Below are 115,343 nucleotides of genomic sequence, written 5' to 3' on the forward strand. Positions count from 1 at the left end.
CTCAACACTAGATTTTTTAGAAGATCTTTTCACACATTTATTGTAAAATCTCCGACAATTTTGACCGCACTTTTATAATAAAAACAACAAGGATCCTTTTGTGAATCTCTCAAATCTTTGGCAAAGTTGCCTGTTACAACTTCAAGATCAAGTTTCAGCCAGCGATCTTAGCACTTGGCTTCGTCCTTTACAGGCTGATGTGGTGGCGGATAACCACATTGTTTTATATGCTTCTAATATGTTTGTGAAAGGTTGGGTGGAAACCCATTATCTCGCACAAATCCAGCAAATTTGTCAAACACTTGCACAAAATCCTGAACTGCGTATTTCTTTAAAAGAAGGGGTTAAACCTGCACCCAAGATAGTGGAAAGCACACCAAATACATCACTTAGATCAGAAAGTGCGGTAGATTTTCAAGCTGAATCTAGTGCTTCAGTAAAATTTGAATCTCATCTCAATACTAAACACTTATTTGATAACTTTGTTGAAGGTAAATCGAACCAACTCGCACGTGCAGTCGGTCAAAAACTTGCTCAAGCACCAGGCGAACCATCAGCCAATCCTTTCTTTTTATATGGCGGCACTGGTTTAGGGAAAACTCACTTGTTACACGCCATTGGCAACGGCATTTTAGCCGATAAACCGAATGCGCGAGTGCTTTATATTCACGCAAATAACTTTATGCAACATATGGTAAAAGCAGTGCGTGATAATAAAATGGATCAGTTCAAAAAATTCTATCGTTCTCTCGATGCGCTTTTAGTGGATGATATTCAATTTTTCGCTGAAAAAGAAAAAACCCAAGAAGAATTCTTCCATATTTTCAATAACTTATTTGAAACGGGTCGCCAAATTATCTTAACTTCAGATCGTTATCCTAAAGAAATTGAAAAAATTGAAGAACGTTTAAAATCACGTTTTGGCTGGGGCTTAACAACAGCTATTGAACCGCCCGATCTTGAAACCCGTGTAGCGATTTTATTAAAAAAGGCGGAAGAACATAATATGAACTTGCCAGAAGAAGTCGCTTTCTTCATTGCTCAACGCTTGCGTACCAACGTGCGTGAACTTGAGGGTGCATTAAATCGTGTAAAAGCAATGCAAGACTTCAAAGGCGGTGACATTGATATTGATTTCGTGCGTGATACCTTAAAAGATATTTTGGCTCTGCAAGAACGCTTAGTTACCATTGAAAATATTCAAAAAGTGGTGGCTGAATATTATCGAATTAAGGTTTCAGATTTAAAATCAAAAAGTCGCGCACGTTCAGTGACTCGTCCTCGCCAAATTGCAATGGCGTTAGCAAAAGAATTAACAAACCGCAGTTTGCCTGAAATCGGTCGTGCATTTGATCGTGATCACACAACCGTATTAAACGCTTGCCGAGAAGTGCCAAAATTCCGCGAGCAAGACAATAGCATTCAAGAAGATTGGGCGAATTTAATCCGCACTTTGTCTGCATAAAAGGAGAACGCAATGCAATTTAGCATTTCAAGAGAAAATTTATTAAAACCGTTGCAACAAGTATGTGGCGTATTGAGTAATCGCCCAAATATTCCTGTATTAAACAACGTATTGTTGCAAATTGAAGACAATCGTCTGACTATCACTGGTACAGATTTAGAAGTCGAATTATCGAGTCAAACTCAGCTTTCATCGTCTTCTGAAAATGGCACTTTTACCATTCCAGCAAAAAAATTCTTAGATATTTGCCGCACTTTATCTGATGATTCAGAAATCACGGTGACTTTTGAACAAGACCGTGCATTAGTGCAATCGGGGCGTAGCCGTTTTACGCTGACAACCCAACCTGCCGAAGAATATCCAAACCTCACAGATTGGCAGTCTGAAGTGGATTTTGAACTACCGCAAAATACCTTACGCCGTTTAATTGAAGCCACTCAATTTTCTATGGCAAACCAAGATGCACGCTATTTCTTAAATGGTATGAAGTTTGAAACAGAAGGCAATTTATTGCGAACTGTGGCAACAGATGGTCATAGACTTGCGGTCTGTACTATTTCACTTGAACAAGAATTACAAAATCATTCTGTGATTTTACCTCGTAAAGGCGTGTTAGAGCTGGTTCGTTTATTAGAAACAAGCGATGAACCAGCACGCTTACAAATTGGCACCAACAATTTACGTGTCCATTTAAAAAACACCGTATTTACATCAAAATTAATTGATGGTCGCTTTCCTGACTATCGCCGAGTATTGCCTCGTAATGCCACAAAAATTGTCGAAGGCAGTTGGGAAATGCTGAAACAGGCTTTTGTTCGTGCGTCCATTTTATCTAATGAACGCGCACGCAGCGTACGTTTAAGTTTAAAGGAAAACCAGCTTAAAATTACTGCCTCAAACACAGAACACGAAGAAGCAGAAGAAATTGTCGATGTCAATTACAATGGCGAAGAATTAGAAGTGGGCTTTAATGTAACCTATATTCTTGATGTGCTGAATGCACTTAAATGTAATCAAGTGCGAATGTGCTTAACTGATGCGTTCTCCAGTTGCTTAATTGAAAACTGTGAAGACAGCAGCTGCGAATACGTCATTATGCCAATGCGTTTATAATATGGCGATTTCTCGTTTACTGGTCGAAAAATTTCGTAACTTAACAGCAGTGGATCTTGATTTTGATCCCTGCTTTAACTTTCTAATCGGCAACAACGGCAGCGGAAAAACCAGCTTATTAGAAGCCATTTTTTATCTTGGTCACGGACGTTCATTTAAGAGTGCGGTCACAAATCGCATCATTTCTTACGACGAACCGCACTTTACCCTATTTGGACAAATCCAAGAAAGCCAACATCAATGGTCTGTCGGCTTACAAAAACTGCGTCAAGGCAACACCTTAGTAAAAATTAACGGCGAAGATGGCAATAAAATTTCCGATCTTGCCCATCTTTTGCCAATGCAATTAATCACCCCTGAAGGCTTAACCTTACTGAATGGGGGGCCAAGTTATCGCCGCGCGTTTTTAGATTGGGGATTATTCCACCACCAAACAAGTTTCTATTCCGCTTGGAGCAATCTCAATCGATTACTCAAACAACGAAATGCCGCCCTTGCACAAAATCAGCCCTACTCCGCTATTAAAGTTTGGGACGTTGAACTTGCTAAACTTGCCCATCAAGTAAGTCAATGGCGTGCCGAATATGCAGAAGCACTACGCCCTGAAATTGAGCAAACTTGCCGACTTTTTCTGCCTGAATTAGAAATTAATGTCAGCTTTCATCAAGGATGGGAAAAAAATGCTGATTATTATGAAATTCTTCAACAAAATTTTGAACGAGATCGTGCCTTAAATTACACCTTTTCTGGCCCTCAAAAAGCGGATTTTCGTTTCAAAGCACAAGGATTGCCTGTTGAAGATGTGCTTTCTCGTGGACAACTTAAACTTTTAATGTGTGCATTAAGACTAGCGCAGGGCGAGCATTTAATGAAAGAAAAGCAACGCCATTGTATTTTTTTAATCGATGATTTTGCCTCGGAATTAGATCAAGACAAACGCGCCTTGTTGGCAAAACGATTACAACAAAGTGGCTCACAAGTGTTTGTTACCGCCATCACTAAAAGACAACTAAAAGAAATGCAAGTGGAAAACAAAAAAATGTTTTCTGTTCATAATGGCATCATTAACGCCTTAAATTAGCCAAAAGTGCGGTGGAAAATACGCCAATTTTTTAAAAAATATCAAAAATCATTATCATTACCTCATAAATGTAATTCAAGTTTTGAGCGATTTATGCTATAAAGCTCGCTCATTATAAAGATGAAGACAACTTGCAAACTATCAACGCAACACAGCCAAAATTTGAATCAACTTGTAACCGTATATCAAATTGTGTCCTATCAAATCTACTTTTTAAACTTAATTAATAAGGACAGCTTCTATGCTAAATAAAAAATTCAAACTCAATTTTATTGCGCTTACTGTCGCCTACGCATTAACCCCTTATACAGAAGCTGCGTTAGTGAGAGACGATGTGGATTATCAAATATTTCGTGATTTTGCAGAAAATAAAGGGAGATTTTCTGTTGGTGCAACAAATGTGGAAGTGAGAGATAAAAATAACCACTCTTTAGGCAATGCTTTACCTAATGGCATTCCGATGATTGATTTTAGTGTTGTGGATGTGAATAAACGTATTGGTACATTAGTGGATCCGCAATATATTGTAAGCGTAAAACACGCACATCAATATATGAATGACTTTTATTTTGGGCATTATAACGGACATCGTGATGTTTCTGATGATGAAAATAAATATAGTGTAGTGACACAAAATAATGTTAATCCAAATGAAGGCTGGCACGTAGATAAGCGATTAGATGACTATAATATGCCTCGTTTAAATAAATTTGTGACCGAGGTTGCACCCACTACGCCTACATTAGCTGGGGACGATTTAGAAACCTATAAAGATAAAGAAAAATATCTGTCCTTTGTGCGAGTAGGTGCTGGTACTCAGTTTGTTTATAAAAAAGGTGCTGACTACGTTGAAAATAATACCCATAATAGTGATATTAAATTCCTAACTGACGCATATCGCTATGCTATCGGTGGTACACCTTATAAAGGAATTAATATTGACCCGTCCCAAAGTAAAAAAGGTCTTATCGGTTTTGGAGATAGCCGTGAAGATCACGTTATTAATTCCAAAACATTGCTCTCTCAAGACCCTCTTACCAACTACGGCGTATTAGGTGATAGTGGTTCGCCTTTATTTGCTTTTGATAAACAACAAAACAAATGGGTTTTTATCGGGCCTTATACTTATTGGGCAGGCTATGGTAAAAAATCTTGGCAAGAATGGAATATTTATAAAAAAGATTTTGCTGATACTATTCACTCAAGAGATAACGCTGAAGCTGTGCCTTTCTCTAACAAAGAATATCGTTGGACAACAACAGGTAACTCAAGTCAAATCACAAACAATCAAAAAACAATTTCAGTCAAGCTTCCAAATTCTGAGGAAAAACTGGTTAATTATCAACAAAAAGAGAAAGAGAATACTGGACAAAATGTAATTTTTGAAGGAAATGGTAATTCTAAAAACACACTTGTTTTAGAAAATAACATCAATCAAGGTGCTGGCGGTTTATTCTTTAAAGGAAACTACGAAGTTAAAGGAAAAACGGACGATATTACTTGGGTAGGCGGCGGAATTTCTGTTGAAGAGGGAAAAACAGTAACGTGGAAAGTACATAACCCACAATCTGATCGTTTAGCTAAAATCGGCAAAGGAACATTAATTGTAGAAGGAAAAGGAGAAAATAAAGGTTCGCTAAAAGTGGGCGATGGTACTGTTATCTTAAAACAACAAGCTGATGCCAATAATAAAGTTAAAGCCTTTTCACAAGTAGGTATAGTAAGTGGTCGCTCAACTGTTGTACTTAATGATGATAAGCAAGTAGATCCAAATTCAATTTACTTTGGTTTTAGAGGCGGTCGATTAGATGCCAATGGCAATAATCTCACTTTTGAACATATCCGTAATATTGATGATGGCGCAAGACTAGTTAATCATAATATGACTAATGCCTCAAATATAACGATTACTGGGGAAAGCCTAATTACAGATCCAAATAAAATTACCTTAGATTATATACCACGACAAGATGAAGATAATCCTTATGCTCCTCGACGGATTAAAGATGGATACCAACTCTATTTAAATTTAGAAAACTATACTTATTATGCGTTAAGAAAAGGTGCTAAAGCTACTTCAGAACTGCCATACAACAATGCAAGCAATGAAAATTGGCTATATATGGGTAAAAATTCCGATGAAGCCAAAAAGAAAACGATGGAATACATCAATAATAGCCGTATGAATGGCTTTAACGGTTATTTTGGTGAGGAAGAGGGTAAAAATAACGGTAATCTAAATGTGACTTTTAAAGGCAAAAGTGAGCAAAATCGCTTTTTATTAACAGGCGGAACAAACCTTAACGGTGAATTAAAAGTTGAAAAAGGCACCTTATTCCTTTCTGGCAGACCAACACCGCACGCAAGAGATATTGCAGGTATTTCTTCGACAAAAAAAGATCCTCACTTTGCTGAAAATAATGAAGTGGTAGTAGAAGATGACTGGATTAACCGCAATTTTAAAGCAACAAATATTAATGTAACCAATAACGCAACCCTTTATTCAGGTCGCAATGTTGCAAACATTACGTCAAATATCACAGCTTCTAATAAAGCAAAAGTACATATTGGCTATAAAGCAGGCGACACCGTTTGTGTACGTTCTGACTATACGGGCTATGTGACTTGCACTACTGACAAGTTATCCGATAAAGCCCTTAATAGCTTTAACGCCACCAATGTATCTGGCAATGTAAATTTATCAGGTAATGCAAACTTTGTCTTAGGCAAAGCCAATTTATTCGGCACAATTCACAGCACGGGAAATAGCCAAGTACGTTTAACCGAAAATAGTAAATGGCATTTAACAGGCGATAGCAATGTTAATCAGTTAAATTTAGACAAGGGGCATATTCATTTAAATTCAGCAGACAATTCAAACAATGTGACAAAATATAACACGCTGACTGTGAATAACTTATCAGGCAACGGTTCTTTCTATTATTTAACTGACCTTTCTAAAAAGCAGGGCGACAAAGTTATTGTAACCCAATCCGCCACAGGTAACTTTACATTACAAGTGGCAGATAAAACAGGCGAGCCTACAAAAAATGAACTCACGCTTTTTGATGCTTCAAATGCTACAAGAAATAATTTGAATGTGTCATTAATTGGGAATACCGTTGATTTAGGTGCTTGGAAATATACGTTGAAAGAAACTAATGGACGTTACGATTTGTATAACCCAGAGGTGGAAAAAAGAAATCAAACTGTCGATACGACAAATATCACAACACCTAATAATATTCAAGCTGATGCACCTAGCGTACCAAGTAACAATGAAGAAATAGCCCGTGTTGAAGCACCAGTTCCACCACCTGCGCCTGCTACACCATCAGAGACAACTGAAACAGTGTCAGAAAATAGTCCGCAAGAAGGTGAAACCGTAGAGAAAAACGAGCAAAACGCAACCGAAACAACAGCTCAGAATGATGAAGTTGCAGAAGAAGCTAAACCAAGTGTAAAAGCTAACACTCAAACAAATGAAGTGGCTCAAAGTGGAAGTGAAACCGAGGAAACTCAAACGACTGAAACAAAAGAAACAGCTAAAGTAGAAACAGAGAAAACTCAAGAAGCATCTCAAATGGCTTCTGAAACGTCTCCGAAACAAGCAGAGCCTGCTCCTGAAAAAGTTTCAACTGATACGAAAGTAGAAGAAACTCAAGTTCAAGCTCAACCGCAAACACAACCGACAACTGTTGCTGCGGTAGAGGCAACTTCGCCAAACAGTAAACCAGCGGAAGAAACTCAACCAAGTGAAAAAACTAACGCTGAACCTGTAACATCTGTATCACAAAATCAACCAGAAAAAACTGTTTCTCAATCAACAAAAGATAAGGTTGTTGTAGAAAAAGAGGAAACGGCTAAAGTAGAAAAAGAGAAAACTCAAGAAGCCCCTCAAATGGCTTCTCAAGCGTCTCCGAAACAGGAACAGTCTGAAACTGTTCAACCGCAAGCAGTGCTTGAAAGTGAAAATGTTCCGACTGTTAATAATGCAAAAGAAGTTCAAGCTCAACTGCAAACACAACCAAGTGCAACAGTAAGCACTGAACAACCTGCGAAAGAGACTAGCTCAAATGTTGAACAACCAGTGACAGAAAGCACAACAGTAAACACTAGAAACTCTGCAGTGGGAAATCCAGAGAAGACAACACCTGCTACAACTCAATCTGCAGTTAATTCAGAAGCAGTTCAATCAAAAACAACAGAAGCTGATAATTCAGAAAGTAGTGAGCCAAAGAGTAGACGTAGAAGAAGTATTAGCCAGCTTCAAGAGACTTCTACTGACGAAACAACAGTAGCTAATAATTCAGAAAGCAGTAATAAGCCAAATAATAGACGTAGAAGAAGTGTTAGCCAGCCTCAAGAGACTTCTACTGACGAAACAACAGCAACTTCTACTAACGAAACAACAGTAGCTGATAATTCAGAAAGCAGTAATAAGCCAAAGAGTAGACGTAAAAGAAGTGTTAGCCAGCCTCAAGAGACTTCTGCTGAAGAAACAACGGTAACTTCTACTGAAAAAACAACAGTAGCTGATAATTCAAAAAGTAATAAGACAAATAGTAGACGTAGAAGTAGAAGAAGTGTTGGCTCAGTTCCGCATGATGTTGGACAAGCTACAAGTGGCAACGATCGTTCTGCAATGCCATTGAGCAATCTCACAAGTACAAACACCAATGCGGTACTTTCTGATGCAAGGGCAAAAGCACAATTTGTTGCATTAAATGTAGGGAAAGCAGTTTCTCAACATATTAGCCAGTTAGAAATGAATAACGAGGGGCAATATAACATTTGGGTATCTAATACTTCAATGAACAAAAATTATTCCTCAAGTCAATATCGTCGTTTTAGTTCTAAAAGTACGCAAACTCAACTTGGTTGGGATCAAACAATCTCAAACAATGTTCAGTTAGGTGGCGTGTTTACTTATGTTCGCAATAGTAACAACTTTGATAAGGCAAGCAGTAAAAATACCTTAGCACAAGTTAATTTCTATTCTAAATATTATGCGGATAATCATTGGTATTTAGCGGTGGATTTAGGCTACGGCAAGTTCCAAAGCAACTTACAAACTGATCATAATGCGAAATTTGCTCGCCATACTGCACAATTTGGTTTAACCGCAGGCAAAGCATTTAATCTTGGCAATTTTGGTATTACGCCAATAGTAGGCGTGCGTTATAGCTATTTATCAAACGCTAATTTTGCATTAGATCAAGATCGCATTAAAGTAAATCCAATATCTGTCAAAACAGCCTTTGCTCAAGTTGATTTAAGTTATACTTATCACTTAGGCGAGTTTTCCGTTACGCCAATTTTGTCTGCTCGATATGATGCAAATCAAGGCAGCGGAAAAATTAATGTAACTCGATATGATTTTGCTTACAACGTGGAAAACCAACAGCAATATAACGCAGGGCTTAAATTGAAATATCATAATGTGAAATTAAGTCTAATAGGCGGATTAACAAAAGCGAAACAAGCGGAAAAACAAAAAACTGCAGAATTAAAACTAAGTTTTAGTTTTTAATAAGCCTGTTTAAATTAACGTTATAAACAACAAAGCCCTGTGTATTACAGGGCTTTATTTTTGAATGAAATTCAGTGATTAAGTGCGGTGAAAAATCAGCGCATTTTTTATTTTTAACGTAAAAACGCTGGAATATTTTTCTCGTATGCTGAGATTTTGTCTTCGTGCTGAAGAGTTAAGCCGATATTATCCAAGCCGTTTAACAAACAATGGCGGCGGAATTCATCAAGCTCAAAAGTATAAACTTTATCCCCTACAGTGACCGTCATCGCTTCTAAATCTACGTGGATTTGCTTGCTTTCATTTGCCCATACCCATTGGAAGATTTCTTCTACTTCTTCTTCGCTTAAACGAATCGGTAACATATGATTATTTAAGCTATTGTTATAGAAAATATCCGCAAAACTTGGGGCGATCATTACTTTAAAGCCGTAGTCTGCTAATGCCCAAGGGGCGTGTTCACGAGAAGAACCACAGCCAAGGTTTTTACGCGCCAACAAAATTGTTGCACCTTGATATTGCGGATAATTTAAGACAAATTCTGGATTTGGCTTGGTGCCGTCCACATCAAGATAACGCCATTCGTGGAATAAGTGTTTGCCGAAACCTACGCGGGTAATGGCTTGTAAAAATTGTTTTGGAATAATTGCATCGGTATCTACATTTGCCGCATCCAATGGTACGACTAAGCCTGAAAGTTGTTTAAATCCTGCCATTTTTCTTTTTCCTATTTTTGAGCCTTAATTTAATGCCACTTCACGAATATCAACAAATTTACCGAACACTCCTGCTGCCGCTGCCATTGCAGGGCTTACTAAATGGGTACGTCCATTACGACCTTGACGCCCTTCAAAGTTACGGTTTGAAGTGGAAGCACAACGTTCCCATTCGCCTAAACGGTCGTCGTTCATCCCTAAACACATTGAACAACCTGGATTACGCCATTCTGCACCTGCGGCAATAAAGATTTTATCCAAGCCCTCTTTTTCCGCTTGTTCTTTCACTAAGCCAGAACCTGGTACTACTAAAATACGTTTTACGTTATCCGCTTTTTTACGCCCCTTCATCACTGCCGCTGCTGCACGTAAATCTTCAATGCGCGAGTTGGTGCAAGATCCAATAAACACTTGATCAACTTTAATATCTTTTAAATTAGTGCCAGCTTCTAAGCCAATATAATGTAAGGCTTTTTCCGCTGAAGCACGTTGTACAGGATCTGCCATTTCTTGCGGATTTGGTATGGTTTCATTCACAGAAATTACCTGCCCAGGGTTTGTCCCCCAAGTGACTTGTGGTGCGATGTCTTTTGCTTCTAGCGTTACCACTGTGTCAAATTGTGCATCGTCATCAGATTTTAAGGTTTTCCAATAAGCAACGGCATCCTCCCAATCTTTGCCTTTCGGCGCGTGTGGACGATCTTTCAAATATGCAAATGTGGTTTCATCTGGCGCAATCAAGCCTGCTTTTGCACCCATTTCAATTGCCATATTACAGATGGTCATACGCCCCTCCATAGAAAGGTCTCGGATCGCTTCGCCGCAGAATTCTACAACGTGTCCTGTACCGCCTGCCATCGTAGTTTTGCCGATAATGGCAAGAATAATATCTTTTGCCGTAATACCTGATGCGACTTTACCACGCACTTCAATTTTCATACTTTTTGCGCGAGCCTGTTTTAAAGTTTGAGTGGCTAATACGTGCTCTACTTCAGAAGTACCAATACCAAAAGCCAAGGCACCAAATGCACCGTGCGTTGCGGTGTGTGAATCGCCACAAACAATTGTCATACCAGGTAAGGTTAAACCTTGTTCTGGCCCCATAACGTGTACAATACCTTGCTCTTTGGTTGTTATATCAAATAATTTAATACCTGTTGCTTTGGTATTTTTGTCCAGTTCTAATACTTGAATTTTCGCTTGACCTTCAAGTTTGTTCACATCACGCACTTGGGTAGAAATACTGTGATCCATGGTACCGAAAGTTTTGTTTACTTGGCGAACTCGGCGATTTGCGACGCGTAACCCATCAAAGGCCTGTGGGCTGGTTACTTCGTGAATCAAATGACGGTTAATATACAAAATTGGCGTTTCGCCCTCTGCTTCATACACAATGTGTGAATCAAATAATTTTTCGTAAAGTGTTTTTGCCATAATATTTTTCTCTATTCGTTAAGGGAAGTGCGGTTAAAATTCGATGTGTTTTTCAACCGCACTTTAAATACTTTGTCCCCCTGTTTATTGGGGATATTTCTAAATAACTAAGGGTGGGAGATTGCCCCCTTCCGCCCTTCGAGCATCTTCCCCCGTAAACGGAGGAAGGCAAGTATTAAATTGCTTGTGTAATCAATGTACCCATTTCTGCAGTAGAAACTGGTGTGGAAGCATCGGCCAAATCGGCGGTACGATGACCACTTGCCAAGACTTTTTGAACCGCACTTTCAATGGCATCTGCCGCTTCGTTTAAGTTGAAGCTATAACGCAACATCATTGCTGCAGAAAGAATTTGTGCGATTGGGTTGGCAATGCCTTTGCCTGCAATATCAGGGGCAGAACCGCCTGCAGGCTCGTATAAACCAAAACCCTCTTCATTTAAGCTGGCAGATGGCAACATTCCCATAGAGCCTGTGATCATCGCTGCTTCGTCAGAAATAATATCGCCGAAAATGTTAGAACAAAGCAAAACATCAAAAGCTTCTGGTGCTTTGATTAACTGCATGGTGGCATTGTCGATATAGATATGCTCTAAAGTCACTTCAGGATAGTCTTTTGCCACTTCAGTCACAGTTTCACGCCATAAAACGGAAGACTGTAATACGTTCGCTTTATCCACAGAAGTGACTTTTTTATTGCGTTTCATTGCTGCATCAAAAGCCGCACGTGCAATGCGTTCAATTTCATATTTGTAATACACTTCCGTATCAAATGCTTTGGTTTGTGCACCTTCGCCTTCACGACCTTTAGGCTGACCGAAATAAATCCCGCCCGTTAATTCACGCACCACCACCATATCAAAGCCTTTTGCGGCAATATCTGCACGTAATGGACAGAATTTTTCGAGTCCTTTATAAAGGGTAGCAGGGCGAAGATTACAGAATAATTTGAAATGTTTACGCAAAGGCAATAATGCACCACGTTCTGGCTGTTGATCTGGCGGTAAATTTGTCCATTTAGGGCCACCTACAGAACCAAATAAAATGGCATCCGCTTGATCGCAGCCTTTTAAGCTTTCGGCTGGTAATGGGCAACCGCAATGATCAATGGCAGCACCACCCACAAAAAACTCGTTAAAGTTAAGTTTAAAACCGAATTTTTCTTGGGCTTTGTTTAATACCTTAATAGCTTCCGCCATTACTTCAGGGCCGATACCATCGCCTGCTAATACTGCTATATTGTATGATTGCATATTATTTTTCCTATTTTTTACTGCAAAAGTGCGGTAGTTTTTTTCGTATTTTTCCCCTCTTTGCGAAAAAGGGGAACTCGATAGATTAATGCTGTTTATGATTCTTAATATCTGCCACTTTATGCGCGCGATAAATGGCATTGATAGCGTGGACTAAAGCAAGTGCGGAAGATTCAACGATGTCTGTTGCTAAACCAACGCCGTGGAATTTACGCCCTTTGTGTTCCACCACAATATCCACTTGCCCTAATGCTTCTGCACCCTCGCCTTTGGCAGTTAAGTTATAGTGAGACATTTTGATTTCTAAGCCTGTTAAATTTAAGATGGCGTTATAAACCGCATCTACTGGGCCGTTACCACCAATTGACGAAGTGCTTAATTTTTCGCCATCTAATTTCAATTGAACAAAGGCTGTGGCTGGATATTCTTTCGTTGAATGCGCAGAAAGTTTATCTAATACCAAACGATCTTCATCACCTTGTTGCATATCGATAAACGCCAAGGCTTCCAAATCATAATCAAACACTTGACCTTTTTTATCCGCCAATTTTAAGAACGCGTCATACAATTTATCCAAATCATAATCTTGTTCGTTGTAGCCCATATCCGCCATATGACCTTTCACAGCCGCACGACCAGAACGTGCGGTTAAATTCAATTTTTCTTTTTTCAAACCAATGGTTTCTGGAGACATAATTTCGTAGGTATTTTTGTTTTTCAACATACCATCTTGATGAATACCAGAAGAATGGGCAAAAGCATTTGAGCCTACAATGGCTTTATTCGGTTGAATCGGCATATTGCAAAGTTGGCTAACCATTTGGCTGACACGATGAATTTCTTGAGTATTGATACGAGTATCCACGCCCATAAAATCCTGACGAACTTTCATTGCCATGACTACTTCTTCAAGGGAAGTATTGCCCGCACGTTCGCCAATTCCATTAATGGTACATTCAATTTGACGTGCACCATTTTGTACAGCCGTTAAAGAATTAGCGGTTGCCATACCTAAGTCATTATGGCAATGCACAGAAATCACAGCTTTGTCGATATTCGGCACGCGATTACGCACTTGAGCAATAATGTTGCCATATTCATTTGGTAAGCAGAAACCGACTGTATCGGGAATATTTACTGTAGTTGCGCCTGCATTGATTGCGGCTTCAACAATACGACAGATATTGTCAATGCCTGTACGCCCCGCATCTTCGCAAGAAAACTCAACATCATCCGTATAATTACGTGCGCGTTTCACTGCTACAACTGCCATTCCCACCACATCATCAAAAGAACGTTTTAATTTCGCTTCAACATGTAATGCCGAGCTTGCAATAAAAGTATGAATACGAAATGCTTCAGCGACTTTCAATGCTTGGTATGCGGCATCAATGTCTTTATCTACGGCTCGAGATAACGCGGCAACACGAGCGTTTTTGATATGGCGCGCAATGGTTTGTACCGATTCAAAATCCCCTTGAGAAGAAACGGGGAACCCCACTTCCATTACATCCACGCCTAAGCGTTCAAGTGCTAAAGCGATCTGTAATTTTTCTTTTACCGTCAAACTTGCTTTTAACGCCTGTTCCCCATCACGCAAAGTCGTATCAAAAATAATAACGCGATCTGTCATAACAATTTCCTTACTAAAAATGCCTCTAAAATCACTCCAAAAGTGCGGTGCGTTTTTCCTGTATTTTTTAGACAAAAAACCCGCGACTTATAAAGTGCGGGTTTAAAATTGGGTATTTACATCTGACTGTTTTTTATCCACAACTTAGCCGCACGCAAAATGTGAGAGCAGCAGGTTGAGAGATAAAGAAACAATACGAAACATAAATAAAAATCCTTCTGTGTAAAACGTTTTCCATATTACGAATAAAAAACTGGCTGTCAAACTATTTTTCGGCATTTTATATTAAAAATAAACCTACTCACACTCTATTAAATATATATTTAACTAATAAATTTAATAAAATCAGCATATTTAACCAATTAAATCATCATCAACAAATTTTTCTTATTGGATTTTTTACATTTTCAAAATAAGAAAAATTTTGCAATTTTTTACTCATTAAAAAGAATTTTTGCGATCTACATCGCAAAATGCTTTTAAATTAATCGTTTCTCTCCCTCGTTTTTTCCATACTAGATTTTCAAATAAGAAAGGAAAAAATATGAATGACATTACCTACACATTACTCCGTTTAATGCAAGTGCCTAAACTTGGCGGCGTTGGCATTGATAAAATTTTGTCCAATATTACCTTAAATGAATTACTTAATTATGATGATGTTGCTTTCCGACAAATGGGATGGGGAGCCATTCAAATTCGCCGTTGGTTCAAACCTGAAGCAAAATTTATTGAGCCAGCACTCGCGTGGTCACAAAAAGAGGGAAATCATTTAGTAAATTATTTTTCCCCTTTTTATCCCTTTTTATTGAAACAAACCGCAAACTTTCCGCCACTATTATTTGTAAAAGGAAATTTAACCGCACTTTCACAACGCCAAATGGCAATGGTTGGGAGCCGTTATTGCACGACTTATGGAGAATATTGGGCAAAACATTTTGCAACAGAACTTTCATTAGCGGGTTTTACCATAACAAGCGGTTTAGCATTAGGAATTGATGGTCATTGTCATCAGGCTGTCGTTAATATTCAAGGGCAAACTATTGCGGTCTTAGGCAGTGGATTAGAACAAATCTATCCCTCTAAACATCAAAGATTATCAGCACAAATCATCGAAAATAATGGCGCATTAGTCTCTGAATTTTTACCAAACCAAGCACCTATTGCTGCTAATTTTCCACGCCGTAATCGGATTATTAGTGGGCTTTCAGTCGGCACGCTTGTTGTTGAAGCCACCGAAAAAAGTGGATCACTTATTACTGCACGGTATGCGTTGGAACAAAACCGAGAGGTTTTTGCTGTGCCAGGCAATATTCAAAATGAATCAAGTCAAGGTTGTCATCGCCTGATTAAACAAGGCGCAATGTTGGTAGAAAATGCAAAGGACATTTTGGAAACGCTCTACCAACATTCTATCCACAGCCAAACTGAAATTGATTTTGACCAGATCGCCGTGCCTAATTACACGCCACCACCCGATCCTCGCCGATTAGTAGAAGCACCAAGCCACCCGAAACTTTACTCGCGTATTGGTTACACGCCTGTGAGCATTGATGATTTAGCGGAAGAATTTAACTTGAGTGTCGATGTTTTGCTTGTTCAGTTGCTCGATCTTGAGTTGCAAGATCTTATCATAAGTGAAAATGGCTTATATAAACGCGTTTAGTATAAATTTTTATGCTAAGATACGCCCATTCTTTTTTCATAAAAGGACGATTATGTTAGCGATTATCTCCCCTGCCAAAACCCTTGATTTTGAAAGTGCGGTAAAAAATTTTCCTGTTTCTCAACCGCACTTTACTGATTACAGCGAACAACTTATTGAGGTTTGTCGTAAACTTTCTCCGCAAGATCTTTCATCATTAATGTCTATCAGCGATAAATTAGCAGGGCTTAATGTTGCGCGTTTTGCTGAATGGACAAAAATTCACAATGAAGACAATTCTCGCCCTGCACTCTTTGCATTTAAAGGCGATGTTTATACGGGTTTAGATGCTGATTCCCTTTCGGAAGATGATGTCATTTTTGCACAATCCCATTTACGTATGCTGTCTGGGCTTTATGGGCTTTTAAAACCGCTTGATTTAATGCAACCTTACCGATTAGAAATGGGGACAAAATTAGCCAATCCGAAAGGAAAAGATCTGTATGCCTTTTGGGGAAATGTAATTACCCAAGCAGTTCAACAAGCTATTGATGCACAAGGCGATAATGTATTAGTCAATCTAGCCTCTGATGAATATTATAAATCTGTTAAAGAAAACCAACTTAACGCCAAAATTATCAAGCCAGTTTTCTTAGACAATAAAAATGGAAAATACAAAATAATTAGCTTTTATGCTAAAAAAGCGCGAGGCTTAATGTGCCGTTATCTTATTCAACATCGTTTAACCGACATTGAACAATTAAAAGAATTTGATTTAGGTGGTTATTGGTTTGATTCAGCATCCTCCACTGAAACTGAATTTGTCTTTAAGCGAGATATTAATGAATAAAATTTTTGTTATTTTGACCGCACTTATACTTTCAGGCTGTGCAACTAAGCTGACCCAATTAAATGTGCCTACGCAGTTAGAATATAATGGCAAACATTATGTACTTACTGGCAGCCAAGATTTAGGAACCATTGCACGCTATGCGTATATATCTAAGCCAGATACGCTGGAAAATTGGCAATCTGAAATTGAAATTCTCTTTGATCGCAATCAATCCGAACGTTCTATTAAAGAACGTATTGCATTAAGAGAACGCATTTATCGCAATACAGGCGTAAAAGATTTTCATTTTGATACTATTCCAGAAAATTCGACCAATCCAAATGAATTAAATGGATATGTCATCTATTCGCCAACGAAAGAAAATCCATCTTGGCAAGTCAATGTAATGAAAGGGCGACAATTGCCTCAATGTGGCTTTGTGCAATTTCAATATTCACAAAAAATACAGCAACCAACGCGTTCTAAACATTTATCTGTCGATAAAGTACAACAACATTTGCAAAAATACATTGTGGATATAGAAAGAAAACATTTACAAAATTTGAAATGGCAACTGTTTTGTGAAAAATAATGTAGATCAAAATCTCGTCAAATTTTGCTAGAGCAGATTCTTTGAATGATGTAATCTTATGCCCATTTTCAATTATGGTTAAAAGTAGGTAAATTATGATTAAAAAAATTGCAGTTTTAACAAGTGGTGGCGATGCGCCAGGTATGAATGCCGCAATTCGTGGCGTAGTACGTTCTGCACTTGCAGAAGGCTTGGAAGTGTTTGGTATCTATGATGGTTACCAAGGTTTATACAATAATAAAATCAAACAATTAAATCGCTATAGCGTATCTGATGTAATTAATCGTGGCGGTACTTTTTTAGGTTCTGCACGCTTTCCTGAATTTAAAGATCCAAATGTTCGTGCAAAATGTGCAGAAATTTTACGTTCTCACGGCATTGATGCACTTGTGGTTATCGGTGGTGACGGTTCTTATATGGGAGCTAAATTATTAACCGAAGAACATAGTTTCCCTTGTGTTGGCTTACCCGGTACTATTGATAATGATGTGGCAGGTACTGACTATACCATCGGTTATCAAACCGCATTACAAACTGCAGTGGATGCAATCGACCGTTTACGTGATACATCAAGCTCACACCAACGTATTTCTATCGTTGAAATTATGGGTCGCCATTGTAGTGACTTAACCATTTCTGCGGGTATTGCTGGTGGTTGTGAATATATCGTCGCATCAGAAATTGAATTTAATCGCGAAGAATTAATTCAACAAATTGAACGTAGCATTATTCGCGGTAAACGCCACGCTATTATTGCTATCACTGAACTTTTAACTGATGTTCATTCTTTGGCAAAAGAAATTGAAGCTCGCGTAGGTCACGAAACTCGCGCAACCGTTTTAGGGCATATTCAACGTGGTGGTTCTCCTTGTGCTTTTGACCGTATTCTTGCCTCACGTATGGGCGCATACGCAGTAGATTTATTGCTACAAGGCAAGGGCGGCTATTGCGTAGGTATCCAAAATGAACAACTCGTTCATCACGATATTATTGATGCCATTAATAATATGCAGCGTGTATTTAAGGCTGATTGGCTTAAAGTGGCAAAACGTTTGGAATAATCCTTTATTCACTATATAAATCGCTAACACTTAATTCATCTTTTTATCTCTCTCAAACAGACACAACAATGTGTCTGTTTTTTCTTAAAAAAAGTGCGGTCAGTTTTTCTCTTATTTTCTACAAATCATTTATTTTTAAAGATTGAAAATAAATGCGACTGCCAGTTCTACCTAGATGATCTTTTTGCTATCAAAATAGAGATCCGATAAAATGCCTCAGGCAAAATAAGGGATAAAATTATGACAAAGAAAAAAGTAAAACCCAATTCAAATACTATCGCACTGAATAAACGTGCAAGACACGATTATTTTATTGAAGATGAAATTGAAGCAGGTCTTGAATTACAAGGCTGGGAAGTCAAATCTATGCGCGCAGGCAAGGCAAATATTAGTGATAGTTATGTTATTTTTAAAAATGGCGAAGCCTTTTTATTCGGCGCAAGCATTCAGCCATTAAATGTTGCATCAACGCATATTGTTTGTGATCCAACTCGCACTCGTAAGTTATTGTTAAATAAACGCGAATTAGCATCCCTATTTGGTAAAGCAAACCGAGACGGTTTTACCATAGTTGCACTTTCTCTTTACTGGAAAAGTGCGTGGGCAAAAGTCAAAATTGGTTTAGCCAAAGGTAAAAAACAACAGGATAAACGTGATGATATTAAAGAACGTGAATGGAAAGTAACAAAAGATCGCATTATGAAAAATGCACATCGAAGATCTTAAATTGTAATAATAAATTAGCCCCAAATTACTTGGGGCTAATTTTTAAAATAGAATGAAAAACATTCAATCTTTTTGTTAATAAAAGAATATCGCCTTATCCCATACCGTATTTTTTTAATTTTTTACGTAATGTACCACGGTTGATACCAAGCATATTTGCTGCACGGGTTTGATTACCACGAGTATATTGCATAATCATATCTAACATAGGGTGTTCAACTTCCGCTAATACTAGCTCGTAAAGATCATTCACATCTTGACCATCTAATTGTGCTAAATAATTACGCAACGCTTGTTTGACTGAATCGCGTAATGGTTTGCTGGTCACTTGTGATTGCGCATTTAATACTGATACCGTTAAGGCATCGGCAGAATTACGTTGTTGTTCTAACATTTTTCTTTATCCAAAATTAAATTGAAAAAATCTTCCAATACAATCAGCTGCTCTTTTGGATCACTAATTGCATTAAAAGTCTGTTTAAAAACGGAATCAGGTTGAATTCCCTGTAAATACCAAGCTACGTGTTTACGCGCAATGCGATAGCCTTTTTGTTCGCCATAGAATTGATGTAATTCTTGAATATGACGCAAAATCTGACCACACTTTTCTTTTAAACTTGGCATTTGACTTATCGAGTTATGCTCAATTAGGTTTTCCACAGCTTGAAATAACCAAGGGTTACCTAAGGCAGCACGACCGATCATAATGGCATCCGCTCCAGTATAATTGAGAACGAATTTTGCTTTCCGAGCAGAATCAATATCGCCATTAGCTATAACTGGTATAGCAATCGCTTGTTTAACGGCTTTAATGTTGTCGTACTCCGCTTCCCCTTCAAAAAGACAAGCGCGTGTACGACCGTGTACCGTTAATGCTTGTATGCCACATTGTTCTGCAATTTTGCCGATTTGAACGCAATTTCGATTAGATTTATCCCATCCTGTACGAATTTTTAAGGTCACTGGCACATTGACGGCGGACACGACTTCTCGCAAGATTTTTTCCACCAAATCTGGAAATTGCAACAACGCAGAACCTGCGAGTTTGCGATTTACTTTTTTGGCAGGGCATCCCATATTAATGTCAATGATTTGAGCGCCATATTCCACGTTAATAGCAGCGGCTTGTGCCATCTCGAGTGGATCACTACCTGCAATTTGCACCGCATTGAGACCTAAATCTTCGCTATGTGCCAAACGCAATTTGGATTTTTCGGTATGCCAAACTTGCGGATTTGTGGACATCATTTCTGAAAATGTAAGCCCCGCACCATAATATACACAAAGACGGCGGAAAGGCTGGTCGGTAATACCTGCCATTGGTGCAAGTAAAACACGATTTTTTAATTGGTATGAACCGATTCGCATTTTACGTTCCTTTCCTAGCAAGCCTAAATCTAATTTATATCGAACTGCTCGACAACCGACAAGGCTGGCTATAATACGCATTTTGCCTTGCTTTGCAAAGTGAAATTTGTTTAAAAAATACACTTTTTTTGATTGACAAAAAGAAATTAAAGCGTTTTTAGCTTACCCGTAATTCGGCACCATTCTTCTCTCGCTGCGACTGGCTCTAACGCAAATGTTTGCGTATAGGCATCGCATACCGATTGAGCTTGAGTTTCTAAAATGCCCGATAAACCAAGATCGCCATTCGGCTTAACAAGTTGGCTAATGATTGGGTAAAGTTCTTTGAGAGGGCCAGCAAGAATATTCGCCACCACGACATCTGCTTTTAAATCAGAGGGTTTTTCATCAGATAAGAACAGCTGTAGGCGATCTGCCACGCCATTTTGCTCAGCATTATTGCGACTGGCCAGAATGGCTTGTGGATCGATGTCAATTCCCACCGCACTTTTCGCGCCAAGTTTTAATGCTGCAATGGCTAAAATACCAGATCCACAACCAAAATCGATGACGCTTTTATCTTTTAAATCAAGACCATCTAGCCATTCTAAACATAGTGCGGTTGTAGGATGAGTGCCTGTACCAAATGCTAAACCTGGGTCAAGCATAACATTGACGGCATTTTCATCAGGCACATCACGCCAACTTGGACAAATCCATAAACGCTTACCAAATTGCATTGGGTGGAAGTTATCCATCCACTCACGCTCCCAGTCTTTATCTTCTATTTGTTCAATTTTGTATGCCGTATTGCTATCTAAGTGTTTTGCTTCTTTTAATAAGCGGACAATTTCTGCCATATCTGTTTCTGCATCAAATAACGCAACAACATCCGTATTACCCCATAAACGCGTTTCGCCCGGCAAAGGCTCAAAAATCGGGGTATCTTGACTATCCATAAAAGTTACAGAGACGGAGCCGATTTCTTCTAAAAAATCACTCATTTGTTCTGCTTTTTCATTGGTGCTGTTCAGGCGAATTTGAATCCAAGCCATTTGTTTTTTCCTTTCAAAATTTTGCGTATTTTTACCGCACTTTATTCTTTCTCGTAACCTTCGTAATAATAAGATTGCTCAATACCTTTAAAAATAATTTCTCGGTTATTTACATCATCTGTTAAATTCGCTTGTAATAAAAAACGAATTTCTAAATCGTTAATTGGGCTACGCTCCATTGCTTGTAAGTATTGAGTTTTATCCACATTTTGCCAATTGACAACCTTACCTAAATTTTTCTTTAAAACTAAATCTAACCAAATGCGAGTTGAACGACCATTACCTTCTAAAAAAGGGTGCGCAATATTCATTTCTACATATTTATTAATAATATTTTCAAAAGTATCTTCTGGCATTTGCTCTATTTTTCCTAATGCTTCTTTTAAATAAAGTGCATTAGCAAAGCGAAAATGACCTTTTGAAATATTTTGTTCACGAATTTTACCAGCAAATTCATAAAGACCATTAAATAGGTAATGATGAATTTGTTGCAGCCCTTTTGTTGAACCAATTTCAATTTGATGAATATCACCGCTTTCAAATAAACGGTAGGCATTTTCTAAACTTTGTTGATCAATTTTTTTCACAATGATGATAAATCCAAAATTTTGGGGGCATATTATACCGATTTTTTTAAAAGTTTCGGCAGTAAAGTCGAGCCAAGTGTGGCTAACATAATAATTGTTATACCAAGTGCGGCTGAAAATGATAGCGTTTCGCCAAGTAATGATACAGCAAATAAGATGCCGAATAGCGGTTCAAGTGCGACTAAAACACCGGAGATATTGGCATCCACACTATTAAGGCCTTTATTCCATAACCAATAGGCAAGCCAGCTACAGCCAATGGCAAGATATAATAAACCTGCAATACCAGTAGAATTTAATGATATTTGCCAGTTTTCTGTGAGTAATAGCGTAAATGGCAATGTTGTGATGGTGCCAAGAACAATGCTGACGGAGGTATAAGCCTGCGTTGAGACTTTGGCTACAACTCGCTGTGTCCAACGTAATACGGCAGCGAAAATGATCCCAGCACTTAGTACTAATAAACAGCCGAATAAACTGATGTTATCAATGCCTTCATTATTTTTTCCGCCATTAATTAAAATTGCCACGCCAATAAATGCCATTGCACCGAATAGCCAGTGAAACCATTTTGCTTTGTCTTTAAAGAAGAAATGCCCGACAAATACAACGAGTAGCGGTTCTAGTCCAATCATGGTGACTGCACTGGAGGCGGATGTATATTTTAGTCCGATGAATTGCAATAAAAATACGGCGGTATAGTTAAAGAATGCCAACCACCAAAGCTGTTTACGCATTGGTTTATCAATTTTTTTCCAACGACGTAAAAAGAGTGGCATGACAATAATCATTGCAATAATTAACCGCACTTGCACAACAAGCACAGGATCCATCATCGAATAAGTGAGCTTACCGACGATTAATGAACTGCTCCAAATAAGTAGCGCAAGAATTTGATAGAGCATTGATGTATCCCTGTGAATTGTTCCAATTCTATGTTTTAGCGTAGAAATTGCTGAAAGTAAGAAAATTAAATATCACCTTCCTCTCATTTAGAAGAAGGTGACAGCATATTGATTAATGCTTAAAGTGCGGTAACTTTTAATTGAGTTTTTTCAATACGACGTTCGCCCAATTTATTACCCACTAAAAAGGCAATCAATCCAAATACTAATGACGGCACGATTTGATGGAAGTTAAATAATTTTATGCCAAGTTGAGTGAGCAAGATATAACTCCCCAAGCCGATAATCATTGAGCTTAACGCACCATAAGCATTTGCTTTATCCCAATAAATACCCAGTACAATTACCCATAAAAATGCGGCTTCCAGTCCGCCAAAGGCAAATAGGTTTAACCAAATAATCATATCTGGTGGATTGAGTGCTGCAAAGATTAAAAGTGCGGTCAAAATCAGCGTAATAATTGATGAAAAATAGCTCACTTTTTTCTCATTTTTTGCGGCCTCTGGTTTCGCAGAAAGGTATAAATCTTTGACAAAAATAGAAGAAGATTGAATAAGTTGCGCATCAATTGTGGACATAATTGCGGACATCGGTGCAGCTAAGAAAATCCCCGCAACAATAGGCGGCAATACTTTTATCATTAATGTTGGAATTACTTGATCTGATACCGTTAAATTTGGAATAACCGCTCTGCCAAGCGCACCAGCTAAGTGCATACCCAACATAATAATTGAAAGTACAATGGTTCCAATCAGCATACCGCGATGTAAGGCTTTACTATCTTTAAATGCCATACATCGAACTGCGGTATGTGGAAGACCAACCACCCCGAAACAGACAAGTATCCAGAAAGAAGCCATAAATTGGAAATCTAACATTCCATTTGGCCCGTAAGGCGTGACTAAGTCAGGATCAATTTCAGTTAATTTATTAACCGCACTTTCTACACCACCGAGGGCATAAATCGTGCCAATAAGGAGGATTATAGTCCCAAAAATCATTACGGTACCTTGAATGGTATCCGTCAGTACGACGGCACGGAAGCCCCCGATAAAAGTATAGATACCTACCGTTAAAGCAAATAAGAGTAATGCTTGAGTATAAGAAATGCCGATGGTTGTTTCTAATAAACGCGCACCACCAATAAATTGCACGGTCATAGCCGCAAAAAATGCGAGAAGAAGAGCAAGGCTTGATAGCCAAACTAAATATTTGTTTTTATAGCGATAAAAGAAAAGATCATTAATAGTTAAAGCATTGGTTTCTCTTGATAATAGCGCGAATTTTTTACCTAATGCACCTAATGCAAGCCATACGACTGGCACTTGAATCATCGCAAGTAATACCCAACCTAATCCGTATTTATAAGCTGCGCCTGGCCCTCCGACAAAAGAACTTGCACTGGCATAAGTTGATGCAGTTGTCATTGCGAGCACAAAACCAGTCATCGAACGATTTCCCACATAATATTCTGTTAAAAAATCGCCTTTTGTACGTTTTACATAGGCAAAAATTGCCGCACCAAAAACAAAAGTGAGATAAATAATTAAAGGAAGAATAATACCTAGATTCATTTCTGACTCTCCTGATCGTTAATTTCAAGAGAAATATCCTGAAAAATAATTTTGATAATCCAATAACCAATTACAATAAACAGAATAGGCAAATAAATACAAGAGAGTTCGAACCAGAGGGGGAAACCAATCGGCCCTTGAGTTTCTTTAGGTAAATAAGCACATAAGCACCAACCTATCACATATAAAATAGATAAGCTCAATGCCCAACTGGCTTCTTTACCAGCTTGTTGATAACGTTGTTTTAATGTCATATTTTTTCCTTAAATTTTTATAAGTGAAAGTATATTTTTTGAATGGTATAAGAGGCGCATATATCCTACGCTCCTTATACTTATTCATATTACAACTTTTTTGAATAATTCAAAACGCTTTGCTCGTTTTAGTTTTTATTATCATTAAATAAATATCGGAATATATAAAAAATGGCTAACCTTTGTTAGCCATTTAACGTTTAATTATTCATGCATACCTAATTTTTTCTCCAAATAGTGGATGTTTGTTCCACCTTTTTGGAAATTCTCATCTTCAAGAATTAATTCATGAAGTGGAATATTAGTTTTAATACCATCAATAATTGTTTCAGATAAAGCATTTTGCATACGACGGATTGCCACTTCACGTGTATCGCCGTAAGTGATAAGTTTTGCGATCATAGAGTCGTAATGTGGAGGCACAGTATAGCCGCCATAAACATGAGAATCCCAACGAACGCCCAAACCGCCTGGTGAATGTAAGTGATTTACTTTGCCCGGAGACGGTAAGAATGTTTTTGGATCTTCTGCGTTAATACGGCATTCCATTGCATGGCCTTTAACTTTAATGTCCTCTTGCTTAAAGGAAATTGGCAAGCCTGCCGCAATACGCAATTGCTCTTTCACTAAATCTACACCTGTGATCATTTCTGTTACTGGGTGTTCTACTTGGATACGGGTATTCATTTCAATAAAGTAGAATTCGCCATTTTCATATAAGAATTCAAAGGTTCCCGCTCCGCGATAGCCGATTTCTACACAAGCATTTGCACAGCGAGAGCCAATATCGCGGCGAACTTCTTCTGTAATACCTGGAGCTGGTGCTTCTTCCACAACTTTTTGGTGACGACGCTGCATTGAGCAGTCACGTTCAGCCAAATAAACCGCATTTCCATGGGTATCTGCTAATACTTGAATTTCCACGTGACGTGGATTTTCTAAGTATTTTTCCATATAAACCATATCATTGTTGAATGCCGCTTTCGCTTCTGCTTTGGTCATCGCGATAGATTCTTCTAATGCGTCTTCGCTACGAACAACACGCATTCCTCGGCCACCGCCGCCGCCTGATGCTTTGATGATGATTGGATAACCAATACGTTTGGCGATTTCTTTATTTTTAGCAATATCATTACTTACAGGGCCATCCGAACCTGGTACACAAGGCACGCCTGCTTTTTTCATCGCTTTAATAGCTGAAACTTTATCGCCCATTAAACGAATGACATCTGCTGTTGGGCCGATGAAAGTGAAACCTGAACGTTCAACTTGTTCAGCAAAGTCAGCATTTTCAGATAAGAAACCGTATCCAGGATGAATTGCATCCGCACCTGTTACTTCGGCGGCAGCAATGATAGCTGGAATATTTAAATAACTTTTTGCGGAAGGTGCTGGACCGATACAAATGGTTTCATCAGCGAGTAAAACGTGTTTTAAATCACGATCAGCAGTGGAGTGAACTGCCACAGTTTTAATACCTAATTCTTTACAAGCACGTAAAATGCGTAGTGCAATTTCACCGCGGTTAGCAATCACAACTTTTTCTAACATAAAAGAGTCCGTTTAGTCAGATAGACGTGAATTTTTATGTAGGCTCTTGAAATATTGTTCTCCCTATAAAATTTGGCGTGAACAGATTTCAATTTATATCGCCTACGATAAATTCGCTCTAATTGTTTGTATATGAAATAGGCGGACTAAAGTCCGCCCGACGAAAATATTGGAAATTATTCAATAACGATTAATGGTTCGTCGAATTCAACAGCGTCACCGTCGTTGATAAGAATTGCTTTTACTACGCCAGCCTTGTCCGCTTCAATGCGATTCATCATTTTCATTGCTTCAACGATACAAAGTGCGTCGCCAACTTTCACAGACTGACCCACTTCAACAAATGCTTTTGCTTCAGGACTTGGACTGCGATAGAACGTTCCCACCATTGGAGAACGTACAAGATGACCTGATAATTCATCGGATGCGGCTGGTGCTGGTGTCGCAGCGGCTGGTGCTTGAGCTGGCGCAGCGGCAGGAGTCGGTGCTACTACTGGTGCAGCAGCATATTGAACGGCTGCTGGAGCAACGACTGGTGTGGCACGGCTAATACGTACTGTGCCTTCCTCTTCTTGCACTTCTAATTCAGTAATGCCAGATTCTTCTACTAATTCGATTAATTTTTTGATTTTACGAATGTCCATACGTTCTTCCTAAAAAGATTGAAATTTTAACCGCACTTTTAAACGAAAAAAGTGCGGTTATGAATAAACTTGTTTTTGTGTTGCAGAGATTACCTCAAATTTTGCAAATTTGCGATAAAATTCTATGAATTTCGCCAAAAATGCTCGATTTTCTTATTTTTTAGCAAGGTAATCCATAGCAAATAAAAAGGCAAACTCGTAACCTTTTGCGCCCAAACCGCAAATAACGCCCTCAGCCATGTCGCTAAAATAAGAATGATGACGAAATGGTTCACGTTTATGCACGTTGGATAAATGAATCTCCACAAAAGGAATTGAAACGGCTAAAAGTGCATCGCGCAATGCCACACTGGTATGGGTGTAGGCAGCAGGATTGATTAAAATAAAATCGACTTGCTGAAAACTTTCGTGGATCTTATTAATTAATTTTTCTTCACTATTGGCTTGAAAACATTCCACTTTTACATTGTGCTGACTGGCTAAAGTTTGTATTTTCTCTTCAATGGATACAAGAGAAATACTGCCATAATGTTTTGGCTCGCGAGTCCCTAACATATTTAAGTTCGGGCCATTTAACAGCAAAATTCTGTGTGTTTGCGACATTTTTAATCCTTTTTGTGTGGGGCATTATACTGGTTTTTCGATTTTTGGTGGTCGAATCAGATAATTTTAGTGATAAATTCAGATTCTAAATCCACAATAGGTAAATTAGAAGCAGGCCAAGCACGTAGTACTTGATATTCCATCAAATCTAACGTGTCTAAGCCTGGAGTCACATTCGGGGTGTATTGTTGTGCGATTCGCGCAAGTTGAGAAAGCCCTAAACTGCTTTCGATACTTGAACTAATAACCGCTTTTAGACCTAACGAATGGACTTGCTTAATAAGTTCTGCACAACGTTGAATTGAACCAATTAAAGTGGGTTTGATTATGACAGCCGATAAGTGCGGTTCTTTTTCTAGGCAAAAATTAGGCTCTCGCAAGGATTCATCCCATGCAATCGCGATGTCGGTTTGAGCTGCAAATTCACGACTGAGTTCTTGTGTTTTACAAGGTTCTTCTAAAAATTGAATACGTTTTCTATGTTGCGGTTTGACTTTATCAGCAAATTGCAACGCTTTTTCTAACGACCAATGACGGTTTGCATCTAGTCGTAATTGTAAATCGGGAATGGCTTCTAAAAACATATCGGCAATTAATCCATCGCGATTGGCTTCGTATATGCCCACTTTCATCTTTGCCACTTTTTCGCCTTCCATGCTCGCAAGTTTAGCGTACAGTTCATCTGGATCGCCACAACAAAGTGGTGCCGTATGATAATTGCCTTCAGCTTGTAAATAACCTTTCATTTCATCCATTGCGCAACTGATACCAAAAGCAACGGAGGGATAGGTGCCATCTAATGGGACGCGAGGTGCATCACAGCTTGCATTGCACCATGTCGTTAGCCATTCCATTGCTTGTTCTTGAGTTTGGTCTAGGGTTTCTTCGCTAAAACCAGGTAGCGGGGCGATTTCTCCCCAACCGTCTCGGCTGCAACTCACTCTTACGATTAAGCCTTCACGGCGTTTTAAAAAACGATCACGCAGAATAAGTTGGCTATCAACGGGGATGGAATAACGGTAAAGATTAAATGATTTTTCAGCCATTTTACGTCCTTGAATTATTCTATCAAAAACGCTTGGCTCCCCCTGCTTGTGGGGAGAGCTGCCGAAGGTAGAGAAAGGATATAAAGCCCCCTTCCGCCCTTTCGGGCACCTTCCCCCGTAAGCAGGGGGAAGGCAAGAGTGTCGTTATAAATATAAAAAACTACGGATAATTAAGGATTACGACGGAATTTGCTGAAGTCTGGGGCGCGTTTTTCGTTAAACGCATTGCGACCTTCTTGACCTTCTTCAGTCATGTAGAACAACATTGTTGCGTTACCTGCTAATTCTTGAAGACCCGCTTGGCCATCACAATCCGCATTTAATGCTGCTTTCAAACAACGAATTGCGATTGGGCTATTGCGTAACATTTCACGACACCAACGCACAGTTTCTTTTTCAAGATCAGCGTAAGGCACAACCGTATTGACTAAGCCCATATCTAATGCTTCTTGTGCATTATATTGACGGCATAAGAACCAAATTTCACGTGCTTTTTTCTGACCCACTAAACGAGCCATATAACTTGCGCCCCAACCACCATCGAATGAGCCGACTTTTGGCCCAGTTTGCCCGAAAATGGCATTTTCAGCAGCAATGGTTAAATCACAAAGCATATGAAGTACGTGACCGCCACCAATTGCATAACCTGCCACCATTGCTACAACTGGTTTCGGACAAGAACGAATATCGCGTTGGAAATCCAATACATTTAAGTGATGTACGCCGCTATCATCTTTATAACCGCCGTAATCGCCACGTACTTTTTGGTCTCCACCAGAACAGAATGCTTTTTCGCCTTCGCCAGTTAATACAATGACACCAATGTTTTCATCGAAGCGTGCATCAGAAAATGCAGTGATCATTTCTTTCACTGTTTGTGGACGGAACGCATTACGCACTTCAGGGCGGTTAATGGTAATTTTGGCAATACCGTCAGTGGATTTATGATAGCGAATATCGATATAGCCTTCACTGTGATCGACCCATTCAACAGGCGCATACAACACATCATCTTTTGGATTTTGCATAAGAATTCCTTTTAATTAACGTAAAAAAGTGCGGTTATTATAGCGGAAGTTTTTCGGATCAGGAAAACTAAATTCATTTGCTGCTTTATCTGTTGTGAAGATATTGCTAGAATTTTGCGTATTCTCTCTTTTATAAGGATCAAATGTGAAATTAATTGCAACCTTAGGTATGACAGCATTGTTATCTAGCTGTTCAATGTTTGGTAGCCAACAATCCGTAATTCCAGCGGAATTTGCGGGGGCGGATTACCAACTGTCTGATCAAGATTCAAAACAATGGGCAATTGCAAGTAAGCAAGCAGAACAATGCGTTTACCCAAATTTAACTCGAATTTTGCAACAGCATTTTTCAAAAGAAGATAGCTATATTCACTCACAATATGTCTTTTTCTATCCGTTGGAAAAAATTATTGGCGAACAATATGTGAAGATTATCCAAGCCGATGAAAAATCAATGAATTATGCAAGCTATCAGTTTAAAAAATTCCGTACCAGAGTGGGCAATGTTGAACCTTTAACTAAACAGTCTTGTTTGAAGTTGCGTAACGAAGCGCGCGATGATTTGGCTGTCGTGAAAGGTCAATATAAAAATGGTATGGTGGAAGTGCAAAAAAATGAAGATGGCACACCAAAAAATTCTGATGGCATTGCAACCAATCAAAATAAATTCTTCTTTGATATTATCAAATGGGGATCGATGTTGTTACTTTAGTCTAAAATTCGATGCAATAAAAAACCGCACTTTAAAAAAGTGCGGTTTTATTTTTTCATTCTTTCTAGCTAAAAATTACGCTAATTTTTTGATTTGTGCAGCTAATTTAGATTTGTGGTTTGCTGCTTTGTTAGCGTGGATTAAGCCCTTAGAAGCCATACGGTCTACAACTTTTTGCATTTCAACGAATGCTGCTTCAGCTGCTACTTTTTCGCCTGCTGCTACTTGAGCATATACTTTTTTGATATAAGTACGCATCATAGAGCGTTGGCTTGCGTTGTGTTGGCGACGTTTTTCAGATTGAACCGCGCGTTTTTTTGCTGACTTGATATTAGCCAAGGTCAAACTCCTAAAATTTCTGTTGATTGATAGACAAAATAAAGGGCGTCAATATGCCGATTTTTTATACTTTTGTCAATGGAAAATTTGTGTTGATTTCGGTGAGACACAACCGAAAGTAAGTATCGTTATTTTTACAAGCTCTTTCAATATGGGCTCACACAAACGATGTGTGGCGGATTTTATCAGTTTTTTTTCACGGAATATAGCGTAAAAACAAAATTTCTATACAATTAGGCAAAAATTTTAGGGTAGAGAAGAATATTTTGAGTAAACGACTTTTAAAATCTAGCATTGTTGTTAGTTCTATGACTTTATTATCAAGAGTGTTAGGTCTTGTACGCGATGTAGTTATCGCTCATCTCATTGGGGCTGGTGCTGCGGCGGATGTTTTTTTATTTGCTAATCGTATCCCAAATTTTCTTCGTCGTTTATTTGCTGAAGGGGCTTTTTCACAGGCTTTTGTCCCTGTTCTCGCAGAATATCAGAAATCTGGCGATATGAATAAAACCCGTGAATTTATTGGAAAAGTTTCTGGTACGCTTGGGGGATTGGTGAGTATTGTTACGATTTTGGCGATGATTGGATCGCCTGTCGTTGCCGCTTTATTTGGGATGGGCTGGTTTACCGATTGGATGAATGATGGCCCTGATGCACATAAATTTGAACAAGCCTCTCTTCTTCTTAAAATAACTTTTCCTTATTTATGGTTTGTTACTTTTGTCGCGTTTTCTGGCGCTGTGCTTAACACGATTGGAAAATTCGGCGTGATGTCTTTTTCGCCTGTACTCTTAAATATAGCGATGATTGCCACCGCACTTTTCCTTGCGCCACAAATGGATAACCCAGATCTTGCGTTAGCTATCGGGATTTTTCTAGGCGGATTATTACAGTTCTTATTCCAAATTCCATTTATGAAACAAGCCGGTTTGCTGGTGAAACCCAAATGGGCTTGGCGAGATGAAGGCGTAACAAAAATTCGTAAATTAATGATCCCTGCGTTATTTGGTGTATCGGTAAGTCAAATTAATCTTTTGCTGGATACAGTGATTGCGAGCTTCTTAATGACGGGCTCTATTAGCTGGTTGTATTATTCCGACCGCTTACTGGAATTTCCTCTCGGTTTATTTGGCATTGCGATTTCTACCGTAATTTTGCCAACGCTTGCCCGTCACCACGTTAATCGTGAAGGCGATTCAGCAAAAAGTGCGGTTGATTTTCGTAATACAATGGATTGGGGCGTGCGAATGATTTTATTACTTGGCGTTCCAGCCGCCATTGGCATTGCTGTATTGGCTCAGCCAATGTTACTTACGCTCTTTATGCGTGGAAATTTCATGCTAAATGATGTTTATGCCGCCTCTTATTCTTTATGGGCGTTTAATGCGGGTTTGCTTAGCTTTATGTTGATTAAAATCCTCGCCAATGGCTATTACGCTCGCCAAGATACCAAAACGCCAGTAAAAATTGGCATTATTGCCATGGTGAGTAATATGGGCTTTAACCTATTGGCAATTCCTTTCAGTTATGTGGGTTTAGCCATTGCTTCAGCGATGTCCGCAACTCTTAACGCCTATTTGCTCTATCGCGGCTTAGCCAAAGCGGATGTGTACCATTTTTCACGTAAAAGTGCGGTCTTTTTTGTCAAAGTTTTATTAGCTGCAATCGCAATGGGTGCGGCAGTTTGGTATTACGTGCCTGAAATCAACCAATGGGCAAAAATGGATTTCTTTATGCGTGTTTATTGGCTTGTTTGGTTGATTGTCTTAGCCGCGATAGTTTATGGTGCAACGTTGATTTTATTAGGCGTTCGCAAGCACCATTTGCTGACAAAAAACTAACTTCTCGCTATAATGCCGAAATTCTCTTATTTTCATGGATAAGGACATGCAATTAATTCGTGGGCTTCATAATGCAAATCGTGTTTTACAAGGTTGTGCGCTAACGATCGGCAACTTTGATGGCGTGCATTTAGGGCATCAAACCGTCCTTCGCCATTTGCGTCAAAAAGCTGACGAATTAAATTTACCCATGGCGGTATTGTTATTTGAATCACAGCCGCGTGAATATTTTATGGGGAAAAATGCACCAGCCCGTTTAATGCGTTTGCGTGACAAAATTTATTATCTCGAAAAGGCTAAGGTTGATGTCGTAATTGTGGCGAAATTTGACCGCACTTTTGCCGAACAGCCAGCCGATGTTTTTATTGAACAAACGCTTGTTAATCATCTACATGTGAAATTTTTAAGCATTGGCGATGATTTCAAATTCGGCTCAAAACGCCAAGGTAATTTTGCCATGTTGCAAGCAGCTAGTAAGCGTTTTGGTTTTATTGTTGAAGATAACCGTAGTTTTTGTCTAGATGCACAGCGAATTAGTAGCACGGCAATTCGCGAAGCGTTAGCGAATGATGACTTACAACTTGCAGAAAATTTACTCGGCAAGCCTTATCGTATTTTCGGGCGTGTGATTCATGGGAATAAATTAGGCAGAACAATAGGATTTCCAACGGCAAATATTCGTTTGCATAGACAAGTAAATCCAATCAAAGGCGTTTATGCCGTAAAAGTGCGGTTAAAATCGGGGGAGATTTTTAACGGCGTGGCAAACATGGGAAAACGCCCAACTATAAATGGATTAATGCAATTATTAGAAGTCCATTTATTTGATTTTTCTCAGAATATTTATGGCCAAATGGTGGAAGTGGAATTCTGCCACAAGATTAGAAACGAGATTAAATTCCCGTCTTTTGATGATTTGAAAGTGCAAATTGAGAAAGATGTAGAAACTGCGAAAGCGTTTTTTAACAGTTAATTTTAAAATGTAAAAATTGGAAAATAAAATGACAGTCGATTACAAAAACACTCTTAACCTACCGGAAACCAGCTTTCCAATGCGCGGTGATTTAGCTAAGCGCGAACCTGATATGTTGAAAAATTGGTACGAGAAAAATCTTTACCAAAAAATTCGAGAAGCGAGTAAGGGCAAAAAATCTTTTATTCTGCACGATGGCCCTCCGTATGCGAATGGTAGCATTCATATTGGTCACGCTGTAAACAAGATTCTGAAAGATATTATTATTAAATCCAAAACGGCATTAGGTTTTGATTCGCCTTATATCCCAGGTTGGGACTGCCACGGCTTGCCAATTGAATTAAAAGTAGAAGGTTTAGTGGGTAAACCAAACGAGAAAATTTCTGCGGCAGAATTTCGTCAAAAATGTCGTGAATACGCGGCGGAACAGGTCGAGGGTCAAAAGAAAGACTTTATCCGTTTAGGTGTGTTGGGCGATTGGGATAATCCATATCTCACGATGAATTTCGATACCGAAGCGAATATTATCCGCACTTTAGGTAAAGTGATTGAAAATGGTCATTTGTATAAAGGCTCAAAACCAGTTCACTGGTGTTTGGATTGCGGTTCTTCTTTAGCAGAAGCAGAAGTGGAATATGAAGACAAAGTTTCTCCGTCAATTTACGTTCGTTTCCCTGCGGAAAGTGCGGATGAAATTGAAGCTAAATTTTCTGCACAAGGTAGAGGACAAGGTAAATTATCAGCCGTCATTTGGACTACCACACCTTGGACGATGCCGTCTAACCGTGCGATTGCGGTAAATGCAGACTTAGAATACAACTTAGTCCAACTTGGCGACGAGCGTGTAATTTTAGCCGCTGAATTAGTTGAGTCCGTAGCGAAAGCCGTGGGCGTAGAACAAGTTAAAATTTTAGGTTCAGTAAAAGGTGCTGATCTTGAATTAAGCCGTTTCCATCATCCATTCTATGATTTTACTGTACCAGTGATTTTAGGCGATCACGTAACCACTGATGGCGGTACGGGTTTAGTACATACCGCACCTGATCACGGTTTAGACGACTTTATCGTGGGTAAACAATATGATTTACCAATGGCGGGTCTTGTATCGAATGATGGTAAATTTATTTCAACGACCGAATTCTTTGCAGGCAAAGGCGTATTTGAAGCAAATCCGCTTGTGATAGAAAAATTACAAGAAGTAGGTAACTTATTAAAAGTTGAAAAAATCAAACACAGCTATCCACACTGCTGGCGTCACAAAACGCCAATTATTTTCCGTGCAACACCGCAATGGTTTATCGGCATGGAAACGCAAGGTTTACGCCAACAAGCATTAGGCGAAATCAAACAAGTTCGCTGGATTCCAGATTGGGGTCAAGCACGTATCGAGAAAATGGTTGAAAACCGCCCAGACTGGTGTATTTCACGCCAACGTACTTGGGGCGTGCCGATGACCTTGTTCGTGCATAAAGAAACCGAAGAACTTCATCCGCGTACCTTAGAGCTACTTGAAGAAGTGGCGAAACGTGTAGAAAGAGCGGGTATTCAAGCGTGGTGGGATTTAGACGAAAAAGAATTATTAGGGGCGGATGCAGAAACCTATCGCAAAGTGCCAGATACCCTTGACGTATGGTTTGACTCAGGATCAACCTATTCTTCTGTTGTGGCGAATCGTCCGGAATTTAACGGTCAAGATATTGATATGTATTTGGAAGGTTCCGACCAACACCGTGGCTGGTTTATGTCTTCTTTAATGCTTTCTACTGCAACAGACAGCAAAGCACCATACAAGCAAGTATTAACTCACGGTTTCACTGTGGATGGTCAAGGCCGTAAGATGTCAAAATCTATCGGTAACATCGTGACACCACAAGAAGTCATGGATAAATTCGGTGGTGATATTTTACGTTTATGGGTTGCTTCAACAGACTATACAGGCGAAATGACCGTTTCTGATGAGATCTTAAAACGTGCAGCGGACAGCTATCGTCGTATTCGTAACACCGCTCGTTTCTTATTAGCAAACTTGAATGGTTTTGATCCAAAACGTGATTTAGTCAAACCAGAAGAAATGATTAGCCTAGATCGTTGGGCGGTAGCTTGTGCATTAGATGCACAAAATGAAATTAAAGATGCATACGATAACTATCAATTCCACACTGTGGTACAACGTTTAATGCGTTTCTGTTCGGTAGAAATGGGGTCATTCTATTTAGATATTATCAAAGACCGTCAATATACAACCAAAGCAGACAGCCTTGCGCGTCGTAGTTGCCAAACTGCGTTATGGCATATTGCTGAAGCATTAGTTCGTTGGATGGCACCGATCTTATCTTTCACTGCCGATGAAATTTGGAAACACTTGCCACAAACTGAAAGTACTCGTGCGGAATTCGTATTTACTGAAGAATTCTATCAAGGCTTATTTGGTTTAGGCGAGGATGAAAAATTAGATGATGCTTACTGGCAACAACTGATTAAAGTTCGTTCAGAAGTAAACCGTGTATTAGAAATTTCTCGTAACAATAAAGAAATAGGCGGCGGTTTAGAAGCAGAAGTGACCGTTTATGCTAATGACGAATATCGTACATTGTTAGCACAATTAGGTAATGAATTACGTTTCGTATTAATTACCTCAAAAGTAGATGTGAAATCTTTAGCGGAAAAACCTGCTGATTTAGCGGACAGCGAATTAGAGGGTATTGCAGTAAGCGTAACACGTTCTAACGCAGAAAAATGCCCTCGTTGCTGGCATTATTCTGACGAAATTGGGGTAAGCCCAGAACATCCAACACTTTGTGCACGTTGTGTAGAAAATGTAGTGGGCAATGGAGAAGTTCGACACTTTGCATAATTAAATTCATTGTAAAACAAAAAGTGCGATTGTTTTGCTCAGTCCTTAAAAGTTAGACTAAATAAGCAACAATTATGGACAGATTAATTCGCCGCACTTTTTTATAGGGAGCAAACAATGGCAGAAGAAACAATTTTTAGTAAAATTATCCGTAAAGAAATTCCGGCAAATATCGTCTATCAAGATGAATTAGTCACTGCATTTCGTGATATTTCCCCTCAAGCTAAAACACATATTTTGATTATTCCAAATAAAGTCATTCCCACAGTGAATGATGTGACGGAGCAAGATGAAGTAGCGCTAGGTCGATTATTTAGCGTAGCGGCTAAACTCGCTAAAGAAGAAGGTGTTGCGGAAGATGGTTACCGCCTAATTGTGAATTGTAATAAACATGGTGGGCAAGAAGTATTCCATTTACATATGCATTTAGTTGGTGGAGAACCTTTAGGTAGAATGTTAGCGAAATAATGAAAAAATATTTTCTAATTTTAGCGAGCTTTATGCTCGTGGCTTGTTCAAGTTCAGAACAAAACTTAACTTATTCAACAAAGCCGATTTTGAATATTACGTCGTCTCTTTCGCCTTTGATTCAAGTTGAAACGACTCAAAAATCAGCGGTTATAAAAAATAAAAGTCAGCAACTTTTGAATATAAGTTACCATTTGTATTGGTACGATCATTTAGGGGTAACCCAAATTTGGGAAAATCAGCAAGAAAGCTATTCCGCTCAATTTTTGCTAAAACCACAAGAGCAAAAATCGATTGATTTAACTAAACCTACTGTAGAAAGTAAAAATTATCGCCTTTATTTAAAATAATTTATGAGCTCGTTGTTAATTGATTTAAACGGAAAAGAGTTGGAACAAGAGGAAGTTGAGTTACTTTCTCACCCTCTTGTTGCAGGATTAATTTTATTTACTCGAAATTTTGAAAACAGAGAACAAATTCAAGAATTAATTCGTTCTGTTCGCCAACGAGTGAAAAAGCCTTTATTAATTACGGTGGATCAAGAAGGTGGACGAGTTCAACGTTTCCGTGATGGATTTACAATGTTGCCTTCAATGCAGGCTTTTCAAGAAACACTGTCAGCAACTGAACAAGTGAGTTTTGCTAAAGAAGCAGGTTGGCAAATGGCAGCAGAAATGATTGCCTTGGATATTGACTTGAGTTTTGCTCCTGTGTTGGATTTGGGGCATGAATGTCGAGCGATTGGTGATCGCAGTTTTTCATCTGATGTAAAAAGTGCGGTAAATTTAGCCACCGCTTTTATTGATGGTATGCATCAAGCAGGTATGGCATCTACAGGTAAACATTTTCCCGGTCATGGTCATGTATTAGCCGATTCTCATTTAGAAACGCCTTATGATGATCGTGCAAAAGACGAAATTTTTAGTTTCGATCTCCAACCTTTCCAACAGTTAATTTCACAAAATAAACTCGATGCGATTATGCCTGCTCACGTGATTTATTCGCAATGTGATAGTCAGCCTGCAAGTGGTTCAAAATATTGGTTGAAAGAAATTTTACGCAAGAAATTAAATTTCCAAGGTACAATTTTTTCCGATGATCTAGGAATGAAAGGCGCGGGAGTAATGGGGAATTTTGTAGAGCGTAGTAAAAAAGCACTCAATGCAGGTTGCGATCTTTTATTACTGTGTAATGAACGTGAGGGCGTAATTCAAGTGGTGGATAACCTAAAACTGGCTAAAAATCAACCGCACTTTATGGCTCGTCAAGCTCGCTTACAAAGTTTATTTAAACGTAGAGTGATTAATTGGAACGACTTAATTTCAGATCAACGTTGGAGACTTAATTATCAAAAACTAGCTGATATTCAACATCGTTGGTTAGACATTCAGGCAGCAAAAAATGATTGATTGTCGATACTATCAACAAAATGAATGTCGTTCTTGTCAATGGCTTGAAATACCTTATAGTCAGCAGCTAACTGAAAAACAATATCATTTAAAACAGCAACTGATTTCTATTAATTACGATGAAGCTCAATGGGTAGCTCCTTTTCAATCTAATGAACAAGGCTTTCGTAATAAAGCTAAAATGGTTGTTAGTGGTAGTGTTGAACGCCCGATACTTGGCATTTTAAAAAATCCTAATGATCCACAAAGTGCGATTGATTTGTGTGATTGTCCTCTTTATCCTACACATTTTTCAGCAATTTTTTCAATTCTCAAAGATTTTATTGGTCGTGCAGGTTTAGTACCTTATAACATTGCTAAACAAAAAGGCGAGCTTAAATATATTTTGCTGACAGAAAGTATTGCGACGGAAAAATTGATGTTGCGTTTTGTGTTACGTACAGAAAATAAATTGCCATTAATTCGTCGGGAATTACCCAAATTATTGGAAAAATTACCGCACTTAGAAGTGATTAGTATTAATTTGCAACCACAGCACGCGGCTATTTTAGAGGGCGAACAAGAAATTTTTCTGACAGAACAACAATTTTTGCCTGAAAATTTTAACGGTATTCCACTCTTTATTCGTCCACAAGGCTTCTTTCAAACTAACCCTAAAGTGGCTGCAGGTTTATATGCAACCGCTCAACAATGGGTGGCTGAATTCCCTATTTATAACCTGTGGGATTTATTTTGTGGCGTAGGGGGATTTGGCTTACATTGTGCTAAAGCGTTGCAGGAAAAATGGGGAAAACCCATTAAATTAACAGGAATTGAAATTTCTTCCTCTGCTATTTTGGCAGCCAGTCATTCTGCGAAAATATTAGGTTTAGAACATGTAAATTTCCAATCTCTAAATGCAGCAAGCGTGATGGAAAATAAAAATGAAAATAAGCCAGATCTTGTGATTGTAAATCCGCCGCGTCGTGGAATTGGAAAGCAATTAAGTGAATTTCTCAACCAAATTCAACCGCACTTTATCTTGTATTCCAGCTGTAATGCCATGACGATGGGTAAAGATTTACAGCATCTAACTTGTTATAAACCATTGAAAATTCAACTTTTTGATATGTTTCCGCAAACATCTCACTATGAAGTATTAGTTTTACTAGAAAGAAAAAAGATTAATTAAGGTAAGCTAGAAAAGGCTAGGGAATTTGAAAGAAGGGTGGTGGAACTAAGCAGAATTGGTCTTAACAGCAAGTGGCTTACTGCACGCATCCCTGCGGGATTTCTACCCAGCCCACCATAGATTAAAAAATGCATCTCGGTGTTCTAGCTTTTGCAGCATAAAACTATGCAATAAGGTTTAAACCTTTAAAGCCACTATATCAGGAGACCAATCCTGTCTTCCTACAATATCCGTAAGAAGTGGGGCAATGATAAAATCCTTTATATTAATTGTCAATTAATGTTTTGAATATTATTTCCAATTAAACAAAAACCACCCAAATTAATTTTGGATGGTTTTATTTTGAATAAATTATGATGAAAAATTATCTTGCGCCATATACAACGATTGTTTTTCCATGAGCGTGGATAAGATTCTGATCCTCCAACATCTTAATAATGCGCCCCACAGTTTCTCGTGAACAACCCACCATTTGCCCTATTTCTTGGCGTGTAATTTTGATTTGCATACCATCAGGATGCGTCATTGCTTCAGGCTGTTTAGCTAAGTTCATTAAAGTTTGAGCGATGCGACCTGCGACGTCTAAAAATGCCAAATTCGTGACTTGACGTGATGTATTTTGCAAACGTCTTGCCAATTGTGCAGTGAGAAACATTAAGATTTCAGGGTTTGCCTGAATCAACTGGCGATATTTCTTATAGGAAATTTCAGCAATTTCACATGTTGTTTTTGTTTTTACCCAAGCTGATCGTTTTGAACCTTCATCAAATAATCCCGCTTCGCCAAAAAATTGTCCTGCACCTAAGTAAGTGAGGATCATCTCTTTGCCTTCATCATCTTTTGAAGATACCATTACAGAACCTTTAATTACGTAATACAGCGTGGTCGCATCTTCCCCAGCATGAATTAAAGTTGATTTTGCAGGATACTTATGCAAATGGCAGTGAGTAAGAAACCAATCTAAAACGGGATCTCGTTGAGTTGCTTCTTCTTGAGAGGAGGTTACAACTTCATCAATTTCGGTTAATTCATTTGACATTCTTGCTCCTTACATTCCTGTTTCAAAAATTCCGTTTTATTTTTGATGTCAATGGATTCATGTAATTCAGACCATACAATCAACGCAATTCCATTGCGAATTTGAGTCAGTAAAAGTTGTTTTTTCTGGTTGAGTGAAAGTTCTTCTATACCGTAATCGGTTCCTTCGCGTAAAATCACGCTTTCTACGATATTATCTAATGTTTCTGCTTCTAGTTCTTGCCAAGGAATAATCATATATTTACTCGGTAAAGTCAATTAGGCAAAAAGTGGCTCGATAAAACGCCATTGTTGTTCAAAAGACTGACTTGAATTCAGACGGAAATTTGTACGAACATAGCGCATAAATTGTCCTTCGCAGAGTGTCACTAAATGTGAGGCAATTATACGTTCATCCACGTTGAAAGCACGCCCTTCACGTAATTTACGCATTTGCAAAATATTGACAAACTGCATCTCAAGACGATCGAAAAATTGTGCCACACGTGCTTGTAATTGCGCTTCTTCAAACATTAATGCGTGACCTGTTAGAACACGTGTTAAGCCGGGATTTTTTCGGGCAAAATCCAAAATTGTTTGTAAAATGTCGTGAATGCGATTCATTGTTTGAGTTTCGTTACGCATTGATGCTGTAATTCGGCTCAGCAAAGTACTTTCAATATGTTCAATTAGTGCTTCAAACATTTTTGTTTTGCTTGGAAAGTAACGATATAAAGCAGCTTCCGACACACCAACTTCTTTTGCTAGACGAGCGGTTGTCATTCTTTCCATTCCACGTTCAGAATGAAGCATATGTATCAATACTGTAAGCACTTGCTGACGACGTTCTTTTACCGTTCTTTTTTCAATTTTCGGTGTTTCAATTTTAGGCGCAATTTCTTCTACGCCTGATAAAGATAATTGTTCTTCTACCATAAATTATTGTTTACCTGAATGACCGAAACCGCCTTCTCCACGTTCGGTTTGTTGAAAATCTTCTACAATATTAAATTCAGCTTGCACTACTGGCACGAAAACAAGTTGAGCAATACGATCGCCGACTTCAATTTTGAATGGTTCATTTCCACGGTTCCACATTGATACCATTAATGGTCCTTGATAATCGGAGTCAATTAATCCCACAAGGTTTCCTAACACAATGCCGTGTTTATGGCCAAGACCCGAGCGAGGCAAAATCACAGCAGCTAAATTGGGATCCGCAATATAAATTGATAGCCCTGTCGGAATTAATTTGGTTTCGCCTGGTTGAATTTCAAAGCTTTCATCGATCAACGCACGTAAATCAAGGCCTGCTGAACCTTCAGTTGCGTAAGTTGGCAAAGGAAATTCATTGCCAATGCGAGAATCTAAAATTTTTACGTCAATTTTTTTCATTTAATACTCCGTTTGAAATTCATTTTTAGGTAAAAGTGCGGTTGGAATTATAAGGTTTTTTGATAGCGTTCGATGATTTCATTGACTAAATCAGCGGCAAGTTCTACTTTTGATTTTAGCGATAATTTTTTATGACCATTTTTCCAAAAAAGCTGCAAGGCATTTTCATCAGCGTTAAAAACTTGTCCGCCAGATACATCGTTGGCACAAATCATATCAAGATTTTTGCGTTCAAGTTTATCTTTTGCATAATCATCAATATTTTGGGTTTCGGCTGCAAATCCAACAGTAAAAGGACGATGTGTTTTTAAATGTCCTACATCTGAGATAATATCGGGATTTTTAATTAATTTGATAGATATTTCATCGCCAGATTTTTTGATTTTTTGTTCTGCAACTTCAGATACTCTGTAATCAGCGACAGCCGCACAACCAATAAAAATTTGATTTTTTACCGCACTTTCAAGAGAGGCTTGCCACATTTCTTGTGCTGAGATGACATTAATTCGATTTACATTTTTTGGTGTTGTTAAATTCACGGGGCCTGCAATCAGCGTGACGTTCGCCCCTCGTTTTGCAAATGCTTCAGCAATCGCAAATCCCATTTTTCCTGAACTATGGTTAGAAATATAACGAACAGGATCGATTGCCTCGCGCGTTGGGCCTGCTGTAATAGCGACATTTAATCCTTGTAGATCTTGTTTTTGAGAGAAAAAGTCAGAAAGTGCGGTAAAAATTTCCTCTGGTTCTGACATACGTCCTTTCCCCATATCGCCGCAAGCTTGAAAACCACTATTGGGGCCAATAAGCTCAATCCCACGTGTTTGCAGAGTCGTTAAATTTTGTTGAGTAATGGATTGGCGATACATCTGCTGATTCATTGCTGGTGCAAGAAAAATTGGCGCATTAGTCGCAAGACAAATTGTTGAAAGTAAATCATTCGCCATGCCTACAGTAAGACGGGCAATAAAGTCTGCACTAGCTGGCGCAATAATAATGGCATCAGCCCATTTGGCAAGTTCAATATGACCCATTGCCAGCTCTGCTTGTGGATCAAGTAAAGATTGTGCGACAGCATTGCCAGAAATGGCTTGAAGCGTTAAAGGAGTAACAAATTCTGCTGCAGCTGGGGTTAATACTACACGTACTTCGGCTTCTGCTTTGCGTAATAAACGAATCAACTCTATTGTTTTATAGGCTGCAATACCGCCAGTTATGCCAACTACAATATGCTTTCCGTTTAATTTCATGTTTCAACCTTTGTTAGTACTTAGCCACAATTTCGTTATTTTACTTTAATTTTATTGAATGCCCAACGCTATTTTTACGATATGCATCGCAGATTTTGAATCACTTGCTCGTCAAACCTAAAAAGTGCGGTCAAAATCTTTCTTATTTTTCTTTTATAAATATATGGAAAACAATGATGAATTAATGCCACGGGAAAAATTGCTGGCATTCGGAGCAAAAGCATTAAGTGATTATGAACTACTTGCGATTTTTTTACGTACTGGTATCAAAGGTTGTCCTGTTATGTCACTTTCTAAAAATGTATTAACGCATTTTGGCTCCTTGCACGCTTTACTTTCCGCAGATAAAAAAGCTTTCTGTTCTGTAAAAGGCTTAGGTATTACGCAATTTATTCAACTGCAAGCGATTACGGAAATGACCAAGCGTTATTTAAAGCAAGATATGTTAAGTACGCCGATTATTAATGATCCTGAAACGGTAAAACTTTTTTTACTCACTGAATTGCAATGCGAGGAAAGAGAAGTATTTATGGTTTTATTTTTAGATAATCAACATCGTTTGATTAAAAAAGAGCGGTTATTTTTAGGTACAATTAATGTATCAGCGGTTTATCCGCGAGAAATTATTAAAGAAGCACTCTATTGTAATGCGGCAGCTTTAATTTTGGCACATAATCATCCTTCAGGTATAACGGAGCCGAGTTATTCGGATCAGCTTATTACTAAAAAAATTCAAGATGCGGCTGAACTAATGGAAATTCGCGTGCTTGATCATTTAATTGTAGGGAAAAGCGATTGTTATTCTTTCGCGGAGAATTGTTTATTATAAATTTTTATAATATTGACCATTTTTTTACCGATTACATTCAGGAAAATCGCATTTACACTTGAGAAATGAAAACAAAGTCAGTATAATTTGCGACCTTTAATATAGTAAGCGGGTCGGATTAGCGCGACCTGACGAGGTAGCAAGCTAGGTTTAACCAGCTTTAAACAATCCGAACCGTAAGCTCGAGCTTATATTTAATTATTGGAGATTATTATGTCTAGAGTTTGTCAAGTAACAGGCAAGCGTCCAGCTGTGGGTAATAACCGCTCACACGCAATGAATGCGACACGTCGTCGTTTTCTTCCAAACCTTCACACTCACCGTTTTTGGGTTGAAAGTGAAAACCGTTTCGTAACCTTACGTTTAACTGCGAAAGGTATGCGTATTATTGATAAAAAAGGCATTGATGCAGTATTAGCTGAAATCCGTGCTCGTGGCGAAAAAATCTAAGGAGCTAAAAAATGGCAGCTAAAGGTGCTCGTGAGAAAATCCGTTTAGTTTCTACTGCAGAGACAGGTCACTTCTACACAACTGATAAAAACAAACGTAATATGCCTGAAAAAATGGAAATCAAAAAATTTGATCCAGTAGTGCGTAAACACGTTATCTATAAAGAAGCAAAAATCAAATAATATTGATTTAATTATTTTAAACCCGAGTAGAAACTCGGGTTTTTTATTTGTTCTTATTAGAAACGTTTGCTTTTTATTTAGACGTTTGACTCGTAAGAAGCTAAATTTGCTTTTCATATTGCAAAAAAAATATACAATTGTCCCCGTTTTGACGTAACCCTACATCAAAACCTGTTTCCAACCTAGCCCGTCCAATGGGCAAACTAGGGTAAAAACAAAAAAGCTGAAACGCTTTTTTTAATAAGTAGCGAGTCAAATGCCCTATGTGTCTGTTTTATAAACAGTAAATTTATCGCAAGGCACCCGACTTATTTTTTTCACCTCTTTTAGAAGGTTTTAATCAAAAATGACAATGATTACCCCTGTACAAGCAATTCTTGCTTCAAACCAACATTTTTTAGATCGCCAAGATGTAATGGAATCCAACGTACGTAGTTATCCTCGTAAATTACCTTTTGCCTATGCAAAAGCACAAGGCTGTTGGGTTACTGATGTTGAAGGTAATGAATACCTAGACTTTTTAGCAGGCGCAGGAACCCTTGCATTAGGACATAATCATCCTATATTAATGCAAGCCATTAAAGACGTATTAGATAGCGGATTGCCGTTACACACTTTAGATTTAACCACTCCACTTAAAGATGCGTTTAGTGAAGAATTATTGTCATTCTTCCCGAAAGATAAATATATCTTACAATTCACAGGCCCTTCTGGTGCAGATGCAAATGAAGCAGCCATCAAATTAGCCAAAACTTACACAGGGCGTGGCAATATCATTGCTTTCTCTGGCGGTTTTCACGGTATGACCCAAGGGGCATTAGCCTTAACAGGTAATCTTGGTGCAAAAAATGCCGTTGAAAATTTAATGCCTGGCGTACAATTTATGCCATATCCACACGAATACCGCTGCCCATTTGGCATTGGTGGAGAAGCGGGCGCGAAAGCAGTTGAACAATACTTTGAAAACTTCATCGAAGATGTAGAAAGTGGCGTAGTAAAACCAGCTGCAGTAATTTTAGAAGCAATCCAAGGAGAAGGCGGCGTTGTTCCAGCACCAATAAGCTTCTTACAAAAAGTACGTGAAGTAACCCAAAAACACGGCATTTTAATGATCGTCGATGAAGTGCAAGCTGGTTTCTGCCGTTCTGGAAAAATGTTCGCCTTTGAACACGCAGGCATTGAGCCTGATATTATTGTGATGTCAAAAGCAGTTGGTGGCAGCTTACCATTAGCTGTATTAGCTATTCGTAAAGAATTTGATGCTTGGCAACCTGCAGGACATACAGGTACATTTCGTGGCAATCAATTAGCGATGGCGACAGGTTACGCTTCACTTAAAATTATGCGTGATGAAAACCTCGCACAAAATGCCCAAGAGCGTGGTGAATACTTAACCAACGCATTACGCGAATTAAGCAAAGAATATCCGTGCATCGGCAACGTACGTGGTCGTGGCTTAATGATGGGGATCGATATTGTAGACGAACGCCAATCGAAAGATGCGACAGGGGCTTACCCGCGCGATTGTGAATTAGCGGCAGCAATCCAAAAAGCTTGCTTCAAAAACAAACTCTTGCTCGAACGTGGCGGACGCGGTGGCAACGTGGTTCGCGTGCTTTGTGCGGTAAACATCAACCAAAATGAATGCGAAGAATTTATCAAACGTTTCAAGCAGTCTGTAGCAGACGCATTAAAAGCCGTGAGAGGCTAAAGTGCGGTTAAATTTTGCAAAATTTTTGCGAATTTTGACCGCTTAGTAATTACTCCCTCTTTAGAAAAGAAGAGCAAGGGGGAGATTTGATTACAATGTTTAATTACTCACAAGGTTGAATTTTCTTCTGTCAAATCTCCCCTACCCCTTCTTTGCTAAAGAGGGGCATTTTTTAGGAAATTAGATAACAATGTCAAACCTCAAACAACACAAACAAGCTTTGTTTTGCAACGATAACGAAGCCATTAACGATTATGAAACAGCGATGAATAATGCGGTGCAAGCAGTCTCTGCTTGGCTGAAAAATGAAAAAATGTACACAGGCGGTTCAATCAAACAAATGCGAGCCTTAATAAGCGGTTTTAATCCGACGAAAGAGGGTATGGGTGTACAGAAATCACTCGATCATTTGGTAGAAATTTTCCTTAATCCAAGCCTTAAGGTACATCATCCACACTCACTTGCCCATTTACATTGCCCAACGATGGTAACAAGCCAAATTGCGGAAGTACTGATTAATGCGACCAACCAATCAATGGATTCTTGGGATCAAAGCCCAGCAGGTTCAATTATGGAGGAGCATTTGATCAACTGGCTACGCCAAAAAGCAGGCTATGGCGAAGGCACATCAGGCGTGTTCACTTCTGGTGGTACTCAATCTAACTTAATGGGCGTATTGTTGGCACGCGATTGGGCGATTGCAAACCACTGGAAAAACGAAGACGGCTCTGAATGGTCAGTACAACGTGATGGTATTCCAGCAGAAGCGATGCAAAAAGTGAAAGTAATTTGTTCAGAAAATGCACATTTCTCTGTACAAAAAAATATGGCAATGATGGGAATGGGTTTCCAATCGGTCGTGACCGTGCCATCAAATGCAAATGCACAAATGGATGTGATTGCACTTAAACAAACACTTGCACAGCTTAAAGCTGATGGCAAAATTACTGCCTGTATTGTTGCTACCGCAGGCACAACAGATGCTGGCGCAATTGATGACCTAAAAGCAATCCGCAAACTTGCCGATGAATATCAAGCGTGGTTACACGTTGATGCCGCTTGGGGTGGTGCATTATTGCTTTCCAAAGATTATCGCTATTTCTTAGATGGTATTGAATTAACTGATTCCATCACGCTTGATTTCCACAAACACTTCTTCCAAACCATTTCCTGTGGTGCATTTTTACTCAAGGATCCAGAGAACTATCGCTTTATCGATTACAAAGCAGATTATCTCAATTCGGAATATGATGAAGCTCACGGCGTGCCAAACTTAGTGGCGAAATCATTACAAACCACACGTCGTTTCGACGCATTAAAATTATGGTTTACCCTTGAAGCATTGGGCGAAGATCTTTACGCTTCAATGATCGATCACGGCGTAAAACTGACCAAAGAAGTCGAGCAACACATCAACGATACTCCTGCCTTAGAAATGCTTGTGCCAAGTCAGTTTGCATCGGTGTTATTCCGTGTTGTACCAAAAGACTATCCAGCTGAATTTATTGATGCACTAAACCAAAACGTGGCAGATGAACTCTTTGCTCGAGGAGAAGCGAATATTGGCGTGACTAAAGTAGGCGACAAACAATCACTGAAAATGACTACCCTAAGCCCGATTGCAACATTGGAAAATGTTAAAGCGTTATTAACTCAAGTACTAACAGAAGCAAATCGTATTAAAGACGACATCAAAAATGGCACTTACACACCACCCATTGATTAATTAGTTAGTCAATTAACACAAAATATAACCGCTTGTATCTGAAAACAGGCGGTTATTCTGTAAAATAAAAATCTTTTAGCATAGATCAAACGAGATATATAAATTTTATCCATTAGATAACTACCTATATTTTTGAAATATTCATCATTTTAATTTTCAAAGAATATAAAAAAATGGTAAAACTAACCGCACTTTATATCATTATTCTATCTACTTACTAAGTTGAAAATTATGCCGGAACTTCCTGAAGTCGAAACTGCACTACGTGGTATTAGCCCTTATCTTAAGAATTTTACGATTGAGAAAGTTGTCGTGCGCCAGCCTAAATTACGCTGGGCTGTATCAGAGGAATTGATAACCCTTAAAAATGTAAAAATTGTCGATCTCACTCGTCGAGCAAAATATTTGATTATTCACACGGAAAAAGGCTATATCATCGGGCATTTGGGCATGTCAGGTTCGGTGCGAATTGTGCCACAGGATAGTGCAATAGATAAACATGATCATATTGATATTGTAGTGAATAATGGCAAGTTATTACGCTATAACGATCCTCGCCGTTTCGGTGCATGGTTGTGGACGGAGAATCTAGATGACTTTCATCTTTTCTTAAAGTTAGGCCCTGAACCACTTTCTGATGAATTTAATGCAGAATATTTATTCAAAAAATCTCGTCAAAAATCAACCGCACTTAAAACTTTCTTGATGGATAACGCTGTGGTAGTGGGCGTTGGAAATATTTATGCGAATGAAAGTTTGTTTATTTGTGGCATTCATCCCCTTAAACTCGCTAAAAATTTGACTCGCAATCAATGTTTCTCTTTAGTGAACACGATTAAAGATGTTTTGAGAAAAGCCATTATTCAAGGTGGAACAACACTTAAAGATTTTTTACAGCCCGATGGTCGCCCAGGTTATTTTGCACAAGAATTATTGGTATATGGCAATAAAGATAAACCTTGTCCAAAGTGCGGTGGAAAAATTGAAAGTTTAATTATTGGACAGCGTAATAGTTTCTTTTGCCCGAAATGTCAGAAAAGGGGTTAGAACAAATAAATTTTCAAATTGAAAAGAAAGTATTAAATATAATGAAAACAGCGGTCAAAATAGACCGCTATTTTTAATTTACTGGAAATTCTTCAATAACAACTGGAATTTGTAAGATTTTGCCTAATCGGAGAATGGTGACGAGAACTTTTGAATTAGGTTTTGTATTTGCGATAATTTGCATCATTTCTCGGGCTGAAATACCTTCTTGATTATTTAATTTCAAAATCACATCGCCAACTTGAATACCTGATTTCGCAGCTGGGCTGTTCGGGCTTACGTCTGTGATAACTATGCCTTCTTCACTACTTGAACTAATATCACTTTGTACACCAAAATAACCTCGAATCACACGTCCATCACGCATAATTTTACGTAGTACATCATTTGCAATATCTATTGGAATGGCAAAATTTAGTCCTTCTGCGATTTCATTGGCGGTTTTGCCAATACTTAGCGTGCTAATTCCAACCAATTCCCCAGCAGAATTAATTAATGCGCCACCTGAGTTGCCGCGGTTAATTGAAGCATCAGTTTGAATAAAATTTTGTCTGCCCACCGAATCGCCTACCGCATTACGACCGATTGCGCTAATGATTCCTTGAGACACGCTTTGTCCTAAGTTGTAGGGATTACCGATTGCTAATACCACATCGCCGACGTGAGCTTGACGCTCTGAATTTTGTGGAATAGTTGAAAGATTATCTGCACGAATTTTAAGAACAGCGAGATCAGTGAGATCATCTGAACCAACAAGACTGGCCTCAAAAATATTTCCGTTTTGCAACGCTACTACAATTTGATCTGCATTTTGAATGACGTGTTTATTCGTCAGAATATAGCCATCTTTACTCATAATCACACCAGAACCTAAGTTATTCACTTGTAGCTGATCATTATCATTAATGCTGGCGGAAGAAAAAGAGCGGTTATAAACATTCACTACTGCTGGAGAGGCAATACGCACGGCATTTTTGAACGATACAATATCGTCTGAAGTGAAGATATTGCTGTTATTCAGTCTTGGAACCGCAAACAAAATCACGCCCGCAGCAGCCAAGCCCCAAAGGGCGGAATGGAAAAGTTTTTTAAGCATTTAGATTCCTTTCGGCGTGTAAGTTAATTTTATATCGTCACCGATTTGTTCTAATTCATTGAGTTGCCATAATGGTGCATCGGCAAGTTTAGTTAAATTCGGTAATTGGCATAGACCACGAGCATTGTCGCCAAGTAATTTAGGCGCAATGTAAATAATCAATTCATCTACTAATTTCGCATCAATTAAACTCCCTGCTAAATTTGCTCCAGCTTCTACCCAAAGGGTATTTATTTGTCTTCTTCCCAATTCTTGCATTAATTCTTTTAATAAATTTTCTTTTGGAAGAATAATTTGTTCACAGAAATCAGGAAAGCCTGTTAAATCTCGTGGTTCATTAGAAACTAACCAAACGGGAGAATGAGTTAAAAAAAGTTTATGAGTCGGCTGAATGCGATGTTGTGAATCTAAAATGACACGCACAGGCTGGCGAAGATCTTCTTTTTTATATTCTGTTTTAAGATTTTCAGGAAATTCGTCCCAGCGTACATTAAGGCTTGGATCATCTGCAATTATTGTCGCAGAAGTAGATAAAAGTGCGGATGATTTTGCTCGCATTTTTTGTACGTCCGAACGAGCATCAGGGCCTGTAATCCATTTACTTTCTCCACTTTCCATTGCTGTTCGTCCATCTAAACTCATCGCGAGTTTGAGTTGAACAAAAGGCATACCTTGACGCATTCGTTTCAAAAAGCCTTTATTTATTTTTTCCGCTTGATCGTTCAATAAATTCACCGCACTTTCGATGCCTGCATCAGACAACATTTTCAAGCCTTTCCCTGCGACTTGAGGATTTGGATCTTGCATAGCCGTAATGACTTTCACTACGCCCACCTCAATTAATCCTAATGCACAAGGCGGTGTTCTCCCATAGTGAGAACAAGGCTCAAGCGTAACATAAGCTATCGCACCTTTTGCATTTTCTCCTGCTTGAGCTAAAGCAACGCGTTCAGCGTGAGGCTGTCCTGCCTTAAAATGAAAGCCCTCCCCCACAATTTCACCATTTTTTACCAATACGCATCCCACCGATGGGTTCGGTGTAGTGGTATATTGTCCTTTGGCTGCCAAATCTAAGGCTCGTTGCATAAATACGTGATCTTGTGAGGAAAATTCAGACATAATTAATCCTTTAATTTTTCAATTTCGATAGTGAATTGATCAATATCATCAAAACTTAAATAGACTGATGCAAAACGAATATAAGCCACTTTATCGAGTTTTTTTAATTCATTCATCGCAAGTTTACCCACTAACTTACTTGGCACTTCACGTTCGCCAGTTGCACGCAGTTGAAGAATTATATGATTAATTGCTTTTTCTACATCATCTGCACTTACAGGACGTTTTTCTAAGGCGTGTTGAATACCGCTACGCAATTTATCTTCATTGAATGGCTCACGTGTACCATCAGTTTTGATAATTTTCGGTATGATTAATTCTGCCATTTCAAAAGTAGTAAAACGTTCGTGACAATGACCGCACTCACGGCGGCGGCGAACTTGATAACCATCAGATACTAAACGGCTATCAATAACTTTAGTTTCTTCTGTATCACAAAATGGACAGCGCATAGATAATTCTCCATAAAAGGTCGTTATTCTACTAAAAAATAGGTTATTTGACGATTAGCTTTGTGCCTTTCTTGAGTTCTTTTGTGCGAATAATAAGCCAAACCAATCTTTTGTTTGTGTTAATAATTTTTCAATATTTCCAGTTTGTTCAAATCTTGAGGTTTGCGCTAATACCCGTGACCAATATGGATCAGCTTTTGACCCGAAACCATTACTTTCAGTTAATTCCTGAAGTTTTTCAGAAACATTGTCAAAATTTACCGCACTTTTATCATCTACAATAAAATCACTTATATTTCTTATTGTTGGCACCAATTGGATTTCAATTTGACTTTGTAAATAATCTTTTACGTAAGTTTGTAATTGAGAGAGAGCGGCTTCACGCTCAATAGTCGGTAATTCAAGAACCTTATCTTGCGTAATTAATTTTGCTGGTAGTGCATTTTCTTGTGTAACACATTGAATTAAATAATAAATCCAAGGACGGATACAATAGCGATCTTTGTATTTCGCAAAATGCCAGTGAATGACTTGTGAATCATCGCCAAATAAAGCTTCCATATAACCAAATAAACGGATTTTTTGATTTTCGTTTTGCCAATCTACGGCAATATTAAAATCTATAGAAGCCTGTTTAGGCTCGCCAAGATCCACTATTTTCTCTTTAAATTCAAGAACATTGTTACGAATATTTTCAGCATAAACCTTTCCAAATTCAGCCCGAGGCAACACACCTTTAACTTCTGCTTGTCTAAAATAATCAGCAAAATTTTGTTCATCCATATAGATTAAATCATTATTAAACGAATAATTATCCAAGCCATTTAAGGTAAAGTTTTCGCTGTCAGCAATACGGTTATCTTCATCGCGGAAATAAACACTAAGTTGTTTTTCAAAGAAAAATTTCACTGGGTTTTCCACAAAGCTGACTAAACGATCCAGTTCAATTTCTTCGATTTTTTCTGGGTTTTCTGTCATCGTGACCGCAAATTCCGAATTACTTGCACTTGCGTCAAATTGAGCCATTGGCAACCATTTTGTCGCAAAAGAGCGGGTAAATTTTTCGTTGTTTTTGAAATTATCTGGACTAAATGCGGTCATTGGATGTTCAATGACAGTAAGGACATTTTCACTTTGACCTTGATTAATATAATCCACGAGTTGGCTTACCAATACAGATGGTTCTTTCGGTTGATTATCTGTAATGGAACGCCCAACATAGCTGATATAGCAATAATTACGTGCTGCCAATAAGGCCTCTAAGAACAAATAACGATCATCATCACGACGAACACGGTCGCCTTTTTGATGATGATATTGCATTAAATCAAAACTGTTTGGTGTTTGTGTTCTAGGGTAATCAGCATCATTCATTCCAAGTAAACAAACTACCTTGAATGGCACTGAACGCATTGGCAATAAGGTGCAGAAGTTTACTTTTCCTGCAAGGAATTTGAGGCTATTTGGCGCATCTTCCAATTTCATTGTGATGACATCGGCAATCACATCTGCTTGTAATTCTTCAGTAAAATGGAGCGATTTTAGATGCTCAGCTAATTCATTAATTTTCTCTTGAATATAGAAAATCGTGTCGCTTGTGTCTTCATTTTGAGCGAAGAAATTTGATAAAAGTGCGGTTAAAATTGCCTGCCATTTTTCGATGGAATGTACTTGCTGCAATGTTTCATATAACGCTGAAAGTACGGTAAAAAACTGTGACAACTTGCCAGCGAGTTCACCTTTTAAGCCATAGCTGCTGTTTAACCCCAGACTATCTTGCCAAATGCCCTGTTCTTCACGCATCGCATATCCTAAAATCATTCGTTCTAATCCAGCTTGCCAAGAATTGAAATTGACGCCATTTTGATTTTTTTGCAAACCGAAACGAATCCCTGAATCCGCCACCCATTCTCGCACTAATGGTAAATCAGCAAGAGAAATATTAAATCGTTCTCGCATCGCAGGGATATCCAACAACGCTAAGACATCCTCTGCACTAAAATTGCTCTCTTTTAAGCGTAATAAAGTTAAATAACTTGAGACCAACACATCGCTTTCTGAAAGTTTATTATCAGAAAGTGAAAAGGGAATTTGTGGCGCATCTCCATTTTTTTGCCCGAAAACTGCCTGAATATAAGGTGTGTATTGGTTTATATCTGCCACCATAACAACTACATCTTTTGGCGTAAGGTTAGGATCTTGATTAAATAAATCTAATAAATAATCGTGCAATACTTCCACTTCACGCATAGCACTGTGGCAAGAATGTAGAGTTAAAGTGCGGTCATTTTTTGCGATATTTAGCGGTTTATTTTCTAAATGCAGAATTTGAGACTGCAATTGTCCAAGTAAACTGTTCGATTTAATTTCTTGATAAGCATTGACAGGATAAGTTGGAATATGTTCTTCATCTCTCACTAATGTATAGAGAAAATCTCGCCCCATTTTTCCCCAAGCCGCCAGTAATGGATTGCCTACTTGAAGGTTTTCATTTTGATAAGTGACATCAAACTGAGCGTTTTCTAGTTGAGAAAGTTGATCCTCGGAAAAGAGCGGTTGATTTTCATCTTGTTTATTGAATTGATAACGCTTGCGAGAACGCAAATAATCGAGGCGTAAATCGCTAATATCCCCCCAATATTCTTGGCAAGGATTATTAAAAAATAAATGAATATCCACTTCAGAGGATATCGCTTGCAAAATATTGAGATAAGCAGTTGGAAGCGCTGGAATACCAAAAATAAATATGCGTGAAGGTAATTTTTTTGGTGCTTTTTTATCGGCAAGCAAGGCTAAGAACTGATTATGCAAAGCCGCTCGATGGGTGGCTTCATTAACATCTGATTTAACATCGACGACCAACGCACGCCATAGCTCCCCTTGCCATCTTGTATTGCCTTGAATTTGCGCAAACAACGTATCGTTTAGGTTAGGTTGTTGCTTTTGTATTTGCGCAGTGATTTGTTCATCTTCGCCTTTTTCCCAAGCAAAAATCCATTCAGCTCGGTAAACTAAATATTGGTCAAATAAGTCGGCTATTTTACTGCTAAGTTGATAAAGTTTGTATTGTTCAGAATGTGGCGAAGATGCTAAATAATTTCGTAAAGGCAAAAAATTTTCTTTCTCGAGAAAAGTCGGGATTAAGCGTATTAAACGCCACATCATTGAATCTTTATCAAAAGGGTTTTCCAATGCCGTTGCGGGTAAATTTTGAGCATAAAGCTGCCAAATAAAACTTGCTGGCATAGGAAATTTTAGGTTCGCTGAAATGCCTGTTTCTTTGGCGAGTTCAATTTGTAGCCATTGTGCCATATTAGGGCTTTGCACCAAAATAATATCTTGTTGAAAAGGATCTTCAGGTGGTAAAGATTTGAATAAAGAAGAAAGAATTTCTTTTTGTTTTTCAAGCTGATTGGAATAATAAACAATGAACACAATGGCGACCTTTTGATGATTTAACCTAGAAAAAACAACGCCATTTTACTGAGTTTTTATCAAAATTTCACTCGTAGGATAACGCACAATAATGCGTTCATTTTCACATCGAATACGAAAAGTTAAGCCATTTTGTTGTATCAATTGTTCACAAGCTAACCCTAAAAATTGGCGTTGAGCTTGATTCCCTGCAATTTGTGTTGCCTGAAAATCTTGATAAATTTTTACCGCACTTTTTCGCTGTTCTGCCGTCCATTGATTAAAAACAAGAAATAAAACGCTAAATAAAGCTAAAGAAAATAACAATGTAATAAGAGACATTCCTTTATTCATCCTGAGCATTAAAATCACTCCAACTTTTTTCTGCTAACTGCCACTGGCTATATTGTCGAACTAAGGTTACTACCGTCTTTTTCCCATAAGCTAAAGTTACGCCATCTAAAGTTAAATTCCCGTTGGTAATCACTGCGCCACTAATCCTCCCTTTGCCAGTCAATTTTAAATCGCCCTCTGCAATTAATACGGCAGACACCGTGCCATTAATTTCAACTTCCGCTTGTGAATCTGAAAACCAATAAAGTTTAGGTGTTTTATTCGCATTTAAAATTCTGGGTGGGGAAGAAAAGTGCGGTCGAAAATCTGTAAGTTTTTCTGTGTGAATGAAATCTTTCAATGCACCTTGATTATCTCCCTTTTTAGGCGATTTTTTAAATAGGCTTATTCTTTCACACCAAAGAAAATATTGAATTGAATCTGTGGCACCATCAAGCGTAATGCTGATTTGCTTTACACTTTCATCATTATTTAAGGGTAAATCAAGGCAGGCAGTTTGTTTTTTCAAGGCTGTTATTCTTTGTAATTGTAATGTTCTTTCCACATAGTGTTTTCGTTGATTTTGTTGCGCCCGAAAAAAACTTAAATGGCTATCATCTAACAATAAGATTACGCTTAATAAGCCTGAAATAAAAATCAGAATAGTCAGCGTAATAATGCCTTTTTGTGTTGTCATTATTTTTGATTCCAGAGTGCAACAACAAGGGAGGTTTCATAACTGATGTTTGAGGCTTGTTTTAAATTTCCTTTTAACTTGATTTCTAATCCTTTTCCTTCGATTAACCAATTAAATTGTAGCTTAGTAATTTCATATTCGTTGTTATCTAATAAATCTGCCCAACCTCCCCCAGCGTTGCAAGCGGTTTGTTGAAAAGCACGTTTACAAGTTTCTGCCGTGCAATTAGTAGGAATAACACTTTGATAAGTCAGTTTGGTTTTTATCATTTTGTTACTCACTTTATAGCCAAATAATTCTTCAGTACTACTTTTAGATGTATTTTTCCCATTTTTCATACAGGTTTTCGGCGAACCTTTACCAATACACCCATTTTTATTTAAATCATAAAAGAACAACACGCAGCTATTAGGTGGGGCGTTATCTTCTTGGCTAATGAAAATGGCTGTGCCTTGTTCATCTAATTCAAATAAAGATAAATTGCTTTCCGTCAGTTTTGCATTTAATGCTCGAAATCCTAATCGGCGAAGATCTTTACCTATTAACTGTAATGTTCGTTGTAATTCAGCTTGTAATTTTAAATGTAATAACATTTGTTGGTTTTGTGTTTGTATTTGCACATAAAAATGCGAAATGCTTAGCAATAATAAAGACGACAAAGACAGTGAAATCATCAGCGCTAATAGGGTTTGCCCTTTTAATAATACTTTCATCATTAATTACAAGCACTATCAAATTGATTAGTTTTCAAACGAATACTGCCAACATTGAAAAATAAAAATAACGTACGTTCATTTTCAGCTTGCAAAATAAAGCAACGAGTAACGATAGTATTACGAATGCCATCAAATCTCGTGATTTCTTTTGGATAAATATGATGACTTTGAATCATCGTTTTGTTAGGAAAATAAGGGTAGTAAAAATGAGCATAAACCTCTTTCGGGCAATTTATCGGATTTAAACAATCACAAGTTTGGTTATTTTTTACTTGTGCCGTTAAGCACCATTGCTGTGTCGCAAGATTACGATTGATAAGTAAAAACCACACTTCCGATGAATTTTCTGCCCGAGCTTGAATTTGGCGTAGAAATAAATACAGGCGATGTTGCTCTTTGGCTAAAATCGTTTTAGGCGAATCGGTTTTCCATAATGGTACTGCAAAATTCAGCACAATACTGATAATGGCTAACCCAATCAATAATTCCACTAATGTCATACCTTTCTGCATAAAACGCTCCAATTTTCCACCGCACTTTAATGGCAAATAATTAATGGAAAAATCACTTCATACTATTTTTGCGATCTGTATCGCAAAGTTTTTCTGAAAACCTATAAAAACCATTGTTTTATGATTTTCAACTGGTTATTTTGGCAAATCTCGCTATAATGGCACGGAATTTTTCTGTTCTTTAAAAGCTGGTGGAAATATGAATCCAATGTTAAATATCGCAATTCGTGCGGCACGAAAAGCGGGCAATGTGATTGCTAAAAATTATGAACGCCGTGATGCTATCGAAAGCACACAAAAAGGTATTAATGATTATGTAACAAACGTTGATAAAGCGTCTGAAGCAGAAATCATTGAAGTTATTCGTAAATCTTATCCTGATCACACAATTATTACGGAAGAAACAGGCGCAATTGAAGGCAAAGATAGCGATGTACAATGGATTATTGATCCGCTAGATGGTACTCGTAATTTTATGACAGGGCTTCCCCACTTTTCTGTGTCTATCGCAGTTCGTGTAAAAAATCGCACTGAAGTCGGGGTTGTTTACGATCCAATCCGTAATGAATTATTTACCGCTGTGCGTGGTGAAGGTGCAAAATTAAATGAAGTACGTTTACGTGTAGATAGTAAACGTGAAATTCAAGGTTCAATTTTAGCCACTGGTTTCCCATTCAAACAACCAAAATTAATGCCAGCTCAATTTGCAATGATGAATGCCTTAATTGAAGATGCTGCGGATTTCCGTCGTACTGGTTCTGCCGCATTGGATTTATGCTATGTGGCGTCAAACCGTATTGATGGTTATTTTGAAATGGGCTTAAAAGCATGGGATTGTGCTGCTGGCGATTTAATCGTGCGTGAAGCAGGTGGCTTAGTCTGTGATTTTGATGCTGGTAATGGCTATTTACGCAGTGGCAATATCATTGCTGCTCCATCACGCGTAATTAAAGAAATGTTAAATAAAATTCGCCCTTGTTTAGGTGCTGAATTTAATCATTAATTTTTATAAGCACAATAGCACCTATCAAGGTGCTATTTTTAATTTTATTAATGAAACATACTTGATTAGCGACTTTCTCTGCGAATCAACGAAAAAAAACGACGACATTATGCTCCCAGAACTTGGCTTTTTCCTTCTTTTACTCGCAACAGCTAGCGCATTTTTTCTTACGTTAGTACCTCAATTTGGGTTATTCAAAAAAAATCCGACTTTAATTAATGCCGCTTGGCCACTGAGTTATATTTTTACCCTTGCGACGACGTTATCAATTGGTTTGCTTGCTTATTCTTTTGCGGTGGATGACTTCACCCTTGAATATGTAGCGGCACATTCTAATTCCCAATTACCTACATTTTTTAAAGTGGCTGCCACTTGGGGCGGACATGAAGGTTCAATGTTGTTTTGGTTATTTTCATTGAGTTTATGGCTTGCTGCTTTTGCTTTTTTTAATCGAAAAAATGACCGCACTTTTTCCGCTCAATCTTTATCTTTATTGGGATTGATTTGCTTTGGTTTTGCAGTGTTTATTTTGTTTTATTCTAATCCATTTGGACGCATTTTTCCTGCGCCGGCAGAAGGTCGCGATCTCAATCCAATGTTGCAAGATGTGGGACTTATTTTCCATCCGCCTTTGTTATACGTTGGTTATGTGGGCTTTGCGGTGAATTTTGCGATGAGTTTGAGTGCGTTGATTTATAACCAATCAGCACGACAAATTGCACGCTCAATGCGTGGCTGGGTGTTGTTTTCTTGGTCGTTTTTAACCATTGGCATTGTGCTTGGTGCGTGGTGGGCATATTACGAACTCGGCTGGGGCGGTTGGTGGTTCTGGGACCCCGTAGAAAATGCGTCTTTAATGCCTTGGTTGCTTGGTTTGGCGTTATTACATAGTTTAATGGCGACAGAAAAACAAGGTGTATTTAGTTATTGGACAACGCTTTTTTCTTTGCTTGCTTTTGCCTTTAGCGTATTAGGCACGTTTATTGTTCGTTCTGGCGCACTCACTTCTGTGCACGCTTTTGCATTGGATAACACGCGCGGTTATGTGTTGTTATTAATTTTCTTTGTTTTGACAGTGTTAGCCTTTGGTTTATTCGCTTTACGAGCGGGAAGTTCATCAGAAAGTGCGGTGAAATTTCAATTCGTTTCTAAATCGGGTGGCATTTTATTGTTGAATATTTTGCTGACCATTGCCACTGTTTCTACCTTTTTAGGCACCTTTTACCCGATGTTATTCCAAGCGATGAATTGGGGCTCAATTTCGGTGGGAAGTCCTTATTTTAATAGTATTTTCTTCCCAATCATTACGGTGATTTTAATCTTAATGGTAATTGTGCTTAGCATACGTAAGGGGCAATTTGATCGCACATTATTGATACGTTGTGGGTGGTTGCTTATTCCGTCTTTGATTCTTGCAGGCCTAATGATTTGGCAACAGCTACGCCATAATTCTGCGTTGAATTTTCACGCTTTCGCCTTTGTGTTATTAACTCTTGCGATTTGGCTTTTATTCGTCACTTTATGGCAAAATTGGCGACAAATTCGTTTGTCTCAATTTGGGATGATTTTAGCACACTGTGGCGTGGCGATTGTGACTATTGGTGCGGTGATGAGTGGGTATTTTGGCAGTGAAATTGGTGTGCGTTTAGCGCCGCAACAAAGTCAAACGCTGGGGCAATATGAATTTCATTATCGCCAATTTTCTAATGAAATTGGGCCAAACTTTACGGCAGAAATCGCCTTTTTTGACGTAACTAAAAATGGTAAACCTTATGCAGAAATTATCCCAGAACGCCGTTATTACGATGTACGAACAATGACAATGAGTGAAGTGGGGCTTGATGGTGGTTTTTGGGGCGATTTATATATTGTGATGGGCGATTCTCTTGGCAAAGGGGAATTTACTTTCCGTTTACATTATAAACCACTGATTCGTTGGCTTTGGGCGGGCGGTATTTTAATGGCCTTTGGTGCACTTTTTAGCGTCTTCGGATTACGCAGAAAACAGGAAAAATAATGAACAAAAAACTTATCTTTTTTACACCGCTCTTTGTGCTTTTAGGCGTGTGTATATTATTAATTGCAGGGTTAAATCAAGATCCGAAAAAAATTGCGTCGGCTTTAATTGATAAACCTGTTCCAGAGTTTTATCAGGCTAATTTACATGAGCCATCACAAATCGTAAGCCCGAAAGAGTTTCCTAAACAGCCATTTTTATTAAATGTGTGGGGAAGTTGGTGTGGTTATTGCAAAGAAGAACATCCTCTGCTAATTGAGATTGCAAAAACATTACCTATTGTGGGCGTGGATTACCGTGATAATCCGCAAAATGGCATTGAAATGCTTAAGCGAATGGGCAATCCGTTCGTCTTGACCATTGATGATAGTCATGGGGAATTGGGATTAAAATTGGGCGTGGATGGTGCGCCAGAAACTTATCTTGTGGATGAAAATGGTGTGATTCGTTATCGCCATTCTGGTTTACTGGATAAAGAAACTTGGCAAACAGTATTTTTGCCGAAAATTGAAGCATTGAAGAACAAATGAAAAGCATATTAGATATTTTTACTCGCGGTTTTATTCAGGTTCAAAAAACAGTCTTTTTTGCAACCGCACTTTTATTCGCATTTTCCTTATTCGCCGAAGCGGAAATGGTGGATACCTATCAATTTCAAAATCAAGATGATCGTACTCGCGCCGTAGAGTTGGCAAAATCTTTACGCTGTCCACAATGCCAGAACCAAAATTTGGTGGAATCTAATTCGCCTATTGCTTATGACTTGCGTCTTGAAGTGTACAAAATGGTGGATGAGGGCAAAAGCAATCAGCAAATTATCGATCAAATGACCGCTAGATTTGGTGATTTTGTGAATTACAAACCGCCATTCAAATGGAATACGGCGTTGTTATGGTTATTGCCAGTCGCCCTTTTAATTTTAGCTGCAGTATTGCTTTATTTCTCAAATAGAAAAAAACAGTTTTCAGAAAAAGTGGTTGCACAACAACTAGAGAATGATGAAATAATTTCCCTCCCCTCAACCTTTGGCAGCTCCCCCCGCAAGCAAGGGGAGCCAAGTAAACTTTCTAAGAGAAAAGTGAATAGCAAAATTTATTTTGTGCTTTTTACTTTACTCATCGCTATTCCAACTGCTTATTATTTTTCCCTTGATCGTTTTAGTCGTGTTCAACAAGGCGAGCAATTGATGATTGAGCAACATAATCAAAATGTTGAAATGAATGATGAACGCAAAAATCAAAATGTGATTGAGAAGATCCAAAATAAACTGCGTATCGATCCAAATAATGCGGAAACTTGGCTTCAACTTGGGGAAGCCTATGTGCAAAATAATGAATTTGATAGTGCGCTTGTGGCTTATTCTAATGCGGAAAAATTGTCAGGCAGTAAACCTAATATTTTAGGCTTGGCAGCCACCGCACTTTATTATCAAGCAGGCCAGCAAATGACCCAAAAAGTCGAACAACTTTTGAATGAAGCTTTGGCAAAAGATAAAAATGAAGTATCTAGTCTTTCTTTGTTGGCGACAATTGCCTTAGAAAATCGCCAATATCAACAAGCTGGTATGTATTTACAGCAGTTATTAGATTCAGGTAATGCGGCAGTGGATCGTCGTTCAGTTATTCAACGAATGAAGTTGTTGGATTTTTTACAACGTGGTGAAAAAGGACAAAATCCGTGAGCCAATATTCTGAAAACATTATTATTGGTGCGGGTGCGGCAGGATTATTTTGTGCCGCACAATTGGCTAAGCTAGGCAAGTCGGTGACAGTTTTCGACAACGGCAAAAAAATCGGACGTAAGATTTTGATGTCGGGCGGTGGGTTTTGTAATTTCACCAATTTAGAGGTTACGCCAGCTCATTACCTTTCGCAAAATCCTCATTTCGTCAAATCGGCACTAGCTCGTTATACCAACTGGGATTTTATTTCTTTAGTGGCGGAGCAAGGGATTGCTTATCACGAAAAGGAATTGGGGCAATTATTTTGCGATGAGGGTGCAGAACAAATCGTTGAAATGCTGAAATCTGAATGCGATAAATATGGTGCCAAGATTTTATTGCGTAGCGAAGTTTCTCAAGTTGAACGCATTCAAAATGATGAAAAAGTGCGGTTTGTTTTACAGGTAAATTCAACCCAATGGCAATGTAAAAATTTGATTGTTGCGACAGGTGGGCTTTCTATGCCTGGGCTTGGTACAACGCCATTTGGCTATCAAATTGCGGAACAATTTGGCATTCCTGTTATTCCGCCTCGTGCGAGTTTAGTGCCTTTTACTTATCGAGAAACAGATAAATTTTTAACCGCACTTTCAGGCGTTAGCTTGCCAATCATGATCACATCGCAATGCGGAAAATCTTTTTACAACCAGCTTTTGTTTACTCATCGTGGTATTTCAGGCCCTGCGGTGTTGCAAATTTCTAATTATTGGCAGTCCACTGAGTCAGTGGAAATTGATTTATTACCGAACCACAATGTGGAAGAGGAAATTAATCAAGCAAAACAACATTCACCAAAACAAATGTTGAAAACCATCTTGGTTCGATTATTGCCGAAAAAATTGGTCGAACTTTGGATTGAACAAGGCATTGTGCAAGATGAAGTTATCGCTAACATCAGTAAAGTGCGGGTAAAAAATCTAATGGATTTTATTCATCACTGGGAATTTACTCCAAATGGCACAGAGGGCTATCGTACGGCTGAAGTCACAATGGGCGGAGTGGATACTAAAGTAATTTCTTCTAAAACAATGGAAAGCAACCAAGTCAGCGGTTTATATTTTATTGGTGAAGTATTGGATGTGACGGGCTGGCTCGGTGGTTATAACTTCCAATGGGCGTGGAGCTCGGCTTATGCCTGCGCTCTAAGTATCTCAAGACAATAAATAGATAAAGATCAAAGCATACGCATTTTTTACAAGACAAAATCTCAAAATAGCTTTATCATATCGCCTGTTTTAGGCTCGCCTAACCCGTTTTAATTAACTTAATTGAGGAAAATAAAAATGGCAAAAATCGTTAAAGTGATTGGTCGCGAAATCATCGACTCACGCGGTAATCCAACTGTTGAAGCTGAAGTTCATCTTGAAGGTGGTTTTGTTGGTTTAGCAGCAGCTCCATCTGGCGCATCAACTGGTTCTCGTGAAGCATTAGAATTACGTGACGGCGACAAATCTCGTTTCTTAGGTAAAGGCGTATTAAAAGCTGTGGCTGCAGTGAACAACGAAATTGCACAAGCTATCGTTGGTAAAGATGCAACAAACCAAGCTGAAATCGACCAAATCATGATCGATTTAGACGGAACCGAAAACAAATCTAACTTTGGTGCAAATGCAATCTTGGCGGTATCTTTAGCAAACGCAAAAGCAGCAGCAGCATCTAAAGGTTTACCACTTTACGCTTACATTGCAGAATTAAATGGCACTGCTGGTGTTTATTCTATGCCATTACCAATGATGAACATCATCAACGGTGGTGAACACGCAGACAATAACGTTGATATCCAAGAATTCATGATTCAACCAGTTGGTGCGAAAACATTACGTGAAGCACTTCGTATCGGTGCTGAAGTATTCCACAACCTTGCAAAAGTATTAAAAGCTAAAGGCATGAGCACTGCGGTTGGTGACGAAGGTGGTTTCGCACCAAACTTAGCCTCTAACGCAGACGCTTTAGCATGTATCAAAGAAGCAGTAGAAAAAGCAGGTTACGTATTAGGTAAAGACGTTACTTTAGCGATGGACTGTGCATCTTCTGAGTTCTATAACAAAGAAAATGGTATGTACGAAATGAAAGGTGAAGGTAAATCATTCACTTCTCAAGAGTTCACACACTATCTTGAAGAATTAACTAAACAATACCCAATCGTGTCTATCGAAGATGGTCAAGATGAATCTGACTGGGAGGGTTTTGCATACCAAACTAAAGTGTTAGGCGACCGCGTTCAATTAGTGGGCGATGATTTATTCGTCACTAACACCAAAATCTTAAAAGAAGGTATCGAAAAAGGTATCGCAAACTCTATCTTAATCAAATTCAACCAAATCGGTTCTTTAACTGAAACTTTAGCTGCAATTAAAATGGCGAAAGATGCAGGTTACACAGCGGTTATCTCTCACCGTTCAGGTGAAACCGAAGATGCAACTATCGCTGATTTAGCGGTGGGTACAGCAGCAGGTCAAATCAAAACTGGTTCTATGAGCCGTTCTGACCGTATTGCGAAATACAACCAATTAATCCGTATCGAAGAAGCATTAGAACGCGCTGGTACTCCAGCAGCATTCCCAGGCTTAAAAGCGGTTAAAGGTCAAGCGTAATTCACGCTGAATTTACTGTGAAATCTCACCGCACTTTGTATAAAAGTGCGGTGTTTTTATATCTAATATTTAAAGGAAAGGGAATGTTACATTTAACTTTAGAGGACGAACTCTTTTTAGGAACGCCAAAGCAAGTGGGAACACATTCGACAGTATTTGAGCATTTTGCTGTAATGTTTGAAGATGACGGCGAAACAGGCTATTTTTATGCACTTGATATGCGTCAAAATGCTCAACCGATAGTTGATATGTTGCACGTGTATAATGTTGATTCAACCTCTAATCATCATGAAGCACGCAAACTTGAAATTTGTTGGGATGAGAGTGGTTATTTAGCCTTGTTGCTTATTAATGGCTATCCTCATGCCGTATTTGATTTTGCTCGTTTAGTCGGCTATAACAGCAATAAATATCCACAACCAGATTTAATGAGTATGTGGACTCGTGAAGAAATTACTAATAAACAGGCCGAGCAATGGCTAGGCGTGAAAACCATTCGATAAAAATTGAGAACAATGAAAAAGAAAAATCAGATTTTAGTTAGTTTATCTATTGTGGCCTTATTAGGAGGCTGTTCAGAAGAGCAAGTACAACGTGATGTGTATCAGTCTTTAGACGATTGTTTAGCGGATTGGAAAAAAATTGAGCTTTGTGAGGCAGATAAAAATACCGAGAGTACTCAGAAAACTGAAACTACACCACAGCAGGGTCTTGGTTTAAATATTCGTGATAATGGTAATGCAGAAAGTGCGGTAAAAAATCCAGCTGAAAATAATGTACAAGCTAATCAAAGCGAGAACAATGCTGAATCAACTGCAAAAGCTGAAAGTACCGATCCTTCTTTAGGAGCCGCAATTGCTGGTGGCGTTATAGGGTATCTGGCGACTCGTGCAATTAGTAGTTTCCTTGGCCCAAGCTATCATCCTGGAAATCGAGCTGTCACCACACCAACAGGGCAAGTTGTGCAACCTCAAACGAATCGTTCTGTTGGAAAACCAATGCTCGTGAAAGGAAATGCAGGAAGCATGAATAGCAAACCTGTATCTCGTGGTGGTTTTAGTAGCCCAAATAATACTCATCGTAGCAGTGGGGGCTAAATGAAACGTGTAACTGGGTTTCCTACTCGACCAGATATGGTGCAACAGCTACTTAATGTTGGATTTGATTACTATAATTTGCCTTCCAGTGATGGATCTCATTATTGGTCTGATAATGTCGCCTATGAATTTACCTTAGCGGAAATTGATCGCATTGAGGATACAACTAATGAATTGCATTCAATGTGTTTAGATTTTGCGGCGGATGAAATTAAAAAAGGCGATTATGAAAATTATCGTTTTACGGAGTTGCAAAAACAGCTTATTGAAACCTCTTGGCGTAATCAAGATCCTTATTTATATGGACGCTTTGATTTTGGCTATGATGGCGACAACCTAAAAATGTTTGAATATAACGCCGATACGCCAACATCCTTGTTGGAGGCTGCGGTTGTTCAATGGCAGTGGTTGGAGCAAATTGAGGGCTTGAAACATCGTGATCAATTTAACTGGATTCATGAAGAATTAATAAAACATTTCCAATTTTTGAAACAACAAAGTGGCAAAACAGATTTCCATTTGAGTGCCATGCAGGATGCTGGCCGTGAAGATTGGGGTAATGTGGATTATTTAGCTGATGTGGCTTATAACGCAGGTTGGAATATTCATCAATTAGCGGTGGAAGATATTGGCTATAACAGCGAAACAAAAAAATTTGTAGATTTAAATGATCAACCTATTGAAATGTTATTTAAATTGTATCCGCTAGAATGGCTAAGCCACGCTGAGTTTGCTCGCCATATTACAACCGCTGAAACACGATTTATTGAACCAGCGTGGAAAATGTTGTTAAGTAATAAAGCATTATTGGCAAAACTTTGGGCGCGTTATCCTAATCATCCGAATTTATTGCCTGCTTATTTTACGCCTTTTGAATTACCAAAAGATTTATCGATGTGGGTGAAAAAACCATTGTTAGGTCGAGAAGGTGCCAATGTCTTCTATTATGAGAAAAATAATGGTGTAGAATTTGCAGCGAAAGGAAGCGAACACTCTACGTTTTATGGTAATTCAGGTTATGTTTATCAACAAAAATTTGAATTGCCAAGTTTTGATGGAATGTATCCAATTATCGGCTCTTGGGTTGTGGGGGATGTGGCTTGCGGTATGGGATTACGCGAAGATTTTACTGCAGTGACGGGTAATGATAGCCATTTTATACCTCATTATTTTGTGCCATGATATATATTTAGCATTACTCAAATACAATATTTATCATAAAAAATGGAAGCTATTATAGGTTATTTTTACATTCAAATTTTTGAACGATTACAAAATCGTTCAAGTATTATGTAATGAATTCGTAATATTTCATTGAAAAAAAATCTGCACCCTAATCAGTTAAACCTTAGCCTAACTTTTGGGTGCAGATTCCTTACTATTATTTATTTAAAATAATAAACTCGAAAGATTATAACAATCCACCTTGACCTAATGCAGGATCAGTATCACGAGCTTTTAATGCATCTTCAACGGTTAAACCTAATGCTTTCGCAACGCCTTCACCGTATGCGGCATCACACCAGTGGCAGTTACGAATATGACGATATTTGATGAAATCAGGTGCATCGCCCATTGCTGCTGCCGTGTTGTTGAATAATGATTGTTTTTGCTCTGCATTCATTAAGTTAAATAATGCACGAGGTTGGCTGAAGTAATCGTTATCATCGTTACGATAATCCCAGTGTGCTGCATCTCCGTTGATACGAAGTGGTGGTTCAGCAAAGTCTGGTTGTTGTTGCCATTGGCTGAAGCTGTTTGGCTCGTAGTGTGGCAAGCTACCGTAGTTACCATCTACACGACCTTGACCATCACGTTGGTTGCTATGAACAGGGCAACGTGGACGGTTTACTGGAATTTGACGGTAGTTCACACCTAAACGGTAACGTTGTGCATCCGCATAGTTAAATAAACGAGCTTGTAACATTCTGTCAGGGCTTGTGCCAATACCCGGAACCAAGTTACTTGGTGCAAATGCAGATTGTTCTACATCAGCGAAGAAGTTTTCTGGGTTACGGTTTAATTCAAACTCGCCGACTTCAATTAATGGATAGTCTTTTTTCGGCCATACTTTAGTTAAGTCGAATGGGTGATAAGGCACTTTTTCCGCATCTGCTTCCGGCATAATTTGTACAAATAATGTCCATTTAGGGAAATCACCACGTTCAATCGCTTCATATAAATCACGTTGATGGCTTTCACGGTCATTTGCAATAATTTCGGCTGCTTCAGCATCTGTTAAATTTTTAATGCCTTGTTGAGTACGGAAGTGGAATTTTACCCAAAAACGTTCGCCCGCTTCGTTCCAGAAACTATAAGTGTGAGAACCGAAACCGTGCATATGACGATAACTTGCTGGAATACCACGATCACTCATTACAACAGTTACTTGGTGTAATGCTTCTGGTAATAATGTCCAGAAATCCCAGTTATTAGTTGCTGAACGCATATTAGTGCGAGGATCACGTTTTACTGCTTTATTTAAATCTGGGAATTTACGTGGATCACGTAAGAAGAATACTGGCGTATTGTTACCTACTAAATCCCAGTTACCTTCTTCAGTATAGAATTTTAATGCAAAACCACGAATATCACGCTCAGCATCTGCTGCACCACGTTCGCCTGCCACGGTGGTAAAACGTGCGAACATTTCAGTTTTTTTACCCACTTCACTAAAAATTTTTGCACGAGTATATTTAGTAATATCGTGTGTCACAGTAAAGGTACCAAATGCACCAGAACCTTTAGCGTGCATGCGACGCTCTGGGATCACTTCACGTACGAAATCAGCTAATTTTTCGTTAAGCCATAAATCTTGTGAAAGTAATGGACCACGCGGACCAGCTGTTAAGCTGTTTTGGTTATCAGCAACGGGTGCACCGTTACCCATTGTTAAGTTTGTCGCAGCTAAGTGCGAGAAAGGACATTGAGAACTCATTGTAGATTCCTTGTAAAGTGAATAAATTTAGTTAGGTTGAAATGAATTTCTTGCGAATCATATAGAAAGGTTTGAACAATTGAAATCTATTAAATCAATCAAAAAAAACTATACTAAAATAAAACTTAAAATCTACCTAAATATTCCAAATTACTTACTTGATATCTTTATAAAGCCTGATTTTCAACCGCATTTTTCGCCTTTATCCCTTTTACGGATTCAAGTATAATACCAACATTTTTAATCACATTAGATCGACGATTATGAGTACAAAATTTAACGTAAAAACATTCCAAGGTATGATTTTAGCCCTACAAGAATATTGGGCAAACCAAGGCTGCACCATTGTGCAACCTTTTGATATGGAAGTGGGTGCAGGTACTTCTCACCCCATGACTGCATTGCGCGCATTAGGCCCAGAGCCAATGGCATTTGCTTATGTTCAACCTTCTCGTCGTCCGACCGATGGTCGCTACGGCGAAAACCCAAACCGTTTACAGCATTACTACCAATTCCAAGTAGTGATCAAACCTTCTCCAGATAATATTCAAGAACTTTATTTAGGCTCGCTTGAAATGCTCGGTTTCGATCCAACACAAAACGACATCCGTTTCGTGGAAGATAACTGGGAAAACCCAACATTAGGTGCATGGGGCTTGGGTTGGGAAGTATGGCTAAACGGTATGGAAGTAACCCAGTTTACCTATTTCCAACAAGTGGGCGGCTTAGAATGTAAACCTGTAACGGGCGAAGTAACCTACGGTTTAGAGCGTTTAGCCATGTACATTCAAGGCGTAGATTCTGTGTATGACTTAGCTTGGTCTGACGGTCCATTAGGCAAAACCACTTATGGCGATGTGTTCCATCAAAATGAAGTTGAGCAATCAACCTATAACTTTGAACACGCAAACACAGATTTCTTATTCTACTGCTTCGATCAATACGAAAAAGAGGCACAAGAGTTATTAGCCTTAGAAAAACCGTTACCATTGCCGGCTTATGAGCGTATTTTGAAAGCAGCACACAGCTTTAACTTATTAGATGCGCGTAAAGCAATTTCGGTCACCGAACGCCAGCGCTATATTTTACGCATTCGAGCCTTAACTAAAGGCGTGGCTGAAGCTTATTATGCAAGCCGTGAAGCCTTAGGTTTCCCAGGTTGTAAAAAATAACATTTAAAGGTAATTCAAAAAAGTGCGGTGAAATTTGACCGCACTTTAGGAGAGCAAAATGAGCAAACCCATTCTTTTTTATGCAGAAACATGCCCAGATACCGCGCCATTTGTCGCGGAGTTGGATCGCTTAGGTGTGGATTACGATGAAGTAGAAATTATGACTTCATTACCTAATCTCAAACAATTTATTCGTTTACGCGATAGCAATGCAGAATTTGATAACTCGAAAGCAAATGGCTATTTAGGCATTCCTGCATTGTTATTACCAAATGGCGATGTTGTTTTAGACCTATCAAAGTTAAAAGTAATTTTTTAAGTTTTGGGAAAGATAGAACAGCAGTTTTCATGCAACCCTATGAAAAATACTTAAAGCTGAATTCGCAGACACTGCGAGCGGATCAAACGGATGCGGAAAGAAAATTATGGCAACGCATCAATCGAGATCAATTATTAGGATTTCGATTTAATCGACAAAAGCCACTTTTAAGTTATATCGTTGATTTTTATTGTGCGAAAGCAAAGCTGATTATCGAATTAGATGGTAGCCAGCATTATGAACCTGATTATCAGGAAAAAGACGCATTGCGAGACGCAGCATTAAATTCACTTAGTTTTACGGTGATGCGGTTTAGCAATGATGAAGTCATACGTGAAATTGAAGCGGTAGTAGAGCAGATTTATTTGTTTTTAGAGAATGCAAGGGCTGATTGAGTACGAGGTTGGATTAACTTCTGCCACAAACGCTTGCGTTTGTGGCAGAAGTTAAACGAAGAAAACAATTAAATCGTGTGTGAGCTATTAAAATTCTCACTCCACATTGAATCAATTATATTAATCTAAGGAAAATGCTATGACATTACAGAAATTTTTGTTACCCCCATTATTATTTTTATCAATAAATACCTTTGCAGCACCAGCATATTTGCTTTTTGGTGGAGATAATCATGATAAATTTTTAGGCTGTTTGAACTGTAGTAAACATGATAACTCATCAATTTGGAATAAATATGGTGAATTCGGCTCTAAATATAATAGCGATAGTATTTGGAATAAATACGGAACTTATGGCTCTAAGTATAACAGTGAAAGTCCTTGGAATAAGTATTCTACAAGTGGGCCAGTGATTGTTGATAATGAAGGTAACTTTTATGGTAAATTCACAACTAATAAGTATGATAATCAGACAAGAATTAAATCTCTTCTTTGGATTTTAGAAAATCATGAATATATTATTGAAAATATTAATGATGTGATAGATGAAATGTAAATAAGTAATCAATGCAGCAAGTTGCACCTTACCAGAGAAAACAAAATGACAACCCAAAACTTCCTAGTAGAAATCGGCACTGAAGAGCTGCCACCAAAAGCTCTCAAAACATTAGCAACCTCTTTTGCGGATAACGTTGAGGCGGAATTAAACCAGGCAGGCTTATCATTCGACAAAATCGAATGGTTTGCGGCGCCGCGTCGTTTGGCGGTGAAAGTGTTGAACTTGGCGAAACAACAACCGAGCAAAGAAATCGAAAAACGAGGGCCTGCAGTGTCAGCAGCCTTTGATGCGGAAGGTAAACCAACTAAAGCGGCAGAAGGCTGGGCGCGTGGTTGTGGCATTACTGTTGAGCAAGCAGAACGCATTACAACTGATAAAGGCGAATGGCTCGTTCACCGTGCAAAAATTAAAGGTCAGCCGACCAAAAACTTACTTAACAATATTGTGGCAAACGCGTTGGCGAAATTGCCAATTCCAAAACCAATGCGTTGGGCGGACAAAACCGTGCAATTTATTCGTCCAGTTCACACTGTGACTATGTTGTTAGGTGATGAGTTAATTGAAGGCGAAATTTTAGGAGTGGCAAGTGCTCGCACCATTCGCGGTCACCGCTTCTTAGGCGAGAAAGAATTTGAAATTCAACATGCAGACCAATATCCACAATTATTGCGTGAAAAAGGTTCTGTGGTGGCGGACTTCAACGAGCGTAAAGCAGAAATTCTTGCAAAATCTCAAGCAAAAGCGACCGCACTTGGCGGCGAGGCTGATATTGAAGAAAGCTTGCTTGAAGAAGTCACTTCCTTGGTGGAATATCCAAATGTTTTAGCAGCAAAATTTGAAGAACATTTCTTAGCGGTGCCTGCGGAAGCCTTGGTTTACACCATGAAAGGAGACCAAAAATATTTCCCGATTTATGATAAAGACGGCAGATTATTACCGCACTTTATTTTCGTGTCGAACATCAACCCAGAAGATCCAATCGCGATTATCGAAGGGAACGAAAAAGTGGTTCGTCCACGTTTAACCGATGCGGAATTCTTCTTCAAAACCGACTTAAAACAAAAACTGGTCGATCGTTTACCACGCTTAGAAACCGTGTTATTCCAACAACAACTTGGTACATTAAAAGACAAAACTGACCGCATTGAACAACTTGCAGGCGAAATTGCAAAACAAATCGGCGCAGACGAAGCAAAAGCAAAACGTGCGGGTTTACTGTCAAAATGTGATTTGATGACCAACATGGTATTTGAATTCACTGATACACAAGGTGTAATGGGAATGCACTATGCTCGTCATGATGGTGAAGATGAAGAAGTGGCCGTGGCGTTAAACGAACAATATATGCCACGCTTTGCGGGTGATGAATTACCTAAGTCTTTGGTGGCAAGTGCGGTCGCTTTAGCGGATAAATTTGACACTTTAACAGGGATCTTCGGTATTGGACAAGCACCAAAAGGCAGTGCAGACCCATTCGCACTTCGTCGTGCGGCATTAGGTGCGTTACGTATTATCGTAGAGAAAAACTTACCACTTGATTTAGAAGATTTAGTGAAAAAATCAGCCGCACTTTTCGGTGATAAACTCACGAATCAAAACGTGGTTGCTGATGTGGTGGACTTCATGCTCGGCCGTTTCCGTGCATGGTATCAAGATGAAGGCATTGCGGTGGATGTAATTCAAGCGGTATTAGCACGTCGTCCAACTCGCCCTGCTGACTTTGATGCGCGCGTGCGTGCAGTTTCACATTTCCGTACTTTAGATTCAGCGGAAGCGTTAGCAGCAGCAAATAAACGTGTAAGTAACATCTTAGCGAAAGCAGGTGCGGCAATTGGCGAGATCAATTTAACCGCTTGCGTAGAGCCAGCAGAAAAAGCCCTTGCTGAAGCGGTACTGGCATTACGCACTGAAGTACAACCGCTTATCGCACAAGGCGATTACACGACAGTATTGGATAAATTAGCAAACTTACGTGCGCCAGTAGACAATTTCTTTGATAACGTGATGGTAAATGCTGAAGATCCAGCACTACGCCAAAACCGATTAGCGATTTTAAATACGTTACAAGGGTTATTCTTACAAGTAGCTGATATTTCAGTGCTTCAATAATGTAAAAAGGGATGGTTGATTTTTCGTCAATCATCCCTTCTTTTATAGACTTCAAGTGATTATTTCTCTATAATTACCGCACTCTCCCCCCTTAGCTCAGTCGGTTAGAGCAGGCGACTCATAATCGCTTGGTCACTGGTTCAAGTCCGGTAGGGGGGACCATTCGACTTGTCAAATAACGTCTTTTCTGTCAAAAAACATCATAAAAACAGCATTTTAGAATCAACCTTATTGTTGTTTTCGTCTTTTATTGTTTGTCATTGTTCGTTTTTATTGTTCCCTTAAATGTTCCCTCTTTATGAAGGAACAAAAACGAGGGAACAGGTATGTGCGATAAGTTATGCATTGCAATAAAACAAATATTTGATAATGCGATTGATGAAGGCGTGTTAGAAAATAATCCTTTTACAAGATTATCCAAAAGATTTAAAAAGCCAATTACTAAGAATTTTCCATCAATACCGCCTAAGGAATTAATGGCGTTCTAGACAAGAGATTATGCAGACGTGGGGAGATTATGTTGAGCAGTGCTTTAGTCAATCTCGATGCGAAACAGCTCAACAGCCAAAACGGCGTGCTAATCACCACACAGAATCTAATTGGCGGGTTGCGTGCGATTAATGCGCCTTTCTTTCCGGCAGACTGCATTTTAATTACAACGCTTTCTAACCTTGCGATTTACTTCAAGCAAAACACCGCTCGCTTGTTCTTCAAACAAGAACCGAGACAAAATAACGTGCAAATTTATTTCTCTGTGATGCTTGATTACTTGCTAGAAAATCACCGCTATGCGGTGCTAATTGAAGGCATTGATGAGGTGCAATAATGGAACAGATAACCCCTGAAGAATGTGCTAGTAAATTGCTTGAAGCCGTGCATTTATTTATCAATTACAGCGTGCAGGATTATATTTCACGTGGAATCATACAGGCGAATGAAAAGCCTCGATTTATGCGTGAATTATGGGGGCAGCTTGAACAAAGTGCGTTAGAAAACAACCGCACTTTCAACAATAAAGCCACCGCATCCGCTTGTTTTACGTTTGAATAGGGAGCAATGCGACAAACTCACGTAAATAACAAAATGAGAAAAGGAGATATATTCAGGCAGCTAGATTCATTTTCAGACCGTGGGGGCGATATTATGAAGGCGGAATTTATAGAGCACCTTTGCAACATTGGCGCGCTTACTGAACGCGAAGCCATAGACCTCACAACCGAATATATCAAACGATGCGAAAAACTCGAACGCAATCGCCACTAATCAAGCCCCGAAAGGGGCTTTATCTTTATAAAAAATCTAATTTTCTTATTGCAAAGATAGATTATTAACTTATAATCTAATTAATGATATACCCTCAAAGAATCTCGATGAATATCGTAAACTGGACAAAAGATGCGTTACGGCAACTCTTAAAAATAGATGGCCGTTACCAAAAAGCAATAAGGGAAAAAGTAAATGCCTTAAGCGAATTCCCTAGTGAAGCACTAGACACAAAGAAACTAAAAGGCGAAGAGGGAAAATGGCGGTTGCGCGTAGGTAACTACCGCATAATTTTTGAAGTGATCAACGGCCAACCCAAAATTATCAACATTCAAGCGATTAAACGCCGTAGTGAACGCACTTATAGTTAGGAGAAAGCAAAATGAACTTAAATCACAGATACATAAATAATTCACAAGGGCAGCCTGAATTTGTTATTTTGCCTATCGCAGAGTATGAAGACTTAATTATGAAGGCAAGCCCTTTTGATGATGAAAATGCGGAAGAATGGGAAAATATCCCTGTAGAAGCAAGCGAAGATGGCGATAAATTAATTCCAAATGATGTAGTAAATATCATGTTTGAACAGGAAGTTAGTTTATTGGCTGCATGGCGCATTTATCGCAGTCTTTCACAAGCTGAAGTAGCAAAACACACTGGGTTAACACAATCTGCAATTTCTCAAGCAGAACGCAAAGAAAGCAAACCGCAGAAAAAGACCCGTGAAAAATTAGCAAAAATCTATCAATGCAAACCTGAACAATTAGAACTATAAAGCAAGATATGACAAAGCCCACTAAACTGGGCTTTATTTTTACTTAGGATAAGAAAAATTATGCCAAAAAATAAACCAACATTACCCCCTAGAAAATGGTATAGCTTGCAACAGGCAGCGGATAAATTGACAAGAGAATTTGGCGAGCCAGTAACAGTAGATGATTTATTGCATTATTATCAAATTGATTTATTGCCTTTTTCAATTTATATAAACCACAATGTAGAAAGAACATGTATTAATGATCTTGTATTTAGTGCCCCCAAAAGTCGGAAAATTCCATGCTGATTAGCATACTTAAATTCGACATATTAAACAAATTAGAGGAATTAATTATAGGGAAAATTCTATATATAGAATTCCCGAAAAAAGAAACGGAAAGTTTAATTTTAGATAGCTATAAATTTAAAAAAAGCCTTCATCATGTGGGCAATTAAACGCCGATTTTGTAGGGCAGATTAGTAACATTAAAAGGGCGGTTCATGTGGATTGCCCCGAAGCGAACAACTGGGATAAAACCGAAAAAGAAACCTTGCAGGAAAAAGGCATTAAGCCGATGACGAATGAAGAACGATTAGCACAGTTAAAAGGGCAAGATAAAGCGCAAGGCAAGTTGTTTTAAGTCGTGCACTGACTTGAGGGCAAAAAAACCCCGCGAGGCTTGGACTTGGTTGGCGCGGGGACTTAGGAAAAAAAACCATACAACGAAAGATTTATTATGAAATTTAGCCAAAAACTAAACGGGCATATTATACCCGAAAAACAAACACTTATCACAAAACGAACAAAAATATTCGCTTTTTGTTTATTTCACGCTTGACAGATAAAACGAAATTAAACGAGAATTAAAGATTGATAAATTTTCTAACTTGCCAAATAATTCCCAAATAATTCCCAAATAATTCCCAAATAATGACATCAAAAAAGACCATTTTTTATCAAAAATCTTATTTCAATATTGTCTATTTTATTTGCCTTGTGACTACAAACAAATTTTTACAGATAAATCAGCGAGTTTAATCCACACTTCATCACTAAATTCTTGTTTAGCAAGGCGTTCAATATTGGCAAGCTCTTGGATAATTTCGTAGAGAGTCTGGTAAGTTAAACGTTGAATAGCACTTAAAAAGAGCGGTCGGCGATTTTGCCAGATTTTTAGACGGTCAAATTCAGTCTTAATTTGTTGAGTTGGAAGTTTTTCCGTTGTCACAATACGTTGCTGTGGTTTTGTGAGTTCAAGCAACGTAAATAATTCTCGCTGTAGTGTGCGTAATAAAATAACAGGTTGCACATCTTCAGCTTGTAAACCTTTTAAAATACGTTTAGCACGATTTGCTTTTCCCATTAGCAAAGCATCAATCCATTGAAATGGTGTAAAAATTGAAGATTGTTCTACTACGCTAATAACACGATTGTAGTTAAGTTTATGGTCAGGATAGAGCAAATCTAAAAGCTGCAGAGCTTGTTTGAGTGCGAGCAGGTTATTTTCGTAACTATAACAAAGTTGTTGAATTGCTTCATTGTCAGCATCTAATCCCATTGCTTTGGTACGATTTTTTACCCAACGTGGTAAGTTTTCTACCGTCGGTGTTTGACAATTTATCAGTATTGCATTTGGTTCATATTGATTAAGTGTAATAAACCACGTTTGCTTTTCAAGCACTTTAGTCAATTTTGCTACCTGTAAAATAAGCAAGACATCTTTATGCAATACGGATATAAGTTCTTGCAGATTTTTCTGCAAAAGTGCGGTGAAATTTTCAGGTAAATTCAAGCTTAGTATTTGTTTACTAAAAAACAATCCTATAGATTGACAAGATTCTATAAGTTGCGCCCAATCAGTTTGGCTATCAATCTGAATAGTATTTTTTTCATCAAAACCTTGCTGGTTTGCCACTTGACAAATAGTATCCTCAGTTTCACTAAGTAATAAAGGATCTTGCCCTTGCAAGAGATAAACTCTAGCCAAGCCTTGCGCAAGATGATGATTTAGTTGCTCTGGAAAAATGCGGTTCATTATTTCCTTTTTATTTGATTTTGTAACGCAATTATTTTTACGATTAATTGACGTGCTACTTGCTCGCGCATATCATTCCAAATTACCTCTCGTTCTTCTGATTTGGCTAATGCTGCACGTGCATTATCAAAGAAAGTACGGTTTACTTTCGCATTGATTGGATAGCTTTCGCCATTAGCAAGGCGGAAAGTGGCTTCTACTTCCAACATTAAAAGTTTTTCTGCCTCACGTCCGTGCTTAAAAATAGACGCGACTTGATCTGAAGTAATCTGTTTATTAATACGTAAAATCGGAATATTTTGTTCTAAATTGACGACATTAACCTGATTTTCCTGCAATTTGCGACGCATAATAACAGTAAAATCATTATAAGAGTCATCACTTTCAAGGGCTAATGTTCGCCATTCATTTGGCATAGTAACCGACTGTTGAAAATGCCAACCGCAAGCAGAAAGAATTGCTAATGTTGCGATAAGCAGTAAAGTCTTGATTGAGTTGATCATAAAAATTACCTTTATTGTAGGACGTGTAAAATGTAAATATTTCACATACCTATAAAAAATGGTGCGTGAATTTTAAATCCACACACCCTATGTATTATGGTTTCACTACCACGTTTAATAATTTACCTACGACATAAATCACTTTGACAATGTGTTGATTATCAATAAATTTCTTCACATTTTCATCCGCAAAAGCAATCGTTTTGACTGTGTCTTCATCTGCATCTGCCGCAACAGTAACTTTGCCACGAACCTTGCCATTTACTTGCACAACAATCAGTTTTTCATCTTCTACCATTGCGGCTTCATCGGCTTTTACCCATTCTGCAGTATCAATAGCACTTTCATTGCCAAGAGCTTGCCATAATTCAAAACAGATATGTGGCGTAATTGGATAAAGCATACGAACAACTGCACTTAATGCCTCCGCCATAACTGCACGATCTTGCTCGCTATCAAGCGATGCCTTAGTCAGTTTATTCATCAATTCCATCACTGCAGCAATCGCAGTATTAAATGTTTGACGACGACCAATATCATCGCTCACTTTCGCAATGGTTTTATGAACTTCACGACGAAGCACTTTTTGTTCTGCGGAAAGTGCGGTCAAATCTAGGCTAGTTTTTGCTGGATTTTGTTGATATTGATATACCAAATTCCAAACACGCCCTAAGAAACGTTTCGCCCCTTCTACGCCAGATTCTTGCCATTCCAAGGTCATTTCTGCTGGAGAGGCAAACATCATAAATAGACGAACAGTATCGGCACCATATTTTTCTACCATTTCTTGTGGGTCAATACCGTTATTTTTGGATTTCGACATTTTTGTCATGCCACTGTGGACTAATTCACGCCCTTCAGGATCGGTGGCTTTAATAATTCTGCCTTTTTCATCACGTTCAAGAGTCACCTGTGTTGGACTTATCCAAATACGCTCATTGGTTGGACTTGTGTAGTAGAAAGCATCTGCAAGCACCATACCTTGACATAATAATTTATCGGCTGGTTCCTCACTAGTTACAAATCCTGCATCCCGTAATAATTTGTGGAAGAAACGGAAGTAGAGCAAGTGCATTGTTGCGTGTTCAATACCACCGATATATTGATCCACTGGTAACCAATAGTTTGCTTCTTCCGCATCAAGCATGCCATTTTGATATTGTGGACAAGTGTAGCGCGCGTAATACCAAGAGGATTCCATAAAGGTATCAAAGGTATCCGTTTCTTTTAACGCTGGTGCGCCGTTAAGGGTTGTTTTGGCCCAGTTAGGATCTGCTTTAATTGGACTTTTTACGCCATCCATTACCACATCTTCAGGCAGAATAATAGGTAAATCTTCCATTGGTGCAGGTACTACATCGCCATTTTCAAGGGTTAGCATTGGAATTGGCGCCCCCCAATAACGTTGGCGAGAAACGCCCCAGTCACGTAAACGGTAATTAACTTGACGTTTTCCAACACCTAATTTTTCTAATTTATCTGCGATACCGTTGAATGCGCCATCAAAGTCTTTACCATCAAATTCAGCTGAATTAACGAGTTTGCCGTGTTCAGTAAAGGCTTGTTTAGTTAAATCAATTTCCTCATCAGCAATGGGTTCAATAACTTGCTTGATTTGTAAACCGTATTTTTGAGCAAATTCAAAGTCACGTTGGTCGTGAGCAGGAACAGCCATTACTGCGCCAGTACCGTAATGCATTAACACGAAATTCGCGACCCAAATCGGTAATTTATCCCCCGTCAATGGATGAATAGCAAATAAGCCCGTTGCCATTCCTTTTTTCTCCATTGTCGCAAGATCAGCTTCTGCCACTTTGGCGTTTTTCGCTTCTTGGATAAAGACGGCTAATTCGGAATTGTTTTGAGCCGCTAAACTTGCTAATGGATGTGCTGCCGCAATGCCTAAATAACTTACGCCATAAAAGGTATCTGGACGCGTGGTGTAAACCGCCACTTTTTCGTTGGTGTCTGCAACATCAAAGGTAATTTCTACCCCTTCAGAACGACCAATCCAGTTGCGCTGCATGGTTTTTACCATGTCAGGCCATTGTGGAAGGGCATCTAAACCACCTAATAATTGCTCTGCATAGTCAGTAATTTTGATAAACCATTGTGGAATTTCTTTTTGTTCCACAGGTGTATCACAACGCCAGCAACAACCTTCGTGTACTTGCTCGTTTGCGAGTACGGTTTCATCATTCGGGCACCAGTTTACGGTTGAGGTTTTTTTGTACACTAAGCCTTTTTTGTAAAGCTCAGTGAAGAACCATTGTTCCCATTTGTAGTATTCTGGTTTACAGGTTGCGATTTCGCGATCCCAGTCGAAACCAAAGCCTAAAAGCTGAAGTTGTTTTTTCATGTAGGCAATGTTTTCGTACGTCCATTTAGCAGGCGCAGTTTTGTTTTTGATTGCGGCACCTTCTGCTGGTAAGCCGAAAGCATCCCAACCAAATGGTTGCAATACGTTTTTGCCTAGCATGCGTTGATAACGAGAAATGACATCACCAATAGTGTAGTTACGCACGTGCCCCATATGCAGGCGACCAGAAGGATATGGGAACATAGAAAGACAGTAATATTTTTCTTTAGATTCGTCTTTGATTGCTTTGAAAACTTTATTTTCTGCCCAATATTGTTGAACCTTTGGTTCGATCATATCGGGGCGATATTGTTCTTGCATAAAATCACCTTAAATTTTAACCGCACTTTTGCAGCATTTTGACAATAGAAAATGTGGCATAGAATACCGTAAAATGGCAAAAATTAATAGGGAGAGAAATAAAAAGTGCGGTGGTTTTTTAGTTGTTTTTTACAATAAATTTTCAATTTTTACAGAACAAATTAGAACAAAGGAATTCATAGCAAGCCAATATAACTTATGATATAGTTTACCACCAAATTTATAGAGGTCTCTCAATAATAAAAATAATGATAGAGTTGGATCAAACAAATATACCAAAACACGTTGCCATTATTATGGATGGTAATGGCCGTTGGGCAAAACAGAAAAATAAAATGCGAATTTTCGGACACACCAATGGCGTTACTGCGGTACGCAAAGCAGTGGCTTATGCACGACAAATCGGTGTGGAAGTACTCACACTTTATGCCTTTAGTAGCGAAAATTGGAGTCGCCCAGAACAAGAAATCAGCGCGTTAATGTCGCTTTTTATGCAAGCCTTGGATCGCGAAGTGAAAAAATTACATAAAAATAATATTTGTCTGAAAATTATAGGCGATGTATCTCGTTTTAGTGAAACTTTACAAGAAAAAATCAAAAAAGCGGAAAATTTAACAGAAAAAAATACCGCACTTACACTCAATATTGCGGCAAATTACGGCGGTTGTTGGGATATTATTCAAGCCGCTAAACAAATTGCAGAAAAAGTTAAAAAAGAAGAAATGTCAGTTTCAGATATTAATAACTCGACTTTTCAACATCATCTTGCAACCCAAAATGCACCACCTGTGGATTTATTAATTCGCACCAGTGGAGAACAGCGCATAAGCAACTTTTTATTATGGCAAATTGCCTATGCGGAATTATATTTTTCCGATGTGCTTTGGCCTGATTTTAATCAATTAGAATTTAATCGCGCGATTGCAAGTTATCAACAACGTCATCGCCGTTTTGGCGGGACTGAATAGTTAAACGGATTAAAATTATGCTTAAACAACGAGTTTTATCTGCTATTGTGTTAATTGCTGCAGTTTTATGTGCGCTATTTTTATTCACACCTTTTTATTTTGCCCTCGCTTTAGGGGCAGTAGCGATTTTAGGCATTTGGGAATGGACTCAATTTGCTCGCCTAAAACAACCTTTGATACGTTTTTTTGTGACTACCTTTTTAGGCGTATTTATCTTCTTATGGCTCTATACTGAGGGCAACTATTTAGATGCAGGGCGTGTGTTTGAACAACATCTTCAGCTTTTATTGATAAATGCTGTTAGCTGGTGGGGTTTAGCTTTGTTACTTGTGATCAGTTATCCTAAATCAGCTAAATTTTGGTCTAAAAATCCACTTTTACAACTTTTATTTGCCTTTTCTACGTTGATTCCATTTGTCGCAGGTGTATTACGTTTACGTTTAGAACACTATACCCATGATCCTTATCACGGCTTATTTTTATTACTTTACGTATTTGTACTTGTTTGGGCAGCTGATTCTGGTGCTTATTTTAGCGGACGCGCCTTTGGCAAACGTAAACTTGCCCCTAAAGTATCGCCAGGTAAAAGTTGGGAAGGGGTTATTGGTGGATTAATTACAGCATTAGTGCTTGCTTTTATCTTTATTCATTTCTCTAACAATACTTTAGTAGGCGATCGAAATATTACTGGATTTATCATTCTTTCTGTAGCGACAGTTGCAATTTCAGTATTGGGCGATTTAACTGAAAGTATGTTTAAACGTGAGTCAGGAGTTAAAGACAGTAGCCAATTGATTCCTGGTCATGGCGGTGTATTAGATCGCATTGATAGCTTGACTGCCGCGGTACCTTTTTTCAGCTATTTCTATTTCTTTGTGTTATAAGGATTTTGAATGTCATTTTTGTGGTCACTAGGTTCTTTTATCATTGCTATTGCTATATTAGTATCCGTTCACGAATATGGTCACTTTTGGGCTGCTAGAAAGTGCGGTATAAAAGTCCATCGTTTTTCAATTGGCTTTGGTAAGGTAATTTGGAAACGTATCGATAAGCACGGTACAGAATTTGCGATTTCAATGATTCCTTTAGGCGGCTATGTAAAAATGCTTGATGGACGTAATGAAGTAGTTCCTGCTGAGCAAAAATCACAAGCATTTGACAGTAAAAGCGTATTACAACGCGCATTTGTAATTATTGCAGGCCCTTTAGCTAATTTTATTTTTGCAATTTTTGCTTATTGGGTCATTTACCTTTATGGAATACCAACGGTTAAACCAGTGATTGAATCAATAACACCAAACTCAATCGCAGCACAAGCCCACATTGAACCCAATACGCAAATTCTTACAATTGATGGCGAAGAAACTCAAGATTGGGAAACCATCAATATGCTACTTGCAACAAAAATGGGGGAGCCTAATGTTGAAATTACCCTTTCTCCTTTCAATTCTAATATTGAACAACAACGGACTTTAAATCTTACAAATTGGATATTCGATCCTGAAAAAGAAAGTGCTTTTGAGGCATTAGGGATTATGCCTATGCGTCCTAAAGTTGAAATGGTGCTTTCTAAAGTTGTTCAAAATTCTCCCGCTGAGAAAGCTGGTTTACAAATCGGTGATAAAATTTTAAAAGAAAATTTAACCGCACTTCCTTGGCAAGATTTTATAAAACAGGTCGAACAAGGCACAACTTTTACTATAAAAATTGAACGTAATGGAGAAACATTTGACAAAGTCCTAACTCCAGTGCGTAATCAAAATGGCAAATGGTTTGTTGGGGTTAGCCCAACCTTGACAAAATTAGCGGATGAATACCGTACTGAATTAAAATATGGTATTCTTGAATCTTTACAAAAAGGCATTGAAAAAACAGGACAACTTTCCCTTTTAACCTTGAAAATATTAGGGAAATTACTTACTGGCGATTTGTCATTAAATAATTTAAGTGGGCCAATTTCTATTGCAAAAGGTGCTGGTGCATCAGCAAATATTGGATTGGTGTATTTTTTAAGTTTTATGGCATTGATTAGTGTAAATTTAGGGATTATGAATTTATTTCCATTACCAGTATTAGATGGCGGTCATTTAGTTTTTTTAACAATGGAAGCTGTTAAAGGAAAACCTGTTTCTGAGCGGGTGCAAAGCATCTGTTATCGAATTGGCGCAGCACTGTTATTAAGCTTAACGGTGTTTGCATTATTTAATGATTTTTTACGTCTATAATTTATATAGGATACAATCGATGAAAAAACTTCTAATCGCAAGTTTATTATTCGGTACGACAACGACTGTGTTTGCCGCACCTTTTGTGGCAAAAGATATTCGTGTGGATGGTGTTCAAGGTGACTTAGAACAACAAATCCGAGCAAGTTTACCTGTTCGTGCCGGTCAGCGTGTGACTGACAATGATGTGGCTAATATTGTCCGCTCTTTATTCGTAAGTGGTCGATTCGATGATGTGAAAGCGCATCAAGAAGGCGATGTGCTTGTTGTTAGCGTTGTGGCTAAATCGATCATTTCAGATGTTAAAATCAAAGGTAACTCTATTATTCCCACTGAAGCACTAAAACAAAACTTAGATGCTAACGGGTTTAAAGTTGGCGATGTTTTAATTCGAGAAAAATTAAATGAATTTGCCAAAAGTGTAAAAGAGCACTATGCAAGTGTAGGTCGCTATAACGCAACCGTTGAACCTATTGTCAATACGCTACCAAATAATCGCGCTGAAATTTTAATTCAAATCAATGAAGATGATAAAGCAAAATTGGCATCATTAACTTTCAAGGGGAACGAATCTGTTAGTAGCAGTACATTACAAGAACAAATGGAATTACAACCTGATTCTTGGTGGAAATTATGGGGAAATAAATTTGAAGGTGCGCAATTCGAGAAAGATTTGCAGGCAATTCGTGATTATTATTTAAATAATGGCTATGCCAAAGCACAAATCACTAAAACGGATGTTCAGCTAAATGATGAAAAAACAAAAGTTAATGTAACCATTGATGTAAATGAAGGTTTACAGTATGACCTTCGTAGTGCACGCATTATAGGTAATCTGGGAGGTATGTCTGCCGAGCTTGAACCTTTACTTTCAGCATTACATTTAAATGATACTTTCCGCCGTAGTGATATTACAGATGTAGAAAATGCAATTAAAGCAAAACTTGGAGAACGCGGTTACGGTAGCACAACGGTAAATTCAGTACCTGATTTTGATGATGCAAATAAAACATTAGCGATAACCTTTGTTGTTGATGCTGGACGACGTTTAACTGTTCGCCAACTTCGCTTTGAAGGAAATACCGTTTCTGCTGATAGCACTTTACGTCAGGAAATGCGCCAACAAGAAGGAACTTGGTATAATTCACAATTAGTTGAGTTAGGAAAAATTCGCTTAGATCGTACAGGTTTCTTCGAAACAGTCGAAAACCGAATTGATCCTATCAATGGTAGTAATGATGAAGTGGATGTCGTATATAAAGTCAAAGAACGTAACACGGGTAGTATCAACTTTGGTATTGGTTACGGTACAGAGAGTGGTATTAGTTATCAAGCAAGTGTTAAACAAGATAATTTCTTAGGAACAGGGGCTGCTGTAAGTATAGCTGGTACGAAAAATGATTATGGTACGAGTGTCAATTTGGGTTATACCGAGCCCTATTTTACTAAAGATGGTGTAAGTCTTGGTGGAAATGTTTTCTTTGAAAACTATGATAACTCTAAAAGTGATACATCCTCTAACTATAAGCGTACGACTTATGGAAGTAATGTTACTTTAGGTTTCCCTGTAAATGAAAATAACTCCTATTATGTAGGATTAGGCCATACCTATAATAAAATTAGTAACTTTGCTCTAGAATATAACCGTAATTTATATATTCAATCAATGAAATTTAAAGGTAATGGTATTAAAACAAATGACTTTGATTTTTCTTTTGGTTGGAACTATAACAGCCTTAATAGAGGCTATTTCCCAACTAAAGGGGTTAAAGCAAGTCTTGGTGGACGAGTTACAATTCCAGGTTCTGATAACAAATACTACAAACTAAGTGCAGACGTACAGGGTTTCTACCCATTAGACAGAGATCACCTCTGGGTTGTATCTGCAAAAGCATCTGCAGGATATGCAAATGGTTTTGGAAACAAGCGTTTACCGTTCTATCAAACTTATACAGCGGGTGGCATTGGTTCATTACGCGGTTTTGCTTATGGTAGTATTGGGCCTAATGCAATTTATGCCGAACATGGTAATGGTAATGCTACTTTTAAGAAGATAAGTTCTGATGTGATTGGCGGTAATGCAATCACAACTGCGAGTGCAGAACTTATTGTACCAACTCCATTTGTGAGCGATAAGAGCCAAAATACGGTCCGAACTTCCCTATTTGTTGATGCGGCAAGTGTTTGGAATACTAAATGGAAATCGGATAAGAGTGGGTTAGATAACAATGTATTGAAAAGCTTACCCGATTATGGCAAATCAAGCCGTATTCGTGCCTCTACAGGTGTCGGATTCCAATGGCAATCTCCTATTGGTCCATTGGTATTCTCTTATGCCAAACCAATTAAAAAATATGAAAATGATGATGTCGAACAGTTCCAATTTAGTATTGGAGGTTCTTTCTAATAAATTGAACTTTTTTCTTCATCAGAACTCAAAAACAACGTTCTCTGCCTAATTGAATTGGGCAGAGAAAATATTAAACCCATCATTTAATTAAGGATATTTATCAAATGAAAAACATCGCAAAAGTAACCGCACTTGCTTTAGGTATTGCACTTGCTTCAGGCTATGCTTCCGCTGAAGAAAAAATTGCTTTCATTAATGCAGGTTATATTTTTCAACATCACCCAGATCGCCAAGCGGTAGCAGATAAACTTGATGCTGAATTTAAACCTGTAGCTGAGAAATTAGCAGCAAGCAAAAAAGAAGTTGATGATAAAATTGCTGCTGCTCGTAAAAAAGTAGAAGCAAAAGTTGCGGCTTTAGAAAAAGATGCACCTCGCTTACGTCAAGCTGATATTCAAAAACGCCAAGAGGAAATTAATAAATTAGGTGCGGCTGAAGATGCTGAATTACAAAAATTAATGCAAGAACAAGATAAAAAAGTTCAAGAATTCCAAGCTCAAAATGAAAAACGTCAAGCTGAAGAACGTGGTAAATTATTAAATAGCATTCAAACTGCGACAAATAATTTAGCAAAAGCAAAAGGTTATACTTATGTGCTTGATGCAAATTCAGTTGTATTTGCGGTAGAGGGTAAAGATATTACTGAAGAAGTATTAAAATCTATTCCTGCTTCTGAAAAAGCACAAGAGAAAAAATAATAGGTTCTCATAATGCAAAAATCCTATTCTTTACAAGAATTGGCAACTCAAATCGGCGCTACCGTTCGCGGTAACGCCGATGTTGTTGTTGAGAATATCGCTCCTCTCGATAAAGCCCAATCAAATCAACTCACTTTTATTTCTAACGTAAAATTTCGTGCATTATTGAAAGATTCTAAAGCAGGGATTTTGGTTGTTTCTGAAGAGGATGTTGAACACTGTTCTCCAGAAAGCAATTTACTTATTGTTAAAGATCCTTATGTGGCTTACGCAATTTTAGCGCAATATATGGATAGCACGCCAAAAGCGGCACAAGGAATCGCAAAAAGTGCGGTCATTTTTGATGGTGTTTTATTGGGCGAAAATGTATCTATTGGTGCGAACGCAGTGATTGAAGAAGGTGTTGTACTAGGTGATAACGTGATCATTGGTGCAAATTGCTTTGTTGGTAAAAATACCAAGATAGGTTCAGGCACTCAGCTCTGGGCTAATGTCACTGTTTACCATAACGTTGAGATTGGAGCTAATTGCTTAATTCAATCAGGAACAGTTATCGGTAGTGATGGTTTTGGTTATGCAAATGATCGTGGTCGTTGGATTAAAATTCCACAAGTAGGGCAAGTAATAATTGGTAATAACGTTGAGATTGGTGCGAATACCTGTATTGACAGAGGCGCATTAGATGCCACGATTATTGAAGATAACGTTATTATCGATAACCTTTGTCAAATTGCACATAATGTTCATATTGGCACAGGTACAGCGGTTGCGGGTGGCGTTATTATGGCAGGTAGCTTAACTGTTGGTCGCTATTGCTTAATTGGCGGTGCGAGTGTGATTAATGGTCATATGGAAATTTGTGATAAAGTAACCATTACTGGAATGGGAATGGTTATGCGTCCAATTACAGAGCCTGGCGTATATTCCTCTGGTATCCCATTACAAACGAATAAAGAGTGGCGTAAAACGGCAGCTCTAACATTAGGCATTGATGGCATACATAAACGCCTAAAAGCATTAGAAAAGAAAATTTCTTAATTGATACCCCATCATTTAATCTGCATTTTACAAGTTTAATAACTGATTAAAATGCAGATTTTTATGTGTATAAAATTTACTTAACGAAATAAGTTGAAATTCTTTTAAAAATAAATAAGCCCAACTTTAAATTGGGCTTACAAGCATACATTTTTTATCGTTAAAGAATTATGCGTTACCGCCAGTGATTTTTGCAACTTCAGCAGCAAAATCTTCTTCTTTTTTCTCAATACCTTCGCCTACTTCTAAACGAATGAAGTTAGAAACTGAAGTATTTACTGATTTTAAGAAATCCCCTACAGATACAGAAGGATCCATTACAAATGCTTGACCTGTTAATGAAACTTCACCAGTGAATTTCTTCATACGACCTTCAACCATTTTCTCTGCGATTTCTTTTGGTTTACCAGAGTTGATCGCAATATCGATTTGGATTTGGCGTTCGTGTTCAACCACTTCAGCAGATACATCTTCTGGGTTCACGAATTCAGGTTTAGATGCAGCTACGTGCATTGCTACTTTTTTCAGTTCATCAGCAGAACCTTCGCCCGCAACTAATACGCCAATTTTTGCACCGTGTAAGTATTGTGCAATTACTTGACCATCTAAGTAAGCAACACGACGAATATTCATGTTCTCACCGATTTTAGCAACTAATGCAGCACGTTTTTCTTCAAATTGCGCTTGTAATGCTTCGATAGTTGTACCTTTGTTTGCTGCTGCGAAATCAGCCACTTCGTTTGCTAAACCTAAGAAACCTGCATCTTTTGCTACGAAGTCAGTTTCACAGTTCATTTCAACTAATACACCGAAACCATTTTCTACACGAGCAAGGATAACACCTTCAGCTGCAACACGGCCTGCTTTTTTAGCTGCTTTAGCTTGACCAGATTTACGCATATTGTCGATTGCTAACTCAATATCACCGTTTGCTTCAACTAATGCTTTTTTACATTCCATCATACCTGCGCCAGTACGGTCACGAAGTTCTTTTACTAATGATGCTGTGATTTCAGCCATTTTTAAAATCCTCTGTCGAAAATGCGGTTTATTTTGACCGCACTTTTAGATAAAAATATAGGGGCTAAATTTTAGCCCCTATGCCAATTAATCGCTTGATTATTAAGGGCTTCGCCTTATTGCAAAACTTAAATTATTCTGCGTCAGCTGCTAATTCTTCAGCAACTTGAGCTTCGTTACCACGACCTTCTTTAACCGCTGCTGCAGCTGCAGAAACGTAAAGTTGGATAGCACGAGTCGCATCATCGTTACCAGGGATAACGAAATCTACGCCAGCTGGTGTTGAGTTAGTATCAACGATAGCAAATACAGGAATACCTAGGTTATTTGCTTCTTTAACAGCGATATGTTCGTGGTCCGCACCGATAACGAATAATGCATCTGGTAAGCCACCCATATCTTTGATACCGCCAAGGCTTAATTCAAGTTTTTCCATCTCACGGCTACGCATTAACGCTTCTTTTTTGGTTAATTTATCAAAAGTACCGTCTTGAGATTGGGTTTCTAAATCTTTTAAACGTTTAATTGATTGACGAACGGTTTTCCAGTTAGTCAACATACCACCTAACCAACGGTGGTTTACGTAATATTGCTGACAATCTAATGCTGCTGCTTGAACTGCTTCAGACGCTGCACGTTTTGTACCAACGAATAATACTTTACCATTGTTGCTAGCAATGCGAGTTAATTCCGCTAAAGCTTCGTTGAATAAAGGTAAAGTTTTTTCAAGATTGATGATGTGAACACCGTTACGAGCACCAAAAATGAAAGGTTTCATTTGTGGGTTCCAGTAACGAGTTTGGTGTCCGAAGTGTACGCCTGCGTTGATCATGTCGCGCATTGAAACTTGTGCCATAATATTTTCCTTTTGTTGGGGTTGAGCCTCCACATATCAGCTAATCGACCGTTTGGCACCCCGATTAAGCCTTGTTAATATGTGTGTGTTGTTAGTAATTAAAAAACTGCTTTTGAAAGGCAAAAACAGCGGGGCGATTTATACCATAAAGTGCGGTTAAAAACCAGTTTATTTTGTTTATTTCTCCACTTTTCTTGCTTTGATAAATAACAATGGTGGTCGATGTGACAAATCTTTAAATTCATTATGCCATTGCGGTTGGTCAGCAAGCATGGGTTCTTCCATTTGCTCGATTTGAAACCTTGCATGAATTAAATTATTGATAATTGTTGCTGTTGTTCGATGATAGGTTTGAAAAGGTTGTTTGAACCAATTTCTATTGCGTTTCCCCTCTTCTCGATAATGATTTAAACGATAAGCGACTTGCTGTTTTTTGTCATTTTTTTCCCAGCGTTCTCCCTCTTTATGGCAGGTAGTTATCGGATGTTCTTGTGAGAAAATTAATGTGCCATTAGACGAGAGTTTGTCATGGATCGTTGATAATAATGCCGGAAAATTTTCAATATAATGAAAGGCAAAAGAGCTAGTAATCACATCGAAATGACTTTCTGGTAACTCAGCTAATTTTTCCATTGGTAAGTGATATAAGGAAAAACGCCCTGAAAATTGACCGCACTTTTGAAGATCTTTTTCAGCTTGTTCGAGCATTTTTTCGGAAAGATCAGTTCCAATTACTTTAGCCGCCCCTCGTTCTAAATAAAGTTGTAAATGCCCTCCCGTACCACAGCCTAAATCGAGTAATTTCTTCCCTTTTAAATTAGGCAACAATGAAAGCATGGTGGGCTTTTCGATAATTTCATTGAGGCTAATTGGATTTGCACGGAGTTTCTGATAAAGCTCAAAGAAATTATCTTTATCATAAACACTAATTTTATTATTCATTTATTGCCTTAAAATAAAAATTTACGTGATTTAAATCACTCAAAAGTAAATACTTAAACGAGAAGTTAAAATTTAATATTTTTATAGATAAAAAATATCACTAAAGATAAAAAATAATTTTATGAATGATCATTTGATATTTCTTCTTCAATTTTCTCACTTAGAATTTCTTCTGTTTCTTTATTTAATGCTTTTGTATCAAGATGCGGTTTAATAAATGGTCTTGGTGTCCAATATTTTTTTACTATTTCATTCGAAAAACCGTGTAAAACTTCTTCATTTAACCGTTCTTGATCCAATGTTCGTACTTCCTTAATAATTTCTTCCGCTTCAATTTTATCAATACCTAATTTCATCAATGTTGCTCGACTAAGTGTAATTGCTGATTCAAAAGTTTCACGCACAATAAAATCTACATCCTGCTTAATCAAACTAACTGTTGTTTTTCTGTCATAAGTTCGGGTTAAAATCGGTAAATTTGGATAAGCCTCTTTCATTTGACTGACAATATGTTCAATTCTTTGTGTATCGTTAATACCTAATACGACACATTTCGCCTTTTCAATTCCTGCGGCTCGTAAAACATCTAATCGAATGCCATCGCCATAATAAACTTTAAAACCAAACTTTGCGGCAGCACGGATATTTTCGATATTGCGATCAATCACTGAAACGCTAATTCCACGAATCAATAATGTTTGGCAGACAATTTGACTAAAACGTCCAAAACCAATAACTAAAACGTTATCTTCCAAATCCACGATGCTGTCTAGATCATTTTCATCAAGCTGATCAAGATGTTTAGGCTCTGTACGCTGTATAAGTTTGCGAGCAATTTGAGCAATAATAGGCGAAAAAAGCATCGAAATAATCACTGCAGCAGTGAATGTCGCTTTTTCTTCATTACTGATTACTTCCGCGGTTGCTGCGGCTGAAAAAAGAACGAAAGCAAATTCGCCACCGTGTGCCATCAAAGACATTCGTCCTATGGCTTCTCGATGATCAAGACGGGTAATTCGGGCAATAATATAAACAGCACTGGCTTTTCCAAGTATATAAAGAAAAACAATTCCAAGTAGCAAGATCCAATGATTAAACACTAAATGCAAATCTAAGGACATTCCTACGCCCATAAAAAATAATCCGAGTAATAAGCCGCGAAATGGTTCTATATCCGCTTCAAGCTGATGGCGAAACGCTGATTCAGACATCATCACACCAGCAACAAACGCGCCCATTGCCATTGAAAGTCCGCCAATTTCCATTGCTAATGCAGCACCTAAAACGACCAATAATGCGCCCGCTGTCATCATTTCACGAATACGTGCTTTAGAAATTAAACGAAATAGTGGGTTCATTAACCATTTTCCAGCCACAATTAACCCCACAACAGCACTTAATGCTATACCAATTGATACCCAATCAGTATGTGGTGTCGATTCTTTCGAATGGGGAGCAAGAAAAGCGACAGAAGCCAAAAGTGGTACAATAGCAATATCTTCAAAAATTAACGTCGAAATTACGCGTTGTCCTTTTGACGTAGAAGTAAGCCCCCTTTCTTCTAGTGATTGCATTACAATAGCAGTAGAGGAAAGCGTGAAACCCATACCAGCAATAAATGATACTTCTTTTGTTAATCCTAATAAATAAATACCCGAAAAAGTGAGTAAGCAACCACATAATCCAACTTGTAACAAACCTCTGCCAAAAATAGCTTTACGCATTGCCCAAAGGCGTTCAGGATACATTTCAAGCCCGATAATAAAAAGAAACATTACCACACCTAATTCCGCTAAATGTACCACAGCTGTTGGATCTTGCACTATGCCAAAGACAGATGGGCCAATCAAACAACCTGCCACTAAATAACCTAGCACGCTACCCAACCCGAGTCTTTTAAATAACGGCACAATTGTTACGCTAGATGCGAGTAAAATAACGACTTTCATCAGTTCTGGATTGGCAAGTTGAGACATAATGACTCCAATAATGCAAAAAATACAAATATTTTGGCGAGTATATTAAAAAGTTATATGTGATAAATCATACTAAATCTTTTAATATAACTTTAAACCACATTTATTTTATATGAAATTGTGAGTTTCATTTAGTAATCGATGAATTAATTTTGCATTCGCGGGGGGAAACTGTCCTGCATCCAATGCGCGCTGCTCAACCCAAAAACCTTCTTGCCCCTCTCGCCCAAAAGGTTCGCCAATCCATTCATTTACCAGATAAAAGAAAAAAGAAATGATTTTTGTTGGATATTCAAATTGAAAACGTTCATAAAGTTCTGCATTTAACGCAACAATACCTATTTCCTCTTCCAGTTCACGTTTTAAAGCCTGTTCTGGAGTTTCTCCCGCATCTACTTTTCCACCGGGAAATTCTAAAGATTGGGCAAAATCCTGTCCTTCTAAACGCTGCGTTAAATAGATCTGACCAAATTCATTACGAATAATCCCCGCAGCAACTTGTATAATTTTTTTATCCATTTTTCTATCCAATGTAGAGGTATGAAAAAAGTGCGGTGAAAAATCACCGCACTTTGATTGTTCATTAGTGGCGTGCCACACGACTGCCGTGACAATGCTTATATTTTTTACCCGACCCACAAGGACAAGGTTCGTTGCGACCAATGCGACGATCTGAATAATCTTCAGTCTCTGAATTTTGAGTTGTCTGACTATTTTCATCCACAGGTAAATTATTTTGATTGATACGAGTAGCCATCTCCTGACGAGCACGTTCAGCTTCTTCCATTTCTTCTTGAGTACGCACACGTACACGGGTTAAAGTCATGATAACGTGGTGTTTTAAGGAATCTAGCATTTCCGTAAACATGCGGAAAGATTCTTTTTTATATTCTTGTTTTGGATCTTTTTGCGCATAGCCACGTAAATGAATACCTTGGCGTAAATAATCCATCGAAGCTAAGTGTTCTTTCCAAAGTTCATCTAAGGTTTGCAACATAACACCTTTTTCAAAATGGTGCATAGCGTCTTCGCCAACCAAAGCCTCTTTTTCTTTGTATTCCTTTTCTGCAATTTCCACAATGCGTTCGCGCAAACTTTCTTCGTGAAGATTATTGTCTTCTTCTAACCAATTAGAAATCGGTAATTCCATACCAAATTCTTGAGATAAACGTTCTTCAAGCCCTTTAATATCCCATTGTTCTTCCAAAGATTGTGGTGGAATATATTGATCAATCACACCATTAAACACATCGTGGCGAATAGCGTTGATAGTTTCAGAAATATCATCATTATCAAGCAAATAATTGCGTTGCTCATAAATCGCGTGACGTTGGTCATTTGCCACATCATCATATTCAAGTAGGTTTTTACGGCCATCGAAATGGAACGCCTCAACTTTTGCTTGAGCAGATGCAATCACTTTCGCCAACATTTTCGACTCCATTGCCTCGCCTGCTACCGTGAACGCTTTACGCATTAAATTGCGCTTACCCTCATTCAAATAAATGCGCATTAAACCATCTTCTAAAGAAAGATAGAAACGAGAAGAACCGGGGTCACCTTGACGCCCAGAACGACCGCGCAACTGGTTATCAATACGACGAGATTCGTGACGCTCTGTACCGATAATATGCAACCCACCCGCTTTCATTACAATTTCGTGGTTTTTCTCCCACTCTGCTTTAAGGGCTTCAATTTGTTCTTGAGTTGGATTTTCTAATTTGGCAGCCTGCGCTTTCCAGTTACCGCCAAGAATAATATCGGTACCTCGACCCGCCATATTCGTTGCGATAGTCACTGCGCTAGGAAATCCTGCTTCTGCCACGATTTCCGCTTCTTGTTGGTGGAATTTCGCATTCAACACATTGTGTTTTATACCTGCTTTATCTAACGCTTTAGATAATTCTTCTGATTTTTCGACTGAAATCGTCCCCACTAATACTGGTTGCTGGCGTTCTACACAATCTTTAATGTCTTCAATAATCGCATTAAATTTATATTGTTCATTTTCAAACATCACATCAGTGCGATCATCACGAATCATTGGACGATTTGTTGGAATTACAACAGTTTCCAAGCCATAAATTTGTTGGAACTCAAATGCTTCGGTATCCGCAGTCCCCGTCATACCCGCAAGACGTTCATATAAACGGAAGTAGTTTTGGTAAGAAATTGACGCAACAGTTTGGTTTTCGCTCTTAATATCCACCCCTTCTTTTGCCTCAATGGCTTGGTGCAAACCATCTGACCAACGACGCCCCGCCATTGTACGACCAGTGTGTTCATCAACAATCACGATTTCACCGTCTTTCACAATGTAATCGACATCTTTTTCAAACAATGTGTGCGCACGCAATGCAGCCATAACGTGATGAAGCAATACAATTCGACTAGGAGAATACAAAGAGTCCCCCTCAGGCATTAAACCTTGTGCAATTAACCAATCTTCTACTTTTTCTTGACCACGTTCGGTTAAATGTGCTTGTTTAGATTTCAAATCTAAAGTGAAATCGCCCTCTCCTTGATATTCTTCCGTATCTTCTTTTTCTTGTTTAATTAAACTTGGGATCAATTTATTTACCGCAATATAAAGCTCTGAACTTTTTTCTGCCTGACCTGAAATAATCAATGGTGTACGTGCTTCATCGATTAAGATAGAATCCACTTCATCCACCAACGCATAGCCTAAAGTACGTTGGAAACGCTCTTCTTTTGAGTGGGCTAAGTTGTCACGTAAATAATCAAAACCAAGTTCACTATTGGTTGCATAAGTAATATCTGCCGCATAAGCTTCACGTTTTTCTTCTGGCGATAACCCAGGAATATTGACGCCTACGCTCATACCCAAAAATTCAAATAACGGACGGTTGGTTTCTGCATCTCGACGAGCAAGATAATCATTCACCGTGACAACATGAACGCCTTTACCTTCAAGTGCGATTAAATAACAAGGCAAAGTCGCCGTTAATGTTTTACCTTCACCAGTACGCATTTCTGCGATACAGCGGTTAGTCAATACCATCCCACCGATAAGCTGCACATCAAAATGGCGCATACCAAGCACACGCTTACTTGCTTCGCGTACCGTTGCGAATGCTTCTGGTAAAATTTGTTGCAAAGTTTCGCCACCACTTAAACGATCACGAAACTCTTGTGTTTTTGCTTTTAATTCATCATCACTTAATGCCTCAAAAGCAGACTCCATTTTATTAATTTTTACGACTTGTTTTTTTAATTTACGTAAAACGCGTTCATTACGACTACCAAAAATTCTTGTTAAAATGCTCATAATTTCTCTTTTTAAATATATAAGTTAAATAGTTAAATGCTTATGAAATACTTTATTTCATGCACAATAATTTTTTAAAATATCGCTATTTCAATAGCAATATTCTTCACAAAAAACAGAAAAATTAAATAAGCAAGGGGCCTGCTCGAATTGGCGCACTAAGATTCAATACATCCGCTAAAAAGTACGGTTGAATTTTAGGTTGTTTTTCAGTTTGACGGGAAATTGAAGGTTGAGGAATGGCTTGTCGTTGCACTTCACGAGCAACTTTTACCGTTTCTAACGCTTGTTGAATGGAAACACTTGAGGAATAATTTTCCGTATTATTTTGATTTTCAAAACTTTGTGCGTTAGGCAAAGCAAAAATCGCGATGATACTTAAAAGTAATCGCGACCAAAAATTCGGTTTGACAGTGCCTGAAATCATTCGTCTCGTTGTTTATTATGAAAATTGCGTGTATTGTAACGGAAATCTAAACTAATGTCATTTACTGGGGGCAGACTTTATGGAAAACAAGGCTGAGCGTTATCAAAAAGCAGTCAATATTACGGATGTGCTTGAGCAATCGCCCTTTGCCAAAATAATGAAAAAAGGCCTTGCTATCAATGAACTCAATCAAAAATTTAACCGCATTTTTCCACAGGAATTTTACGGCAAATTTCGTATTGGCAACATAACAGATCATTTAATTTTTATTGAAGTGTCTAATGCTATTGTTCGACAGGGGATTCTATTTAAACAAATTGAATTATTAACACTAATTCAAGAAGAATTTCCGCAAGTAACAGGGTTTGAGATAACGATCAATCCTGGATTTTAAGTTTCAAATATAAGAAAAAATAAAGAATTACTTATCACTCAGACTTTTTAATAATGCTTTCTCTATTTTTTTCTCCTCGCGTCTTTTCTGAAAAAATGTACTCAATTTTTGACTACACTCTTCTGCCAATACGCCAGATGTAATCTCTAAAGTATGATTCATCTTGTAATCATTAAAAAAATGAAAACGTGATCCAATCGCGCCAGTTTTATAATCAGATGCACCGAACACAAGACGTTTAATACGGCTATGCAAAATTGCCCCTGCGCACATTGTGCAAGGCTCTAATGTCACATAAAGCGTGCTATTCAGTAGGCGATAATTTTGAATATTTTTCGCGCCATTACGCAAAGCGATAATTTCAGCATGTGCAGTAGGATCACTTTGAACAATGGAGAGATTCCAACCTTCTCCGATAATATTTCTAGCATCATCCACCAGCACCGCCCCCACAGGAATCTCACCTAACGCTTCCGCTTTATCGGCAAGCTCAAGGGCGTAGCGCATCATTTTCTCGTCAAATTCTGACCGCACTTTTGCTGCATCCATTAGACGGAAAAAGGATATTTAATCGGCTCATGAGATTGATAGCCAACGACTTTAAAATCATCCATCGTGACCCAAGTTTCTAAATCTTCAAGCGTTTTTATATCTGGATTGATTTCTAATTTTGGCAATGGGAAAGGCTCACGTTTAAGTTGTACGTCACGCATTAACTCAAGCTGATCTTCATAAATATGCGCATTCACAATTTTATGATATGCCTTGCCGGCTTTTTTGCCCGTGATCTGAGCCATAAGCGCTAAGAAGGTAAACACCTGAATTTGATTGAAATTCAATCCAAGCGGAACATCACAGGAACGTTGATAACTAGTAAGATGTAAAGTATCGCCCACAAGAGAAAAAGTATGCGTGTGCATACAAGGACGAAGACAACCAAGATCAAATTCCCCAGGGTTAAAAAAAGTTAAAATTTCTCCTCTATCATCAATACCTTTCGTTAAGTTATTAACAATTTTGCGTAGCTGATCGATGGTTTCACCATTAGGTTTACGCCATGCTCTGCCTTGCACACCATATACACGCCCCATATCATCAACGCCTCTACGATGCGGATTTGCAAGCCAAGCTGCATTTTCATTCGCATTAGCATCCCAAGTTTTCGTGCCAAGTGCGCGGAAATCAGCGGCATTGTCATATCCACGAATATAACCTAGAAATTCAGCAATGGCCGCTTTCCAATAACTTTTACGCGTGGTTATCAGCGGAAATTGATTATTCGCCACATCATATTCTAAATCTGCATTAATAACGGTGAGACAGCGCTTACCTGTACGCTCATTGGCAACCCATTCACCTTCATTAACAATGCGACGACAAAGATCAAGATATTGCTTCATAAAAAATCTCCTATTTTATGACCGCACTTTTGCGTGAATAAGCCCAAGCCATAATTAAAGCGCCACCAATAATCATCGGTAAACAAAGTGCTTGTCCTCTTGTAATGACCCCAAAGAAATTTTCAACTTCAGGTTCACGCACATATTCCACAATAAAACGGAAGACGCCATAACCAATTAAGAATAAACCTGCAACAGAGCCCATTGGACGTGGTTTTTTAATAAAAATATTCAGAATCGTAAACAACACCAGGCCTTCTAAAAAGGCTTCATAAAGTTGTGATGGATGACGAGGCAGTAAAAGAGGATCATTCGGGAAAATCATTGCCCAAGGCACATTCGTTTCGCGTCCCCATAGTTCAAGATTAATGAAATTACCAATTCTGCCTAAACCTAAACCAAACGGAATCAAAGGCGCAACAAAGTCAGCCGTTTGCCAAAAATTACGTTTTTGTGAATAGGATGTCCAAATCATAGCAACAATTACACCAATTAAGCCACCGTGGAACGACATTCCCCCTTCCCAAACGCGGAATAAATAAAGTGGTTCTTGTAAGAAATGATCAAGATTATAGAAAAATACATCGCCAACACGTCCGCCAATAAACACCCCCATAAAACCATTGAAAAGTAAGCTATCGACCTGATCTACTGTCCAACCGCTATTTGGACGATTAGCACGGCGAACCGCAAGCCAACGTGCAAAAACAAAACCTAAAAGGTACATCAAACCATACCAACGTAAGCCGATATTACTATCGCCAAGCGTAAAAATACTCGGATCAAAGTGGGGAAGAAGTAAATAATTTGAATTCATAATTTTCCTTATTTCAGAAACATATTGATCGCAACCACAATTAAGAAAAGGGCGAAACCTTTTTTTAAGGTTGAAACAGGCAATTTAGAGGTTGCACTTGCGCCTAATTTGGAAGTAAAAAATGAAGTGGCAGTAATGCCTAACACTGCGGGAAGATAAATATAACCGAGCGAATATTCAGGCATTAATGGATTTCCCCAACCACTCACTATAAAACTAAACATCCCTGATATGCCCAATAACATCCCACAAAATGCAGAAGAACCGATGGCTTGTTTGATATTAATGCCACGAGCAGTTAAAAACGGTACAATAAATCCACCACCGCCAATTCCCGCAGCACTAGATGCCATACCAATCAAAATACCGCCAATTACGGAAGAAAGAGGGGTAAGTGGTTTTGTTGTAACTTGATCTTTTTTAATCGAAAGTACCATTTTTGTGGCTAAATATACCACTAAGCAAGCAAAAATTTTGGCAGAAATTTCACGATCAAGTCTTCCAATGAATAAACCACAAACAAAAACAGAAAGCATAATAACCGGAGCTAAAATGCGAACTGCCTGCCAGACTATGTTACCTAATTTATGATGACGTTGTGCCGATCCAATGCCAGTAATCACAATGGTAGCAAATGATGTTCCAAGTGCGGTAGACATCAACAAAGATTCTGGTACATCTACAATAGGCAGTAAATACACTAACGTTGGCACAATTACTAACCCTCCGCCGATACCAAATAATCCTGCAAGAAAACCCGCTAATGCACCAACAAACAAACAAAGAAGAATAAAAGTGAACATTATTGACCTTTTGATTTGTAAAAATGGCGTTTTGTGTATTTTGTCTGAGAATATTTTTTATTTGCCGAATAAGACTGTGAATTTGCTTCACGAGATGCGGAAAATATTGGTGGATTATCCGTAAATAATACCGAAGCAAACTCTTTCATTACCTTTCGATAAACATCTCGCTTAAAAGACACAACTTGACGAACAGGATACCAAAAACTTACCCAACGCCACCCATCAAATTCTGGCGATTTGGTCGTTTTCATATTGATATTTTTTTCATCGCCAACAAGCTGTAGCAAAAACCAGCGTTGTTTCTGCCCAATACACATCGGCTTGCTATCATAACGCAATAAACGCCTTGGCAATTTATAACGCAACCAATGTTTAGAAACATATAACAAACGCACATCTTTAGGTTGTAAACCAACTTCCTCGTGTAGTTCGCGATACATCGCTTGCTCGGCACTTTCATTATCATTAATGCCACCTTGCGGAAACTGCCACGAATTTTGCCCACAACGCTTCGCCCAAAGCACTTGCCCTTTGCGATTACAAATCACAATACCCACATTTGGACGGTAGCCATCAAAATCGATCACTATCGTTTTACCTTACATTTTTCCTATAAAAATAGCTCAAGATTGTTTCATAAATCAGTGCTTTTATCAACCAAAGGGCATTATGACAAAATAATCATATCATCACGATGCATTGCTACTGCACCGTATTCATAGCCTAAAACATTTTCAATGTCTGCTGATTTTCTACTCTTAATTAATTGTAGGGCATCGCTGTTATAGCGTGGCATACCTAGTGCAATGTCTTTACCCGATTGAGTGCGTATTTTGACTACTTCACCACGCGAGAAACGCCCTTCCACGTTAATAATGCCAGCGGGTAATAAGGATTTATTTTGTTCAAGAATAGCGTTTTGGGCCCCTTCATCAACAGTGATGATGCCTGCCGATGGCGCGGCGAAAAGCCATTGTTTGCGGCTTTCTAATCGATCAGATTGATGTGCAATAAATTTTGTGCCAATATTTTGTTCATAAGCAAGATCAGCGATCACATTTGGACGATTACCCGGTGCAATAATGGTTTCAATTCCAGAGCGAGTGGCAACGTCGGCTGCAATGATTTTAGTCATCATTCCTCCAGTGCCAAGATTTGTACCACTTCCTCCTGCGATTGAGCGAATATGATCCGTGATTTGTTCTACAACTGGAATTAATTTTGCTTCAGGATTTTTACGCGGATCACTATCGAATAAACCTTGTTGATCAGTCAATAAATAAAGTTGTTCCGCTTGAACAAGAATAGCGACTAATGCCGATAAATTGTCATTGTCACCTACTTTAATTTCCGCAGTCGCCACCGCGTCATTTTCATTAATCACAGGAATAATGTGGTTATCTAAAAGTGCGTGTAAAGTATCTCGCGCATTTAAAAAACGTTCGCGATCTTCAATATCTGCACGGGTTAATAAAAGTTGCCCGATATGGATATCATAAATAGCAAATAATTTTTCCCAAGCCTGAATTAATTGGCTCTGACCAACCGCTGCAAGCAGTTGCTTTGAGGCGATAGTGGGTGGTAATTGAGGATGATTTAAATAATGGCGACCCGCTGCAATCGCACCAGAAGTCACGATCACTATACGAAATCCATCATTATGCAATTGTGCAATTTGACGAACGATTTCCATCATATGTGGCGAATTCAGTTTTGGCGAACCCTGAGTTAGCGTGCTTGTACCGAATTTCACAACGATTGTTTTTTTGTTCATAGTCCTTTCCAAGTTCTTAAAATTGGCATTAACGTTATCACTAAATCAATGAAAAATCACTTAATATCAGGTATAGTAACGGCAAATTTTAGGGGGATTTATGACATTTAGTTTAATTGTGGCGACAACATTAAATAATGTGATTGGTAAAGATAACCAAATGCCTTGGCACTTGCCTGCAGATTTAGCTTGGTTTCGTCAGAACACCACTGGTAAACCTGTCATTATGGGGCGTAAAACCTTTGAAAGTATTGGTCGTCCACTACCTAAACGTACCAATATCGTACTTTCTCGCCAGCTTTTTGAACACGAAGGTGTGATATGGAAAGATAGCTTTGAAAGTGCGGTCAATTTTGTCAGAGATTTTGATGAAATTATGTTGATTGGTGGGGGAGAGTTATTCAAACAATATTTACCCAAAGCAGATAAGTTATACCTTACTCAAATTCAAACAGAACTAGATGGCGATACTTTTTTCCCTCAATTGAATTGGGAGGAGTGGGAAATTGAATTTGATGAATATCGTAAGGCAGATGAACAAAATCGCTATGATTGCCGATTTTTAATTCTTACCCGAAAATAAATCAAATAAATGAAACAATACTTCTAGAACATTCATTAATCTAGCAAAAACAAAGAGATGATAATTTCCCCTTGAGTTCCCCTTTTTAAAGTTTCATAATGACCTTTCATTTTATTTTTGATAGTTTTAAATATCCCATTTTTAAACATTATCCCAAATCAGGGAAGACATTATGACGAAAACTGCAATTGAAACTCCATCAAATAAATCTGTATCAAAGAAAACTAATCGTAAAAAAAATTTAAGCATTTTTATTTTTATCTTGCTTATTATTGGTATTGCTTGTGCTTTGTATTGGTTTTTCTTCTTGAAGGATTTTGAAGAAACAGAAGATGCTTATGTGGGCGGTAATCAAGTGATGGTGTCATCACAAGTTGCAGGTAATGTAGCGAAGATTAATGCTGACAATATGGATAAAGTCCATGCAGGTGATATTCTAGTTGAATTGGATGATACGAATGCGAAACTTAGTTTCGAACAGGCCAAAAGCAATCTCGCCAATGCTGTACGTCAGGTAGAACAACTCGGTTTCACTGTGCAACAATTGCAATCAGCTGTGCACGCCAATGAAATTTCTTTAGCTCAAGCTCAAGGCAATTTGGCTCGCCGAGTTCAACTTGAAAAAATGGGTGCGATTGATAAAGAATCTTTCCAACACGCAAAAGAAGCTGTCGAGCTTGCCAAAGCAAATTTAAATGCCTCTAAAAATCAATTGGCTGCTAATCAGGCTTTATTGAGTAACGTTCCATTACGTGAACAACCGCAAATACAAAATGCAATGAGTTCACTCAAACAGGCTTGGTTGAATTTACAACGTACAAAAATTAGAAGTCCAATTGATGGCTATGTGGCGCGTCGTAATGTTCAAGTTGGGCAAGCCGTTTCAGTGGGTGGCGCGTTAATGGCGGTGGTATCTAATGAACAAATGTGGCTAGAAGCTAACTTCAAAGAAACCCAATTAACGAATATGCGCATTGGTCAGCCAGTAAAAATCCATTTTGATTTATACGGTAAAAATAAAGAATTTGATGGCGTGATAAATGGTATTGAAATGGGGACTGGCAATGCGTTTTCTCTTTTGCCTTCACAAAATGCCACTGGTAACTGGATTAAAGTGGTGCAACGTGTACCTGTGCGAATTAAATTAGATCCACAACAATTTGCCGAAATGCCATTGAGAATTGGTCTTTCTGCAACGGCAAAAGTAAGAATTTCAGATTCATCAGGTGCAATGTTACGAGAAAAAGCAGAACCGAAAACTTTATTTGCTACTGATACACTTAAATATGATGAAAGTGCGGTAGAAGATTTAATTGAATCTATCATTCAGCAAAACAGCCATTAAGGCGGTGCTATGGACAATTCTGCAAAAAAATTCCCACCTATTCAAGGTGGCGCGCTGATTTTATTAACGCTGGCTTTATCGCTCGCCACCTTTATGCAGGTATTAGATTCTACGATTGCAAATGTGGCGATTCCTACTATTGCAGGCGATCTTGGCGCATCTTTTAGTCAAGGTACGTGGGTAATTACTTCTTTTGGTGTGGCAAATGCGATTTCTATTCCAATAACGGGTTGGTTAGCAAAACGTTTTGGCGAAGTGCGGTTATTTTTAGTCTCAACTTTTTTATTTGTTGTCTCTTCTTGGCTCTGTGGGATTGCGGATAGTCTTGAAGCATTAATTATTTACCGAGTCATTCAAGGTGCTGTCGCAGGCCCAGTGATCCCTCTTTCTCAAAGTTTATTATTAAATAATTATCCACCAGAAAAACGCGGAATGGCATTGGCATTTTGGTCAATGACTATTGTGGTTGCACCTATTTTTGGCCCAATTTTAGGCGGATGGATTAGCGATAATATCCATTGGGGATGGATCTTTTTTATCAATGTTCCGATCGGTTTGTTAGTTGTGCTAATCAGCTGGAAGATTTTGGGTAGCCGAGAAAGTGAAATTGTTCATCAACCTATTGATAAAGTCGGTTTAGTTTTACTTGTCTTAGGCGTGGGATGTTTGCAATTAATGCTTGATCAGGGTCGTGAGCAAGATTGGTTTAATTCTAATGAAATCATTATATTAGCCGTTGTTGCTGTCGTTTGTCTGATTGCCTTGATTATCTGGGAATTGACAGATGACAATCCTGTAGTGGATATTTCGCTTTTCCATTCTCGTAATTTTAGCGTAGGGTGTTTATGTACTAGTTTAGCCTTTTTGATTTATCTAGGTTCTGTGGTATTAATTCCGCTCTTGCTACAACAAGTCTTCCATTACACCGCGACGTGGGCAGGGCTTGCGGCTTCCCCAGTTGGATTATTCCCAATTTTGCTTTCACCGATTATTGGGCGTTTCGGTTATAAGATCGATATGCGAATTTTAGTGACGATAAGCTTTATTGTATATGCAATAACATTTTATTGGCGAGCGGTAACCTTCGAGCCATCAATGACATTTGTTGATGTAGCTTTACCACAATTAGTGCAAGGTTTAGCGGTGTCCTGTTTCTTTATGCCACTTACTACAATAACGCTGTCTGGCTTGCCTGCGCATAAAATGGCTTCAGCCTCTAGCTTATTTAACTTCTTGAGAACTTTAGCGGGTTCTGTAGGAACATCTTTGACCACATTTATGTGGTATAACCGTGAAGCTGTTCACCACACTCAATTAACAGAACACATTAATCCTTATAACCCAATTTCCCAAAGTTTTTACCATCAAATGAATCAATTTGGTTTAAGTGATACGCAAACTTCAGCTTACCTTGCTCAACAAATAACATCGCAAGGATTTATTATTGGCGCAAATGAAATATTTTGGTTATCAGCTATGGGATTCTTAGGATTGCTTATTGTGATTTGGTTTGCAAAACCACCTTTTGGTACTCAGCATTAAAATAAATATATATTACATACCAATCACAACACAATCGGTAACAGTTTTAGCTCTACTTTGCGCCTGTACTGCAAGCTCTCGAGTATCAAAACTTGCTACACGAACACGGTTCCATTCGCCGTTAGTTTGTATTTGAGCATTTAATCCTGTCATCTGTAAACGACCTTGCAAATTTTCAGCTTGCGCTTGATTTTTGAAAGCACCGCATTGTAAACCAAATTTCTTGCTATCCCGTACATTATTAACCGTTTTTATTTGTTCTACTTTTTTTGCGCTTTCAATTTTCTGTGAGTCTTGCTTTTTAATTGATTCCAATTTTACGATTTCTGCCTCTGTATTTTTCATATCTTCCGTTTTTTTGGATTGAGTTCTCGTTGCATCTTCTATTCTCTGTTGCTCAGCCAGTTTTCTAGCTTCATCAGCCGCTTTTTGATCTCTTTCTATTTGAATTAAAACTTGACGTTGTTCTTCTGTTAAACGCATATTTTGTTCTACACTCGCTGGATTATTATCTACAGGTACAGTACGCGTTTCTAAGGCTTTAATATAACTCCACACTTCCTCTGGACGATTAGGTAACACACTTTTAGGTTGAGCTTTTTCCTGTTGTGTTATAGCTTGCTGCACGCTTACCTTACTGTTCTGATTTTTCAACAAATAAAGTCCAACAACAAAAACTAGAACAATAAATAAAGCAAGAAAAATCAAGACATTTGTATTCTTTTTCTTATTTTTTTTCTTATTATTTGAGCTACGACGCGCAGCAAAATCTCGATGTGCCACAATAAATTCCTAGATTTGAAGTGATAATTTTAATAATTCAACAAAATTCGCTAAGTTTACTGAAAAATAGTCTTTAAATAAAGACTAACATAAGTGGATTATTTATATAATTAACAGAATAAAAAATACCGCACTTATGCAGGTTATGCTCAAAAAAGTTGGATAAAACAACTATTTATAAGTACGAAGTACGAATTACGTAAGATAACCTAAGTGCGGTTTGTTTTTTCTATGTTTTAATTAGTGGGTTGTTTTATTTTCATCAAAAACCGGTAATGGTTTGTGTTCAGTTGCGACATAGCTATATACCACAGGCAAGACGAACAAGGTAAAAATAGTACCAATGGATAATCCCGCTACAATCACTATCCCAATACTAAAGCGAGATACCGCTCCTGCACCTGTTGCATAGAGTAATGGAATTAAGCCAGCTACCATTGCAGCAGTTGTCATTAGAATTGGACGCAAACGCACTTTTGCCGCGTGAGTGATTGCCTCAATACGAGTTTTACCATAGTTTAACTGTTCTTCTTTTGCCACTTCGCACATTAAGATACCGTGTTTGGTGATTAATCCCACGAGAGTAATCAACCCAACTTGAGAGTAGATATTTAATGTTGTTCCTGCGATGCTAAAGAAGGATAAAATATTTAAGCTCACCAATGCACCACTTACGGCTAATGGTACGGAAATCATAATTACCATTGGGTCACGTATAGATTCAAACTGAATGGCAAGTACCAAGAATATGATGATAACAGCCAATGCAAAAGTGACGGCTAATGCGTTGCCTTCTTGGACTAATTGACGTGCTTCAGATTTAAAATCAAACGTATAGCCTTGCGGTAAATTGTCTGTTGCATGTTGTTGAAGCCAAGCAATGGCATCACCACTTGATGTACCCGGCATTGGTACAGCACTGATTTCAGCCGAATTTAATTGGCTGAAACGCGGTAATGATGTTGGCTGAGTTTCTAATTTCATACTAATAACACTACTTAATGGCACTGATTGACCATTAGATGCAGTTAAATAATAATTTTGGAAACTTTCTGGCGATAAGCGATCATCTCGTTTTACCTGCGAAATGACTTTATAAGCACGCCCATCCACATCCACACGCGTAACTGTCGCACCAGATAAGAAACTCCCTAAAGTATTACTGATTTGTTGCATCGTGATGCCGTAAGTTCCCGCTTTTTCTTTATCTACTGAAATTGTCATTTGTGCCGTGTCATAGGTCAAATCTAAATTTGTATAAATAAATTTGCCAGAGGCTTTCATCGCACTGAGGAATTTCTCTGCGGTGTTTGCCAAAGATTTATAATCTTGTGCAGTTTTCAATACAATAGAGACTGGAGCGCCTTGTTCCCCTGTATCAATTTCAGGAATGTTAAATGCTGATACTGACACTTCTGGAATTGATTTTGCTTTTTCATTAATTTCATTCATTATTGCGGATTGTTTACGTGAACGTTCTTTCCAATCTTTCAATGTGATGATATTTAACGAGCTATTAGAAGTTGGCGCGCCAGCAATGCTCATACCAAAAGAGACTTCGGGTGTTTCCATTACATTTTTCATATATGGTTGCATTGCATTTTGAATGTAATCCACATTTACGCTAGATGGCGCGTTACCAATTGCAATAAATGCGCCTTTATCTTCATTTGGCGTTAATTCACTAGAAAGTGAATTAAACAAAAATGGGAGCGTTGAGAAAATCACGACCGCAAAAGCCAGCATTGATTTACGATTGAGCATAACGAGATCAAGCATGTATTCGTAAACACGATTTACTTTACCTAAGGTATGTTCTACGCGTTCTTCCATCCATGTTGGTTTAGCATTGGATTTGAGTAACTTACTACTCATCATTGGCGATAACGTTAATGCCACAACACCAGAAATAAATACTGCACCAGCAAGGGTTAAAGCAAACTCTTTAAACAATGTGCCGGTAATGCCGCCCATTAAAGCCATTGGCGAATAAACCGCGATCAACGCAATAGTCATAGAAATAACAGGGACTGCAATTTCACGCGTACCAATAATTGCTGCTCGGAATGGCGTTTCTCCCGCTTTAATATGACGATCAATATTCTCCAGCACCACAATAGCATCATCTACGACTAAACCTATGGCAAGAATTAAAGCAAGCAAGGTCATTAAATTAATAGAAAAGTTGAAACTTTGTAGCAGCATTAATACGCCAATAAGAGAAATTGGAATAGCCAATATTGGAATTAAAATGGCACGGAACGAACCGATAAACATTAAAATTACTACTAAAACGATCAAAGTAGCTTCACCAATAGTTTTTATGACCTCGTGAATAGAGCTATTAATGGCAATAGTGCGGTCATAAAGAATATCGCTTTCCATACTGTCTGGCAGTTGTGTTTTTATACTTTCATATAAAGGGCGAATTTTTTCTGCGACAGTCAAAGGGTTTGCTGTTGAGGTTGGATTGATGGCTAACACAACGGACTCTGCGCCATTTGCCGTAGCACGCGAATTATCACTTTCTTTATTTAATTCAACGGTTGCAATATCACGCAAACGCACTAAATCATCGCCATTTGATGAAATAATTAAGTTGCTGAGTTGTTCCACTGATTTCGTTGTAGTCTCCACTTTATTACGATAACTCACATAATAGCCATTATCGTTCCCCGCAGCCGTTTGTACATTATTTGCAGAAAGCGCAGACATCACTGTTGGCACAGAAAGATTTTGAGCTGCCATTTTTTGTGGATCAAGCCAAATACGTAATGCATATTCAGCTGCACCAAATACCTGTACTTCGGCAACACCTTCAATGGTAAACAACTGTGGTTTGACTACACGATTGATGTAATCAGTTACCTGACTAGAATCTAGTTTTTTAGATCGGAAACTGATATACATAATACCGCTCCCACCTGAAGAAGAGGATACACTAGGATCTTCAATACCATTTGGTAATGCTGACTTTACTGCATTCACTTTGGCTAACACATCTGCTAACGCTCCTGCAGGATCGGTATTTAATTTCATTTTTATTGTAATAGTCGAACTACTAGGCGCACTAGTCGAAGACATATAATCAATATTATCGGCTTGCGCGATAGATTCTTCCAATTTTGACGTAACAAATGCTTGGATTAAATTCGCATCTGCCCCTGGATATGCGGTACTCACTGTAATGACTGTAGTAGTCATTTTAGGGTATTCACGCACTGCCAATTTCGAGATTGCTTGCAACCCTAAAATAATCATTAACAAACTAATTGAAACTGCTAAAACAGGACGACGAATAAATATATCGGTAAATTTCATTCGGATTTCCTCATACATTAAAGTGGTGTTTTATGTGCAGGCTCTACTGCACCCACAATGTCTTTTTTAATCCATTCCACAAGACTTCCATTACCAATACCTTGCTGACCGCCTGTAATAATTTTATCTCCCGCTTTAACTTCATTTCCCTGTAATTGAGCATGAACACCTTGACGATCTTTAGTAAATACGGTGATCTGTTTCGCACGATAGAGACGATCCAATTTTTCATTACCTGACATTTTTCCTTTTTCTTCTTCAGATAATGGTTCAAGTAAATAGGCAATTTCGCCATACATATTGTAGCTAATAGCTACTTGTGGAACGACAACTTGATTTGTTTCAGTTGGAAGTGCAATGCGTAAGCGAGAGAACATACCTGAAAGCAATTTATGCCCATCTTCAGAATCAAAAGTAGCCTGAACATCAACTAAACCTGTTGATGAATTAATGGCAGGTTCAATCGCAGTGATTCGAGCTGAAAATGTTTCGCCCAAGCGAGCATCTGTTGTCGCTGTAACGCGCTGACCGATATGTAATTTATCTAAATCATTTTGTGAAAGAGCAAAATCCACTTTCATTGAGCTAGTATCTTCTACACGCACAATTTCTGTTCCAACATTCACATATTGACCAACGTTTACTTTCACAATACCTGCTTTGCCATCAAATGGCGCAACAATTTTACGACGTTCAATTGCTGCTTTTAGAGATTCAATACTAGCTACTTGAGCATCATAAGCCGATTTTGCGTTATCCATTTCTTGACGTGATACAGCATTGCTATTTAATAAGCCCACATAACGTTGGTAAGTTTGACGAAGTGCTGATAATTGTGCCTGAGCAGCTTGTAGATTAGCTCGTTCAACAGAACTATCAAGTTCCACAAGCACCTCACCTTTTTTCACATTTTGTCCATTTTGAACAAGTACTTGTGAAACCGCGCCCGCATTTTGTGTACTGAGCATCACACCTTGATTTGGACGCACAAGACCTGTTGTGTTAATAACTGGCGTCCACTCACGTGGTTGTACTTCAAGTGCGGTCACTGGGCTTGAAGGTTCTGGCATTTCTGCAATTGCTCGGCTTATCATTACGCCTTTTATCATATTAAAACCGATGACACCGACAAAAATTAAGACAAATACCACTAAAATTATTTTCATCAAGAAAATATGTGAGCGTTTTGGTCTTTGATGTTGAGTTTGACTCATGTTTAAAGCTCCGTTATAAAAATAACAACAATTATTTCTGAATCGCACGCCAAGAGCGTTCAATCACAGATTCTAAAATTTCAGGCTTAAGATCGAAATCGATAAATTTTGCATCAGAGGCTAAATTTATCGCCGTTTTCAAACTTAATAAAAAGAGAATATCTTCAGATAATTCCGCTAATAAGCCAGCTTTTTGTGCTTGATGACAAAATAAATCCCAACGGCAATTTTTAATGTTTTTACAAATATCCTTGAAATTCGGCAAAGATTCATATTGCTTTAAATTGGATAGAATAGTGGGATTTTCTTGTAAGAAATACCAAATGTTTTTCCACATTTGTCGATACTGTTCGAAAAAAGGCTTAGTTTCATCAAAATCTTTTTCAAGCGTTGCCATAAACATTGAAAACACTCTGTGTGCAAATTGTTCGAGCAACTCATCTTTGTTTTTAAAATAAAGGTAAATCGTTCCTGCGGCCACATTTGCTTCTTTCGCAAGTTTGTGCATAGAAAGTTGATTCAACCCTTCTCTTGCCATTAAACGATCTGTCGCTGAAAAAATCTGTTCGGCTAAGTCTGTTTTAGCTTGTCGCATAAGATCCTTGAGTAAAATAAGGAGCAATAATTGCTCAAAAATGAATGAGCGTTCATTTTATTTATTTTTTGTTTTTTGGCAAGTTAAAAAACAAAAAACGTAACAATACTTATCTGTAGGTAAGCCGTAAACCCACAAGATGAATGATGAACAAAGGAGGATATAAAAAATAGGAATATAAAATGCAGTCAAAATTAACCGCACTTTTCATCATTAAATAAACGCGTGGACTGAAGCCCACCTATTTTGTGTGATAAGAACGATGTCTTGTATGTCCTTGCGGTGGCACCGCACGTTTTAACCGATACGGTTTCGGCAGTTCAAGCAAGGCTTCTGTTTCATATTGGCTCACAGGGATAGAATGGCCAATATATTCTTCAATTGCTGGTAAATTCATCGCATATTCTTCACAAGCGAAACTAATCGAAACACCACTTTCCCCTGCTCGTCCAGTGCGGCCGATTCGGTGAACATAATCTTCTCTATCATCGGGTAAATCATAATTGAAAACATGCGTCACATCAGAAATATGCAAGCCACGAGCGGCCACATCTGTTGCCACTAAAATATCCAAATCACCATCAGTAAATTGTTTTAATAACGATAAACGTTTTTTCTGTGCTACATCGCCAGTCAGTAAACCGACACGATGCCCATCAGCAGCCAAATAACCCCAAATTTCTTCACAACGATGTTTCGTATTCGCAAACACAATACAACGCTCAGGCCATTCATCTTCCATTAAGGTTAAGAGAAGTGCCATTTTATCCTGATTAGATGGATAAAAAAGTTCTTCTTTAATGCGATGACCTGTTTTTTGTTCCGGTTCAATTTCAATATATTCAGGGTCATTCATATCCTCGAATGCTAATTCACGCACTTTATAAGAAAGCGTCGCTGAAAATAACATCGTTAAACGAGATTGCGGAACGGGGCATTTACGCAATAAATAACGAATATCACGGATAAATCCAAGATCGAACATTCGATCCGCTTCATCTAGCACGACAACTTGAATTTCATCTAAACTAATTACGCCTTGTTTTACATAATCAATGACTCGCCCCGTCGTACCAATCAAAATATCTACGCCACGCTCAATCGCTTGTAGTTGTTTGTCATAACCATCGCCACCATAGGCAAGTGCGGTCTTTAATCCACTCGCTTTTGCAAGAAATTTAGCGTCATTACTAATCTGCACCGCTAATTCTCGAGTAGGTGCTAAAATCAAAGCTCTTGGGTGAGGATATTCCAGATTAGGATCTTGGTGAGTTAAAAGATGGTGAAAAGTAGCCGTTAAAAAAGCCATTGTCTTGCCTGTACCAGTTTGAGCTTGTCCTGCGACATCTCGTCCATTTAAACTGATAGGCAAGGATAAAGCCTGAATTGGGGTACAAAAATCAAAGCCTTTTTTTACCAAAGCATCTCGTACAATCGGATGTAGAGAAAGATCGGAGAATCGTTGTTGGCTTAAATAATCTTGTTGCATAAAAATCACATTTTAGAATAATAAAATTACGTTTAGCATAGCATTTTTAGGAAAAATCCTCAAAAAAGCACCGCACTTATAAAAATTAACCGATAGGGTTTCCTATCGGTTAATCTCTATTTAATGCTCCATTCGTCACTCACATTTGGATCCATTGCAAAATCAGCAGTATCACTTGGAATCGCTTTTTCTTCAGCCGCCCATTCGCCAAGATCGATTAACTGGCAACGTTTGCTACAAAAAGGTCGAAAAGTACTTTCATTTGTCCAAGGCACAGATTTTTGGCAAATCGGACAAGGTACTTCAATTATTTCGTCAGACATTTTTATTTTCCGCTTGTTGTAAATAAAACTGGTGCAATTCTAGCACCTTTTTCTGCAAGTGCGGTAAGTTTTGAGCCAGATCAGAATCATTGTTAATCACATCATCCGCCCATTTTAAACGCTCTTGTTGAGAAACTTGAGAATTCATAATTCGTTGAATTTGCTCAAAATTATTATTATCTCGTTGAGCTGAACGAGCAAGTTGAGTTTGTGGACTTACATCCACCACCAAAATACGATCACAAAGTGCGGTCAATTTATTTTCTATTAATAAAGGGACGACAAATAATGTGTAAGGCACAGTTTGTTCAGCGAGTTGTTGTTTCATACGTTCACGAATAGCGGGATGTAAGAGATTATTTAACCACTGTTTTTCTTCATCATGATGAAACACTATTTCACGTAAAGCTGCACGATTAAGTTCTCCTTGATCCGTTAAAATTTGAGCACCAAAATGTTCAACAATTTTTGACAATAAGGGGGAATCTTTCGCGACGACTTCTCTAGCAACCACATCCGCATCCACTAGAGGTACGCCAAGATCAGCAAATAAATTAGCAATCGTTGTTTTACCACTACCAATGCCACCAGTTAAGCCAACAATATAACTCATATAATTTCCCATAAAAAATAAGCGGCGATATTAATCGCCGCTAACCATATAATCAACGAAATAAAATAAATCATTTCGGATAAACTGGAAGACGTTTACAAATTGCTAATACTTTTTCTTTAGTTTCAGCAATCACTTGTTCTTCATTTTCTTTGCCTAAAGCATCTAAAACATCACACATCCAGCCAGCTAATTCACGCACATCATTTTCATTGAAACCACGGCGAGTTACCGATGGTGTACCTACACGGATACCAGAAGTGACGAATGGTTTTTGCGGATCATTTGGTACTGCATTTTTATTCACGGTAATATTTGCTTTGCCTAAAGCTGCATCTGCTGCTTTACCTGTTAATCCTTGTTTAATAAAACTTACTAAGAACAAGTGGTTTTCAGTACCATTTGACACAACATCATAACCACGTTGTTTAAATACCTCAACCATTGCTTTCGCATTTTTGATTACATTTGCTTGGTATGCTTTATATTGAGGCTCTAATGCTTCTTTAAAGCAAACTGCTTTTGCCGCAATAATATGAACTAATGGACCACCTTGATTTGCAGGGAAGACGGATGATTGTAATTTTTTGTAGATTTCTTCATCACCACAAGATGAAAGAATTAAACCGCCACGCGGACCGCCTAATGTTTTGTGGGTAGTAGTGGTTACAACATGTGCGTGCGGAAGTGGATTTGGATATAAACCCGCTGCAATTAATCCTGCTACGTGTGCCATATCGACAAATAAATACGCCCCCACTTCATCTGCGATTTCACGCATTTTCGCCCAATCCACAACTTGTGAATAAGCCGAGAAACCCGCAACGATAAGTTTTGGTTTACATTCTAATGCTTTTTGACGAACATCTTCATAATCAATTAAGCCATCCGCAGTAATTCCATAAAGTACGGAGTTATAAATTTTGCCAGAGAAACTGACTTTTGCACCGTGAGTTAAGTGCCCACCGTGAGCCAAATCCATACCTAAAATAGTATCGCCTGCATTAATCAATGCACCATACACTGCAGCGTTTGCTTGTGAGCCAGAGTGCGGTTGAACATTCACGTAATCTGCACCAAATAATTCTTTCGCACGGTCAATTGCTAACTGTTCCACAATGTCAGCATACTCACAACCACCGTAATAACGTTTACCTGGATAGCCTTCTGCGTATTTATTAGTGAATTGTGAACCTTGAGCTTCCATCACACGCGGACTCGCATAGTTTTCAGATGCAATGAGTTCGATATGTTCTTCTTGACGACGATTTTCATCTTGGATCGCTTGCCACAATACCGGATCGTAATCAGCGATAGTCATATTTCTTGTAAACATTGTGTTCTCCTCTTATGTAATTTATGGCAGATAGTTTAACTGTTTATGGATAAAAATTTAATTAAAATTTCATTCCTAAATTTTCATCACTTAAATGAAATTAATTCATCATAATGATATGGATTATTTTTGCAACTCTCGTTCCACAGCCCTGTAACCAATATCTCGACGATAAAAACGCCCAGACCATTGAATTTGCTCAGCCAGTTTTAACGCTTTCTGTTGTGCCTCAAATACGCTTTCACCTAATGCAGTCACACAAAGTACACGACCGCCGTTTGTGACTAGCTTGCCTTCTTGTTCTGCGACACCCGCTAAGAAAACTTTCTCGTTTTTGACCGCACTTTTAGGCAATCCGCTGATTTCATCGCCTTTACGATAATCTTTTGGGTACCCCTCTGCAGCCAATACGATACCTAAAGAAGCTCGTGGATCCCATTGTGATATTACTTCATCTAATTTGCCGTCACATGCTTTAAGACAGAGTTCAACAAGGTCTGATTTGAGACGTAGCATTATTGGCTGCGTTTCTGGATCGCCAAAACGGCAGTTAAATTCGATCACTTTCGGCTGCCCATTTGGCATAATCATTAATCCTGCATATAGGA

Annotated in this window: 109 protein-coding genes and 1 tRNA gene (1 of these 110 running past the window's edge); 54 read left to right on the plus strand and 56 right to left on the minus strand. The window is 38.4% G+C overall.

The annotated features are described in order from the left end of the window. The first annotated feature begins 100 nt into the window (after positions 1-100). The 4 genes from dnaA (at position 101) to K6J66_RS00020 (ending at position 9,192) form a co-directional block, all read left to right on the plus strand. Positions 101-1,465 (plus strand): chromosomal replication initiator protein DnaA, encoded by a 1,365-nt coding sequence (gene dnaA / locus K6J66_RS00005; protein ID WP_110442711.1) that lies wholly within the window; start codon positions 101-103, stop codon positions 1,463-1,465. A 12-nt stretch (positions 1,466-1,477) separates the two neighbouring features. Then, positions 1,478-2,578 carry a DNA polymerase III subunit beta gene (gene dnaN, locus K6J66_RS00010; protein ID WP_110442710.1) on the plus strand — a complete coding sequence of 367 codons (1,101 nt, stop codon included), beginning with the start codon at positions 1,478-1,480 and terminating at the stop codon, positions 2,576-2,578. Position 2,579: 1 nt separating this feature from the next. Beyond that, the gene (recF, locus tag K6J66_RS00015; RefSeq protein ID WP_038440087.1) at positions 2,580-3,659 is read left to right on the plus strand and encodes a DNA replication/repair protein RecF; all 1,080 of its coding nucleotides are present in this window, start codon (positions 2,580-2,582) and stop codon (positions 3,657-3,659) included. Positions 3,660-3,900: 241 nt separating this feature from the next. After that, positions 3,901-9,192: a S6 family peptidase gene (locus K6J66_RS00020; protein WP_038440088.1), complete on the plus strand. Its 5,292-nt coding sequence runs from the start codon at positions 3,901-3,903 to the stop codon at positions 9,190-9,192. A 113-nt stretch (positions 9,193-9,305) separates the two neighbouring features. On the opposite strand, the gene leuD is transcribed toward K6J66_RS00020, so the two are convergent. From leuD to leuA, 4 genes are all read right to left on the minus strand, one after another. Beyond that, positions 9,306-9,908 (minus strand): 3-isopropylmalate dehydratase small subunit, encoded by a 603-nt coding sequence (leuD, locus tag K6J66_RS00025; protein ID WP_005664229.1) that lies wholly within the window; start codon positions 9,906-9,908, stop codon positions 9,306-9,308. A gap of 24 nt (positions 9,909-9,932) precedes the next feature. Further along, positions 9,933-11,342 (minus strand): 3-isopropylmalate dehydratase large subunit, encoded by a 1,410-nt coding sequence (gene leuC / locus K6J66_RS00030; protein ID WP_038440090.1) that lies wholly within the window; start codon positions 11,340-11,342, stop codon positions 9,933-9,935. 175 nt (positions 11,343-11,517) lie between these two features. Next, positions 11,518-12,594, minus strand: coding sequence for a 3-isopropylmalate dehydrogenase (gene leuB / locus K6J66_RS00035; RefSeq protein WP_038440091.1), 1,077 nt, complete (start codon positions 12,592-12,594; stop codon positions 11,518-11,520). Between the two features lie 85 nt (positions 12,595-12,679). Then, on the minus strand, positions 12,680-14,227 hold the full coding sequence (leuA, locus tag K6J66_RS00040) for a 2-isopropylmalate synthase (protein ID WP_038440092.1): 1,548 nt from the start codon (positions 14,225-14,227) through the stop codon (positions 12,680-12,682). A 544-nt stretch (positions 14,228-14,771) separates the two neighbouring features. Here leuA and dprA point away from each other — a divergent pair. From dprA to smpB, 5 genes are all read left to right on the plus strand, one after another. Beyond that, entirely contained in the window at positions 14,772-15,893 is a 1,122-nt protein-coding gene (dprA, locus tag K6J66_RS00045) for a DNA-processing protein DprA (RefSeq protein WP_012055334.1), read from the plus strand. A 52-nt stretch (positions 15,894-15,945) separates the two neighbouring features. Then, a complete protein-coding gene (yaaA, locus tag K6J66_RS00050) occupies positions 15,946-16,722 on the plus strand; it encodes a peroxide stress protein YaaA (RefSeq protein ID WP_038440093.1) in 777 nt (258 codons plus the stop codon). Then, positions 16,715-17,296, plus strand: a complete 582-nt coding sequence (locus K6J66_RS00055; protein WP_005690868.1) for a hypothetical protein — start codon at positions 16,715-16,717, stop codon at positions 17,294-17,296. Before yaaA ends, K6J66_RS00055 begins: the two co-directional genes overlap by 8 nt. A 95-nt stretch (positions 17,297-17,391) precedes the next feature. Then, on the plus strand, positions 17,392-18,357 hold the full coding sequence (gene pfkA / locus K6J66_RS00060; protein WP_021034805.1) for a 6-phosphofructokinase: 966 nt from the start codon (positions 17,392-17,394) through the stop codon (positions 18,355-18,357). A gap of 240 nt (positions 18,358-18,597) precedes the next feature. Continuing rightward, entirely contained in the window at positions 18,598-19,083 is a 486-nt protein-coding gene (smpB, locus tag K6J66_RS00065; protein WP_005647965.1) for an SsrA-binding protein SmpB, read from the plus strand. 94 nt (positions 19,084-19,177) lie between these two features. On the opposite strand, the gene fis is transcribed toward smpB, so the two are convergent. The 12 genes from fis to menB all read right to left on the minus strand — a co-directional run bounded on the left by fis (position 19,178) and on the right by menB (position 29,677). After that, a complete protein-coding gene (gene fis / locus K6J66_RS00070; protein ID WP_005651583.1) occupies positions 19,178-19,477 on the minus strand; it encodes a DNA-binding transcriptional regulator Fis in 300 nt (99 codons plus the stop codon). Next, positions 19,471-20,451, minus strand: coding sequence for a tRNA dihydrouridine synthase DusB (dusB, locus tag K6J66_RS00075; protein ID WP_038440094.1), 981 nt, complete (start codon positions 20,449-20,451; stop codon positions 19,471-19,473). The genes fis and dusB overlap by 7 nt, the downstream gene beginning before the upstream one ends. Positions 20,452-20,597: 146 nt before the next feature. Beyond that, positions 20,598-21,485 (minus strand): 50S ribosomal protein L11 methyltransferase, encoded by an 888-nt coding sequence (gene prmA, locus K6J66_RS00080; RefSeq protein WP_038440095.1) that lies wholly within the window; start codon positions 21,483-21,485, stop codon positions 20,598-20,600. 41 nt (positions 21,486-21,526) lie between these two features. Next, complete coding sequence (gene fic, locus K6J66_RS00085) at positions 21,527-22,072, minus strand: protein adenylyltransferase Fic (protein WP_005647970.1); 546 nt, start codon at positions 22,070-22,072, stop codon at positions 21,527-21,529. Between the two features lie 32 nt (positions 22,073-22,104). Next, positions 22,105-22,977 (minus strand): DMT family transporter, encoded by an 873-nt coding sequence (locus K6J66_RS00090; protein WP_005664204.1) that lies wholly within the window; start codon positions 22,975-22,977, stop codon positions 22,105-22,107. A 119-nt stretch (positions 22,978-23,096) separates the two neighbouring features. After that, positions 23,097-24,551 carry a sodium/pantothenate symporter gene (panF, locus tag K6J66_RS00095; RefSeq protein WP_005647973.1) on the minus strand — a complete coding sequence of 485 codons (1,455 nt, stop codon included), beginning with the start codon at positions 24,549-24,551 and terminating at the stop codon, positions 23,097-23,099. Then, complete coding sequence (locus K6J66_RS00100) at positions 24,548-24,805, minus strand: YhdT family protein (RefSeq protein WP_005659242.1); 258 nt, start codon at positions 24,803-24,805, stop codon at positions 24,548-24,550. Before K6J66_RS00100 ends, panF begins: the two co-directional genes overlap by 4 nt. A gap of 204 nt (positions 24,806-25,009) precedes the next feature. Further along, positions 25,010-26,356, minus strand: coding sequence for an acetyl-CoA carboxylase biotin carboxylase subunit (gene accC / locus K6J66_RS00105; RefSeq protein WP_038440096.1), 1,347 nt, complete (start codon positions 26,354-26,356; stop codon positions 25,010-25,012). Between the two features lie 176 nt (positions 26,357-26,532). Next, on the minus strand, positions 26,533-27,000 hold the full coding sequence (gene accB / locus K6J66_RS00110) for an acetyl-CoA carboxylase biotin carboxyl carrier protein (RefSeq protein WP_011272320.1): 468 nt from the start codon (positions 26,998-27,000) through the stop codon (positions 26,533-26,535). A 153-nt stretch (positions 27,001-27,153) separates the two neighbouring features. Continuing rightward, entirely contained in the window at positions 27,154-27,603 is a 450-nt protein-coding gene (gene aroQ, locus K6J66_RS00115) for a type II 3-dehydroquinate dehydratase (protein WP_038440097.1), read from the minus strand. Positions 27,604-27,659: 56 nt separating this feature from the next. Continuing rightward, entirely contained in the window at positions 27,660-28,649 is a 990-nt protein-coding gene (gene menC, locus K6J66_RS00120) for an o-succinylbenzoate synthase (RefSeq protein ID WP_038440098.1), read from the minus strand. Positions 28,650-28,819: 170 nt separating this feature from the next. After that, positions 28,820-29,677, minus strand: coding sequence for a 1,4-dihydroxy-2-naphthoyl-CoA synthase (gene menB / locus K6J66_RS00125; protein ID WP_038440099.1), 858 nt, complete (start codon positions 29,675-29,677; stop codon positions 28,820-28,822). A gap of 145 nt (positions 29,678-29,822) precedes the next feature. Between menB and K6J66_RS00130 the strand changes: the two genes are divergently transcribed. Continuing rightward, complete coding sequence (locus tag K6J66_RS00130; protein WP_038440100.1) at positions 29,823-30,389, plus strand: DUF5358 domain-containing protein; 567 nt, start codon at positions 29,823-29,825, stop codon at positions 30,387-30,389. Positions 30,390-30,464: 75 nt separating this feature from the next. Here the strand turns inward: K6J66_RS00130 and rpsT are convergent, their stop codons facing one another. Further along, on the minus strand, positions 30,465-30,728 hold the full coding sequence (gene rpsT / locus K6J66_RS00135) for a 30S ribosomal protein S20 (RefSeq protein ID WP_032995439.1): 264 nt from the start codon (positions 30,726-30,728) through the stop codon (positions 30,465-30,467). 266 nt (positions 30,729-30,994) lie between these two features. On the opposite strand from rpsT, the gene murJ reads away from it, so the two are divergent. The 7 genes from murJ (at position 30,995) to rlmC (ending at position 39,444) form a co-directional block, all read left to right on the plus strand. Continuing rightward, on the plus strand, positions 30,995-32,569 hold the full coding sequence (gene murJ / locus K6J66_RS00140; protein WP_038440101.1) for a murein biosynthesis integral membrane protein MurJ: 1,575 nt from the start codon (positions 30,995-30,997) through the stop codon (positions 32,567-32,569). Positions 32,570-32,615: 46 nt separating this feature from the next. Beyond that, positions 32,616-33,542 carry a bifunctional riboflavin kinase/FAD synthetase gene (ribF, locus tag K6J66_RS00145; RefSeq protein ID WP_005651578.1) on the plus strand — a complete coding sequence of 309 codons (927 nt, stop codon included), beginning with the start codon at positions 32,616-32,618 and terminating at the stop codon, positions 33,540-33,542. Positions 33,543-33,570: 28 nt separating this feature from the next. Continuing rightward, entirely contained in the window at positions 33,571-36,396 is a 2,826-nt protein-coding gene (gene ileS, locus K6J66_RS00150) for an isoleucine--tRNA ligase (RefSeq protein WP_038440102.1), read from the plus strand. Between the two features lie 117 nt (positions 36,397-36,513). Beyond that, positions 36,514-36,864, plus strand: coding sequence for a purine nucleoside phosphoramidase (gene hinT / locus K6J66_RS00155; RefSeq protein WP_005627389.1), 351 nt, complete (start codon positions 36,514-36,516; stop codon positions 36,862-36,864). Then, entirely contained in the window at positions 36,864-37,214 is a 351-nt protein-coding gene (locus tag K6J66_RS00160; RefSeq protein WP_005647993.1) for a YcfL family putative periplasmic lipoprotein, read from the plus strand. Before hinT ends, K6J66_RS00160 begins: the two co-directional genes overlap by 1 nt. Positions 37,215-37,217: 3 nt before the next feature. Continuing rightward, entirely contained in the window at positions 37,218-38,273 is a 1,056-nt protein-coding gene (gene nagZ, locus K6J66_RS00165) for a beta-N-acetylhexosaminidase (RefSeq protein WP_038440103.1), read from the plus strand. Next, the gene (gene rlmC / locus K6J66_RS00170; RefSeq protein WP_038440104.1) at positions 38,266-39,444 is read left to right on the plus strand and encodes a 23S rRNA (uracil(747)-C(5))-methyltransferase RlmC; all 1,179 of its coding nucleotides are present in this window, start codon (positions 38,266-38,268) and stop codon (positions 39,442-39,444) included. Before nagZ ends, rlmC begins: the two co-directional genes overlap by 8 nt. A 364-nt stretch (positions 39,445-39,808) precedes the next feature. Here rlmC and crp read toward each other — a convergent pair whose 3' ends face one another. From crp to coaBC, 5 genes are read right to left on the minus strand one after another with little or no spacing between them, the layout of a single operon-like run. Continuing rightward, positions 39,809-40,483 carry a cAMP-activated global transcriptional regulator CRP gene (crp, locus tag K6J66_RS00175; RefSeq protein WP_005647998.1) on the minus strand — a complete coding sequence of 225 codons (675 nt, stop codon included), beginning with the start codon at positions 40,481-40,483 and terminating at the stop codon, positions 39,809-39,811. Continuing rightward, positions 40,468-40,719, minus strand: a complete 252-nt coding sequence (locus K6J66_RS00180) for a YheU family protein (protein WP_005647999.1) — start codon at positions 40,717-40,719, stop codon at positions 40,468-40,470. Before K6J66_RS00180 ends, crp begins: the two co-directional genes overlap by 16 nt. A gap of 21 nt (positions 40,720-40,740) precedes the next feature. Continuing rightward, positions 40,741-41,397 carry a nucleoid occlusion factor SlmA gene (gene slmA / locus K6J66_RS00185; protein ID WP_005648000.1) on the minus strand — a complete coding sequence of 219 codons (657 nt, stop codon included), beginning with the start codon at positions 41,395-41,397 and terminating at the stop codon, positions 40,741-40,743. A 3-nt stretch (positions 41,398-41,400) separates the two neighbouring features. After that, entirely contained in the window at positions 41,401-41,856 is a 456-nt protein-coding gene (dut, locus tag K6J66_RS00190) for a dUTP diphosphatase (RefSeq protein WP_005631431.1), read from the minus strand. A gap of 47 nt (positions 41,857-41,903) precedes the next feature. Beyond that, positions 41,904-43,106, minus strand: coding sequence for a bifunctional phosphopantothenoylcysteine decarboxylase/phosphopantothenate--cysteine ligase CoaBC (gene coaBC, locus K6J66_RS00195; RefSeq protein ID WP_005686217.1), 1,203 nt, complete (start codon positions 43,104-43,106; stop codon positions 41,904-41,906). Between the two features lie 163 nt (positions 43,107-43,269). Here coaBC and radC point away from each other — a divergent pair, with 163 nt between their 5' ends. The 6 genes from radC to mutM all read left to right on the plus strand — a co-directional run bounded on the left by radC (position 43,270) and on the right by mutM (position 49,051). Continuing rightward, positions 43,270-43,935: a RadC family protein gene (gene radC, locus K6J66_RS00200; RefSeq protein ID WP_032821549.1), complete on the plus strand. Its 666-nt coding sequence runs from the start codon at positions 43,270-43,272 to the stop codon at positions 43,933-43,935. Positions 43,936-44,148: 213 nt separating this feature from the next. Beyond that, positions 44,149-44,385, plus strand: a complete 237-nt coding sequence (gene rpmB, locus K6J66_RS00205; protein ID WP_005542826.1) for a 50S ribosomal protein L28 — start codon at positions 44,149-44,151, stop codon at positions 44,383-44,385. Positions 44,386-44,396: 11 nt separating this feature from the next. Further along, the gene (gene rpmG, locus K6J66_RS00210; protein ID WP_005613503.1) at positions 44,397-44,567 is read left to right on the plus strand and encodes a 50S ribosomal protein L33; all 171 of its coding nucleotides are present in this window, start codon (positions 44,397-44,399) and stop codon (positions 44,565-44,567) included. Positions 44,568-44,913: 346 nt separating this feature from the next. Next, on the plus strand, positions 44,914-46,278 hold the full coding sequence (locus tag K6J66_RS00215; protein ID WP_038440106.1) for a diaminobutyrate--2-oxoglutarate transaminase: 1,365 nt from the start codon (positions 44,914-44,916) through the stop codon (positions 46,276-46,278). Positions 46,279-46,468: 190 nt separating this feature from the next. Continuing rightward, entirely contained in the window at positions 46,469-48,004 is a 1,536-nt protein-coding gene (gene ddc, locus K6J66_RS00220) for an L-2,4-diaminobutyrate decarboxylase (RefSeq protein WP_038440107.1), read from the plus strand. A 231-nt stretch (positions 48,005-48,235) separates the two neighbouring features. Continuing rightward, on the plus strand, positions 48,236-49,051 hold the full coding sequence (gene mutM, locus K6J66_RS00225; protein ID WP_005648023.1) for a DNA-formamidopyrimidine glycosylase: 816 nt from the start codon (positions 48,236-48,238) through the stop codon (positions 49,049-49,051). A 73-nt stretch (positions 49,052-49,124) separates the two neighbouring features. On the opposite strand, the gene degS is transcribed toward mutM, so the two are convergent. Genes degS through K6J66_RS00265 form a run of 8 tightly spaced genes read right to left on the minus strand, consistent with a single transcriptional unit; the run spans position 49,125 to position 57,390 of the window. Continuing rightward, a complete protein-coding gene (gene degS / locus K6J66_RS00230; protein ID WP_038440108.1) occupies positions 49,125-50,147 on the minus strand; it encodes an outer membrane-stress sensor serine endopeptidase DegS in 1,023 nt (340 codons plus the stop codon). Next, positions 50,148-51,266, minus strand: a complete 1,119-nt coding sequence (ribD, locus tag K6J66_RS00235) for a bifunctional diaminohydroxyphosphoribosylaminopyrimidine deaminase/5-amino-6-(5-phosphoribosylamino)uracil reductase RibD (protein ID WP_038440109.1) — start codon at positions 51,264-51,266, stop codon at positions 50,148-50,150. It lies immediately after the preceding gene. A gap of 2 nt (positions 51,267-51,268) precedes the next feature. Then, positions 51,269-51,718 (minus strand): transcriptional regulator NrdR, encoded by a 450-nt coding sequence (gene nrdR, locus K6J66_RS00240; RefSeq protein ID WP_005651549.1) that lies wholly within the window; start codon positions 51,716-51,718, stop codon positions 51,269-51,271. Between the two features lie 54 nt (positions 51,719-51,772). Continuing rightward, positions 51,773-55,153 (minus strand): exodeoxyribonuclease V subunit gamma, encoded by a 3,381-nt coding sequence (gene recC, locus K6J66_RS00245; protein WP_038440110.1) that lies wholly within the window; start codon positions 55,151-55,153, stop codon positions 51,773-51,775. A gap of 45 nt (positions 55,154-55,198) precedes the next feature. Further along, positions 55,199-55,486, minus strand: coding sequence for a DUF5374 domain-containing protein (locus K6J66_RS00250; RefSeq protein ID WP_038440111.1), 288 nt, complete (start codon positions 55,484-55,486; stop codon positions 55,199-55,201). Next, the gene (locus tag K6J66_RS00255; RefSeq protein WP_038440112.1) at positions 55,479-56,162 is read right to left on the minus strand and encodes a DUF2572 family protein; all 684 of its coding nucleotides are present in this window, start codon (positions 56,160-56,162) and stop codon (positions 55,479-55,481) included. Before K6J66_RS00255 ends, K6J66_RS00250 begins: the two co-directional genes overlap by 8 nt. Next, on the minus strand, positions 56,162-56,878 hold the full coding sequence (locus K6J66_RS00260; RefSeq protein WP_038440113.1) for a PulJ/GspJ family protein: 717 nt from the start codon (positions 56,876-56,878) through the stop codon (positions 56,162-56,164). Before K6J66_RS00260 ends, K6J66_RS00255 begins: the two co-directional genes overlap by 1 nt. Further along, the gene (locus tag K6J66_RS00265) at positions 56,878-57,390 is read right to left on the minus strand and encodes a pilus assembly FimT family protein (protein ID WP_005651545.1); all 513 of its coding nucleotides are present in this window, start codon (positions 57,388-57,390) and stop codon (positions 56,878-56,880) included. The genes K6J66_RS00260 and K6J66_RS00265 overlap by 1 nt, the downstream gene beginning before the upstream one ends. A 199-nt stretch (positions 57,391-57,589) precedes the next feature. Between K6J66_RS00265 and suhB the strand changes: the two genes are divergently transcribed. From suhB to K6J66_RS00310, 9 genes are all read left to right on the plus strand, one after another. Next, positions 57,590-58,393, plus strand: coding sequence for an inositol-1-monophosphatase (gene suhB / locus K6J66_RS00270; RefSeq protein WP_005664157.1), 804 nt, complete (start codon positions 57,590-57,592; stop codon positions 58,391-58,393). A 109-nt stretch (positions 58,394-58,502) separates the two neighbouring features. Then, complete coding sequence (nrfE, locus tag K6J66_RS00275) at positions 58,503-60,410, plus strand: heme lyase NrfEFG subunit NrfE (protein ID WP_038440263.1); 1,908 nt, start codon at positions 58,503-58,505, stop codon at positions 60,408-60,410. After that, the gene (locus tag K6J66_RS00280; protein ID WP_038440114.1) at positions 60,410-60,940 is read left to right on the plus strand and encodes a DsbE family thiol:disulfide interchange protein; all 531 of its coding nucleotides are present in this window, start codon (positions 60,410-60,412) and stop codon (positions 60,938-60,940) included. The genes nrfE and K6J66_RS00280 overlap by 1 nt, the downstream gene beginning before the upstream one ends. Further along, positions 60,937-62,091: a heme lyase NrfEFG subunit NrfF gene (nrfF, locus tag K6J66_RS00285; protein ID WP_038440115.1), complete on the plus strand. Its 1,155-nt coding sequence runs from the start codon at positions 60,937-60,939 to the stop codon at positions 62,089-62,091. The genes K6J66_RS00280 and nrfF overlap by 4 nt, the downstream gene beginning before the upstream one ends. Further along, on the plus strand, positions 62,088-63,293 hold the full coding sequence (locus K6J66_RS00290; RefSeq protein WP_005663560.1) for a BaiN/RdsA family NAD(P)/FAD-dependent oxidoreductase: 1,206 nt from the start codon (positions 62,088-62,090) through the stop codon (positions 63,291-63,293). Before nrfF ends, K6J66_RS00290 begins: the two co-directional genes overlap by 4 nt. A 120-nt stretch (positions 63,294-63,413) precedes the next feature. After that, complete coding sequence (eno, locus tag K6J66_RS00295) at positions 63,414-64,724, plus strand: phosphopyruvate hydratase (RefSeq protein ID WP_005659167.1); 1,311 nt, start codon at positions 63,414-63,416, stop codon at positions 64,722-64,724. Positions 64,725-64,807: 83 nt separating this feature from the next. Continuing rightward, the gene (locus K6J66_RS00300) at positions 64,808-65,227 is read left to right on the plus strand and encodes a DUF2251 domain-containing protein (protein ID WP_005636440.1); all 420 of its coding nucleotides are present in this window, start codon (positions 64,808-64,810) and stop codon (positions 65,225-65,227) included. A gap of 12 nt (positions 65,228-65,239) precedes the next feature. Next, positions 65,240-65,821: a hypothetical protein gene (locus K6J66_RS00305; protein WP_005663569.1), complete on the plus strand. Its 582-nt coding sequence runs from the start codon at positions 65,240-65,242 to the stop codon at positions 65,819-65,821. Beyond that, positions 65,822-67,003, plus strand: a complete 1,182-nt coding sequence (locus tag K6J66_RS00310) for a glutathionylspermidine synthase family protein (protein ID WP_005648054.1) — start codon at positions 65,822-65,824, stop codon at positions 67,001-67,003. Positions 67,004-67,232: 229 nt separating this feature from the next. Here K6J66_RS00310 and K6J66_RS00315 read toward each other — a convergent pair whose 3' ends face one another. Then, positions 67,233-68,759, minus strand: a complete 1,527-nt coding sequence (locus tag K6J66_RS00315) for a catalase (protein ID WP_038440116.1) — start codon at positions 68,757-68,759, stop codon at positions 67,233-67,235. Positions 68,760-69,022: 263 nt separating this feature from the next. Here K6J66_RS00315 and glyQ point away from each other — a divergent pair, with 263 nt between their 5' ends. The 12 genes from glyQ (at position 69,023) to K6J66_RS00375 (ending at position 75,973) form a co-directional block, all read left to right on the plus strand. Next, positions 69,023-69,931, plus strand: coding sequence for a glycine--tRNA ligase subunit alpha (gene glyQ, locus K6J66_RS00320; protein WP_005659158.1), 909 nt, complete (start codon positions 69,023-69,025; stop codon positions 69,929-69,931). Positions 69,932-69,989: 58 nt separating this feature from the next. Further along, positions 69,990-70,250: a hypothetical protein gene (locus K6J66_RS00325; protein ID WP_005663579.1), complete on the plus strand. Its 261-nt coding sequence runs from the start codon at positions 69,990-69,992 to the stop codon at positions 70,248-70,250. A gap of 29 nt (positions 70,251-70,279) precedes the next feature. After that, positions 70,280-70,645 (plus strand): endonuclease domain-containing protein, encoded by a 366-nt coding sequence (locus K6J66_RS00330; protein WP_038440117.1) that lies wholly within the window; start codon positions 70,280-70,282, stop codon positions 70,643-70,645. A gap of 139 nt (positions 70,646-70,784) precedes the next feature. Next, complete coding sequence (locus K6J66_RS00335) at positions 70,785-71,201, plus strand: hypothetical protein (RefSeq protein WP_005663585.1); 417 nt, start codon at positions 70,785-70,787, stop codon at positions 71,199-71,201. A gap of 45 nt (positions 71,202-71,246) precedes the next feature. After that, positions 71,247-73,313, plus strand: a complete 2,067-nt coding sequence (glyS, locus tag K6J66_RS00340; RefSeq protein ID WP_038440118.1) for a glycine--tRNA ligase subunit beta — start codon at positions 71,247-71,249, stop codon at positions 73,311-73,313. A gap of 85 nt (positions 73,314-73,398) precedes the next feature. Further along, positions 73,399-73,475: transfer RNA gene (locus tag K6J66_RS00345), tRNA-Ile, on the plus strand. A gap of 355 nt (positions 73,476-73,830) precedes the next feature. Continuing rightward, positions 73,831-74,139 carry a P2 family phage major capsid protein gene (locus tag K6J66_RS00350; protein ID WP_038440119.1) on the plus strand — a complete coding sequence of 103 codons (309 nt, stop codon included), beginning with the start codon at positions 73,831-73,833 and terminating at the stop codon, positions 74,137-74,139. Continuing rightward, complete coding sequence (locus K6J66_RS00355; protein WP_005659141.1) at positions 74,139-74,363, plus strand: hypothetical protein; 225 nt, start codon at positions 74,139-74,141, stop codon at positions 74,361-74,363. Before K6J66_RS00350 ends, K6J66_RS00355 begins: the two co-directional genes overlap by 1 nt. A gap of 320 nt (positions 74,364-74,683) precedes the next feature. Further along, on the plus strand, positions 74,684-74,947 hold the full coding sequence (locus K6J66_RS00360; protein WP_038440121.1) for a type II toxin-antitoxin system RelE family toxin: 264 nt from the start codon (positions 74,684-74,686) through the stop codon (positions 74,945-74,947). A gap of 11 nt (positions 74,948-74,958) precedes the next feature. Beyond that, the gene (locus K6J66_RS00365) at positions 74,959-75,351 is read left to right on the plus strand and encodes a helix-turn-helix domain-containing protein (protein ID WP_006995582.1); all 393 of its coding nucleotides are present in this window, start codon (positions 74,959-74,961) and stop codon (positions 75,349-75,351) included. A 60-nt stretch (positions 75,352-75,411) separates the two neighbouring features. Next, positions 75,412-75,639 (plus strand): hypothetical protein, encoded by a 228-nt coding sequence (locus K6J66_RS00370; protein ID WP_229380842.1) that lies wholly within the window; start codon positions 75,412-75,414, stop codon positions 75,637-75,639. A 196-nt stretch (positions 75,640-75,835) separates the two neighbouring features. Then, complete coding sequence (locus K6J66_RS00375) at positions 75,836-75,973, plus strand: hypothetical protein (RefSeq protein WP_162877091.1); 138 nt, start codon at positions 75,836-75,838, stop codon at positions 75,971-75,973. 360 nt (positions 75,974-76,333) lie between these two features. On the opposite strand, the gene holA is transcribed toward K6J66_RS00375, so the two are convergent. The 3 genes from holA to leuS form a co-directional block, all read right to left on the minus strand. Then, positions 76,334-77,368 carry a DNA polymerase III subunit delta gene (gene holA / locus K6J66_RS00380; RefSeq protein WP_038440122.1) on the minus strand — a complete coding sequence of 345 codons (1,035 nt, stop codon included), beginning with the start codon at positions 77,366-77,368 and terminating at the stop codon, positions 76,334-76,336. After that, entirely contained in the window at positions 77,368-77,871 is a 504-nt protein-coding gene (locus K6J66_RS00385; protein WP_005651506.1) for an LPS-assembly lipoprotein LptE, read from the minus strand. Before K6J66_RS00385 ends, holA begins: the two co-directional genes overlap by 1 nt. Before the next feature lie 94 nt (positions 77,872-77,965). Beyond that, a complete protein-coding gene (gene leuS, locus K6J66_RS00390) occupies positions 77,966-80,551 on the minus strand; it encodes a leucine--tRNA ligase (RefSeq protein ID WP_005655862.1) in 2,586 nt (861 codons plus the stop codon). A 248-nt stretch (positions 80,552-80,799) separates the two neighbouring features. On the opposite strand from leuS, the gene uppS reads away from it, so the two are divergent. The 6 genes from uppS (at position 80,800) to lpxD (ending at position 87,890) form a co-directional block, all read left to right on the plus strand. Beyond that, positions 80,800-81,519, plus strand: a complete 720-nt coding sequence (gene uppS / locus K6J66_RS00395) for a polyprenyl diphosphate synthase (protein ID WP_005655860.1) — start codon at positions 80,800-80,802, stop codon at positions 81,517-81,519. Positions 81,520-81,536: 17 nt separating this feature from the next. After that, the gene (locus tag K6J66_RS00400) at positions 81,537-82,403 is read left to right on the plus strand and encodes a phosphatidate cytidylyltransferase (RefSeq protein WP_005655857.1); all 867 of its coding nucleotides are present in this window, start codon (positions 81,537-81,539) and stop codon (positions 82,401-82,403) included. Between the two features lie 9 nt (positions 82,404-82,412). Next, positions 82,413-83,744 carry a sigma E protease regulator RseP gene (gene rseP, locus K6J66_RS00405; protein WP_005655855.1) on the plus strand — a complete coding sequence of 444 codons (1,332 nt, stop codon included), beginning with the start codon at positions 82,413-82,415 and terminating at the stop codon, positions 83,742-83,744. Positions 83,745-83,763: 19 nt separating this feature from the next. Beyond that, complete coding sequence (gene bamA, locus K6J66_RS00410; protein WP_038440124.1) at positions 83,764-86,151, plus strand: outer membrane protein assembly factor BamA; 2,388 nt, start codon at positions 83,764-83,766, stop codon at positions 86,149-86,151. 107 nt (positions 86,152-86,258) lie between these two features. Then, positions 86,259-86,852, plus strand: a complete 594-nt coding sequence (locus K6J66_RS00415; RefSeq protein WP_005655852.1) for an OmpH/Skp family outer membrane protein — start codon at positions 86,259-86,261, stop codon at positions 86,850-86,852. A gap of 12 nt (positions 86,853-86,864) precedes the next feature. Further along, the gene (gene lpxD, locus K6J66_RS00420) at positions 86,865-87,890 is read left to right on the plus strand and encodes a UDP-3-O-(3-hydroxymyristoyl)glucosamine N-acyltransferase (RefSeq protein WP_005651483.1); all 1,026 of its coding nucleotides are present in this window, start codon (positions 86,865-86,867) and stop codon (positions 87,888-87,890) included. Between the two features lie 168 nt (positions 87,891-88,058). Here lpxD and tsf read toward each other — a convergent pair whose 3' ends face one another. The 7 genes from tsf to secM form a co-directional block, all read right to left on the minus strand. Further along, positions 88,059-88,910 carry a translation elongation factor Ts gene (gene tsf, locus K6J66_RS00425; protein WP_005648092.1) on the minus strand — a complete coding sequence of 284 codons (852 nt, stop codon included), beginning with the start codon at positions 88,908-88,910 and terminating at the stop codon, positions 88,059-88,061. A 133-nt stretch (positions 88,911-89,043) separates the two neighbouring features. Further along, a complete protein-coding gene (gene rpsB / locus K6J66_RS00430; protein WP_005645552.1) occupies positions 89,044-89,766 on the minus strand; it encodes a 30S ribosomal protein S2 in 723 nt (240 codons plus the stop codon). A gap of 177 nt (positions 89,767-89,943) precedes the next feature. Continuing rightward, positions 89,944-90,708 (minus strand): class I SAM-dependent methyltransferase, encoded by a 765-nt coding sequence (locus K6J66_RS00435; protein WP_110442708.1) that lies wholly within the window; start codon positions 90,706-90,708, stop codon positions 89,944-89,946. A gap of 119 nt (positions 90,709-90,827) precedes the next feature. Then, positions 90,828-92,684 (minus strand): monovalent cation:proton antiporter-2 (CPA2) family protein, encoded by a 1,857-nt coding sequence (locus K6J66_RS00440; protein WP_005659119.1) that lies wholly within the window; start codon positions 92,682-92,684, stop codon positions 90,828-90,830. A 108-nt stretch (positions 92,685-92,792) separates the two neighbouring features. Beyond that, positions 92,793-93,203 carry an 8-oxo-dGTP diphosphatase MutT gene (mutT, locus tag K6J66_RS00445; protein ID WP_005648100.1) on the minus strand — a complete coding sequence of 137 codons (411 nt, stop codon included), beginning with the start codon at positions 93,201-93,203 and terminating at the stop codon, positions 92,793-92,795. A gap of 64 nt (positions 93,204-93,267) precedes the next feature. Then, positions 93,268-95,973, minus strand: coding sequence for a preprotein translocase subunit SecA (gene secA, locus K6J66_RS00450; RefSeq protein ID WP_038440126.1), 2,706 nt, complete (start codon positions 95,971-95,973; stop codon positions 93,268-93,270). A gap of 124 nt (positions 95,974-96,097) precedes the next feature. Then, on the minus strand, positions 96,098-96,400 hold the full coding sequence (gene secM, locus K6J66_RS00455; RefSeq protein ID WP_038440127.1) for a secA translation cis-regulator SecM: 303 nt from the start codon (positions 96,398-96,400) through the stop codon (positions 96,098-96,100). Positions 96,401-96,479: 79 nt separating this feature from the next. Between secM and K6J66_RS00460 the strand changes: the two genes are divergently transcribed. Continuing rightward, a complete protein-coding gene (locus K6J66_RS00460; RefSeq protein WP_038440128.1) occupies positions 96,480-96,794 on the plus strand; it encodes a DUF721 domain-containing protein in 315 nt (104 codons plus the stop codon). A gap of 27 nt (positions 96,795-96,821) precedes the next feature. On the opposite strand, the gene tadA is transcribed toward K6J66_RS00460, so the two are convergent. The 6 genes from tadA to proB all read right to left on the minus strand — a co-directional run bounded on the left by tadA (position 96,822) and on the right by proB (position 101,591). Then, positions 96,822-97,343, minus strand: coding sequence for a tRNA adenosine(34) deaminase TadA (gene tadA, locus K6J66_RS00465; RefSeq protein WP_038440129.1), 522 nt, complete (start codon positions 97,341-97,343; stop codon positions 96,822-96,824). Then, the gene (locus K6J66_RS00470) at positions 97,343-98,194 is read right to left on the minus strand and encodes a thymidylate synthase (RefSeq protein WP_005655835.1); all 852 of its coding nucleotides are present in this window, start codon (positions 98,192-98,194) and stop codon (positions 97,343-97,345) included. The genes tadA and K6J66_RS00470 overlap by 1 nt, the downstream gene beginning before the upstream one ends. 10 nt (positions 98,195-98,204) lie before the next feature. Beyond that, complete coding sequence (gene lgt, locus K6J66_RS00475; protein ID WP_038440130.1) at positions 98,205-99,011, minus strand: prolipoprotein diacylglyceryl transferase; 807 nt, start codon at positions 99,009-99,011, stop codon at positions 98,205-98,207. An 8-nt stretch (positions 99,012-99,019) separates the two neighbouring features. Next, entirely contained in the window at positions 99,020-99,814 is a 795-nt protein-coding gene (locus K6J66_RS00480) for a sulfite exporter TauE/SafE family protein (protein WP_038440131.1), read from the minus strand. Then, positions 99,814-100,404, minus strand: a complete 591-nt coding sequence (gene rppH, locus K6J66_RS00485; RefSeq protein WP_038440132.1) for an RNA pyrophosphohydrolase — start codon at positions 100,402-100,404, stop codon at positions 99,814-99,816. The genes K6J66_RS00480 and rppH overlap by 1 nt, the downstream gene beginning before the upstream one ends. A gap of 80 nt (positions 100,405-100,484) precedes the next feature. Then, positions 100,485-101,591: a glutamate 5-kinase gene (gene proB / locus K6J66_RS00490; RefSeq protein ID WP_038440133.1), complete on the minus strand. Its 1,107-nt coding sequence runs from the start codon at positions 101,589-101,591 to the stop codon at positions 100,485-100,487. A gap of 100 nt (positions 101,592-101,691) precedes the next feature. Between proB and folA the strand changes: the two genes are divergently transcribed. From folA to K6J66_RS00505, 3 genes are all read left to right on the plus strand, one after another. Continuing rightward, positions 101,692-102,174: a type 3 dihydrofolate reductase gene (gene folA, locus K6J66_RS00495; protein WP_005648125.1), complete on the plus strand. Its 483-nt coding sequence runs from the start codon at positions 101,692-101,694 to the stop codon at positions 102,172-102,174. 172 nt (positions 102,175-102,346) lie between these two features. Next, positions 102,347-103,519 carry an EmrA/EmrK family multidrug efflux transporter periplasmic adaptor subunit gene (locus K6J66_RS00500; RefSeq protein WP_038440134.1) on the plus strand — a complete coding sequence of 391 codons (1,173 nt, stop codon included), beginning with the start codon at positions 102,347-102,349 and terminating at the stop codon, positions 103,517-103,519. A gap of 9 nt (positions 103,520-103,528) precedes the next feature. Further along, positions 103,529-105,061 (plus strand): DHA2 family efflux MFS transporter permease subunit, encoded by a 1,533-nt coding sequence (locus K6J66_RS00505; protein WP_038440135.1) that lies wholly within the window; start codon positions 103,529-103,531, stop codon positions 105,059-105,061. Between the two features lie 12 nt (positions 105,062-105,073). Here K6J66_RS00505 and ftsN read toward each other — a convergent pair whose 3' ends face one another. The 9 genes from ftsN to purD all read right to left on the minus strand — a co-directional run. After that, on the minus strand, positions 105,074-105,844 hold the full coding sequence (gene ftsN, locus K6J66_RS00510) for a cell division protein FtsN (protein ID WP_038440136.1): 771 nt from the start codon (positions 105,842-105,844) through the stop codon (positions 105,074-105,076). Positions 105,845-106,084: 240 nt separating this feature from the next. Continuing rightward, on the minus strand, positions 106,085-109,165 hold the full coding sequence (gene acrB, locus K6J66_RS00515) for a multidrug efflux RND transporter permease subunit AcrB (protein WP_038440137.1): 3,081 nt from the start codon (positions 109,163-109,165) through the stop codon (positions 106,085-106,087). A 17-nt stretch (positions 109,166-109,182) separates the two neighbouring features. Beyond that, positions 109,183-110,379: a multidrug efflux RND transporter periplasmic adaptor subunit AcrA gene (acrA, locus tag K6J66_RS00520; protein ID WP_192876828.1), complete on the minus strand. Its 1,197-nt coding sequence runs from the start codon at positions 110,377-110,379 to the stop codon at positions 109,183-109,185. 31 nt (positions 110,380-110,410) lie between these two features. Further along, positions 110,411-110,974, minus strand: a complete 564-nt coding sequence (acrR, locus tag K6J66_RS00525; protein WP_005651448.1) for an efflux transporter AcrAB transcriptional repressor AcrR — start codon at positions 110,972-110,974, stop codon at positions 110,411-110,413. Positions 110,975-111,215: 241 nt separating this feature from the next. Next, positions 111,216-112,463: an ATP-dependent RNA helicase RhlB gene (gene rhlB / locus K6J66_RS00530; protein WP_038440139.1), complete on the minus strand. Its 1,248-nt coding sequence runs from the start codon at positions 112,461-112,463 to the stop codon at positions 111,216-111,218. Positions 112,464-112,579: 116 nt separating this feature from the next. Next, positions 112,580-112,786 carry a DNA gyrase inhibitor YacG gene (gene yacG, locus K6J66_RS00535; protein ID WP_005645697.1) on the minus strand — a complete coding sequence of 69 codons (207 nt, stop codon included), beginning with the start codon at positions 112,784-112,786 and terminating at the stop codon, positions 112,580-112,582. Then, positions 112,779-113,399 carry a dephospho-CoA kinase gene (gene coaE / locus K6J66_RS00540; RefSeq protein WP_038440140.1) on the minus strand — a complete coding sequence of 207 codons (621 nt, stop codon included), beginning with the start codon at positions 113,397-113,399 and terminating at the stop codon, positions 112,779-112,781. The genes yacG and coaE overlap by 8 nt, the downstream gene beginning before the upstream one ends. Positions 113,400-113,469: 70 nt before the next feature. Continuing rightward, entirely contained in the window at positions 113,470-114,735 is a 1,266-nt protein-coding gene (gene glyA / locus K6J66_RS00545; RefSeq protein ID WP_005631268.1) for a serine hydroxymethyltransferase, read from the minus strand. Positions 114,736-114,858: 123 nt separating this feature from the next. Continuing rightward, a protein-coding gene (gene purD, locus K6J66_RS00550) for a phosphoribosylamine--glycine ligase (RefSeq protein WP_038440141.1) crosses the window boundary here: on the minus strand, positions 114,859-115,343 show its 3' end. Its footprint extends 805 nt past the window's final position; only the last 485 of its 1,290 coding nucleotides appear in the window; its start codon lies beyond the right edge, outside the window — the gene reads right to left on this strand; its stop codon occupies positions 114,859-114,861.

Source organism: Haemophilus influenzae, from assembly GCF_019703545.1.
Taxonomy (GTDB): Bacteria; Pseudomonadota; Gammaproteobacteria; order Enterobacterales; family Pasteurellaceae; genus Haemophilus; species Haemophilus influenzae_E.

Bases quoted from the DNA above. Each gene is read 5' to 3' on its own strand.
- dnaN (WP_110442710.1), top strand. From the start codon at position 1,478: ATGCAATTTAGCATTTCAAGAGAAAATTTATTAAAACCGTTGCAACAA.
- recF (WP_038440087.1), top strand. From the start codon at position 2,580: ATGGCGATTTCTCGTTTACTGGTCGAAAAATTTCGTAACTTAACAGCA.
- K6J66_RS00020 (WP_038440088.1), top strand. From the start codon at position 3,901: ATGCTAAATAAAAAATTCAAACTCAATTTTATTGCGCTTACTGTCGCC.
- leuD (WP_005664229.1), bottom strand. From the start codon at position 9,908: ATGGCAGGATTTAAACAACTTTCAGGCTTAGTCGTACCATTGGATGCG.
- leuC (WP_038440090.1), bottom strand. From the start codon at position 11,342: ATGGCAAAAACACTTTACGAAAAATTATTTGATTCACACATTGTGTAT.
- leuB (WP_038440091.1), bottom strand. From the start codon at position 12,594: ATGCAATCATACAATATAGCAGTATTAGCAGGCGATGGTATCGGCCCT.
- leuA (WP_038440092.1), bottom strand. From the start codon at position 14,227: ATGACAGATCGCGTTATTATTTTTGATACGACTTTGCGTGATGGGGAA.
- dprA (WP_012055334.1), top strand. From the start codon at position 14,772: ATGAATGACATTACCTACACATTACTCCGTTTAATGCAAGTGCCTAAA.
- yaaA (WP_038440093.1), top strand. From the start codon at position 15,946: ATGTTAGCGATTATCTCCCCTGCCAAAACCCTTGATTTTGAAAGTGCG.
- K6J66_RS00055 (WP_005690868.1), top strand. From the start codon at position 16,715: ATGAATAAAATTTTTGTTATTTTGACCGCACTTATACTTTCAGGCTGT.
- pfkA (WP_021034805.1), top strand. From the start codon at position 17,392: ATGATTAAAAAAATTGCAGTTTTAACAAGTGGTGGCGATGCGCCAGGT.
- smpB (WP_005647965.1), top strand. From the start codon at position 18,598: ATGACAAAGAAAAAAGTAAAACCCAATTCAAATACTATCGCACTGAAT.
- fis (WP_005651583.1), bottom strand. From the start codon at position 19,477: ATGTTAGAACAACAACGTAATTCTGCCGATGCCTTAACGGTATCAGTA.
- dusB (WP_038440094.1), bottom strand. From the start codon at position 20,451: ATGCGAATCGGTTCATACCAATTAAAAAATCGTGTTTTACTTGCACCA.
- prmA (WP_038440095.1), bottom strand. From the start codon at position 21,485: ATGGCTTGGATTCAAATTCGCCTGAACAGCACCAATGAAAAAGCAGAA.
- K6J66_RS00090 (WP_005664204.1), bottom strand. From the start codon at position 22,977: ATGCTCTATCAAATTCTTGCGCTACTTATTTGGAGCAGTTCATTAATC.
- panF (WP_005647973.1), bottom strand. From the start codon at position 24,551: ATGAATCTAGGTATTATTCTTCCTTTAATTATTTATCTCACTTTTGTT.
- K6J66_RS00100 (WP_005659242.1), bottom strand. From the start codon at position 24,805: ATGACATTAAAACAACGTTATCAACAAGCTGGTAAAGAAGCCAGTTGG.
- accC (WP_038440096.1), bottom strand. From the start codon at position 26,356: ATGTTAGAAAAAGTTGTGATTGCTAACCGCGGTGAAATTGCACTACGC.
- accB (WP_011272320.1), bottom strand. From the start codon at position 27,000: ATGGACATTCGTAAAATCAAAAAATTAATCGAATTAGTAGAAGAATCT.
- aroQ (WP_038440097.1), bottom strand. From the start codon at position 27,603: ATGTCGCAAACACACAGAATTTTGCTGTTAAATGGCCCGAACTTAAAT.
- menC (WP_038440098.1), bottom strand. From the start codon at position 28,649: ATGGCTGAAAAATCATTTAATCTTTACCGTTATTCCATCCCCGTTGAT.
- menB (WP_038440099.1), bottom strand. From the start codon at position 29,677: ATGCAAAATCCAAAAGATGATGTGTTGTATGCGCCTGTTGAATGGGTC.
- ribF (WP_005651578.1), top strand. From the start codon at position 32,616: ATGCAATTAATTCGTGGGCTTCATAATGCAAATCGTGTTTTACAAGGT.
- ileS (WP_038440102.1), top strand. From the start codon at position 33,571: ATGACAGTCGATTACAAAAACACTCTTAACCTACCGGAAACCAGCTTT.
- hinT (WP_005627389.1), top strand. From the start codon at position 36,514: ATGGCAGAAGAAACAATTTTTAGTAAAATTATCCGTAAAGAAATTCCG.
- K6J66_RS00160 (WP_005647993.1), top strand. From the start codon at position 36,864: ATGAAAAAATATTTTCTAATTTTAGCGAGCTTTATGCTCGTGGCTTGT.
- nagZ (WP_038440103.1), top strand. From the start codon at position 37,218: ATGAGCTCGTTGTTAATTGATTTAAACGGAAAAGAGTTGGAACAAGAG.
- rlmC (WP_038440104.1), top strand. From the start codon at position 38,266: ATGATTGATTGTCGATACTATCAACAAAATGAATGTCGTTCTTGTCAA.
- crp (WP_005647998.1), bottom strand. From the start codon at position 40,483: ATGTCAAATGAATTAACCGAAATTGATGAAGTTGTAACCTCCTCTCAA.
- K6J66_RS00180 (WP_005647999.1), bottom strand. From the start codon at position 40,719: ATGATTATTCCTTGGCAAGAACTAGAAGCAGAAACATTAGATAATATC.
- slmA (WP_005648000.1), bottom strand. From the start codon at position 41,397: ATGGTAGAAGAACAATTATCTTTATCAGGCGTAGAAGAAATTGCGCCT.
- dut (WP_005631431.1), bottom strand. From the start codon at position 41,856: ATGAAAAAAATTGACGTAAAAATTTTAGATTCTCGCATTGGCAATGAA.
- coaBC (WP_005686217.1), bottom strand. From the start codon at position 43,106: ATGAAATTAAACGGAAAGCATATTGTAGTTGGCATAACTGGCGGTATT.
- radC (WP_032821549.1), top strand. From the start codon at position 43,270: ATGGAAAACAATGATGAATTAATGCCACGGGAAAAATTGCTGGCATTC.
- rpmB (WP_005542826.1), top strand. From the start codon at position 44,149: ATGTCTAGAGTTTGTCAAGTAACAGGCAAGCGTCCAGCTGTGGGTAAT.
- rpmG (WP_005613503.1), top strand. From the start codon at position 44,397: ATGGCAGCTAAAGGTGCTCGTGAGAAAATCCGTTTAGTTTCTACTGCA.
- K6J66_RS00215 (WP_038440106.1), top strand. From the start codon at position 44,914: ATGACAATGATTACCCCTGTACAAGCAATTCTTGCTTCAAACCAACAT.
- ddc (WP_038440107.1), top strand. From the start codon at position 46,469: ATGTCAAACCTCAAACAACACAAACAAGCTTTGTTTTGCAACGATAAC.
- mutM (WP_005648023.1), top strand. From the start codon at position 48,236: ATGCCGGAACTTCCTGAAGTCGAAACTGCACTACGTGGTATTAGCCCT.
- degS (WP_038440108.1), bottom strand. From the start codon at position 50,147: ATGCTTAAAAAACTTTTCCATTCCGCCCTTTGGGGCTTGGCTGCTGCG.
- ribD (WP_038440109.1), bottom strand. From the start codon at position 51,266: ATGTCTGAATTTTCCTCACAAGATCACGTATTTATGCAACGAGCCTTA.
- nrdR (WP_005651549.1), bottom strand. From the start codon at position 51,718: ATGCGCTGTCCATTTTGTGATACAGAAGAAACTAAAGTTATTGATAGC.
- K6J66_RS00250 (WP_038440111.1), bottom strand. From the start codon at position 55,486: ATGAATAAAGGAATGTCTCTTATTACATTGTTATTTTCTTTAGCTTTA.
- K6J66_RS00255 (WP_038440112.1), bottom strand. From the start codon at position 56,162: ATGACAACACAAAAAGGCATTATTACGCTGACTATTCTGATTTTTATT.
- K6J66_RS00260 (WP_038440113.1), bottom strand. From the start codon at position 56,878: ATGATGAAAGTATTATTAAAAGGGCAAACCCTATTAGCGCTGATGATT.
- K6J66_RS00265 (WP_005651545.1), bottom strand. From the start codon at position 57,390: ATGCAGAAAGGTATGACATTAGTGGAATTATTGATTGGGTTAGCCATT.
- suhB (WP_005664157.1), top strand. From the start codon at position 57,590: ATGAATCCAATGTTAAATATCGCAATTCGTGCGGCACGAAAAGCGGGC.
- nrfE (WP_038440263.1), top strand. From the start codon at position 58,503: ATGCTCCCAGAACTTGGCTTTTTCCTTCTTTTACTCGCAACAGCTAGC.
- K6J66_RS00280 (WP_038440114.1), top strand. From the start codon at position 60,410: ATGAACAAAAAACTTATCTTTTTTACACCGCTCTTTGTGCTTTTAGGC.
- nrfF (WP_038440115.1), top strand. From the start codon at position 60,937: ATGAAAAGCATATTAGATATTTTTACTCGCGGTTTTATTCAGGTTCAA.
- eno (WP_005659167.1), top strand. From the start codon at position 63,414: ATGGCAAAAATCGTTAAAGTGATTGGTCGCGAAATCATCGACTCACGC.
- K6J66_RS00300 (WP_005636440.1), top strand. From the start codon at position 64,808: ATGTTACATTTAACTTTAGAGGACGAACTCTTTTTAGGAACGCCAAAG.
- K6J66_RS00305 (WP_005663569.1), top strand. From the start codon at position 65,240: ATGAAAAAGAAAAATCAGATTTTAGTTAGTTTATCTATTGTGGCCTTA.
- K6J66_RS00310 (WP_005648054.1), top strand. From the start codon at position 65,822: ATGAAACGTGTAACTGGGTTTCCTACTCGACCAGATATGGTGCAACAG.
- K6J66_RS00315 (WP_038440116.1), bottom strand. From the start codon at position 68,759: ATGAGTTCTCAATGTCCTTTCTCGCACTTAGCTGCGACAAACTTAACA.
- glyQ (WP_005659158.1), top strand. From the start codon at position 69,023: ATGAGTACAAAATTTAACGTAAAAACATTCCAAGGTATGATTTTAGCC.
- K6J66_RS00325 (WP_005663579.1), top strand. From the start codon at position 69,990: ATGAGCAAACCCATTCTTTTTTATGCAGAAACATGCCCAGATACCGCG.
- K6J66_RS00330 (WP_038440117.1), top strand. From the start codon at position 70,280: ATGCAACCCTATGAAAAATACTTAAAGCTGAATTCGCAGACACTGCGA.
- K6J66_RS00335 (WP_005663585.1), top strand. From the start codon at position 70,785: ATGACATTACAGAAATTTTTGTTACCCCCATTATTATTTTTATCAATA.
- glyS (WP_038440118.1), top strand. From the start codon at position 71,247: ATGACAACCCAAAACTTCCTAGTAGAAATCGGCACTGAAGAGCTGCCA.
- K6J66_RS00350 (WP_038440119.1), top strand. From the start codon at position 73,831: ATGTTGAGCAGTGCTTTAGTCAATCTCGATGCGAAACAGCTCAACAGC.
- K6J66_RS00355 (WP_005659141.1), top strand. From the start codon at position 74,139: ATGGAACAGATAACCCCTGAAGAATGTGCTAGTAAATTGCTTGAAGCC.
- K6J66_RS00360 (WP_038440121.1), top strand. From the start codon at position 74,684: ATGAATATCGTAAACTGGACAAAAGATGCGTTACGGCAACTCTTAAAA.
- K6J66_RS00365 (WP_006995582.1), top strand. From the start codon at position 74,959: ATGAACTTAAATCACAGATACATAAATAATTCACAAGGGCAGCCTGAA.
- K6J66_RS00370 (WP_229380842.1), top strand. From the start codon at position 75,412: ATGCCAAAAAATAAACCAACATTACCCCCTAGAAAATGGTATAGCTTG.
- holA (WP_038440122.1), bottom strand. From the start codon at position 77,368: ATGAACCGCATTTTTCCAGAGCAACTAAATCATCATCTTGCGCAAGGC.
- K6J66_RS00385 (WP_005651506.1), bottom strand. From the start codon at position 77,871: ATGATCAACTCAATCAAGACTTTACTGCTTATCGCAACATTAGCAATT.
- leuS (WP_005655862.1), bottom strand. From the start codon at position 80,551: ATGCAAGAACAATATCGCCCCGATATGATCGAACCAAAGGTTCAACAA.
- uppS (WP_005655860.1), top strand. From the start codon at position 80,800: ATGATAGAGTTGGATCAAACAAATATACCAAAACACGTTGCCATTATT.
- K6J66_RS00400 (WP_005655857.1), top strand. From the start codon at position 81,537: ATGCTTAAACAACGAGTTTTATCTGCTATTGTGTTAATTGCTGCAGTT.
- rseP (WP_005655855.1), top strand. From the start codon at position 82,413: ATGTCATTTTTGTGGTCACTAGGTTCTTTTATCATTGCTATTGCTATA.
- bamA (WP_038440124.1), top strand. From the start codon at position 83,764: ATGAAAAAACTTCTAATCGCAAGTTTATTATTCGGTACGACAACGACT.
- K6J66_RS00415 (WP_005655852.1), top strand. From the start codon at position 86,259: ATGAAAAACATCGCAAAAGTAACCGCACTTGCTTTAGGTATTGCACTT.
- lpxD (WP_005651483.1), top strand. From the start codon at position 86,865: ATGCAAAAATCCTATTCTTTACAAGAATTGGCAACTCAAATCGGCGCT.
- tsf (WP_005648092.1), bottom strand. From the start codon at position 88,910: ATGGCTGAAATCACAGCATCATTAGTAAAAGAACTTCGTGACCGTACT.
- rpsB (WP_005645552.1), bottom strand. From the start codon at position 89,766: ATGGCACAAGTTTCAATGCGCGACATGATCAACGCAGGCGTACACTTC.
- K6J66_RS00435 (WP_110442708.1), bottom strand. From the start codon at position 90,708: ATGAATAATAAAATTAGTGTTTATGATAAAGATAATTTCTTTGAGCTT.
- K6J66_RS00440 (WP_005659119.1), bottom strand. From the start codon at position 92,684: ATGTCTCAACTTGCCAATCCAGAACTGATGAAAGTCGTTATTTTACTC.
- mutT (WP_005648100.1), bottom strand. From the start codon at position 93,203: ATGGATAAAAAAATTATACAAGTTGCTGCGGGGATTATTCGTAATGAA.
- secA (WP_038440126.1), bottom strand. From the start codon at position 95,973: ATGAGCATTTTAACAAGAATTTTTGGTAGTCGTAATGAACGCGTTTTA.
- secM (WP_038440127.1), bottom strand. From the start codon at position 96,400: ATGATTTCAGGCACTGTCAAACCGAATTTTTGGTCGCGATTACTTTTA.
- K6J66_RS00460 (WP_038440128.1), top strand. From the start codon at position 96,480: ATGGAAAACAAGGCTGAGCGTTATCAAAAAGCAGTCAATATTACGGAT.
- tadA (WP_038440129.1), bottom strand. From the start codon at position 97,343: ATGGATGCAGCAAAAGTGCGGTCAGAATTTGACGAGAAAATGATGCGC.
- K6J66_RS00470 (WP_005655835.1), bottom strand. From the start codon at position 98,194: ATGAAGCAATATCTTGATCTTTGTCGTCGCATTGTTAATGAAGGTGAA.
- lgt (WP_038440130.1), bottom strand. From the start codon at position 99,011: ATGAATTCAAATTATTTACTTCTTCCCCACTTTGATCCGAGTATTTTT.
- K6J66_RS00480 (WP_038440131.1), bottom strand. From the start codon at position 99,814: ATGTTCACTTTTATTCTTCTTTGTTTGTTTGTTGGTGCATTAGCGGGT.
- proB (WP_038440133.1), bottom strand. From the start codon at position 101,591: ATGAACAAAAAAACAATCGTTGTGAAATTCGGTACAAGCACGCTAACT.
- folA (WP_005648125.1), top strand. From the start codon at position 101,692: ATGACATTTAGTTTAATTGTGGCGACAACATTAAATAATGTGATTGGT.
- K6J66_RS00500 (WP_038440134.1), top strand. From the start codon at position 102,347: ATGACGAAAACTGCAATTGAAACTCCATCAAATAAATCTGTATCAAAG.
- K6J66_RS00505 (WP_038440135.1), top strand. From the start codon at position 103,529: ATGGACAATTCTGCAAAAAAATTCCCACCTATTCAAGGTGGCGCGCTG.
- acrB (WP_038440137.1), bottom strand. From the start codon at position 109,165: ATGAAATTTACCGATATATTTATTCGTCGTCCTGTTTTAGCAGTTTCA.
- acrA (WP_192876828.1), bottom strand. From the start codon at position 110,379: ATGAGTCAAACTCAACATCAAAGACCAAAACGCTCACATATTTTCTTG.
- acrR (WP_005651448.1), bottom strand. From the start codon at position 110,974: ATGCGACAAGCTAAAACAGACTTAGCCGAACAGATTTTTTCAGCGACA.
- rhlB (WP_038440139.1), bottom strand. From the start codon at position 112,463: ATGCAACAAGATTATTTAAGCCAACAACGATTCTCCGATCTTTCTCTA.
- yacG (WP_005645697.1), bottom strand. From the start codon at position 112,786: ATGTCTGACGAAATAATTGAAGTACCTTGTCCGATTTGCCAAAAATCT.
- coaE (WP_038440140.1), bottom strand. From the start codon at position 113,399: ATGAGTTATATTGTTGGCTTAACTGGTGGCATTGGTAGTGGTAAAACA.
- glyA (WP_005631268.1), bottom strand. From the start codon at position 114,735: ATGTTTACAAGAAATATGACTATCGCTGATTACGATCCGGTATTGTGG.